The organism is Aeromonas salmonicida, from assembly GCF_028355655.1.
Taxonomy (GTDB): Bacteria; Pseudomonadota; Gammaproteobacteria; order Enterobacterales; family Aeromonadaceae; genus Aeromonas; species Aeromonas salmonicida.
On the sequence record NZ_CP110645.1, the window covers coordinates 2,487,569 to 2,602,911 of the forward strand.

At 57.8% G+C, this 115,343-nt stretch carries 94 protein-coding genes, 9 tRNA genes and 1 other annotated feature (1 of these 104 cut by a window edge); of the genes, 43 read left to right on the plus strand and 60 right to left on the minus strand.

The window, feature by feature from the left end; translation table 11 throughout:
• Together metG and ONZ54_RS11910 are read left to right on the plus strand one after the other, a co-directional pair.
• Positions 1-12: the 3' portion of a methionine--tRNA ligase gene (metG, locus tag ONZ54_RS11905; RefSeq protein WP_271786244.1), read on the plus strand. Its footprint begins 2,022 nt before the window's first position; the window shows 12 of its 2,034 coding nt (coding positions 2,023-2,034); the start codon falls outside the window, past its left edge; its stop codon occupies positions 10-12.
• A 191-nt stretch (positions 13-203) separates the two neighbouring features.
• The gene (locus ONZ54_RS11910; protein WP_271786245.1) at positions 204-839 is read left to right on the plus strand and encodes a glutathione S-transferase family protein; all 636 of its coding nucleotides are present in this window, start codon (positions 204-206) and stop codon (positions 837-839) included.
• Positions 840-908: 69 nt separating this feature from the next.
• On the opposite strand, the gene yccX is transcribed toward ONZ54_RS11910, so the two are convergent.
• Positions 909-1,181 carry an acylphosphatase gene (gene yccX, locus ONZ54_RS11915; protein ID WP_271786246.1) on the minus strand — a complete coding sequence of 91 codons (273 nt, stop codon included), beginning with the start codon at positions 1,179-1,181 and terminating at the stop codon, positions 909-911.
• Positions 1,182-1,267: 86 nt separating this feature from the next.
• Between yccX and ONZ54_RS11920 the strand changes: the two genes are divergently transcribed.
• The 3 genes from ONZ54_RS11920 (at position 1,268) to ONZ54_RS11930 (ending at position 5,528) form a co-directional block, all read left to right on the plus strand.
• Positions 1,268-2,698, plus strand: coding sequence for a methyl-accepting chemotaxis protein (locus tag ONZ54_RS11920; protein ID WP_271786247.1), 1,431 nt, complete (start codon positions 1,268-1,270; stop codon positions 2,696-2,698).
• Between the two features lie 114 nt (positions 2,699-2,812).
• A complete protein-coding gene (locus tag ONZ54_RS11925) occupies positions 2,813-4,003 on the plus strand; it encodes a class I SAM-dependent methyltransferase (RefSeq protein ID WP_042467370.1) in 1,191 nt (396 codons plus the stop codon).
• A gap of 340 nt (positions 4,004-4,343) precedes the next feature.
• Positions 4,344-5,528 (plus strand): acyltransferase family protein, encoded by a 1,185-nt coding sequence (locus ONZ54_RS11930; RefSeq protein ID WP_271786248.1) that lies wholly within the window; start codon positions 4,344-4,346, stop codon positions 5,526-5,528.
• Between the two features lie 220 nt (positions 5,529-5,748).
• On the opposite strand, the gene ONZ54_RS11935 is transcribed toward ONZ54_RS11930, so the two are convergent.
• Positions 5,749-6,468, minus strand: coding sequence for a transporter substrate-binding domain-containing protein (locus ONZ54_RS11935; protein ID WP_271786249.1), 720 nt, complete (start codon positions 6,466-6,468; stop codon positions 5,749-5,751).
• A gap of 205 nt (positions 6,469-6,673) precedes the next feature.
• Between ONZ54_RS11935 and selD the strand changes: the two genes are divergently transcribed.
• Genes selD through ONZ54_RS11950 form a run of 3 tightly spaced genes read left to right on the plus strand, consistent with a single transcriptional unit; the run spans position 6,674 to position 9,562 of the window.
• Positions 6,674-7,714 (plus strand): selenide, water dikinase SelD, encoded by a 1,041-nt coding sequence (gene selD / locus ONZ54_RS11940; protein WP_271788279.1) that lies wholly within the window; start codon positions 6,674-6,676, stop codon positions 7,712-7,714.
• 58 nt (positions 7,715-7,772) lie between these two features.
• A complete protein-coding gene (gene mnmH, locus ONZ54_RS11945; protein ID WP_005311444.1) occupies positions 7,773-8,888 on the plus strand; it encodes a tRNA 2-selenouridine(34) synthase MnmH in 1,116 nt (371 codons plus the stop codon).
• A gap of 29 nt (positions 8,889-8,917) precedes the next feature.
• Positions 8,918-9,562 carry an MBL fold metallo-hydrolase gene (locus ONZ54_RS11950; protein ID WP_271786250.1) on the plus strand — a complete coding sequence of 215 codons (645 nt, stop codon included), beginning with the start codon at positions 8,918-8,920 and terminating at the stop codon, positions 9,560-9,562.
• 142 nt (positions 9,563-9,704) lie between these two features.
• Here ONZ54_RS11950 and rplY read toward each other — a convergent pair whose 3' ends face one another.
• The 5 genes from rplY to ONZ54_RS11975 all read right to left on the minus strand — a co-directional run bounded on the left by rplY (position 9,705) and on the right by ONZ54_RS11975 (position 16,712).
• Positions 9,705-9,992: a 50S ribosomal protein L25 gene (gene rplY / locus ONZ54_RS11955; RefSeq protein ID WP_005311442.1), complete on the minus strand. Its 288-nt coding sequence runs from the start codon at positions 9,990-9,992 to the stop codon at positions 9,705-9,707.
• 106 nt (positions 9,993-10,098) lie between these two features.
• The gene (locus ONZ54_RS11960; protein WP_271786251.1) at positions 10,099-10,965 is read right to left on the minus strand and encodes a LysM peptidoglycan-binding domain-containing protein; all 867 of its coding nucleotides are present in this window, start codon (positions 10,963-10,965) and stop codon (positions 10,099-10,101) included.
• Positions 10,966-11,043: 78 nt separating this feature from the next.
• The gene (gene hrpA / locus ONZ54_RS11965) at positions 11,044-14,931 is read right to left on the minus strand and encodes an ATP-dependent RNA helicase HrpA (protein WP_271786252.1); all 3,888 of its coding nucleotides are present in this window, start codon (positions 14,929-14,931) and stop codon (positions 11,044-11,046) included.
• Positions 14,932-15,134: 203 nt separating this feature from the next.
• A complete protein-coding gene (locus ONZ54_RS11970) occupies positions 15,135-15,557 on the minus strand; it encodes a CBS domain-containing protein (protein WP_005311439.1) in 423 nt (140 codons plus the stop codon).
• 84 nt (positions 15,558-15,641) lie between these two features.
• On the minus strand, positions 15,642-16,712 hold the full coding sequence (locus tag ONZ54_RS11975) for a helix-turn-helix transcriptional regulator (RefSeq protein WP_034523647.1): 1,071 nt from the start codon (positions 16,710-16,712) through the stop codon (positions 15,642-15,644).
• 565 nt (positions 16,713-17,277) lie between these two features.
• Between ONZ54_RS11975 and ONZ54_RS11980 the strand changes: the two genes are divergently transcribed.
• Positions 17,278-18,600 (plus strand): YjiH family protein, encoded by a 1,323-nt coding sequence (locus ONZ54_RS11980; protein ID WP_125606729.1) that lies wholly within the window; start codon positions 17,278-17,280, stop codon positions 18,598-18,600.
• Positions 18,601-18,917: 317 nt separating this feature from the next.
• On the opposite strand, the gene ONZ54_RS11985 is transcribed toward ONZ54_RS11980, so the two are convergent.
• The 4 genes from ONZ54_RS11985 to ONZ54_RS12000 form a co-directional block, all read right to left on the minus strand.
• Complete coding sequence (locus tag ONZ54_RS11985; protein ID WP_011898717.1) at positions 18,918-19,247, minus strand: YbaB/EbfC family nucleoid-associated protein; 330 nt, start codon at positions 19,245-19,247, stop codon at positions 18,918-18,920.
• A gap of 127 nt (positions 19,248-19,374) precedes the next feature.
• A complete protein-coding gene (gene dnaX, locus ONZ54_RS11990; protein ID WP_271786253.1) occupies positions 19,375-21,972 on the minus strand; it encodes a DNA polymerase III subunit gamma/tau in 2,598 nt (865 codons plus the stop codon).
• Between the two features lie 179 nt (positions 21,973-22,151).
• Entirely contained in the window at positions 22,152-22,697 is a 546-nt protein-coding gene (apt, locus tag ONZ54_RS11995) for an adenine phosphoribosyltransferase (protein ID WP_271786254.1), read from the minus strand.
• Positions 22,698-22,827: 130 nt separating this feature from the next.
• Positions 22,828-23,205, minus strand: coding sequence for a YbaN family protein (locus tag ONZ54_RS12000; RefSeq protein ID WP_005311418.1), 378 nt, complete (start codon positions 23,203-23,205; stop codon positions 22,828-22,830).
• Positions 23,206-23,624: 419 nt separating this feature from the next.
• Between ONZ54_RS12000 and dusC the strand changes: the two genes are divergently transcribed.
• The 3 genes from dusC to ONZ54_RS12015 all read left to right on the plus strand — a co-directional run bounded on the left by dusC (position 23,625) and on the right by ONZ54_RS12015 (position 25,888).
• Positions 23,625-24,569, plus strand: coding sequence for a tRNA dihydrouridine(16) synthase DusC (dusC, locus tag ONZ54_RS12005; RefSeq protein ID WP_271786255.1), 945 nt, complete (start codon positions 23,625-23,627; stop codon positions 24,567-24,569).
• Between the two features lie 97 nt (positions 24,570-24,666).
• Entirely contained in the window at positions 24,667-25,035 is a 369-nt protein-coding gene (locus tag ONZ54_RS12010) for a TraR/DksA family transcriptional regulator (protein ID WP_021139343.1), read from the plus strand.
• A gap of 94 nt (positions 25,036-25,129) precedes the next feature.
• Positions 25,130-25,888 carry a substrate-binding periplasmic protein gene (locus ONZ54_RS12015; RefSeq protein WP_271786256.1) on the plus strand — a complete coding sequence of 253 codons (759 nt, stop codon included), beginning with the start codon at positions 25,130-25,132 and terminating at the stop codon, positions 25,886-25,888.
• A 49-nt stretch (positions 25,889-25,937) separates the two neighbouring features.
• On the opposite strand, the gene rnd is transcribed toward ONZ54_RS12015, so the two are convergent.
• The 7 genes from rnd to ONZ54_RS12050 all read right to left on the minus strand — a co-directional run bounded on the left by rnd (position 25,938) and on the right by ONZ54_RS12050 (position 33,555).
• Positions 25,938-27,050 (minus strand): ribonuclease D, encoded by a 1,113-nt coding sequence (rnd, locus tag ONZ54_RS12020; RefSeq protein ID WP_192873386.1) that lies wholly within the window; start codon positions 27,048-27,050, stop codon positions 25,938-25,940.
• 81 nt (positions 27,051-27,131) lie between these two features.
• Positions 27,132-28,808 carry a long-chain-fatty-acid--CoA ligase FadD gene (gene fadD, locus ONZ54_RS12025; RefSeq protein WP_271788280.1) on the minus strand — a complete coding sequence of 559 codons (1,677 nt, stop codon included), beginning with the start codon at positions 28,806-28,808 and terminating at the stop codon, positions 27,132-27,134.
• Between the two features lie 197 nt (positions 28,809-29,005).
• Positions 29,006-29,872 (minus strand): alpha/beta fold hydrolase, encoded by an 867-nt coding sequence (locus tag ONZ54_RS12030; protein WP_271786257.1) that lies wholly within the window; start codon positions 29,870-29,872, stop codon positions 29,006-29,008.
• Between the two features lie 8 nt (positions 29,873-29,880).
• Positions 29,881-30,396, minus strand: coding sequence for a Slp family lipoprotein (locus ONZ54_RS12035; RefSeq protein ID WP_059167822.1), 516 nt, complete (start codon positions 30,394-30,396; stop codon positions 29,881-29,883).
• 92 nt (positions 30,397-30,488) lie between these two features.
• Positions 30,489-31,202 (minus strand): tRNA (adenosine(37)-N6)-threonylcarbamoyltransferase complex dimerization subunit type 1 TsaB, encoded by a 714-nt coding sequence (tsaB, locus tag ONZ54_RS12040; RefSeq protein WP_271786258.1) that lies wholly within the window; start codon positions 31,200-31,202, stop codon positions 30,489-30,491.
• A 132-nt stretch (positions 31,203-31,334) separates the two neighbouring features.
• Positions 31,335-33,245, minus strand: coding sequence for an ATP-dependent DNA helicase (locus tag ONZ54_RS12045; RefSeq protein ID WP_271786259.1), 1,911 nt, complete (start codon positions 33,243-33,245; stop codon positions 31,335-31,337).
• A 67-nt stretch (positions 33,246-33,312) separates the two neighbouring features.
• A complete protein-coding gene (locus ONZ54_RS12050; RefSeq protein ID WP_021139335.1) occupies positions 33,313-33,555 on the minus strand; it encodes a hypothetical protein in 243 nt (80 codons plus the stop codon).
• Positions 33,556-33,741: 186 nt separating this feature from the next.
• Positions 33,742-33,870, plus strand: a sequence feature (His leader region).
• 25 nt (positions 33,871-33,895) lie between these two features.
• On the opposite strand from ONZ54_RS12050, the gene hisG reads away from it, so the two are divergent.
• The 11 genes from hisG (at position 33,896) to hisIE (ending at position 48,795) form a co-directional block, all read left to right on the plus strand.
• Positions 33,896-34,792: an ATP phosphoribosyltransferase gene (gene hisG / locus ONZ54_RS12055; RefSeq protein ID WP_005311391.1), complete on the plus strand. Its 897-nt coding sequence runs from the start codon at positions 33,896-33,898 to the stop codon at positions 34,790-34,792.
• 12 nt (positions 34,793-34,804) lie between these two features.
• Positions 34,805-36,103: a histidinol dehydrogenase gene (gene hisD / locus ONZ54_RS12060; RefSeq protein ID WP_271786260.1), complete on the plus strand. Its 1,299-nt coding sequence runs from the start codon at positions 34,805-34,807 to the stop codon at positions 36,101-36,103.
• A gap of 109 nt (positions 36,104-36,212) precedes the next feature.
• The gene (hisC, locus tag ONZ54_RS12065; RefSeq protein WP_113721609.1) at positions 36,213-37,280 is read left to right on the plus strand and encodes a histidinol-phosphate transaminase; all 1,068 of its coding nucleotides are present in this window, start codon (positions 36,213-36,215) and stop codon (positions 37,278-37,280) included.
• A gap of 11 nt (positions 37,281-37,291) precedes the next feature.
• Complete coding sequence (gene hisB, locus ONZ54_RS12070) at positions 37,292-38,401, plus strand: bifunctional histidinol-phosphatase/imidazoleglycerol-phosphate dehydratase HisB (protein ID WP_271786261.1); 1,110 nt, start codon at positions 37,292-37,294, stop codon at positions 38,399-38,401.
• Between the two features lie 82 nt (positions 38,402-38,483).
• Positions 38,484-39,107: an imidazole glycerol phosphate synthase subunit HisH gene (gene hisH / locus ONZ54_RS12075; protein WP_271786262.1), complete on the plus strand. Its 624-nt coding sequence runs from the start codon at positions 38,484-38,486 to the stop codon at positions 39,105-39,107.
• 5 nt (positions 39,108-39,112) lie between these two features.
• Positions 39,113-39,859 (plus strand): 1-(5-phosphoribosyl)-5-[(5-phosphoribosylamino)methylideneamino]imidazole-4-carboxamide isomerase, encoded by a 747-nt coding sequence (gene hisA / locus ONZ54_RS12080; RefSeq protein ID WP_005311379.1) that lies wholly within the window; start codon positions 39,113-39,115, stop codon positions 39,857-39,859.
• Positions 39,860-39,995: 136 nt separating this feature from the next.
• Entirely contained in the window at positions 39,996-41,105 is a 1,110-nt protein-coding gene (locus ONZ54_RS12085) for a response regulator (protein WP_271786263.1), read from the plus strand.
• Entirely contained in the window at positions 41,098-43,257 is a 2,160-nt protein-coding gene (locus tag ONZ54_RS12090) for a PAS domain-containing protein (protein WP_271786264.1), read from the plus strand. Before ONZ54_RS12085 ends, ONZ54_RS12090 begins: the two co-directional genes overlap by 8 nt.
• Positions 43,254-47,213 carry a PAS domain S-box protein gene (locus tag ONZ54_RS12095; RefSeq protein ID WP_271786265.1) on the plus strand — a complete coding sequence of 1,320 codons (3,960 nt, stop codon included), beginning with the start codon at positions 43,254-43,256 and terminating at the stop codon, positions 47,211-47,213. The genes ONZ54_RS12090 and ONZ54_RS12095 overlap by 4 nt, the downstream gene beginning before the upstream one ends.
• Positions 47,214-47,393: 180 nt before the next feature.
• The gene (gene hisF / locus ONZ54_RS12100; RefSeq protein ID WP_005311371.1) at positions 47,394-48,167 is read left to right on the plus strand and encodes an imidazole glycerol phosphate synthase subunit HisF; all 774 of its coding nucleotides are present in this window, start codon (positions 47,394-47,396) and stop codon (positions 48,165-48,167) included.
• A complete protein-coding gene (gene hisIE, locus ONZ54_RS12105) occupies positions 48,160-48,795 on the plus strand; it encodes a bifunctional phosphoribosyl-AMP cyclohydrolase/phosphoribosyl-ATP diphosphatase HisIE (protein WP_271786266.1) in 636 nt (211 codons plus the stop codon). The genes hisF and hisIE overlap by 8 nt, the downstream gene beginning before the upstream one ends.
• A gap of 39 nt (positions 48,796-48,834) precedes the next feature.
• Here hisIE and ONZ54_RS12110 read toward each other — a convergent pair whose 3' ends face one another.
• Complete coding sequence (locus ONZ54_RS12110) at positions 48,835-50,328, minus strand: KAP family P-loop NTPase fold protein (protein WP_271786267.1); 1,494 nt, start codon at positions 50,326-50,328, stop codon at positions 48,835-48,837.
• A 139-nt stretch (positions 50,329-50,467) separates the two neighbouring features.
• Positions 50,468-52,090 (minus strand): acyl-CoA synthetase, encoded by a 1,623-nt coding sequence (locus tag ONZ54_RS12115; protein ID WP_271786268.1) that lies wholly within the window; start codon positions 52,088-52,090, stop codon positions 50,468-50,470.
• Between the two features lie 613 nt (positions 52,091-52,703).
• Here ONZ54_RS12115 and ONZ54_RS12120 point away from each other — a divergent pair.
• Complete coding sequence (locus ONZ54_RS12120; RefSeq protein ID WP_271786269.1) at positions 52,704-54,230, plus strand: YfcC family protein; 1,527 nt, start codon at positions 52,704-52,706, stop codon at positions 54,228-54,230.
• Positions 54,231-54,326: 96 nt separating this feature from the next.
• On the opposite strand, the gene ONZ54_RS12125 is transcribed toward ONZ54_RS12120, so the two are convergent.
• Complete coding sequence (locus ONZ54_RS12125; RefSeq protein WP_034523758.1) at positions 54,327-54,515, minus strand: hypothetical protein; 189 nt, start codon at positions 54,513-54,515, stop codon at positions 54,327-54,329.
• Positions 54,516-55,022: 507 nt separating this feature from the next.
• Here ONZ54_RS12125 and ONZ54_RS12130 point away from each other — a divergent pair.
• Complete coding sequence (locus tag ONZ54_RS12130; RefSeq protein ID WP_271786270.1) at positions 55,023-55,562, plus strand: glycine zipper 2TM domain-containing protein; 540 nt, start codon at positions 55,023-55,025, stop codon at positions 55,560-55,562.
• Positions 55,563-55,784: 222 nt separating this feature from the next.
• On the opposite strand, the gene ONZ54_RS12135 is transcribed toward ONZ54_RS12130, so the two are convergent.
• A complete protein-coding gene (locus ONZ54_RS12135; protein ID WP_271786271.1) occupies positions 55,785-59,003 on the minus strand; it encodes an ExeM/NucH family extracellular endonuclease in 3,219 nt (1,072 codons plus the stop codon).
• Between the two features lie 584 nt (positions 59,004-59,587).
• On the opposite strand from ONZ54_RS12135, the gene ONZ54_RS12140 reads away from it, so the two are divergent.
• The 5 genes from ONZ54_RS12140 (at position 59,588) to ONZ54_RS12160 (ending at position 64,170) form a co-directional block, all read left to right on the plus strand.
• Positions 59,588-59,767, plus strand: a complete 180-nt coding sequence (locus ONZ54_RS12140) for a hypothetical protein (RefSeq protein WP_271786272.1) — start codon at positions 59,588-59,590, stop codon at positions 59,765-59,767.
• A gap of 78 nt (positions 59,768-59,845) precedes the next feature.
• Entirely contained in the window at positions 59,846-60,937 is a 1,092-nt protein-coding gene (locus tag ONZ54_RS12145) for an ABC transporter substrate-binding protein (RefSeq protein ID WP_265432090.1), read from the plus strand.
• Positions 60,938-61,054: 117 nt separating this feature from the next.
• Positions 61,055-62,107 carry a FecCD family ABC transporter permease gene (locus ONZ54_RS12150; RefSeq protein WP_219592316.1) on the plus strand — a complete coding sequence of 351 codons (1,053 nt, stop codon included), beginning with the start codon at positions 61,055-61,057 and terminating at the stop codon, positions 62,105-62,107.
• Positions 62,100-62,870, plus strand: coding sequence for an ABC transporter ATP-binding protein (locus ONZ54_RS12155; protein ID WP_271786273.1), 771 nt, complete (start codon positions 62,100-62,102; stop codon positions 62,868-62,870). Before ONZ54_RS12150 ends, ONZ54_RS12155 begins: the two co-directional genes overlap by 8 nt.
• Before the next feature lie 70 nt (positions 62,871-62,940).
• Positions 62,941-64,170, plus strand: coding sequence for an MFS transporter (locus ONZ54_RS12160; RefSeq protein ID WP_271786274.1), 1,230 nt, complete (start codon positions 62,941-62,943; stop codon positions 64,168-64,170).
• A 41-nt stretch (positions 64,171-64,211) separates the two neighbouring features.
• Here the strand turns inward: ONZ54_RS12160 and ONZ54_RS12165 are convergent, their stop codons facing one another.
• The 4 genes from ONZ54_RS12165 to ONZ54_RS12180 form a co-directional block, all read right to left on the minus strand.
• The gene (locus ONZ54_RS12165) at positions 64,212-65,096 is read right to left on the minus strand and encodes an AEC family transporter (RefSeq protein ID WP_021139313.1); all 885 of its coding nucleotides are present in this window, start codon (positions 65,094-65,096) and stop codon (positions 64,212-64,214) included.
• Positions 65,097-65,108: 12 nt separating this feature from the next.
• A complete protein-coding gene (locus ONZ54_RS12170; protein ID WP_021139312.1) occupies positions 65,109-65,666 on the minus strand; it encodes a YaeQ family protein in 558 nt (185 codons plus the stop codon).
• Positions 65,667-65,956: 290 nt separating this feature from the next.
• The gene (locus tag ONZ54_RS12175; RefSeq protein WP_005301193.1) at positions 65,957-66,097 is read right to left on the minus strand and encodes a TIGR02808 family protein; all 141 of its coding nucleotides are present in this window, start codon (positions 66,095-66,097) and stop codon (positions 65,957-65,959) included.
• Between the two features lie 706 nt (positions 66,098-66,803).
• Positions 66,804-67,799 (minus strand): Wadjet anti-phage system protein JetD domain-containing protein, encoded by a 996-nt coding sequence (locus ONZ54_RS12180; protein WP_271786275.1) that lies wholly within the window; start codon positions 67,797-67,799, stop codon positions 66,804-66,806.
• Positions 67,800-68,080: 281 nt separating this feature from the next.
• Here ONZ54_RS12180 and ONZ54_RS12185 point away from each other — a divergent pair, with 281 nt between their 5' ends.
• Entirely contained in the window at positions 68,081-69,388 is a 1,308-nt protein-coding gene (locus ONZ54_RS12185; protein WP_271786276.1) for a lipase family alpha/beta hydrolase, read from the plus strand.
• Between the two features lie 61 nt (positions 69,389-69,449).
• Here ONZ54_RS12185 and ONZ54_RS12190 read toward each other — a convergent pair whose 3' ends face one another.
• Positions 69,450-70,355 carry a PhzF family phenazine biosynthesis protein gene (locus tag ONZ54_RS12190; RefSeq protein WP_271786277.1) on the minus strand — a complete coding sequence of 302 codons (906 nt, stop codon included), beginning with the start codon at positions 70,353-70,355 and terminating at the stop codon, positions 69,450-69,452.
• Between the two features lie 276 nt (positions 70,356-70,631).
• Here ONZ54_RS12190 and ONZ54_RS12195 point away from each other — a divergent pair, with 276 nt between their 5' ends.
• Complete coding sequence (locus ONZ54_RS12195) at positions 70,632-70,847, plus strand: hypothetical protein (RefSeq protein WP_271786278.1); 216 nt, start codon at positions 70,632-70,634, stop codon at positions 70,845-70,847.
• Positions 70,848-70,871: 24 nt separating this feature from the next.
• On the opposite strand, the gene ONZ54_RS12200 is transcribed toward ONZ54_RS12195, so the two are convergent.
• The 7 genes from ONZ54_RS12200 to ONZ54_RS12230 form a co-directional block, all read right to left on the minus strand.
• Positions 70,872-71,513 (minus strand): LysM peptidoglycan-binding domain-containing protein, encoded by a 642-nt coding sequence (locus ONZ54_RS12200; protein ID WP_271786279.1) that lies wholly within the window; start codon positions 71,511-71,513, stop codon positions 70,872-70,874.
• Positions 71,503-75,048, minus strand: a complete 3,546-nt coding sequence (locus tag ONZ54_RS12205) for an ATP-binding protein (protein ID WP_271786280.1) — start codon at positions 75,046-75,048, stop codon at positions 71,503-71,505. The genes ONZ54_RS12200 and ONZ54_RS12205 overlap by 11 nt, the downstream gene beginning before the upstream one ends.
• A gap of 85 nt (positions 75,049-75,133) precedes the next feature.
• Positions 75,134-75,784, minus strand: coding sequence for a response regulator transcription factor (locus tag ONZ54_RS12210; RefSeq protein ID WP_271786281.1), 651 nt, complete (start codon positions 75,782-75,784; stop codon positions 75,134-75,136).
• A gap of 364 nt (positions 75,785-76,148) precedes the next feature.
• The gene (locus tag ONZ54_RS12215) at positions 76,149-77,225 is read right to left on the minus strand and encodes a fimbrial protein (protein ID WP_271786282.1); all 1,077 of its coding nucleotides are present in this window, start codon (positions 77,223-77,225) and stop codon (positions 76,149-76,151) included.
• 249 nt (positions 77,226-77,474) lie between these two features.
• Positions 77,475-79,946 (minus strand): fimbria/pilus outer membrane usher protein, encoded by a 2,472-nt coding sequence (locus ONZ54_RS12220; protein ID WP_271786283.1) that lies wholly within the window; start codon positions 79,944-79,946, stop codon positions 77,475-77,477.
• Positions 79,947-80,061: 115 nt separating this feature from the next.
• Positions 80,062-80,766, minus strand: coding sequence for a fimbrial biogenesis chaperone (locus tag ONZ54_RS12225; protein ID WP_271786284.1), 705 nt, complete (start codon positions 80,764-80,766; stop codon positions 80,062-80,064).
• 54 nt (positions 80,767-80,820) lie between these two features.
• Positions 80,821-81,348 (minus strand): fimbrial protein, encoded by a 528-nt coding sequence (locus tag ONZ54_RS12230; RefSeq protein ID WP_271786285.1) that lies wholly within the window; start codon positions 81,346-81,348, stop codon positions 80,821-80,823.
• A 713-nt stretch (positions 81,349-82,061) separates the two neighbouring features.
• Here ONZ54_RS12230 and ONZ54_RS12235 point away from each other — a divergent pair.
• Together ONZ54_RS12235 and ONZ54_RS12240 are read left to right on the plus strand one after the other, a co-directional pair.
• Positions 82,062-82,661, plus strand: a complete 600-nt coding sequence (locus ONZ54_RS12235) for a thiol:disulfide interchange protein DsbA/DsbL (protein ID WP_271786286.1) — start codon at positions 82,062-82,064, stop codon at positions 82,659-82,661.
• A gap of 124 nt (positions 82,662-82,785) precedes the next feature.
• Entirely contained in the window at positions 82,786-83,013 is a 228-nt protein-coding gene (locus tag ONZ54_RS12240; RefSeq protein WP_265432215.1) for a transposase, read from the plus strand.
• 257 nt (positions 83,014-83,270) lie between these two features.
• Here ONZ54_RS12240 and ONZ54_RS12245 read toward each other — a convergent pair whose 3' ends face one another.
• From ONZ54_RS12245 to cmoM, 7 genes are all read right to left on the minus strand, one after another.
• Positions 83,271-83,585 carry a putative quinol monooxygenase gene (locus ONZ54_RS12245; protein WP_058394415.1) on the minus strand — a complete coding sequence of 105 codons (315 nt, stop codon included), beginning with the start codon at positions 83,583-83,585 and terminating at the stop codon, positions 83,271-83,273.
• A 321-nt stretch (positions 83,586-83,906) separates the two neighbouring features.
• Positions 83,907-84,383, minus strand: a complete 477-nt coding sequence (locus ONZ54_RS12250) for a GNAT family N-acetyltransferase (protein WP_416995482.1) — start codon at positions 84,381-84,383, stop codon at positions 83,907-83,909.
• A gap of 236 nt (positions 84,384-84,619) precedes the next feature.
• A complete protein-coding gene (locus tag ONZ54_RS12255; protein ID WP_170946623.1) occupies positions 84,620-85,006 on the minus strand; it encodes a septal ring lytic transglycosylase RlpA family protein in 387 nt (128 codons plus the stop codon).
• A gap of 241 nt (positions 85,007-85,247) precedes the next feature.
• Positions 85,248-89,675 carry a chromosome partition protein MukB gene (gene mukB / locus ONZ54_RS12260; protein ID WP_271786288.1) on the minus strand — a complete coding sequence of 1,476 codons (4,428 nt, stop codon included), beginning with the start codon at positions 89,673-89,675 and terminating at the stop codon, positions 85,248-85,250.
• A 27-nt stretch (positions 89,676-89,702) separates the two neighbouring features.
• Complete coding sequence (mukE, locus tag ONZ54_RS12265) at positions 89,703-90,440, minus strand: chromosome partition protein MukE (RefSeq protein ID WP_005311141.1); 738 nt, start codon at positions 90,438-90,440, stop codon at positions 89,703-89,705.
• The gene (gene mukF, locus ONZ54_RS12270; RefSeq protein ID WP_059111978.1) at positions 90,421-91,755 is read right to left on the minus strand and encodes a chromosome partition protein MukF; all 1,335 of its coding nucleotides are present in this window, start codon (positions 91,753-91,755) and stop codon (positions 90,421-90,423) included. The genes mukE and mukF overlap by 20 nt, the downstream gene beginning before the upstream one ends.
• 93 nt (positions 91,756-91,848) lie before the next feature.
• A complete protein-coding gene (cmoM, locus tag ONZ54_RS12275) occupies positions 91,849-92,625 on the minus strand; it encodes a tRNA uridine 5-oxyacetic acid(34) methyltransferase CmoM (protein ID WP_271786289.1) in 777 nt (258 codons plus the stop codon).
• 113 nt (positions 92,626-92,738) lie between these two features.
• Between cmoM and elyC the strand changes: the two genes are divergently transcribed.
• The 3 genes from elyC (at position 92,739) to pfkA (ending at position 95,519) form a co-directional block, all read left to right on the plus strand.
• Positions 92,739-93,509, plus strand: coding sequence for an envelope biogenesis factor ElyC (gene elyC / locus ONZ54_RS12280; protein WP_271788281.1), 771 nt, complete (start codon positions 92,739-92,741; stop codon positions 93,507-93,509).
• 135 nt (positions 93,510-93,644) lie between these two features.
• Positions 93,645-94,400, plus strand: a complete 756-nt coding sequence (gene tpiA / locus ONZ54_RS12285) for a triose-phosphate isomerase (RefSeq protein WP_005311133.1) — start codon at positions 93,645-93,647, stop codon at positions 94,398-94,400.
• Positions 94,401-94,547: 147 nt separating this feature from the next.
• Positions 94,548-95,519: a 6-phosphofructokinase gene (gene pfkA / locus ONZ54_RS12290; RefSeq protein WP_271786290.1), complete on the plus strand. Its 972-nt coding sequence runs from the start codon at positions 94,548-94,550 to the stop codon at positions 95,517-95,519.
• A gap of 595 nt (positions 95,520-96,114) precedes the next feature.
• Here pfkA and ONZ54_RS12295 read toward each other — a convergent pair.
• On the minus strand, positions 96,115-96,354 hold the full coding sequence (locus tag ONZ54_RS12295; protein WP_058394421.1) for a hypothetical protein: 240 nt from the start codon (positions 96,352-96,354) through the stop codon (positions 96,115-96,117).
• A 606-nt stretch (positions 96,355-96,960) separates the two neighbouring features.
• On the opposite strand from ONZ54_RS12295, the gene ONZ54_RS12300 reads away from it, so the two are divergent.
• Positions 96,961-98,217: an amidohydrolase gene (locus ONZ54_RS12300; RefSeq protein WP_155602856.1), complete on the plus strand. Its 1,257-nt coding sequence runs from the start codon at positions 96,961-96,963 to the stop codon at positions 98,215-98,217.
• Positions 98,218-98,292: 75 nt separating this feature from the next.
• Here the strand turns inward: ONZ54_RS12300 and yjjG are convergent, their stop codons facing one another.
• The 11 genes from yjjG to ONZ54_RS12355 form a co-directional block, all read right to left on the minus strand.
• Positions 98,293-98,973 (minus strand): pyrimidine 5'-nucleotidase, encoded by a 681-nt coding sequence (gene yjjG / locus ONZ54_RS12305; RefSeq protein ID WP_271786291.1) that lies wholly within the window; start codon positions 98,971-98,973, stop codon positions 98,293-98,295.
• An 8-nt stretch (positions 98,974-98,981) separates the two neighbouring features.
• On the minus strand, positions 98,982-100,478 hold the full coding sequence (locus tag ONZ54_RS12310) for a M17 family metallopeptidase (RefSeq protein ID WP_005311105.1): 1,497 nt from the start codon (positions 100,476-100,478) through the stop codon (positions 98,982-98,984).
• Positions 100,479-100,658: 180 nt separating this feature from the next.
• A tRNA-Met gene (locus tag ONZ54_RS12315) sits at positions 100,659-100,735 on the minus strand.
• Positions 100,736-100,837: 102 nt separating this feature from the next.
• Positions 100,838-100,914, minus strand: a tRNA-Met gene (locus ONZ54_RS12320).
• Between the two features lie 101 nt (positions 100,915-101,015).
• A tRNA-Met gene (locus ONZ54_RS12325) sits at positions 101,016-101,092 on the minus strand.
• Between the two features lie 102 nt (positions 101,093-101,194).
• Positions 101,195-101,271 (minus strand) — tRNA-Met (locus ONZ54_RS12330).
• A 101-nt stretch (positions 101,272-101,372) separates the two neighbouring features.
• A tRNA-Met gene (locus tag ONZ54_RS12335) sits at positions 101,373-101,449 on the minus strand.
• Positions 101,450-101,550: 101 nt separating this feature from the next.
• Positions 101,551-101,627, minus strand: a tRNA-Met gene (locus tag ONZ54_RS12340).
• A gap of 101 nt (positions 101,628-101,728) precedes the next feature.
• Positions 101,729-101,805 (minus strand) — tRNA-Met (locus ONZ54_RS12345).
• A gap of 102 nt (positions 101,806-101,907) precedes the next feature.
• Positions 101,908-101,984 (minus strand) — tRNA-Met (locus ONZ54_RS12350).
• A gap of 93 nt (positions 101,985-102,077) precedes the next feature.
• Positions 102,078-102,154: transfer RNA gene (locus tag ONZ54_RS12355), tRNA-Met, on the minus strand.
• Between the two features lie 196 nt (positions 102,155-102,350).
• Between ONZ54_RS12355 and glgX the strand changes: the two genes are divergently transcribed.
• Positions 102,351-104,414 (plus strand): glycogen debranching protein GlgX, encoded by a 2,064-nt coding sequence (gene glgX / locus ONZ54_RS12360; RefSeq protein ID WP_271786292.1) that lies wholly within the window; start codon positions 102,351-102,353, stop codon positions 104,412-104,414.
• Between the two features lie 87 nt (positions 104,415-104,501).
• Here the strand turns inward: glgX and ONZ54_RS12365 are convergent, their stop codons facing one another.
• The 3 genes from ONZ54_RS12365 to ONZ54_RS12375 all read right to left on the minus strand — a co-directional run bounded on the left by ONZ54_RS12365 (position 104,502) and on the right by ONZ54_RS12375 (position 108,231).
• Complete coding sequence (locus ONZ54_RS12365; RefSeq protein WP_017412051.1) at positions 104,502-105,221, minus strand: hypothetical protein; 720 nt, start codon at positions 105,219-105,221, stop codon at positions 104,502-104,504.
• Positions 105,222-105,410: 189 nt separating this feature from the next.
• Positions 105,411-107,048 carry an ATP-dependent endonuclease gene (locus tag ONZ54_RS12370; protein WP_005311094.1) on the minus strand — a complete coding sequence of 546 codons (1,638 nt, stop codon included), beginning with the start codon at positions 107,046-107,048 and terminating at the stop codon, positions 105,411-105,413.
• Positions 107,049-107,310: 262 nt separating this feature from the next.
• Positions 107,311-108,231: a helix-turn-helix domain-containing protein gene (locus ONZ54_RS12375; protein ID WP_416995486.1), complete on the minus strand. Its 921-nt coding sequence runs from the start codon at positions 108,229-108,231 to the stop codon at positions 107,311-107,313.
• Positions 108,232-108,354: 123 nt separating this feature from the next.
• On the opposite strand from ONZ54_RS12375, the gene ONZ54_RS12380 reads away from it, so the two are divergent.
• Complete coding sequence (locus ONZ54_RS12380) at positions 108,355-109,272, plus strand: DMT family transporter (protein WP_271786294.1); 918 nt, start codon at positions 108,355-108,357, stop codon at positions 109,270-109,272.
• Between the two features lie 57 nt (positions 109,273-109,329).
• On the plus strand, positions 109,330-110,187 hold the full coding sequence (locus ONZ54_RS12385) for a LysR family transcriptional regulator (protein ID WP_271786295.1): 858 nt from the start codon (positions 109,330-109,332) through the stop codon (positions 110,185-110,187).
• Between the two features lie 48 nt (positions 110,188-110,235).
• Here the strand turns inward: ONZ54_RS12385 and ONZ54_RS12390 are convergent, their stop codons facing one another.
• Positions 110,236-111,015 carry a TSUP family transporter gene (locus tag ONZ54_RS12390; RefSeq protein WP_271786296.1) on the minus strand — a complete coding sequence of 260 codons (780 nt, stop codon included), beginning with the start codon at positions 111,013-111,015 and terminating at the stop codon, positions 110,236-110,238.
• A gap of 198 nt (positions 111,016-111,213) precedes the next feature.
• Positions 111,214-111,981 (minus strand): tRNA-uridine aminocarboxypropyltransferase, encoded by a 768-nt coding sequence (locus tag ONZ54_RS12395; protein ID WP_271786297.1) that lies wholly within the window; start codon positions 111,979-111,981, stop codon positions 111,214-111,216.
• A gap of 165 nt (positions 111,982-112,146) precedes the next feature.
• Between ONZ54_RS12395 and ONZ54_RS12400 the strand changes: the two genes are divergently transcribed.
• Complete coding sequence (locus ONZ54_RS12400; RefSeq protein WP_271786298.1) at positions 112,147-112,560, plus strand: VOC family protein; 414 nt, start codon at positions 112,147-112,149, stop codon at positions 112,558-112,560.
• Between the two features lie 61 nt (positions 112,561-112,621).
• On the opposite strand, the gene ONZ54_RS12405 is transcribed toward ONZ54_RS12400, so the two are convergent.
• Positions 112,622-113,611, minus strand: a complete 990-nt coding sequence (locus ONZ54_RS12405; protein WP_271786299.1) for a D-alanine--D-alanine ligase — start codon at positions 113,609-113,611, stop codon at positions 112,622-112,624.
• Between the two features lie 191 nt (positions 113,612-113,802).
• On the minus strand, positions 113,803-114,411 hold the full coding sequence (locus tag ONZ54_RS12410) for a 2OG-Fe(II) oxygenase (RefSeq protein ID WP_219615645.1): 609 nt from the start codon (positions 114,409-114,411) through the stop codon (positions 113,803-113,805).
• 277 nt (positions 114,412-114,688) lie between these two features.
• On the opposite strand from ONZ54_RS12410, the gene ONZ54_RS12415 reads away from it, so the two are divergent.
• A complete protein-coding gene (locus tag ONZ54_RS12415; RefSeq protein ID WP_059111964.1) occupies positions 114,689-115,165 on the plus strand; it encodes a glutathione peroxidase in 477 nt (158 codons plus the stop codon).
• Positions 115,166-115,343 lie beyond the last annotated feature (178 nt).

Consider the following 115,343-nt stretch of genomic DNA (forward strand, 5'->3'; position numbering starts at 1 on the left):
CGCGTCAAGTAAGCACGCTTGCTGCCCCCCATGAGAAGAGAGGCCATCCGGCCTCTCTTTTTTATGCCATTTTCCCACGGCATGGGCAGACTCGCCCCCGATCCCCCACACATAGGCGGTTGTTGCCGCGGCACAATTTGCCTAGACTGCCTTTTCACCAAGGGGCGCACATGGGCCCGTCACTCATCAGACAAGGAGCAAACATGATCACCTTATACGGAACCCCGGTCAGCCGGGCACTGCGCATATCCTGGTTACTGGAAGAGTTGGGCGTGGCGTGGCAATTTCAGTTTCTCGACTTCGCCAAGGGCGAGAATCGCAGCGAGTGGTTTCTGGCGCTGAACCCGAGCGGCAAGATGCCGGTGCTCAAAGATGGGGATTTCGTACTGACCGAATCCGCCGCCATCATGCAGTACCTGGCCGAAGTCTATGGCTCGGATTGGCTGCCAGCCAGAGGGACGCAGGCATCGGCGTTGCATGCCCAGTGGGTCAGCTTCATTACCTGTGAGCTGGAGCAACCCTTGTGGACCATCGGCAAGCACAAGTTTGCCCTGCCGGAACCCCAGCGCCTGCCAGCCATCTTTCCCACCGCCAAGTGGGAGTTTGACAAGGCGGCGGCCATCGCCGAGTCCTGGGTGCCCGAGCAGGGCTACCTGCTGGGGGAGCAGATCACCATAGCGGATCTGCTGCTGGCCCATACCCTGATGTGGGCCACCCGTTTCGAGCAGTCCATTCCCCCCAAGCTGGCCGCCTATCGGGATCGCCTGGCCAAACGCCCTGCCCTGCAAGCCGTGCTGGCCAAGACCCAGGCCATCGCCGATGCCGCCCAGGCCAGCTGACGGCAACATAGGCAAACGGGAGCCGCTATGGCTCCCGTTTTTATGCGTGGCATGGCGGTTTCCCTCCGCTCAATTGGTGTGAAATCCCCCTTTCTGTGGTGGCGGTGCCTCTTCATACTCCATCCTGGTCACCTCGGCGGTGCGCGGCCCGTGTTCCAGCCAGCCCAGCATCATCTGCACCCCGTGCTCGGGACCACAGATCAGGATCTCAACCGACCCGTCTTCCAGGTTGTAGGCATAGCCGCGCAGCCCCAGTTGCAGCGCCCGCTCACGGGTAAAGTAGCGAAATCCCACCCCTTGCACCTGACCCCAGACGTGCACGACAAACGATTGCTCTCCCATTTCTCACACCTTTCCCTTAAGAAATTTCTCTCCAAGGCGATAATGAGCGCGACACTCTCTTCCCCCTTGCAGGACGCAATATCATTATGAAAGAAGTAAAATTCCGGTGGGTTGACCGCTATCTCATTCATCTCACGATCAGTGAAAAATTTCTCATTACCTTCTGGTGCCCTCTGCTGTTTATCGCCTTTCTCACCTGGTATCTGCTGGCCGATGGTCATGATCAGCAGATGCAGATCAGGCTGGATCAACTCCAACAAAGGGTCCAGACCAGCGCCCAGCTGGTGAGCCAGCAACCGACCCTCACTCTGCCTGCGGATCTCATCCTGAGCCCGACCGGCAGTGCCGGCCTGACCCAACAGGGAGACAACTACCGCTTCAGTGCCAGCGCAGGCCAGGCCGGCTTCGTGACCGGCAGCCTGGATGCCGGCCGCTACTCCATGTGGGACGGACAGGGCACCACCCTCACTATCATCGCCGTGCTGGCGACCTTGCTGGCCCTCATCACCCACTACCTGATGACCTTTGTCTCCGGCGCCCTCTACTCCACCAACAAAGCGTTGCAGACAGTGGCTGACGGGGATCTCACCTTCCGTCTCAACTTCTTCCCGGTGCGGGACGAGTTCTCCATCCTGGCGGGCAGCATAGACAGATTCACCGACCGCCAGCACAAGATAGTGCAGCTGGTGGAAGAGTCTGCCGAGGCACTTACCATGGCCGCCGACGAGTTTCGTGACCACGCCAGCGAAGGAGAAACCATGGCCCGCTCCCAGCGCCAGCACATGGACTCCCTGGCTGCCGCCATGGAGCAGATGTCGGCCGCCATTCGGGAAGTTGCCCGTAACGCCAACGACACTCTGCAGCAGACTCGCCAATCGAGCGAAGAGGCGGCCAACGGCGCCGCCCGGGTATCACGTACCATAGCCGCCATCCGCACCCTGGCCGACGAGATAGGCAACGCTTCAGGCGCGGTAGAGCGGCTGACCCACAACGCCAATCGCATCAACGAGGTGGTCAACGTCATCAATGCCATCTCCCAGCAGACCAATCTGCTGGCCCTCAATGCCGCCATCGAGGCCGCCCGCGCGGGTGAGCAGGGTCGTGGCTTTGCGGTGGTGGCGGACGAGGTGCGCACCCTCGCCAGCCGCACCCAGCAGGCCACTGTGGAGATCCAGCAGATGATCGAAGAGCTGCAGGCCGGCACCGGCGCCCTCAACGACATCATGGAGAAGACAGTCGGCCGCGCCGCCAGCAGCCAGGCGCTGATCAGTGAAGTGGGGCTCGACATCGACAAACTCAGCAACCACAGCGATGCCGTGCTGGAGATGAGCACCCAGATAGCCACCTCCAGCGAGGAGCAGAGCTCGGTCGCCGGGGAGATCACCCGCAACCTGGACCAGGTGCGCCACGAAGCTGGTCAGGTGGAGGAATCCGCCAGCGCTTCTGTGGCCGGCACTGCCGGTCTCAAAGGCACGGCAACCGAGCTGGCCCAGGCATTGAAGGGGCTCAAGATCTGATCTGAAGCTGATGCCAGATCAGACAAGCCGGGCTCTCTTGCCAAGGTTGTTTGAGTTTTACCAGCGGGCCACATAGAATGTGGCCCCTTTTCTTTTTACCATCGGCAAACACCCATGAGCGTTTTCATCTATCTCGTCAAAGGCCGCGAAAAATCCCTGCTGCGCCGTCACCCCTGGATCTTCTCCAAGGGGATTGAGCGGGTTGAAGGCAACCCCGTTGACGGCGATACCGTCGAGATCTACGCCAACGATGGCCGGTGGCTCGCCCGTGGTGCCTGGTCAGGCAGCTCCCAGATCCGTGCCCGGGTCTGGACCTTCGATAAAGAGGAGACAGTCGATCTCGACTTCTTCCTGCGTCGCCTTAAATATGCCCAGGAGTCCCGCGATCCGCTGATCAAGCGTCAGGGCCTCACCGGCTATCGCCTGTGCGCCGCCGAATCCGACGGTTTGCCGGGTCTGACCATAGACCGTTATGCCGATTTCTTGGTGTGCCAGATCCTCTCCGCCGGTGCCGAGTTCCAGCGCGAGCTGATCACCCAGGCGCTGCGTACCCTCTACCCGGAGTGCAGCATCTATGAGCGCTCCGACGTGGCAGTACGCAAGAAGGAAGGATTGAAAGAGCGCACCGGCGTCATCCATGGCGAGACCCCGACCGAGCCTGTGGTGATCGAAGAGAACGGCGTCAAGATCCTGGTGGACATCCGTAACGGTCACAAGACCGGCTTCTATCTGGATCAGCGCGACAACCGCCAGGCTGTCTCCAAGTACACCTCGGCTAAGCGGGTGCTCAACTGCTTCAGCTACACCGGTGGCTTTGGCATCTATGCCCTCAAGGGTGGCGCCAAAGAAGTGGTCAACGTGGATCTCTCCCAGACTGCGCTGGATATGGCCCGCCAGAACGCCGAGCTGAACGGGCTGGATATCTCCAACACCCAGTTCATCCGTCACGATGTGTTCAAGCTGCTGCGTGAATACCGCGAGAAGGGTGAGAAGTTCGACGTTATCGTGCTGGATCCGCCCAAGTTTGCCGAGAGCAAGGCCCAGCTGCTGGGTGCCTGCCGCGGCTACAAGGACATCAACATGCTGGCGTTCCAGCTGCTGGCGCCGGGTGGCGTGCTGCTGACCTACTCCTGCTCCGGCCTGATGGAGCAGAGCCTGTTCCAGAAGATCGTGGCCGATGCGGCGCTCGACGCCGGTCGCGATGCCCAGATCCTGGAGCTGTTGTCACAAGCCTCCGATCACCCCATTGGCACCGCCTATCCGGAAGGCTTCTACCTCAAGGGGCTGGTGGTACGCGCCCGCTGATCGTCAATACCCGTTCCCTTTGATCAAACAGGCCCGCATTGCGGGCCTGATTTTTAGGCATCGCTGCGTATAATGCCCGAGCGAGACGCGGCTCCTTTACCCCCCCTTCATTCTTCTTCCACCTGTTATCTTTCCCTGTCTTTATTTCACTGCTTGAACGGTTGTTGTGCACAATCTGTGCACACTTATGACTTCAATCACACTCACATGACTCTCTTTTAGGTAGTGTGATCCCGCCTGTGACCAGCATGAGTCAAGGCTGCGGGGCATCAGGCTTGATGCCCCTGCACAACAACAAAATCGATGTCAGGCCAAGCTGAACATCACAAGGGATCCCGATATGAATCAATCATTGCCGCTGTTGACGCCGCTGCGGGGCATCGCTGCCCTGATAGTGGTGCTGTTCCATGCCCGATTACTGCTCTTTCCCCAGTGGATGGAGTCGATCGCAGGCCACACGCAACTCATCGAGAACGGCTACCTCTGGGTCGATCTCTTCTTTATTTTGAGCGGCGTGGTGCTGGCCCATGTCTATGGGGAAGCCTTCAGCCACAGGCCCCGCACCATCGGCTATGGCCGCTTCCTCTGGCTGCGGCTGACCCGGGTCTACCCCCTCTACCTTGTCACCCTGGTGCTGCTGGTTGGCTGGGAGCTTTACAAGGCCCGGCACGGGATTGGCTTCTATGCCGGCCCCCTGTTCAAGATGTGGGAGTGGGAGGGGATGCCGCCCTTCGGCTCCCCCTTCACTCCGGCCGAGGCGCTGCCAAGCGCCTTCCTGCTGCTGCAGGTGGTAACCAATCACGGGCTGACCTGGAACTTCGCCGCCTGGTCCCTCAGTGTGGAGTGGATAAGCTACCTGCTGTTCCCGCTGCTTATCCCGCTTGCGGTGACCCGCAGTCGCTGGAGCCATCTCGCGCCGCTGTTGGCGCTGACGGTACTGGCGTTTATCGTGCACAATCGCGGCACCCTGGATGTCACCAGCGGAGCGCTGGCGGTGGGGCGCGGGGTAAGTGAATTTGTGCTCGGGCTCTGGCTGCTGCCCAGGGTCAAGGCCGCGAAAGGCTTGCCCATGATGCAGCGAGACCTGCCGCTGCTCATTGCCTTTGTACTGCCTTTCGCACTGATGCAGTTCACCATGACGCCACAGCTGACCCTGTTGCTGATCGGCGCCTACGTGTTGCTGATATGGATTGCCGCCGCTCAAGGGGAGCGCCAGAGCCCGCTGCTGCGCCTGCTGGACAACCGCCTCACCAACTGGCTGGGAGATCTTTCCTACTCCATCTACCTGCTGCACGCGCTGGTGCTGCTCACCGGCTGCGAGCTCATCCACTATCTGGCGCCGGGGCTAACCGAGTGGTGGTATGCCCAGACCAGCCCGCTGCTGGGGGTGGTGGCGACCCTGCTGATGCTGGCAGTGCTGATCGGCCTCTCTTCTTTAAGCTACAACCTGCTGGAGCGGCCACTGCAACGGCACCTGCGCCGCCTTGGCAAGTCGCGGCAACCGGCGATGGAGCGAGTCAGTTAAACAAGCAAGTGACCAAGCCTGGATAACCTATCGGTCAGCGTCTCCAGGTTTGCTCAGGCGGCTCGGATGCTAGCTAAAACCGATGCTGTTGTGCATGGGACCATGGTTACCAGTACCCTGCCCGTCACCCCTTGCCCCCAATAACCTGAAAAAGGGGCCACCTTAAGAAGGTGGCCCCTTGATACCGGGTTTAGCAATGATATGGCTCACCGCAGTCGGCTTATTTAACGCCGTAACTGGTCAGGATCTGATCCATGGTCCCGTCTGCACTGATGATTGCCAATCCCTTGTTGAAAGCCTCGATCAACTCCTGGCCGCGCGGGTTTTTCACGCCGCTGGCGATATGCAGCGGGTTGGTGGAGAGCGCATTGGCCGTGAAGGCAAACTTGCTGTCATCCATCCCCTGCTGGGCCATGATGGCCCGGGCAACAACCTCGTCTTCCAACGTCAAATCGATACGCCCATCAAGCAGCTTCTTCAGATTGGTCGGCAAGTCACCGGCCTCCTGGCGGTTTAGCTCAGCCTGCATGAAGTCGTCACCGTAGCCATAACCCCGCACTATGCCAATGCTCTTGCCTTTGAGACTGGCCAAGCCATTCAACTCGAAACTGCCGCCAGCCAACTGGATAAATTTGACCTGATTCTTAAGATACTCGTCACTGAAACGCAGTGACTTGGTGCGCGCCTCGGTGAACCATGCCCCTACCAGAATATCGATATTTCCTTCCTCAACTTCCGACAACGCCCTGGCCCAAGGCATGATCCGCATGTCGAGCTCATAACCCTGGGTGGCAAGTGCGCGTTTGACCAGCTCTACCGAGATGCCTTTGTTGGCATCAATGACAAAGGGAGGCCAGGGGTCTTGCGCAGCCGTCACACTGGCGGCATGCGCCCCAAAGGTCGACAACACCAGCAGTAATCCTATCATCCATGATTTCATCTCATACCTCTTGCCTGTGTGGGGAAACCCTTTGAGATAAGAGGAGCGAAGGACACTTTGTCAAGGCAGCAGAGACGACAGGCTATTGTGATTCGAACCCGCAGAGTCCTTGTGGCATAATGCCCTGTCCAATGGCCCGCTCAGGGTCATCTCCTTTTGCCTGATATACGCTGTTTCATCTTGAGAAACAGCCAAACAAGGGGTAATCATGTCTTCCATTCGTCTGACCCAATACAGCCACGGGGCTGGCTGCGGCTGCAAAATTTCTCCCAAGGTGCTCGACACCATTCTCAAGAGCCAGATCCCGGGCTTTGACGACCCAACCCTGGTGGTTGGCAACAGCAGCAAGGATGACGCGGCCGTGGTCGATATCGGCAACGGTCAGGGCATTGTTTCCACCACCGACTTCTTCATGCCCATCGTCGATGATCCCTTTACCTTTGGCCGCATCGCGGCCACCAACGCCATCAGCGACATCTACGCCATGGGCGGCAAGCCCATCGTTGCCATTGCCATCCTTGGCTGGCCCATCAACACGCTCGCTCCCGAAATTGCACAGCAGGTGATCGACGGCGGCCGCCAGGTGTGCCATGAAGCGGGCATATCCTTGGCTGGCGGCCACAGTATCGATGCCCCCGAGCCCATCTTCGGTCTTGCCGTGACCGGCATAGTGCCGCTCAATGCCATCAAGCAGAACGACACCGCCCAAGCGGGTGACATCCTCTACCTGACCAAGCCCCTCGGTATCGGCATCCTCACCACGGCCCAGAAGAAGGGCAAATTGAAGCCAGAGCATGAGCAGCTGGCCCCCAACGCCATGTGCACCCTCAACAAGATTGGCCAGCGCTTTGCCGAACTGCCCGGCGTGCACGCCATGACGGATGTGACCGGGTTTGGCCTGGCGGGACACCTGCTTGAGATGTGCGAAGGCTCAGGGGTGTGTGCCACCCTCGATTTCAAAGCGCTGCCACTGCTCGACGAGGTAGATTACTACCTGTCCGAGGGCTGCGTACCGGGCGGTACCCTGCGCAACTTTGATTCCTATGGCGCCAAGCTCGGTGCCATGGATGAACGCACCCGCAACATCATGTGCGATCCGCAGACCAGCGGCGGCTTGCTGGTTGCCGTCGGTAAAGAAAGTGAAGCCGAGCTCCTTGCCATCGCGACACAAGCGGGGCTGACCCTCTCCTCCATAGGCCGGCTGAAAGCCTATACCGGAAACCAGTTTATCGAGGTTATCCAATGAGTCAGCGGCTGCTTGCTATTAATACGGATCTGGCTCGGACGTCTCTGGAGGTTCTGCGATGAGCCAACTGCCACTCACCTCGGATCTGGCCCGGATTTTTCTGGATGATGTCCCGCTTATCGACTTGCGTGCCCCCATCGAGTTCAAGGAAGGGGCCTTCCCCTGCTCGACCAGTCTGCCCCTGATGACAGACGATGAGCGTGCCCAGGTGGGCACCTGCTTCAAGCAGCGAGGCCAGGCGGCGGCGATTGAACTGGGCCACCAACTGGTGGGGGGCGCCGTGCGTGCAGAACGGCTCGACGGCTGGCTGGCACAGTTGCGAAAACAGCCCGATGCCCTGCTCTACTGCTTTCGTGGCGGCCTGCGCTCACAAACCGTGCAACTCTGGTTGCATGAGGCCGGGGTCACCCGCCCTCGGGTAGCCGGTGGCTACAAAGAGATGCGCCGTTTCCTCATCGATACCCTGGACAAGGCCGCGGCCGAGTGTCACTGGACAGTGCTGACCGGCATGACCGGCTCCGGCAAGACCCATATGCTGGAGCACGTGACTCAGGCGGTGGATCTGGAGGGGCATGCCCATCACAGGGGCTCGTCATTTGGTCAGCTTCCAGGGGGCCAGCCCAGCAACATCAATTTTGAAAACAAGCTGGCCATCGAGCTGCTCAAGCGCCGCCACCAGGGTGAACATGCTTTCGTGGTAGAGGACGAGAGCCGGCTCATCGGCCGCTGCTGCCTGCCCAACCCCCTGTTTGATGCCATGTGCGAGGCACCGCTGGTGGTGGTGGATGTACCGCAGAGCGAGCGTGCCGAACAGATCCGCCAGGACTATGTGCACGATCTCTGGCTGCGTTATCAGGCCATGTTTGGTGCCGAAGAAGGCTGGCCACTGTTTGCAGCCTATCTCACCGATGCGCTGGCCCGCCTCAAGCGCCGCCTTGGCGATCAAGCACACCGCGAGCTGGACCAGCTGATGCAAATCGCCCTTGCCGAGCAAGCCAACAGCGGCACCACCGAGCGCCATCTGGCCTGGATCACCCTGCTGCTGACCCGCTACTACGACCCCATGTATCTCTATCAACTGGGCAACAAGCGTGAGCGCATCGTGTTCCGGGGTGAGAAGCAGGCCTGTCTGGACTTCTTTGCCGAGCAACACGCAGCCCGGCAGCAAGGCTGACTCACCCCCGTCAAACAAGAGGACCCCCTATGTTGAAATTCGAGGTGATCCCGGTCACCCAATTCGCCCAGAACTGCTCCCTCATCTGGTGTGACGAGACCCACCAGGCGGCGCTGATTGACCCGGGTGGCGAGGCCGACAAGCTGCTCGCAGCCATCACCAAGCGCGGGCTTACCCTGACCCACATCCTGCTGACCCATGGCCATCTGGATCACGTGGGCGCCGCCGCAGAGCTGCGTGAAACAACCGGCGTAGCCATCACAGGCCCCCACAAAGAAGATGCCTTCTGGCTCGACATGCTGCCCCGGCAGAGCCAGATGTTTGGCTTCGCCCATACCCCTGCTTTCACGCCGAATAGCTGGCTTGAGCAGGGTGACAAGGTGCGAGTGGGCAACTGCGAGCTGGAGGTCTATTTCTGTCCGGGCCACACTCCGGGCCACGTCATCCTGCTCAGCCAGGCCGAAAAACTCGCCTGGGTTGGTGACGTGCTGTTCGCCGGCAGCATAGGCCGCACCGACTTCCCACGCGGTGATCACGCCACCTTGATAAAGTCGATCACTGAAACCCTGCTGCCGCTGGGTGACGAGATTGTCTTTATCCCGGGCCATGGCCCCAGCTCCACCTTTGGCCGAGAAAAGGCAAGCAATCCTTACCTGACCCAAGCCGTCTGGTAACAGCAAGCAGGCTTGCCACTGACGCCAAGAGGGCGACCCCGGGGTCGCCCTCTTTCATGACTTGCTGCACGCGTCATCAAACGCCAGACAGCAAAAAGCCACTCCTGAGAGTGGCTTTTTCTTCAACCAGATTGGCTCGCTATTAAACGCGAACGAAATCCAAGTGAACCAGCTTCGGCTTAACCGGGTGACGCTGGATAGCCTTCACTTTAACGTTGACTTCTTCACCGTTGATGACCAGGGTCAGCACGGATTCGTAGAATTCCGGCTTCTCTTGAGCGATGATGAATTTTTTGTGGTCAACAGTGATGGACTGAGCTTCTTTGCCGGCACCGTAGATGATGGCAGGAACTTGGTCAGCGTGACGCAGGCGGCGGCTCGCACCTTTCCCCAGGTCAGAACGGACTTCAGCTTGGAATACGAAAGACATAGTGGTTATCTCATATAGATGAATTTATGGTGCTGACTGCGACCGGTCAGCACCTCGCAAAACGAGGGCGCATACTAGCATGGGCCCTGAACAGTGACAAGATACCTTAACGCCCCTGCTCCAGTCGGGCAAAACGCTGCTGCCGCTGTGCCGGACTCAGGGCATCGAAGCGCGCCAGCGTCTGCGGCGCAGGGCAGTAGAGGGTATCCCCCGCCTTCACCCGGATGCCGTTGCCCATCAGCGGGCGATTGTCATCGACAATGGCCAGCAGATAGCTGTAAGTGTCCCCAGCTATGCCCGTGACAGTGCCGTTCTGAGCCAGGGTCGCAGCAATGCGCCACAGGGTTTCTCCCGATGCCACCCGATGACAGACCTGCTTGCCACCGGCAGCGGGAGCCGCCAGCGTCAAGGTTGTGTTGACGGATGTCGGTGTGACAACGGGTTGCGATTCTCTCTTCGCCTCGTCTCGGGCGACACTCGCCAGCATGGCCTCCGGCGCCAGCCAGATTGCGCGCAGATTGAGACTCACCAGCAGCGGCTCGGCTCCATCACGGATGGCTCTTGGCTGACCGGGCATCACAGGCGCGGAAAATTCCGCCATAAAGGGTACCTGACCAGGGATCGCAGCCTGTTGGCTCTGCCTCTGATCCAAGGCAGGCAGCAGGGGTGCAAGCCCGTAGGCGGCCTCATCGATACGCCTGAGCCGGGCCAGATACGCCTTGGAGAGTTGAGCCTCCCCCTCGAACAGGTCAAAGGGGGGCACCAGCCGGGCCGGAAACAGCACCTGCCAGCGGCCCTTCTTTTTCTTGAGCTCAAGGGGGGGGAATTGATTGCCCCGCCAGGCCACGAACATGGCCGGCGGAGTACGGTGTAGCGGGTAATACTCCGGGGTCAGTTGTACCCAGGTTTGCTCGGCTATGGGTTGATAGCCACTGATGTTGACCATTGCCACGCTTAACCAGAATCCAAGCATCCTTGCTCCTCCGTTAGCCTTTTCCTGGTCGGCGGCAAGGGCCACCGACACGAAGACCTGCTTGTCTCCTACAGCAGATTAGCACTGGGCGATGGCGTTGAGCACCCGTTTATCTGACACCGGATAGGGGGTCCCCAGATTCTGGGCGAAGAAGGAGACCCGCAGCTCCTCGATCATCCAGCGGATATTGGCCACTTCGGTCGGGATCAACTGGGATTTGGGGATCTTGGCCAAGAGAGCCTTGTACTCGGCTTCAACGCTCTGCACCTTGAGCATGTAGACCCGATCCCGGTTGGGGTCGATGGCCAGTTTTTCCATCCGACGCTCGATGGCTCGCAGGTAGCGCAGCAAATCCGGCAGCCGCTGCCAGCCAGTCTCGGTCACAAAGCCTTTATGGATCAGTTTGTCGAGCTGGAGCTGAATATCCGACATGGCAAAGGCGGTGTCGAGCTGCATCTTGCCCTTGAGCCGCTTCTTGATTTCGTGAGAAAGCGTCAGCACGGCTTCCACCTGGCTGGCCACTTCCACCACGGCATCGTTGAGCTCGGCGCGCACAAATTCCTTGAGCGCTTCGAAACCGGCCTCATCCCATGCCAATCCACCATGCTGGGCGATCAACTTGTCGCAGCCGCAGGCAATGCAGTCATCGATAAGCTCTGCCACCTTGCCAAACGGATTGAAATAGAGCCCCAACTTGGCCTTGTTGGGCAGCTTCTCCTGCAGGTACTTGATGGGTGATGGCACGTTGAGCAGCACCAGTCGGCGCTGGCCCGCCCACATCAGCTGTTGCTGGGCCACAGCGCTCTCCACCAGCTGGATGGAGACAGAGTCCTTCTCATCCACCAAAGCCGGATAAGCCTTCACCTCGAAGCCGCCGCGCTTCTGGCTGTATTCCTGCGGCAATTCACCAAAGCTCCACAGCGTCAGGCCTGACTGCTCGATATCGTCGTCCGCCACCTGGGACAGCGTCTCCTGCACACGCCCACGCAAGGATTCTTTCAGCGCCTCCAGATCCTTGCCTTCCGCGACAGGCTTGTGCCTATCGTCCACCACCCGGAAGGTGAGTTTCAGGTGATCGGGCACCGCAGACCAATCCCATGACTCGCGGGGCACAGTCACCCCCGTCATGCGCCGCAGTTGACGCTCCATCTCGTCCAGCAGTGGTCCCTGCTCTGGGTTGAGGCTGGCGAGCAGCGCATCGGCGTAGTTGGGGGCCGGTACGAAATTCTTGCGCATCGGCTTTGGCATGGATTTTATCAGCGCCACCAGCAACTCATGGCGCAGACCGGGGATCAGCCACTCGAATCCCTTTACCTCCACCTGATTGAGCAGTGGCAGCGGAATATGCAGGGTGACGCCATCGGCCGCCTCCCCCGGTTCAAACTGGTAGCTCAATTTAAGTTTGAGTCGTCCCTGCTGCCAGAAGTTGGGATAGTCGAGATCACTGATGTGGGCCGCATCCCCCTTCATCAGCATCTCCCGCTCGAAATTGAGCAGCTCTGGGTCCTGCTTTTGCGCCTCTTTCCACCAGTTGTCGAAGTGGCGACTTGATATCACCTCTTCCGGCAAACGGGCGTCGTAGAAGCGGAACAAGTCCTCATCCTCCACCAGAATGTCGCGACGGCGGGACTTGTGTTCCAGCTCCTCCACCTCGGCCAGAAGCTTGCGGTTGTCGCCAAAGAAGCGGTGACGGGTCTCGAAATCCCCCTCCACCAGGGCACGACGGATAAATAGCTCTCGACACAGCACAGGATCGAGGCGGCTGAAGTTGATGGTGCGCTCATTGACCAGCGTCAGACCAAACAGGGTCACTTTCTCCTTGGCCATGACGGCGCCATTCTTCTTCGACCAGTGGGGATCGCTGTGGTGCAGCTTGATGAGGTGAGCCGCCAGCGGCTCCACCCACTCGGGTTCAATCTTGGCATTGACCCGGGCATAGAGGCGGGAGGTTTCCACCAGTTCGGCGGCCATCACCCACTTGGGCGGTTTCTTGAACAGACCCGAGGCCGGGAAAATGTGGAAGCGGCCGTTGCGGGCGCCTAGAAACTCGGGCTTCTCCAGATCCTTGTTGCCGATATGGCTCAGGAGGCCGGTCAGCAAGGCGCAATGCACCGTCTTGAAATCCGCCGGTTCATGATTGGCTTTAAAGCCCAGCTCTTTCACCGTCTGGCGCAACTGGAAGTGAATATCCTGCCATTCGCGCACCCGCAGGTAGGAGAGGAACTCCTTCTGGCACATGCGGCGGAACGGGTTGCTGCCCAGTGCATCCTGCTGCTCTTTGAGGTAATTCCACAGATTGACGAAGGCAAGGAAGTCAGAGTCCTTGTCTTCAAAGCGCTTGTGTTGCTCATCGGCAGCCTGCTTCTTCTCCATCGGCCGCTCACGGGGATCCTGGATGCTGAGGCCTGCGGTGATCACCATGACCTCGCTCAGGCAACCGGTTTGCGCCGCCGTGATCACCATTTTCGCCAAACGTGGATCAAGGGGAATGCGCGACAGCTGACGACCTATGTCGGTCAACTGCAGTTTGGGCTCCTGATCCCGAGTGCCAGGCAGCTCTCTAACTGCCTCCAGCTCCTTGAGCAGGCTCAGGCCATCCTTGATGTGGCGCGACTCGGGCGGCTCGACGAAGGGGAAGGCCTCCATGTTGCCAAGCCCCAGCGCCAGCATCTGCAAAATGACGGAAGCCAGGTTGGTACGCAGGATCTCGGGATCGGTAAAAGCGGGACGATTGTTGAAATCCTCTTCGGAGTAGAGGCGTATACAGATACCGTCCGCCACCCGGCCACAACGCCCTTTGCGCTGGTTGGCACTGGCCTGGGAGACCGGCTCTATAGGCAGGCGCTGCACCTTGGTACGCCAGGAGTAGCGACTGATGCGGGCAGTGCCCGGGTCTATCACATAACGGATGCCCGGCACTGTGAGAGAGGTTTCCGCCACGTTGGTGGCGAGCACGATGCGCCGCCCGGCGTGTTGCTGGAACACCCGGTTCTGCTCTGTATTGGAGAGGCGCGCATAGAGCGGCAGCACTTCGGTATCTCGCCGGCCCAGTTTGTTCAAGGCATCGGCGGTATCGCGGATCTCCCGCTCGCCGTTCATGAAGATGAGAATGTCCCCCAGTCCTTCCTCGGCCAGCTCCTGCACCGCATCGAAGATACCCTGCAACTGGTCGCGATCGTCACTCCCCTCCAGCAGCGGCCGATAGCGTACATCGACGGGATAAGTGCGGCCGGAGACCTCGATCACCGGCGCCTTGTTGAAATGGCGGGAGAAGCGCTGGGGGTCTATGGTAGCCGAAGTGATGATCACCTTGAGATCGGGGCGCCTTGGCAGCAGCTGCTTGAGATAACCCAGAATGAAGTCGATGTTGAGGCTGCGCTCGTGGGCCTCATCGATGATGATGGTGTCGTACTGGGTCAACATACGGTCGTTCTGGATCTCCGCCAGCAAGATACCGTCTGTCATCAGCTTGATGTGGGTCTGCTCGCTCACCTGATCGGTAAAGCGCACCTTGTAACCCACGTACTGGCCGAGTTCTGACTCCATCTCCTCTGCGATACGAGCAGCCACAGTACGGGCAGCCAGACGGCGCGGCTGGGTGTGGCCGATAAAGCCCTTCACCCCGCGCCCCAGCGCCAGGCAGATCTTGGGGATCTGGGTCGTTTTGCCCGAGCCGGTTTCACCGGCGATGATCACTACCTGATGCTCACTGATCGCCTTGGCGATCTCTGCCTGCTTCTGGCTGACAGGCAAGTTGTCCGGGTACGTGACCTTGGGGACACCGGCCAGACGGGACTGATAACGCGCCTGCGCTGCGTCCAGATCGGCGGCAATGGTCTCCAGCACTGTGATCTGCTTGCCCTCGGGCAGCTTCTTGATCCCGTTCAGACGACTGGAAAGACGACGGGCATCAAGGTTCATGCAGGCTGATAGACGGCGGCGCAGCGCCTCGATAGAGAGAGACAAGGTACAAATTCCTTAATAGAGAGCCCGGCATGGGGCCATATCGACAAGCTTCGGCAGATCCTAAAGAGCGGGCGGGAGCGGTGCAAGCCTTAAAGCGATTGGGGTAGAGATGAAAGCCGGAATAGATCCGGTATGAAGAGAATGCCTGAATAAAAAGAGCAGGCACCCGGCCTGCTCCTGATGACGTCTTCCACTCAACCCGATCAGACCCGGGCCTTGTGCACGAAGCAGGTACCCAGCTGGGCATGGATCGCCTGCATCACATCGTGACGGCTGATCACCCCGAGCAGGCGACCCTCCTCCACCACCGGATAGATCTTGGGCTTTTGCCCCATCATCATCTCGGCCAACTCCAGAATGCTGGTATCAGGCCCGACGGCCAGCACCTCATTGCGCATCACATTCTTGACCTGAGCCACCTGCTCGCAGTGATAGGCCTCTTTGAGCATGACGGCGATACAGTCCTGCTCGGACACCCAACCAATGAGATGGCCCAGTGCATCCACTACCGGGCCACCGAGCTGGCGGCTATTGAGAAACTTTTCCACCGCAGATTGCACCATCATGTCAGCGCTGAACGTGATGGGCCGGTGCTGCATGTAATCCTTTGCTTTTAGTGATTCCATTGTGCTTCCCCCAACCAGCCTCCCGGGCGGGAGGCGCAAGTCAGACACTATGTCCGACCCACACCAAGCATAGCTCGCCCAATATCAGGAGATGGATTGCAGCAGCAACAGCAATTCATTCTGGCTGTGGCAGTCGGTCTTCTTGAAGACCCCCTTGAGGGTCGAGCGGACTGTTTCCACCTTGACACCGCGCAGCTCGGCGATGTCGTTGCTGCTATAACCCTTGCTCATCAGCACCAACAACTCTTTCTCGCCGATGGTGAGGGGGTAAAGGCTCGCCAGTGCCTCGATATCGGGATTGAATGAGTGTTCGGGATCACGCAGCACCACTTCCACATAACGCTCAAACCGGCTGAGGCCGCTCATCAGGGTGCACTGGATCAGCAAGGGCCTTAAATTGGCCTGACGGGGAATGGACATATAAGCGCTCGCCCCCGGCAACAGGTAAGCAAAGCCATTCAATATCTCTTTGAACTGGCGTTGCTGCTCCTTATTTTGCAGCGAGAAGATACCATTGATGGCTCGCAGCTCCACATTTTCATCTGAGATACGGTTGAAGGCCACATTGGAATAATGGATATGGCCTTTGTCATCGACGATGGCACTGGGCTTATTATGATTTTTAACCAGCTGCTGCAGCTGGTAGTTCTGGGTCTCCAGGGCCAGCAGATTCCAATAATGGTGGCTCCAGGCAGCCAGGCCGGAATAAACCTCTCCCAGTGAGGAGATATCCTGAGCGCTGAAATCATCCTGGCTGGCACCACGATAGGTACACAGGCTGCTAAGGCCCCGCCCCTTCACCCGGCAGACGCCACCCGCCGCAAACTGGGCGCCGAAGCTGGCCAGCAATCCTGCCGAATTGGACAGGGTGGTGGCATTGACTATGCCCTGGCAGCCCTTGTCCAGATAATGATTGAACCACACATCCTGGCGATGGTGTTGCACATAGAACTGCTGCTGAGCCTCGGTCAGGCCGCTTGAGAAGAGTTTTATCCCGTCGCTTTTGTCATCATCCCGTAACAAAAATAGCGAGGAACTCCCCGACACATCGGTGCGGAACTGATCCACCACCAACTTAATGTCAGAATCATTAATACCGCACTCATATAACTGGCTTATATAGGGCGATACCCTTTCCTTTACTAATGCCTTCACACCCGAACTCCTAATTCTTATTTTTATTGAGGAGGCATCTTACTCTGCAATGAGAAACGCGAAAAGTAGTCAAATGAACAAAGGTTTTATAACTGTTCCGTAAATAGTAATGATGAAACGACATAAGGGTGAGCGAAAGCGAAAATTTAAAATCCAAGTTAATGTTTTTTATGCTTTTTGTCGCTATGGATTTTTTTGTCGGTCTAAAGATTCCTGTCTCTGTGACATCCTGATTACCCGACAGGCCTCACATTTTATCCCTTTTGCCATGACAGCGGGTCCAGCCCGGATAAAAGCGCGACACCCTGCAACCCGCGGTGCTGCGATACCGGGTCTACGCAGACAAGCCACAGGTTATCTATTCCATCGTGCTGGCGCCTGAACCAAAAACCCTCATCCCAAAGAGCCGGGCAAGCCGTTAGTTGTCTGGGTCCCCTCATAAAAGACTCAAGTTGAGCTTGTTTCCAAGAGGTTAATTTTGTGTTTTATTTGTGAACATGGACGGGTATTGTATATACAATTCGTTAGATGGATATCGGACAGGTATCAACCACAAGGAGAGTGTATGGAACCGGAAAATGTATTGATAGCGCCCACCCGATCAGCGGCGGGGATCAAGCTGCTGCTAGCCAGCCTGTTTGGTATCGCCATCTTCTTCATCCCCTTTGAACTGGCAGGCCGCAGCACCATCATGGTGGACCACCTGGCCGGTTTTCTGATAGCGCAGCGCCCACTGGCGGTGGGGTTGATCCTGTTGCTGATTGGCTATGGTGCCATCACACCCTTGCTGGATGGTCGCTGGCGCGCCCGTCCCATCGACCGGCTTCTGAGCCTGTTCAAGCTGATCGGCCTGGTACTGGCACTCATGTATGTTGCCAATCTGGGGCCGGCCTGGCTGATGACGCCGGATCGTCTGCCCTTCCTGTTTGACAAGCTGGCCATGTCGGTCGGTCTTATCGTGCCCATTGGTGCCATGGCCCTTACTTTCTTGCTCGGCTTCGGTCTGCTGGAGCTGATAGGCGTACTGATGCAGCCCGTGATGCGGCCGCTGTGGCGCACGCCGGGGCACTCTGCCATTGATGCTGTCGCCTCTTTCGTCGGCAGCTATTCGGTGGGACTGCTCATCACCAACCGGGTCTTTCTCGCGGGTAAATACACTGTACGGGAAGCGGTCATCATTGCGACCGGGTTCTCCACCGTATCGGCCGCCTTCATGATCATAGTGGCCAAGACCCTCAACCTGATGGAACACTGGAACTTCTATTTCTGGTCCACCCTGGTGATCACCTTTGTCATCACCGCCATCCTGGCGCGCGTGCCCCCCATCTCCAACATGGCCCATCACGGGGAAACCGACGAACCATTGCCCGCCGGCAAGAACCGCTGGCAAGCCGCACTGGCATCCGGGCTGACCCAATCCAGCATGGCGCAACCCGTACTGCGCCAGTTGCAGGACAACCTCAAGGATGGCCTGCTGATGGCGGCTGCCGTGGTGCCCACCATATTGTCGGTCGGTCTGCTCGGTCTGTTGCTGGCGCAGCACACACCGCTGTTCGACCTGCTGGGCTGGCTGCTGTGGCCGCTCACCTGGCTGCTGGAACTGGGCGAACCGCTGGAAACTGCCAGGGCACTTTCAGCCGGGCTGGCGGAGATGTTCTTGCCCGCCATTTTGCTCAAAGATGCCGACCTGCTGGTGCGCTATGTCACCGCAGTGGTATCGGTCAGCTCGGTTCTCTTCTTCTCCGCCTCCATACCCTGCATCCTGGCCACCCGGATCCCGGTGAGTGTGGGCCAGCTGGTGGTGATCTGGCTGCTGCGCACCCTGCTTGGCATAGTGCTTGCCGCACTGTGCGGCAAGCTTGCCATGGCAGCAGGCTGGCTGAGTTAAGCAAGGTGGCAACACCCTAGTGATGAAGCACAAGCGTGTGCACAAACCAAGAAGGCGCCCTCGGGCGCCTTCTTTTGGCTTAGGGACAGCCATTACACCAGCCCGGCACCTTGGCGCGTCATCGGAAAAAACGCCATAAAAAACGCAGCTGACACAGATCCCTGTATCAGCTGCGTCCTGGTCACGCTTGATAGGGCTTGCGATGCCAGATGAGGAACGAATGAAACACCCATCCTGCGCCACATCGCAAGGAGCATCAGACCGATCTGGCCCTGAGCTCACGCCCCTATCGACGCATTGGATTTACGTCAGCATCCTTAGAAGGGCAGCTTCATGCCTGGGGGCAGTTGCATGCCACCGGTCAGCTCGCCCATCTTGCTCTTGCTCTGCTCTTCCACACGACGTACGGCATCGTTGACGGCAGCAGCAACCAGATCTTCGATCATCTCTTTGTCATCTTCCATCAGGCTCTGATCGATCTCGATGCGACGTACGCTGTGACTGCCAGCCATGGTGACCTTGACCATACCAGCACCGGCTTCGCCGACTACTTCCATCTCGGCAAGCTGCTCTTGCATCTTTTGCATGCGCTCTTGCATCTGTTGGGCCTGTTTCATCAGGTTCCCCATTCCACCTTTACCAAACATATGTCGTCTCTCGTCTTGAAATCCGGCATCCAGCGCCGGGCTGTGGGCTTGTTCTGTCCTAAATGGGGACAGGCAAACCCCTTTTCAACCGGGCACTGGGCCCGGCATGGGTTTTAACGAATCGTATTCAACTGCTCAGCGGCTCTATGCTCTCCTGGTGGAGCACGGCGCCAAACCTTTGTCTAAGAAATTGCACATTGGGATCCTGCTCCAGATCCCGGCTCACCTGCTCGCGCACCCCCAGATAGAGGCGATGCTCGATCTCAAGGGGGGTTTCCTGATCCGGCACAGTCCCCAGTGTCACCTCCACCTGCACGGCTTGGCCAAGCTCGGGGCCTATGATCTCGGCCAGATCGACACGGGCCCTGTCGCTGACCAGATGACGCTGTTCGGGTTTCAGGGTCAACAACACCTTGTCTCCCTGCCGGGTCATAACAGAGTTGATCGCAAGCTGGCGCAGCCGGCCACCGACGCCAGTACGGGCAATCAACTCAGCCCAGGGATCGCCGCAATTGACCAGCAAGGAAGACGGGATCAGTCTGGCGACCTCTTCCCCCTCCTCGGGTTGGTTGTCGCTCTCCAGCTCATCCCAGTCTATGGTCTCCATCACGGAGGCAACCATGGGCGCTGGCTCGCTGGTAGCAACTGCTTGGGGCATCACGGGGGCGGCACTGGACACGGCAGGCGCTACCTGCGCCCTCGCGGCCGGCGTACCGTCCAGATCCCAGGGCGGCAGATCATCGGGGTTGGGGCGAGCCCTGGTGGGCGCCTGAGCCGGGGCAGCCTGACCATAGGCAGGCACGGCACTGGCTCCCGAAGCCGCCGTCTGTGCCACATTCGCCATTGACGCACTGGCAGCAGACTCGCCAAAGCCTTGATTCAGATACTCTTCATAGTCGCTGCCACCCTCATCATACGCATCCAGCGGCGGCAATTCGTCATATGCCGTCACAGGGGCTGAATGATGGACAGGCGCCACAGCCGCTGCTTGCCAGGGAGCTGATGGTGGTGTGACGGCTGGCTGAGCGACAGGGCGCCCCTCGGGCGCAGCCACCGGTTTGATGGGTGCAACACGCGGGGCCTGGGCTGTCGCAGGCTCGCTGCGCAATCGACTGCGCAGCAGATTGCGCTTGCCCAGCAGGCTCTGCATGCTGGACGCGGCAGACGGCGCGGCTTCAGGCTCAACCACCGACTCGGCGGCTGTCTCAGCCGGCACCTCGATGGGTTGCTCAGCTGCCACTGCCATGTCTGAAGGAACGTGCTGCATCACCTCATCGGCAACCACAACGGTGCTGATCGGGGCGCTCGGCGCATCCATGGCAGGCTGCGCCTCGTAGCCCATCTGCTGCGCTTCGCGCAGCAACTCGTCCTGTTCTGCAAAGAGCGGCGCGCTCAGCGCATCGCTGGCCATCTCCTGCTCATCCGTCTCGAGCACGGCATGCGCAACAAGGGGCATCATCTTGGTGGCGGTATGTTCTACCGACACGGATCCGGGGGCAGCAAGGGGAGCCACAATCGCAGTGGCCAGCGTCGGGGCGGAGTCAGCCCCGCGGGCCTTTCCCAGCTGGGCCGGCGCGGCTCCCATCCCTCCCGCCATGGAGGGTGGCAGAGCCGTGAGATTGGCAGGATGCACGGCCTCACGACGTGGGGAGAAAGCCAGCATGCGCAAGCACGTCATCTCCAGCGAGGTGCGACCGTCCGGTGCCCAGGGCAGATCTTTTCGTCCCCCCAGCACGATTTGGTAACAAAGCTGCACCTCTTCCGGGCTCATGGCCTGGGCAAGTTGCAGCAGAGACTCGGCATCGGCCCCCTGCTCCTGCACTGTGGCAGGCAACAGCTGTGCCATGGCAATGCGGTGCAGCAGACCTTCCAGCTCGGCATGGAGCTGATCAAAATCGGGACCCAGGGTAGCGATTTCAGTGATCTTGGCCATGGTGGCCGCAGCATCCTGGCGCAGGATCGCCTCCAGCAACTGGTGCAGGTGACGATGGTCCAGGGTGCCCAACATGGCCAGCACGCTTTCAAGGCGCACGCTGCCATTGCCATGGGCCAGCGCCTGATCGGTCAGACTCAGGGCATCGCGCATGCTGCCATCGGCCGCCTTGGCCAGGGCCAGCAGGGCACGCGGTTCGAACGGTTGAGCTTCCTGATCCAGCACCCACTCCAGCTGCTTGGCAATCTGGGTCTGATCCAGACTCTTGAGATGAAACTGCAAGCAACGGGAGAGAATGGTAATGGGCAGCTTCTGCGGATCCGTGGTGGCCAGCAGAAACTTCACATAGGGGGGCGGCTCTTCCAGGGTTTTGAGCAGAGCGTTGAAGCTGTGACGCGACAACATGTGCACCTCATCGATGAGATACACCTTGAAGCGGCCGCGGGCCGGGCGGTACTGCACGTTATCGAGCAGCTCGCGGGTATCTTCCACCTTGGTGCGGGAGGCGGCGTCAATCTCCAGCAGATCGACAAAGTTGCCCTGATCGATCTCGCGGCAGGTGTCGCATACGCCGCACGGGTGACTGCTGATCCCCTGCTCGCAATTGAGACTCTTGGCCAGAATGCGGGCTATGGTGGTCTTGCCGACCCCTCGGGTACCGCTGAGCAGATAGGCATGATGCAACCTCCCCTGATCCAGGGCGTTGGTCAAGGCGGTCAGCACATGATGCTGGCCTACCACTTGTTCAAACGTATGGGGGCGCCATTTACGCGCCAGAACCTGATAGCTCATAAATCTCGATGCAGGAATAACAAGGCATTGAGGCAGAATGCTAACACAAATGGATGTTGGGCTGTATCGGCTATCGGCGAGGTCGGGAGGGATCGCTTGAATTTCAAACCGATGCCCGGACGGGCACCGGTTTCAAGACGCGCAACAGGCTGACGAGGCCTGCTGTGCATACTGGGGGATTATTCGCCGGCCAGTTCGACCAGTGAGACGACCTTGATGCCGGCGGCAGTCAGGCGGGCATCACCACCCAGGGACGGCAGTGAGATGATGAAGGCCGCATCGGCCACCTCACCACCGGCACGGCGGATAAGCTTGACGGTCGCATCGACGGTACCGCCGGTCGCCAGCAGATCGTCAACCACCAGCACCTTGTCACCCGGCACTATGGCATCGGTGTGCAGTTGCAGGGTGTCGGTGCCGTACTCGAGGGCATAGGACTCTTCAATCACGGCGCGGGGCAGTTTACCAGGCTTGCGCACAGGCACAAACCCCAAGCCCATGGCGAAGGCGACCGGCGCACCGAAGATGAAGCCGCGGGCTTCCGTACCGACGATCTTGGTGATCCCTTGATCACGATAATGCTCGACCAGCAGATCGATGGTGGCCTTGAAGGCCTCCGCATTCTCTATCAGGCTGGTGATGTCACGAAACAGAATGCCCGGCTTCGGATAGTCGGGAATGGTCTTGATGCTCGCTTCGATAAATTTCAGGGTTTCCGGATTCATGGTTTGACCGTTTGTTTTTCGACCCAGATGGCCGTTTATCTCATCTTCCCGCCAGCGGGAAATAAAAAGGCCCATCACGCAACATGACAGGCCGACTCCATAGCATTATTGCCGCAATAGCTTAGGGACTTCACTTCTCCATTGCAACTGGCTCCAGTACTGGCAAACGTATTAACCAGGTGAGCAGGATCACCATTATGGCAATGAGCAGCAATCTGACCCACAGTAGAGGCACCACCGCCAGGGACACAGAGAAAGAGAGCAGGATAAAGACGACGGCGCGGCGACGGGCATGACGGCGAATGCCGCGGTGCAGCTGCCAGTCGACGATGGGCGGCCCGAACCAGGGGTGAGCCAGCAGCCAGCGGTGAAAGCGGGGAGAAGAACGGGCAAACAGCGCCGCCGCCAGCAACATGAAGGGAGTGGTTGGCAGTAGTGGCAGCACTATCCCGACAATGCCGGTCACGAAGGCCAGCCAGCCCAACCCCATCAGACACCAACGTTTCATGGCCGCTCCTTTACAATGCACCTCTGCTTAGCCTAACAGAATTGGCCCAAAAGCCGACAACGTCGGCTATCTCCGCAGCAATCTGCGGCTCATCAGACTCAATGAAGCTGCCAACGGCTATCGTCTCTGCAATCCCTTGCCTTCGGAACCGGTTATGCGCGTTATGATGTTTATCCCCTTGCGTTAGGTGACTGATTCATCCCGACGTGTGGGTTGACGGCTGACAATGCCTCCCATTGCCTCTACAATCTGCCCTCTTTTTCTCCCCTTGCCTTCGGAACCGGTTATGCGCGTTATCATGTTCATCCCCTTGCGCTAGGTGGCTGATTCATCCCGACGTGTGGGCCGACGGCTGACAACACCGGCCATTGCCACTACAATCTGCGCTCTTTTTTCTCCCCTTGTCTTCGGAAGCAGCTATGCGCGTTATTTTGGCCCCCATGCAGGGGGTGCTGGATCACCTGATGCGGGAGGTCCTCACCTCCGTCAACGATTACGACCTCTGCGTGAGCGAATTTATCCGTGTGGTCGATCAGCTGCTGCCTGCCAAGGTGTTTTATCGGATCGCGCCCGAACTCAAGCAGGGCGGCAAGACCCGCGCCGGCACACCTGTGCGAGTACAACTGCTGGGGCAGCACCCTGAATGGCTGGCAGAAAATGCTGTGCGTGCCATCGAGCTCGGCTCACCGGGGGTCGATCTCAACTTTGGCTGCCCTGCCCCCACAGTGAACAAGAGCAAGGGGGGCGCCGTCTTGCTCAAGGAGCCCGAGGCCGTCTACCGCATCGTCAAGGCGGTGCGTGAGGCGGTGCCCGCTCATCTGCCGGTCAGTGCCAAGATCCGTCTCGGTTACGATGACAAGGATCTCTACCTGGAGAATGCTCAGGCTGTCTATCAGGCTGGCGCCGACGAGCTGGCGGTCCATGCCCGCACCAAGCGCGAAGGCTACAAGGCGCCGGCTCATTGGGAGTATGTGGACGCCATCCGCCGCGCCCTGCCCATCCCCGTCACCGCCAATGGCGAGATCTGGGATCACCAGGATGCCCTGACCTGCGCCAGTGTCTCCGGTTGCGACGCCCTCATGGTGGGCCGTGGCGCCATCTCCCTCCCCAATCTGGCCAACGTGATGAAGACCGGCTGCGCTCACATGAGCTGGGCAGCAGTGTTGCAGCTGATGGTGAGTTACACGGAGCAGGATCTGGCGAGCGAGAAGGCGGATTACTATCCCAGCCGCATCAAACAGTGGTTCAGTTACCTCAAGCGGGAATACCCGCAAGCTGACCTGTTGTTTCGTGATATCCGCCTGTTCAAGGAGACGGATCCCATTCGCGAGGCCCTGTTGCAAGCCACGAAAACTGTGATCTAACCGTCCTTTACTTGACGCATATCATCTTGATAATCCTGTCGCTTCCCTATACTGCCCTGGATTTGTAATTCGTCTGTTGGGGGCTAGTGTGTGTGAAATGACGCAAGCCCGGTTGGCCGTGTGGCGTGAACGCCTGCTGGCTGACTGGGCGCAAGTAAGAGGAGAGCTGATCGATCAGCTCAAAGCCTGCCGGCGTGACGAGTGGGCGGAAAAAGTGGATCACTGCGAGCGGGATCAGCTGGTTGATCTGACCAGTCGTCTCGATTTGCCCAAGGTGGAGCAGAGCGTGGCGAGCCTCAAACGGATCGATGCTGCTCTCTGTCAAATGGATCTGGGCCTTTATGGTCTTTGCTCCGATTGCGAGGAGCCGCTCTCCATCGAGCAACTCGAGCAGGATCCGACCCTGCAACGCTGTCCGCGCTGCGAAACCCGTTATGACAAGGGGTTCCACGCTCACGAACTCTAAGGGATGCACATTCGTGCATCCTCTCTTCCCGGCTGGTCAGGCTGTCGCTTCTATCCAATAATCAACAACAACCGTGCTGAACAGGGATGTTTCCGTGTACAGAGTCTTGTTGTTATGGTGCTTGTGTTTCACCGCCTGGGCACAGGAGTCACTGAGCGTGGGCTGGTCAAGCTGGCACCCGTTCAGCTTTCGCGATGAACAACAGCAGTTGCAGGGGCTGGACATAGAACTGCTGGAGGCCATCTTCAACCGGGCCGACTTCGAAGCCCGCTACATCGAAATGCCCTGGGCCCGGACCCTGCGCGAGCTGGAGTTCGGCTCCCTCCAGATGACGATGACGGCCAACAAGACAGTTCAGCGGGAACAGTTTGCCCGCTTCTCCATCCCCTATCGCCATGAAAGCACAGTGCTGATCATCCGACGCCAGGACAAAGCACGCTGGCAAGGGGTCGACCAGCTATCCGAGCTGCTGCCTCTCACCCAATTCACCATAGGCGTGCTGCGCGACTTTGATTATGGGGCGGATTTTCGCACCTTCATGCAGACACCCCAGGTGACGGATCGCCTGATCGTCAGGTTGCGGATGGAGCAATTGATCAAACTGCTACTGGCGGGGCGCATTCAGGGGGTGGTCATGGATCCCATGGGCATGCAGGAGCTGGCCCTCGCGGGCATATCCCTCGATAAACTGACCACCTTGCTCGATATCCAGCAAAACCCCGTGCATTTGATGCTAAATCGCCGCACTACCACAGAGCCGCAGTTGCAGCGCCTTGATGAGGCCATACGGGCGCTGATGCAAAGCCCGCAATACGCCCAAATCCTTGCCCGTTATCACTACCCGCTACGCTGAGACCGATATAAAAAATGGGCCCAGCGGCCCATCTCTCTTTTGGTATCTGTTATTGGGCCAGCAAATGACCCACCAGCTCATGACGCCACCCTTGCAGCAACATGGGCTTGTCGCTGCGGGCGCGCTCTTCATCGCTCATGCGCCAGCTCCAGGTGAAGTACTGGTGAATGATCTTCTTGCTCGCCACCAGTTCAGGCGGAATATTGCAGGCCTTGGCCTTCTCTTCCACCATCCCCTTGATGCGCTTGAGTTCAGCCTTGTACTGGGGATAATCCACCAGTCGGCGGATCGGCTCGGGCCAGCTATCCGGCTCGCTGCGCTGGGCCTGGGCAACTATGTCCAACATCCGCTTGCCATGGATCTTGATTTCGATGGGAGCCAGACCCAATTCGTTGAGGTCGCGCAGGGAGGCCGGACGACGCTCGGCCACCTTGAACAGGTGCAACTCCTTGACCACGAAGTTGAGAGCCAGATCCCGGCGCACCGCTTCCTGCTGGCGCCAGGCAGCCAGCTCGCGCAGTATGGCCAGTTCGCGGCGTCCCAGTTGCCAGGCGTTGATAATGTCGAGATAGGCCTGCTGGGGATCGTTGCCCTGAGTCTTGCGAGCCGAGTGGTTCTGGCACTCCTGCTCGAACCAGGCAAATTTGCCGCTTTCGTGCAGTTTGGCCATCACCTTCTCGTAGAGGGGCATCAGGTAGAGCACATCGGCGGCTGCGTATTCAAGTTGACGTTCGGTGAGCGGGCGGGCGAGCCAGTCGGTACGCGCCTGATCCTTGACCAGATCCACCCCGAGAAACTCCTTGGCCAGCGCACCAAAACCCACAGAGACACCATAGCCCAGGAAGGCCGTTGCCAGCTGGGTGTCGTGCATCTGATTGGGCAGGTGACCGGCTTCATGCTGGATCAGCTCAAGGTCTTCGCCGGAAGCGTGCAGTATGGCGATCTGCCCTGCCCGACCGAGCCGTTGCCAAAGGGGGGCGAGATCCAGGGTGAGTGGATCCAGCAACGCCAGATGCTCACCATCATAGATCTGGAACAGACCCAGCTGGGGGTAATAGGTGCGGGTGCGAACGAATTCAGTATCGATGGCCAGGGGAACGTCGGCCAGGGAGGCGAGATACTGCTCCAGTTCGGCTTGCTGAGTGATAAGTTGATAGTGCATCGTTGCCTGCGCGTTGATCAGGGCCAAAAGAAAAAACCGTGGATTGACCCACGGTTTTGCATGACAGCGGCGGATCGCCCGTTATTGCTTGGCAATTTCCTCGTCGCGCAGCACGCGCCGCAGGATCTTGCCCACATTGGTCTTGGGAAGTTCGTCGCGAAATTCTACCAGTTTCGGCACCTTATAGGCAGTCAGATGTGTGCGGCAGTGGGCAATTATCTCGTCCTCCTGCAACTTTGCATCTTTCTTGACCACGAAGATCTTCACCAGCTCGCCGGATACCTTGTGCGGCACGCCGACGGCGGCCACTTCCAGCACCTTGGGATGGAGCGCCACCACGTCCTCGATCTCGTTCGGATAGACGTTGAAGCCCGAGACCAGGATCATGTCCTTCTTGCGATCAACAATCTTGAAAAAACCCTGCTCGTCGCACACGGCGATATCACCGGTACAGAGCCAGCCATCCTGCATCACCTCGGCGGTGGCTTCCGGTCGCTGCCAGTAACCCACCATCACTTGCGGGCCGCGCACCTGCATCTCGCCCGGCTTGCCGAGCTCGGTGATCACCTGACCTGCGTCATCCACCAACCGGATATCGGTAGAGCAGACCGGCAGACCGATGGAGCCGTTGTAATCGAGCAGGTCGTAGGGGCAGACGCTCACCAGAGGGGAGCACTCGGTCAGCCCATAACCTTCCAGCAGCGGGGTGTCGGTCAGCCCCTTCCACTGTTCGGCGACCGCCCGTTGCACCGCCATGCCACCCCCTATGGTCAACTTGAGCTTGCTGAAATCCATCGACTGGAACTCGCCGTTGTTGACCAGGGCATTGAACAGAGTGTTGACCCCCGTGATGCAGGTGAAGGGGTATTTTCTGATCTCTTTGACAAAGCCCGGTATATCGCGCGGGTTGCTGATAAGCAGGTTGTACCCGCCCATGCGCATGAACAGCAGACAGTTCACTGTGAGGGCGAAGACGTGGTAGAGCGGCAGTGCCGTGACCACGAACTCCTTGCCACGCTCCAGCATGGGGCCGTAGACGCCAAGACACTGCTCGACGTTGGCAATCATGTTGCGGTGGGTCAGCATGGCGCCCTTGGAGAGACCCGTGGTGCCGCCTGTGTACTGCAGGAAGGCGAGATCGTCGTTGGTGATCTCGGGCTTAATGTATTGCAGATAGCGACCCTTGGCGAGGGCCTGGCGCATGGTGCTGGCATGGGGCAGGTTGTATTTTGGCACCAGCTTCTTGACGTATTTCACCACGAAGTTGACGAGCGTGCCCTTGGCCAGCCCCAGGTTGTCACCCATGCGGGTCAGGATGACGTGCTTGATCGGGGTGTCGTAGACCACTTTTTCCAATGTATGGGCAAAGTTGGAGACGATGACGATGGCCTTGGCACCCGAGTCCTTGAGCTGATGTTCCAGCTCACGGGGGGTATAGAGGGGGTTGACGTTCACCACTATCATGCCGGCGCGCAGTATGCCGAACACGGCAATGGGATATTGCAGCAGGTTAGGCATCATGACCGCTACCCGATCACCCTGACTGAGCTTGAGGTCATTTTGCAGGTAGGCGGCAAAGGCGCGGGACTGCTCTTCCAGCCGGCGGTAGGTGATGGTCTGCCCCATGTTGACGAAGGCAGGTTGATCGGCAAACTGGGTTACCGACTCTTCAAACATCTCGACCAGGGAGCTGTATTGGTCTGGATTGATCTCGGCGGGGACCCCTTCCGGATAACGCTTCAGCCAGACTTTTTCCACGAACTTCTCCTGCATAACTAGCACCTGTGCGCTCACTGTGTTGCCTCCGTCCCTGTTCACATCCATTTCAATTGGTTGTTTTAAGCTCATGCTCTAATGCCGCACATACTTACATAGGGCAACATCAATTAACAGCAAATTAACAACAGAAAATGTGAGGAGGAAGACAAACCTGGAATGATTCAAAGCCGGTGATTCTAACGAATTTGACAAAATTTTTCGATACAAACGGCGGTATCGGCCGAATTTTCCATATGAAAGTGGTGCTTTCCCGCCAAAACGACCCTTTCTATCCGCTCGAATGCACCATGACGCAGCTGCCACTGCGCCAGCAGACTGGCAAAGCCCTGCTCACCCCGGATAAAGAGCACAGGACAACGGATGGCACGGATCAGCGCCTGGGCCTGGCCTTCGCTCATGCGCATCGGCGAGAGATCCCGCAGGCGGGGATCGCTGCGCCAATACCAGCGCCCTGCCCGTTCAACCAGCTGCCGTTCGCAGATAAGGCGGGCGGCCGATGGGGCTATATCCGCCACCTTGCAACGGGCCATTACCGCTTCGTCGATGGAGGCGAATCCATTGGGGGCTCGCTCGCGAGTGCGGCTGCGATTCAAGATCGCTTTACGCAGTTGCTCCGGCACAGTGTCATCGGGCTGGGTCAGTGGCCCCAGCCCCTCCAGCATGATGAGTCGCTCAACCTGCTCGGGAAAGACACCGGCATAAGCAGAAGCGATCAGGGCACCGAGGGAGTGACCGAGCAGGATAAAACGGGACCAGCCGGTGGCCTGAGTGATCTGGTAGAGATCATCGAGCCAGTCGGCAAAAACATAAGGGGTAGCCTTGTGATCTGAATGACCATGACCCGGCAGATCGACACAGACCAGATGAAAATCTGCCAGATAGGGTGCCAGAGGCAGAAAGCTGGCGCCATTGTCGAGCCAGCCGTGCAGCGCGATCAGCAGCGGCTTGCCCTGCTGACCAGGGGCCGGTTGTTCGTTCTCAAGCAAGGCCACCCGCCGACCATCGGCCAGGGTGACCATGTTCTCCTGCATGGTGACAGTCATGAGCAACCCTAGCGGCGCAGCGGCCGTCTCGGCCAGAAGGGATCATAGAAGGGGTCGTAGAAGTAAGGGTCCATGTAGCGGATCTCCACTTCCTTCACCGGCGGCCACAGCTTGCTGGAGTTGGCATTGAGCACGGAGAAGCGATATTTGTGCTCGCCAATCTGGCTATCAACCGGTTTGTCTATGGTACCCAGCACCGTCAGGCTGCGTCCCTTGGCGTAGAGGGTCGGATCGACAAATCCCTTCATGATGGCCAGAAATCGGCCCGGGCTCTGCTCGGTCTGCTCCGGCACGCCGTTGGACTTGAGCGGCAGATAGACCACCTCGACGACGCTCTGATCCGCCTTGTTATGTACCGCAGAAATGACCCCGCTCCAGCGGGCAGGCTTGCCTTCCTGACCAACCAAGCCGGGCTGATAAGCCACCAGCTGGTTTGCCGGCTCATACGCCAGCTCCTTGGGTACCGAGCTGCATGCACCGAGCAGTAAGCCTGCCAACCCTATCACCATCGCACGCTTGATCATGTCACTCTCCTTTTTGGGATACAGATACCGGGCGCGTTACCAGCCCTGTTGGTATGCAGCAAGAGCACCATCAATGCCACGGCTATTCGCCGTTATTCGCGGCCCGGCAGTTTTTTCCAGGTCACCTTGTCTCGCAAATAGACGGGCGTGGCCTGCTCCACCGACACCGCCTCCCCCGCCAGCCAGGCGGCGCGTGCCAACGGCAGCATGTCAACCGCGGCCGGGAAGCGCACCTGGCTCACCGCCAGCTCTGCAGCAAGATCAGCAAGGGCTTCGCCATAAGTTTCAAAACCAGTGCCAACCCGGCTCCAGCTGCCAGTCAGCTTGCCATGTGCCAGCGTACGGTCAGCCACCAGAGTGACCGGATCGCTCACCACTTCGTCACCTACCAGCTGCATGCGGCCATCCTTCAGCTCGTACTGACCGAAGTAAACCTCCCCCATGCGCGCATCAATGGCGGTCAACACCCGCTCGACGCCCTCCAACCGGTGAGCACCCTGCGCCATGGCAGCCAGTGTGGAGATGCCTATGAGCGGCACGCCAACGCCGAACGCCAGCCCCTGAGCCACACTGATCCCGATCCGCACGCCGGTAAAGGAACCCGGCCCACGGCCGAAGGCGATGGCATCGAGCTCGCCCAAGGTTATCCCGGCATCGTCCAACACAGCCTGAACCATGGGCAAAATTTTACGGGTGTGATCACGAGGCGCCTCTTCCCAGCGGGAGAACAGCGTGTCACCCACCAGCAAGGCGGCAGAGCAGGCTTCGGTGGCGGTATCAACGGCCAGGATCTTCAACTCGTTCATGCTTTCCAATCTCTATAACATCAGTCAATTACATAACCGGCAAGTCCAGGACGAACTCACTGGCTGTTCAAATCAGTGTATTTTTTCAGTGCAATCCATTCAGGGCAGGCTGAAGAAGGCGCACCGGCAGGCTCACTCACAGCGATCGAAGAAGTTACCCAGCGTCCCCAACGCCCGCGTACGGGGAATGGCTGGCAAACTCTTGATAAAGGTGGCGCCGTAGGGTTTGTTGACCATGCGTGGATCACAGATGACCAGTACGCCGTGATCACTGCGATCACGAATAAGCCGCCCGACCCCCTGTTTCAAGGCAATCACCGCCTTGGGCAACTGTATATCGGCGAAGGGATCGCCCCCTTTGAGCTTGCAGTCATCGACCCGCGCCTTGAGCAGCGGGTCGTCGGGACTGGCAAACGGCAGCTTGTCGATGATAACACACGACAACGCAGCCCCTCGCACGTCTATCCCCTCCCAGAAACTGCTGGTGGCCACCAGCACGGCGCGGCCATTCTCCACGAACTCCTTGAGCAGTCGCTGCTTGTTATCCTCCCCCTGCAGCAAGACGGTGCGGCCAATTTCACGGCGCAGCACCTCGGCCACCTGACGCATCACCTGATGACTGGTACAAAGGAAAAAACAGCCCCCCGGCGTCTTGTTGATAAGGGGGATCATCAACTGGGCCAGCTGTTCGCCCCGCCCGAAGGCATTGGGCTCAGGCAGAAAACGGGGCACGCACAGCCGCGCCTGCTCGGCGTAGTCAAACGGGCTGTCGAGAATAAGCTCGGCGCTGCCGGCCAGTCCCAGCTCGGCTTTGAAGTGATCAAAACGCATATCCACCGTCAGGGTGGCAGAGGTAAAGATCCAGGCCACCTCGGGCCGCAGCACCTCGGCGCCAAACCGCTCGGCCACCGACAGCGGGGTGATATTGAGGGAAAAGTGAAGCCGCGAGCAGTCATACCAGTAGGAAAAACCGGTCTGGTTGATGGCCAGCACCTCCCCCAAGCGGGTGCGCAGTTCGCAGATCCGTTCGAAGGCATGATCCAGCTGCTCACCACGCCCCAGCGCCAGTTTGAGCACCTCGTAACAAAGCCCGAGGGCATCATTGAGGCGGGCCAGCGCCTGGGCCCAGAGCGGATGGCGCAACATGTCGCGGGTATTGCCGCGCCCGCCATCCACCCCGAAGGCGAGACGCAAGTCCTGACTGGCGATGGAGAGCCGGTCCGCCGCCTTGCCAAGCTGCCCCATATCGTGCGCCTCGGCCCGATAGGCCAGCTGGATATCCTGCGCCAGATCCTGGATGGTGCGACTGCCCACCGACTTGCCGAAGTAGTTGGTGGCGATCTCCGGCAGCTGGTGCGCCTCGTCGAACACATACACCTGTGCTTCGGGCACCAGCTCACCAAATCCGGTGTCTTTTACCGCCATATCGGCGAAGAAGAGGTGATGATTGATCACCACCACCTGGGCATCCATGGCGCGGCGACGGGCCACCACCAGATGGCAGTCGTCGTAATAGGGGCAGTCGCGACCGAGGCAGTTGTCGTTGGTGCTGGTGACGTGGGCGAGGATCTCGGCGTTCTCCTGCAATCCCGGAATATCCCCCACATCACCATTGTCGGTGGCGGTAGACCAGGATTTGACCTTGACCAGATCATTGAGGATGTCAGGCTTTTGCAGATGGGATTCGCTCAAGAGCCGGTTCATCCGCTCTATGCACAGATAGTTGCTGCGCCCCTTGAGCAGGGCCACTGGCGGGGTGTAAGAGAGCGCCCCCGTGATGGTGGGCAGATCGCGATAGAAAAGCTGCTCTTGCAGGTTCTTGGATCCGGTGCTGATCACCACCCGCTTGCCGGATTCCAGCGCTGGCACCAGATAGGCGTAGGTCTTGCCGGTGCCCGTGCCCGCCTCCACCAGCAGGCGGCCACCACTCTTGATGGCGCTGGAAACAGCCTCGGCCATGGCCAGCTGCGGGGCGCGGGCAACAAAGCCGTCGATGTGGCTGGCCAAAGGGCCATCTGGATTGAACAGGGTCTGGATGGTCAAAGGGGCGTCCCGCTGCAAAAGCGGGCATTATGCCAAAAGCGTGGCGAAAGCGGGACTGATAATGCGTTCAGACGAAGAGATCGATCTGATGGTCGGGGTCCGGCTTGTGATCATCCTCTTCAACCTTTGGCTGATCACGTTTGGCATTGGGATAGGCTTGCTGGCGCTGCTGGGATTCGCCGTTGTCCGTGCTGGTCTTGCGCAACTGGTGTTTCTTGCTGATCTGGGTCACTTCCCGCTTGATGTCGTCAGGATTAGGGGCAGCAGGCGCTCTGGGCAAAATGGGGAATAACAGGTCCTGGCTTGGCATGATCTCGACTCCTCTGGGGCATCTTGTCTAGTTATCGACCAGAAAACCGTTTTCTTCACTTTAATCGATGAAATCACAATTTCGGGTTGCTTTTTCTGTCAAGGAAGGTAGTTTAAATCGGGCGTCAACTACGACATCTTCTTTGTAAAGGATTGATTACATGAAGTTCACCCTGCTGAAGACTCATCACCACCATCATCATCCCGACTAGTCTTTCAGGAGGTTGACTGCTGGAAGACACTTAACTGGTGACTTCCAAAAGGACCGCAAGATTCATAAACCCTCGGAAGCACATACTTCCGAGGGTTTTTTCGTTTTTGACTAGAAGGAAATCGAGCAAATGGAAACACAACGCCTGCGTATCGCCATGCAAAAGTCCGGTCGTCTGAGCCAGGATTCCCAAGCCCTGTTCAAGAGCTGCGGCCTCAAGATAAACCTGCGGGAGCAGCGTCTCATCGCCCATGTGGAAAACATGCCCATCGACATACTGCGGGTACGTGATGACGACATCCCCGGTCTGGTGATGGAAGGGGTGGTCGACCTTGGCATCATAGGCGAGAACGTGCTGGAAGAAGCGCAGCTCATTCGCGCCTCCCAGGGGCTGCCTGCGCAAGTGAAAACCCTCAAGCAGCTGGATTTCGGGGGTTGCCGCCTGTCGCTGGCGGTACCGGACGATGTGGCCTACACAGGGCCCGAAAGTCTGGCAGGCAAACGCATCGCCACCTCTTACCCGGGTCTGCTCAAACGCTTCTTCGATGAGAAGGGGCTCAATTTCAAGAGTGTCATGCTGGGCGGCTCGGTGGAAGTGGCGCCGCGCGCGGGTCTGGCCGATGCCATCTGCGATCTGGTCTCCACCGGTGCCACCCTGGAAGCCAACGGCCTCAAAGAGGTGGAGGTGATCTACCGCTCCAAGGCGGTGCTGGTGCAGGCCCCCAACCCCTTGAATGAGGCCAAACAGAAGCTCATCGACAAGTTGCTGCCCCGCATCCAGGGGATGCAGCAGGCCCGCGAGAGCAAGTACATCATGCTGCATGCCCCCAAAGACAAGCTCGATGCCATCACGGATCTGCTGCCGGGCGCCGAGCGCCCCACCATCATGCAGCTTGCCGGTGACACCAATCAGGTGGCCCTGCACGTGGTATCCAGCGAGACCCTGTTCTGGGAGACCATGGAGCAGCTCAAGGCCCTCGGCGCCAGCTCCATTCTGGTGTTGCCCATCGAAAAAATGATGGAATAAGGAAGGGACATCATGCAGACCCTGATCTGGAAAACCCTCTCCTCTGCCCAGCAGGCCGATGTGCTGACCCGCCCTGCCCTCAATGACGAGGCCGATATCAGCGCAGTGGTAAAGGAGATCATCGCAGCCGTCCGCAGCCGTGGCGACGAGGCCCTGCGCGAGCTGAGCCTGCGCTTCGAGCGCGCCCCCCGTGAACAGCTGCGGGTCAGCGAGACCGAAATAGAGGCCGCCTGCGCGCGTCTGGATGACGACATCAAAGACGCCATCAAGGCTGCCATTGCCAATATTCGCACCTTCCATGCGGCGCAAGCACAACCAGTGGTGCGGGTAGAGACCCAGCCCGGGGTGGTGTGCGAGCTGCGCAGTCAGCCCATCAGTCGGGTCGGCCTCTATGTGCCGGGGGGTAGCGCGCCGCTCCCCTCCACCGTCATGATGCTGGCCATTCCGGCAGGCCTGGCCGGTTGCCGTGAAGTGGTGCTCTGCACCCCGTCCCCCGCCAGCGACGAGATACTGTTTGCCGCCCGCGCCTGCGGGGTTGAGAAGGTATTCGCCATCGGCGGTGCTCAGGCCATCGCCGCCATGGCCTATGGCACGCAGACGATCCCCAAGGTGGACAAGATCTTCGGCCCGGGCAACGCCTACGTGACCGAAGCCAAGGGGCAGGTTTCCCGCGACTGGCGCGGCGCCGCCATCGACATGCCCGCGGGCCCCTCCGAGGTGCTGGTGATTGCCGACGAGAGCGCCAATCCCGCCTTCGTGGCGGCAGATTTACTTTCTCAGGCCGAGCACGGCCCCGACAGTCAGGTAGTGCTGGTCACCACATCGCCGCTGCTGGCCGATGCCATTGCGGGCGAGATAAAGCGCCAGTTGGCACAGCTCAGCCGCCGCGATATCGCCGCCAAGGCGCTGGGTTCAAGCCTGGTGATCCTTTGCGACACGCTGGATGAGGCCTGCGCCATCTCCAATGCCTACGCCCCGGAGCACCTGATCGTGCAGACCCAAGCGCCCCGCGAGCTGCTGGACCAGCTCGAGAACGCCGGTTCCATCTTTCTGGGCCAATGGACGCCGGAGTCGGTGGGGGATTATGCCAGCGGCACCAACCACACCCTGCCCACCTACGGCTATGCCCGTACCTGCTCGAGCCTGGGGCTGGCCGATTACCAGCGCCGTTACACTGTGCAGGAACTCAGCGTCGAGGGCATCCAGGGGCTCGGCCCCATAGTCCAGCGCATCGCACAGGCCGAGGGGCTCGATGGACACAAAAATGCCGTGACGCTGAGATTGAATGCACTGCAAAAGGAGCGGACATGAATAACACCGCACCAAGGGGGCTCGATGCCCCCATCAATAACGCCGTCACCCTCAGGTTGAACGCCCTAGCCACTGAGTCACAGCAAAACGCACAGCAGAAGGATTTGTCATGAGCATCGCCAATCTGGCTCGCCGCGTGGTGCGGGCTCTCACCCCCTATCAATCCGCTCGCCGCATCGGCGGCAAGGGGCATGTCTGGCTCAACGCCAACGAGGCGCCGCAGGCCTATCCCTTCACCATTGAGGGAAATCGTCTCAACCGCTATCCAGAATGCCAACCGGCCGAGGTAGTCAACGGCTACGCCGCCTATGCGGGGGTCAACCCCGACCAGGTGCTGGTCAGCCGTGGCGCCGACGAGGCAATCGAGCTTCTGATCCGCACCTTCTGCGAAGCCGGGGAAGATCAGATCCTCATCTGCCCGCCTACTTACGGCATGTACGCCATCAGTGCCGAGACCTGTGGCGTGGGCATAGTCGAGCAGCCGCTTACCGCCTGTCGTCAGCCAGACTGGCCAGCCATCGCTGACCGCCTGTCTGATGTGAAGCTGGTGTTCCTCTGCTCCCCCAACAACCCCACAGGGGATCTGGTGGGCCGAGACGGCCTCATCGCCCTGCTGGAGAAAGCACGCAATCGCGCCATTATCGTGGTGGATGAGGCCTACATCGAATTTTGCCCCAAGGCGTCCGTGGTGGACTTGCTGGCCCGCTTCCCCAATCTGGTGGTGACTCGCACCCTCTCCAAGGCCTTTGCCCTGGCCGGGATCCGCTGCGGCTTTACGCTGGCAAGCCCTGAGGTGATCACCATGCTGGCCAAGGTGATCGCCCCCTATCCCATCCCGGATCCCATCGCCCAGATAGCGGCGCAGGCGCTCTCCCCCATGGGGCTGGAGCTGATGCAGGAGCGGGTCGCCGAGCTCAACAAGCAGAAGGCGCTTATCAAGACAGCGCTGACAGCGCTGCCTTGTGTGAGAGAAGTATTCGAGGACAAGGGCAACTTCATTCTGGTGCGCTTCGTTGACAGCGCGGCCGTGTTTGCCGCCATGAAAGCTGCCGGCATCATATTGCGGGATTTTTCCACCAAACCGGGCCTTGAAAACAGCATTCGCATTACCATCGGCTATCAGAACGAAATGGATGCCGTGCTTGCAGTCCTGCGTGATCAGCCAGTCAGTTTATAAGGATGTAATTTATGAAGACCCCGTTTTTGTTTATCGACCGCGACGGCACCCTGATCGAGGAGCCGGTGACCGACAAGCAGGTGGACAGCCTCGCCAAGCTGCGCTTCGAGCCCATGGTGATACCCGTACTGCGCGAGCTGCAGGCTGCCGGTTACGTGCTGGTGATGGTGACTAACCAGGATGGACTGGGCACCGCCAGCCTGCCGCTGGAGAACTTCCAGCCCCCTCACGACCTGATGATGCATCTCTTTGAGTCGCAAGGGGTCAGCTGGGAACAGGTGCTGATCTGCCCGCACTTCCCCACTGACGGTTGCAGCTGCCGCAAACCCCACCTCGGGCTGGTGAAGGAGTATCTCGCCTCGGGTCGCATCGACTTTGCCAACTCCTTCGTGATTGGCGATCGCCAGACCGATCTGCAGCTTGCCGAGAACATGGGCATTGGTGGCATTCGCTACCACCCGCAGGATCACAACTGGCTCACCATTCGTGATCAGCTGCTATCCAAGGGGCGCGTGGCCGAAGTGGAGCGCTACACCAAGGAGACCCGCATCCAGGTTGCCGTTGATTTGGATAAAAGTGGCGGCAACCAGATCGCTACCGGCATCGGTTTTTTTGATCACATGCTGGATCAGATAGCGACCCACGCCGGTTTCAGGCTCAAGCTGAACGTCAGCGGTGATCTGCACATCGACGATCACCACACGGTGGAAGATGTGGGACTGGCGCTGGGTCAGGCCATGCGCCAGGCCCTTGGCAACAAGCGCGGCATAGGCCGTTTCGGCTTCGTGCTGGCGATGGACGAGGTGCAGGCGGTGATCGACGCACGTCCCCTCACTGAGCAGGAAGTGAGTACGGCACTGGATCTCAGCGGTCGCCCCTACTTCGTGTTTGACTGCCCGAGCGGCTTTGGCCGCGACAGCGTGGGCGAAATGGCAACCGAGATGGTGCCCCACTTCTTCCGCTCCTTGTCGGATGCCATGGCCATCACATTGCAGATGAAGGTGGGTAGCGGTAACACCCACCACCAGGTGGAGGCACTGTTCAAGGGCTTTGGCCGCGCCCTGCGTCAGGCCATCCGGGTGGAAGGGTGCGAGCTCCCCTCCAGCAAAGGGGTATTGTGATGGATATGAGCAAGCAGAAGCGGGTCATTATCGGCACAGCCGTGATGGTGAAAATCTCGCCAATCGACATAGGTAAGGCACGATGAACAATCAGAAACTGGTCATCATCGACACCGGCTGCGCGAATCTGGCCTCGGTCAGAATGGCGTTCGAGCGCCTCGGCGTGCAACCGCTGGTATCCAGCAAGGCGGCTGATATCGAGCAGGCTGACAAGCTGATCCTGCCCGGCGTCGGCACGGCGGTGGCCGCCATGAAGAACCTCAACGAACGGGGGCTGGTGCCCCTTATTCGCGCCGCCACACAGCCGCTGCTGGGCTTTTGCCTCGGCATGCAGATGCTGGCGGAAGCCTCCGAAGAGAACATGATCGCTGATGGCAGTGAAGGCCAGCTCATCGACTGCCTTGGCATAGTGCCTGGCAGGATCCGGCTGATGGAGGTGGGCAATTTGCGCCTGCCCCACATGGGCTGGAACCAGATTGAGCACGACGAAACGCACCCGCTGCTGAACGGCATTCCAAGCGGCAGCTACTTCTACTTCGTCCATTCCTACGCTTTGGAGGTGACGGGGGCGACACTCGCCACCTGCGATTATGGCCAGCCCTTTACCGCCATCGTGAGCCGGGACAACTTCTTTGGCGCCCAATTCCACCCGGAGCGCTCAGGCGCAGCCGGTGCCCGTTTACTGAAAAACTTTCTGGAGCTGTAACAAGGATGATTATTCCCGCCATCGATTTGATAAATGGTCAGGTCGTACGTCTCTATCAGGGGGACTATGACCAGAAGACCGAATACAGCAGCAGCCCCCAGGCCCGCTTTGATGAATATGTCTCCCAGGGCGCGGTGCAGCTCCATCTGGTGGATCTGGACGGCGCCAAAGAGACACAAGCCCGCCAGTTGCCCCTGCTGACCCAGCTGCTGTCGGCTACTGAAGCGCCGGTGCAGGTCGGTGGCGGCGTGCGCACCGAGCAGGATGTGGCAGACCTATTGGCCGCCGGTGCCAGCCGGGTGGTGATAGGCTCCACCGCCGTCAAGTCCCCGGATCTGGTGGCAAGCTGGATGGAAAAATATGGCCCCGAGCAGATAGTGCTGGCGCTGGACGTCAATATCGATGCACAAGGCAATCGCCATATCGCAGTGGCAGGCTGGCAAGAGAACAGCGGCGTGACCATAGAGGCGCTGATCGAGCGTTTCCTCCCTGCCGGTCTCAAGCATGTGCTCTGTACCGACATCAGCCGCGACGGCACCCTTTCCGGCACCAACGTCGAGCTCTATCGGGATCTCTGTGCCCGCTACCCGAGCGTGGGCTTCCAGGCCTCCGGCGGTATCGGTGGCATCGCGGATATAGAAGCGCTCAAGGGCACAGGGGTCAAGGGGATCATCCTCGGTCGCGCCCTGCTGGAGGGCAAGTTCTCGGTGGGCGATGCCATCGCCTGCTGGGCCAATGGCACGCAAGACTGACGGCCTGGCCAGCAGGCATGACAGCACAGAGGTTGGACAAACGTCTCTCCATCAAGGGGTAGGTCGAGGTAAGTCCTTATTACTCGGTAACAATTGACTCTATACTCGACTGATTGAAACAAGTCATGGAGGACTTATGTTCACATCTCACGCCGCCACCATACTGATCGTCGATGACTCGCCCGAGAATTTGATGGTGCTGACCGACCTGCTCTCGCCTACCTACCGGGTGCTGGCCGCCCAGAGCGGAGAGAAATGCCTGCGGATTGCCACTGGCAAGACACTGCCGGATCTCATTTTGCTGGATGTGATGATGCCGGGCATGGATGGTTATGAAGTGCTCAAACAGCTGCGTACAAGCCCTGAGACCAGCCGCATCCCTGTGGTGCTGCTCACCGCCCTCGCCGACAGTCAGAGTGAAGAGTACGGACTGTCGCTGGGAGCGGCCGACTACATTACCAAGCCCATCAAGCCGGCCATTGTTCAGGCACGGGTACGCACCCAGCTGGAGGCCAAACAGGCCCGCGACGGCCTGCAGAGCCAGAATACGGCACTGGAGGCCGAAGTGGCGCGTCGAATGACCGAGAACGATCTGATCCAGCAGGTCTCCATCCGCGCCCTCGCTCACCTGGCGGAGATTCGGGATCCCGAAACCGGCAATCACATCTTGCGCACCCAGGGCTATGTTCGACTGCTGGCCAATACCCTCGCCAGCCACCCCCGTTTTATCGATACCCTGACCCCCCGCTACATCGATCTGCTGAGCCGCTCCGCCCCCTTGCACGACATCGGCAAGGTAGGTATTCCCGACCATGTGCTGCTCAAGCCCGCCAAGCTGACAGTAGAGGAGTGGGAGGTCATGCGTACCCACGCCAAACTCGGTAGCGATGCCATCGAGGAGGCCGAACGGGATATAGAACAACCACTGGCGTTTCTCACTCTGGCCAAGGAGATTGCCCACTGGCACCACGAAAAGTGGGATGGCAGTGGCTATCCTGACGGCCTGCGTGGCGATGAAATTCCTCTCTCGGCCCGCTTGATGGCACTGGCCGATGTGTTTGATGCCCTCATCAATGTACGGGTCTACAAGGCCGCCATGCCCTATGACGAGGCGAGAGCCCTGATCCTCAGTGGCACAGGCCAGCATTTCGATCCGGACGTGGTGACGGCGTTTGACAACCATTTCGACCAGTTCGTTGCCATCGCCGAGCGCTACACGGATGAAAACGAGGCACCACATGGCTGATCAGCCACCACTCACCCGAGCTCATGTTCTCAATATCGTCCTCACTTATGCCGCAGTGGCAAGCCTGTGGATCCTGCTATCCGACAAGGCGGTAGAGTGGCTGTTCAGCACACCCAGCCAGTTCGCGCTGGCCAGCACCATCAAGGGCTGGCTGTTTATCCTCATTACGGCGCTCATGCTCTATACCATGCTGCGTCGCCGCATCGACATGCCGGTGGTCACCCGCCAATTCTCTCGCCGCCAGCTCTTGCCCCTTATTCTGATCAACGGCCTGATCCTGGGACTCACCGGCATGGCCATCGCCCAGAGCCTGAGTCATACACAGGACAAGGAGATAGCCCGGATCGAGGCTATCGCCGACCTCAAAAGCAAGCAGATCACCGAATGGCTCAATGCCCGTGAGCGTGACGCCCGCCAGCTGATCGAAAGCCCGCTCTATGCCGACCTCTATCGCCAGGGGCAAGTCACACAGCTGGCGCAGGCACATGCCCCCCTAATGACCCGGCTGGCCGAGTTCATCTCCATCAGGGGATTCAGCGCAGCGACCGTCTTCAGTCCTGCTGGTACTGCCCTGGGGCAGACTCCCGGGGCCAGCGGTCTTGGCACACAGCTGCGCGAAGCATTGGCTCAAGTGGAAACAGGCAGCGTCATGCGGGTGGGCCCCTATCTCGATGAGCAGGGCCAGCCCAGGCTCGACTTCATCGCCCCGCTGTCCATGCCTGGCAGCAAGTCCCCTCTTGTCGTGCTGCAAATCAGCTCCAGCGACTGGCTCAACCACATTCTCAAGCAGTGGCCGATCCCGGACAGCAGTGGAGAAGCCCTGCTGTTTCGCAAACATGGCGCTCAGGTGCAGTTTCTCAATGACGTGCGCTACCGCCCCGCCTCGGCCCTCACCCTGCAGATCCCCATCAGCAACAGCACCTTGCTGGCAGCCCAGTTTCTCAATGGCGGCGCCCGTGAAGGTCACAAACAGGTGCTTTTTGGCAAGGATTACCGTGGTATCGAGGTCTTTGGCACCATCCACTCCGTCATGGGCACCGACTGGTATCTGATCGCCAAGATAGACAAGGCAGAGCTCAACCAGGCCGCCTTCAGGGAGAGCGTCTGGATCGGGCTCATCGGCCTGCTGGTGCTGTTCATTGCCAATACGGGCATCATATTGCTGCGCCAGCATACCCAGCTCTATATGGCCGAGCAGATCCGGCTATCCCAGGCAGGCCGCCTGCAGGCGCTGCAACTGCTCTCCGCCATTGCCGACAGCTCGGAAGATGCCATCTTCGCCAAGGATATGGATGGCAAATACATCCTCTTCAACCGCGCCGCCAGCCAGTTCGCCGGCAAGTCAGCCGCAGAGATACTGGGCCAGGATGATCAGGCCATTTTCCCCCCTGATCAGGCTCGCATGCTGATGGAGCTGGGCCAGCAAGTCATTGTCAATAACAAGGTACAGACCCAGGAAGAACATCTGACCCTGCCCTGCGGTGAACGGGTGTTTCTCGCCACCAAGGGGCCCTTGCAGGACAACGACGGCCAGGTGATCGGCATCTTCGGGATCTCCCGCGATATCACGGACTTCAAGCGGGCCGAAGCCGGATTGCGGGAACGGGAAGGGCTGTTTCGCGCCCTGGTCGAGCAATCCCTCGCCGGCATCTACATCATCCAGCAGGGCCAGCTCTGTTACATCAACCCGGGTTTCGCCCGTTTGTTCGGTCACAGCTCAACCGCCACCTTGCTGAAGATGGGCACCCTGCATGCGCTAGCCAGCCCGAAAGACAGCGCCAGGGTCGCGGAACAGTTGCAGCGCAGCGAACAGGAGGACACTGAGATACACACCCGCTTCACCGCCTTGCACCATGACCATCAGAATATTGAGGTAGAGCTGTACGGGCGACGCGTCGATTATCGCGGCAAGCCTGCGGTACTGGGTCTGTTGCTGGACGTCACCGAGCGGGAACAGGTCGAACAGGCCCTGACCCGTCAGGCCGCTGAGCTACGTCAGCAGAACAACGAGCTGGAACGGTTCAACAAGGTGATGGTGGACAGGGAGCTGGCCATGCTGGCCCTCAAGCATCAGGTCAATACGCTGTCGATACAGCTGGGACAACAGCCGCCTTATCCTCAGGCGCCCACACCGCCGGAGGAACTCCTATGATGAGCTGGTCTCAGCTGCTGCATGTCCGCCAGCCGTGGCAACAGTGGGGGGCTTGCCTGCTGGCCGTTCTGCTGCCCATCCTCATGTTGCAGATCCGGGTACAGCTCCCCATCGCCTTTGGCGAACGGCCGCTGCTGGTGCTCTTCATGCTGCCCATCATCGTCTGCGCCCTGCTCGGTGGCTTGCTGCCCGGCATGCTCAGCACCCTGGTGAGTGCACTGGTCACCACCTATTTCATACTGCCCCCGCTCCACTCGCTGACCATTGCCGCCGGCCAGGATCTGGTGCAATGGGGGATCCTGATTACCAACGGTATCCTCATCACCCTGCTCAGCGCCGCCATGCACCGATCCCGCGCACGGGAGGTTCAACGCTGGCAGGAATTGATGAGCACTCAATCCCGCCTGCAACGGAGCGAAACCCGCTTCCAGGCCACCTTTGAGCAGGCCGCTGTCGGCATCGCGCTGGTCGCCCCCGACGGCAACTGGTTAAGGGTCAACCAGCGGCTGTGCGACATGGTCGGTTATCAGGCTGACGAGTTGATGGGCATGAGCTTTCAGCAGATCACGCACCCGGACGATCTCTTTATCGATCAAACCTTCGTCGCCCAGATGCTGGCAGGGGAGCGGCCTCACTACACCCTGGAGAAACGCTATCTGCGCAAGAATGGTGATGTGCTCTGGATCACCCTCACTGTGGCGCTGGTCAGGGATGACCAGGGCAAACCCGACTATTTCATCTCGATCATCGAGGACAATCAGCAACGCAAGGAGACAGAAGCAGCCCTGCGGCGCAACGAGGTGATACTGCATGAATCCCAACATCTGGCCAAGATCGGCAACTGGCGCTGGCACATTGCCAACAACAGCCATTTCTGGTCGCCGGAGATCTACCGCATCTATGGCCGTGACCCGGGCTTGCCCCCTGCCGTCTACCCCGAAGTGAAAAAGTACTTTACCCAGGAGGGGTGGCGCGCCATCGCCCAGTCCGTCGAGCGCTGCCTGCAAAACGGCCAGCCCTACGAGTGCGATGCGGAGGTGATCCACGAACAGGGTGACCCTGTCTGGGTCATCGCCCGTGGCGCCGCCTTGCGCGACAGCAGTGGGGCCATCGTCGAGCTCTATGGCACTGTGCAGGACATCACCGAGCGCAAGCTGGCCGAACAGCAACTACTGCACAATCAGCAGGTGGCGCTCGATACCCAGCGCCGCGCCCGGCTGGCGGCACTGAATCTGATGGACGATGCCATCAGCGCCCGTATTCGCGCCGAAACCACCAGCACGGCCTTGCGCGACAGCGAGCAGCGCCTGTTGATGGCCCAGGAAGGAGCCCACGTCGGCATCTGGGAGTGGGACATACTCAGTGGCCGCCTCTTCTTCTCCCCCGAATGTGCCCGCCTCTATGGCCGCAGCGTGGAGCAACTCTGCGAATTTCACATCTGGCAAGGCTGCCTGCACCCGGACGACAGGGCCCGCATCGACCAGCTGCTGTCCGAGCTGCCACACACAGGCACACCGCTCGATATCGAGTTTCGCATCTTGCTGCCCACTGGCGAGGTACGCTGGCTGGTGAGCAAGGGCAGCGTCTATCGGGATGCCCAGCAGCGCCCGGTGCGCCTGCTTGGCATCAATCTGGACATCACGGATCGCAAACAGGCAGAGCAGCAGTTGCGCCAGCTGTCACTGGCACTGGAACAGAGCCCGGATGGCGTCTTCATCACCGATATCCAGGGGCGTATCGAATACGTCAACGTCGCCTTCCTCGCCGCCAGCGGGTATCAGCAACACGAGGTGATTGGCCAGACCCCCACCCTGTTGCGTTCGGGCCTCACCCCCAAGGCCACCTACATCACGCTGTGGGATGCGATTCATCAGGGACAGCGCTGGCATGGGGAGTTCATCAACCGGCGCAAGGATGGCTCACACTACCAGGTGCTGGCCACCGTCTCCCCCATCCGTCAGGAGAACGGCGAGGTCACCCACTATGTGACGGTACAAGCCGATATCACGGAGAAAAAGCAGCTCGGCGAGGAGCTGGATCAATACCGCTACCACCTGGAGGAGATGGTCAACGAGCGTACCCTGCAACTGGCCCAGGCCCACCAAAGGGCGGAGAGCGCCAACCGGGCCAAGAGTGCCTTCCTCGCCAACATGAGCCACGAGATCCGCACCCCCATGAATGCCATTCTGGGGCTGACCTATCTGCTCAAGCGCGATACACCGGATCACACCCAGCACGATCGGTTGGAAAAGATCGACAATGCCGCCCAGCACCTGCTCACCATCATCAACGACATTCTGGACCTTTCCAAAATCGATGCGGGCAAGATGGTACTGGAGCAAGGCGACTTCTCCCTCACCGCCATGCTGGACAACGTCAGTGCCCTGATGAGCGAACATGCCCGTGCCAAGGGGCTCACCATCATTGTCGATATCGGGGATTCCCCCGCCTGGGTCCACGGCGATATCACCCGATTGCGTCAGGCACTGCTCAACTATGCAGCCAACGCCATCAAGTTCACCGAGCAGGGCTCAGTCACCTTGCGGGTACGGGTCGAACGGCCGCTCTCCAATGGGTATCTGCTGCGCTTCGAGGTGGAAGACACGGGCATCGGCATCAGCCCGGAGCAGCGCGAGAAACTGTTCCAGGCCTTTGAGCAGGCCGACGCCTCTACCACCCGAAAATACGGCGGCACCGGGCTGGGCCTCGCAATCACCAGTCGGCTTGCCACCCTGATGGGGGGAGAAGTCGGCGTGGAGAGCACCCAGGGCAAAGGCAGCTGCTTCTGGTTCACCGCCCTGCTTTCACTGGGCCAGGGCGAACCGCAGCAAGCAGGACAGCTCGAACAGGCAGTACAGCAGGCGCTCTTTTTCTCCAACCATGCCAGGGTGCTGCTGGTGGAGGACAATGCCATCAACCGCGAGGTGGTACTGGAGCTGCTCAACAACAGCGGCCTCATCATCGAAACTGCCGTCAATGGTCAGGAAGCGCTGGAGAGGGTCAGTCAGCATCCCTTCGATCTCATCCTGATGGACATACAGATGCCGCTGATGGATGGCTACACAGCCACTCGCGCCATCCGCACCCTGCCGGGTTGGGAGCAGACGCCTATCCTGGCGCTGACGGCCAGCGCCTTTGAAGAGGACAGAAAGGCGTGCAAGGCTGCGGGCATGAACGACTTTATCGCCAAGCCCGTCACCCCAGCCAAGCTGTTCGAAGCGCTGCAACAATGGTTGCCCACCAGCACACCCGTACAGCCCAAATACCAGCGCCGGGCCAGCGACACCCTGATCGCCCCCCTCGTCCGGTTGCAAAGCTTACCGGGACTGGATCTGCAACAGGGGTTGGCCACGCTGCAGGGCAACCAGACCAAATACGTCGCCCTGTTGCGCCATTTCGCCAGCGAACACAGCCAGGACATGGCACTGCTGACCAGCCATCTGCAAGCAGGCGATCAGACCAGTGCCACCCGACTGGCTCACACACTGCGCGGTGTCGCCAGCACACTGGGATTGGTGAGTCTGGCAGAGCAGAGCCTGCAACTGGAGCAAACGCTCTCTGGGGATGGCAGTGAACTGACCGACCAGATGTCCGCCATTACCGAAGTGCTTGCCACCCTGCTCGAACAACTGGGGGAGGAAGATCCGGCCCCCGCAACCATGCCAGCCCCCCTCACCAGCCATTGGCAGCAGCAGTTGCTGCGCCAGATTGAGGGCCTGCTGCTGCAAAGCGACACCGCTGCCATCCCCCTGTTCGAACAATATGCCGGCCCCCTGCTCATCAGTCTTGGGCCCAAAGGGGACACACTGGCGCGGCAGCTGAAAATGTTCGATTTTGACGGCGCCCTCATCACCATCCGCAGCCTGCAAGCAGAAGAGGGACACTCACCGGTAGCCCCCGATGCATCAAGCCGGCATCAGGGGGCGACGAATCAAGATAAAGGGTTGAATCACTGAATAAAGTCATGCATATAGTGTTGGTTCCCCTGTCGAACACGTTCCCTTGCGGCCACGTTTTCGCCCGGCTGGGCACCACCTGTTGAAGCATGCCGACGATCTTCACTCATTGGCCGTCTGACGCCCGCGTCATCCGGCAATAACGATGTTTTTAACCGTGCGTTACATGGAGCAACGAGCATGTTGTCAAAGCGTATTATCCCCTGTCTGGACGTCAAAGATGGCGTCGTGGTCAAGGGAGTGCAATTTCGAAATCACGAGGTGATGGGCGGCATCGTCGAGCTCGCCCGCCGCTACGCAGAAGAAGGGGCCGACGAGCTGGTGTTCTATGACATCACTGCCTCCAGCGATGCCCGGGTGGTAGACAAGAGCTGGGTTAGCCGGGTGGCGGAAGTCATCGATATCCCCTTCTGCGTCGCCGGTGGCATCAAAAGCGTTGAGGATGCCCGCCAGATCCTGGAATTTGGCGCCGACAAGGTCTCCATCAACTCACCGGCCCTGGCGGATCCCGGCCTCATCACCCGTCTGGCGGAGCGCTTTGGCGTGCAGTGCGTGGTGGTGGGGATCGACTCCTACTTCGATGCCGACACAGGTCACTATCAGGTCAAGCAGTTCACCGGTGACGAGAGCCGCACCCGCACCACGGCCTGGCATACCCTCGATTGGGTGCAGGAGGCGCAAAAACGCGGCGCCGGTGAAATCGTGCTGAACGTGATGAACCAGGATGGCATGCGTCAGGGCTACGACCTCGAGCAGCTCAAGCTGGTCCGCGCCGTCTGCAAGGTGCCCCTCATCGCCTCCGGCGGCGCCGGAGCCATGGAACACTTTCGCGATGCCTTTACCCTCGCCGACGTGGACGGGGCTCTGGCCGCCTCCGTGTTCCACAAGGGCCTTATCCCCATTCCCGAATTGAAACGCTGGCTGAAAAATGAAGGAGTCGCCATCCGTGAGTAATCAAGATGTTGTAAACCAGGCACCGCTGATTGAACGCCTGGACTGGGCAAAGTGTGACGGCATGATCCCCGCCATCGTCCAGCATGCCGCCAGCGGCGAGGTGTTGATGCAGGGCTTCATGACACGCGAAGCGCTGGAAAAAACCCAAACCACAGGTCAGGTCACCTTCTTCAGCCGCAGCAAGCAGCGCCTCTGGACCAAGGGCGAAAGCTCGGGCCATGTGCTCAAGCTGGTCGCCATCAGCACCGACTGCGATCAGGACGCTCTGCTGATCGCCGCCAATCCGGTCGGCCCCACCTGTCATCTGGGCACGCCCTCCTGCTTCGACGGCCACCCTGTGCCGCCGCTCGGCTTCCTGGCAGAACTTGAGCAGATCCTGGCATCGCGCAAAGGTGCCGATCCGGCCACCAGCTACACCGCCAGCCTGTACGCCAAAGGCACCAAGCGCATCGCCCAGAAGGTGGGTGAAGAAGGTGTTGAAGTGGCACTGGCCGCCATGGCCAAGGATCGGGAAGAGCTGATCAACGAATCCGCCGACCTGCTCTACCACCTCACAGTCCTGCTGCAAAACGAAGGGCTTGGCCTCAAAGACGTGGTGCAGCGCCTGTATGAGCGGCACAATAAATAAAGTATCATATTGCTTAACGGGCTATTTGGCCCGTTAAGCTTATTCAAATGACACCGCCAACTCAACCCAATCCCTGTATGTAGACATATCCACTCGTGATTTTTTATGTAAGCACGAATTAAGAACACCTTCTCTTAATTTCTCTGAAAAAACTTCCGCAGTCATTGAACGATATTTCTCATCAAACTCCTTAACATCCCTCTTTAATTTACTATCAATATTTTGATACTCACCCAAGTAACCAAATAAATAGTTTCTAATAAGATCTCTAATAGGGGTTTGGTATACGCCTTGTGTAAACGCACCATTACAGTCACTTTCCATTTTAATACTAACAGTGCCAGAAATATTATTCATGCCGTGTAGTTTAATCACATCGGATTTTATACCTGATAAAAATGAATGACTACGCCCCGATGAGATTATAGTCTCATAGTCAGATGGCTTGCTTTCATGCAAGGCTATAAGGTAAGCAAGAAAGACAATATTAATAGAGTCATTTTTCATATTCACAAGCACTAACAATGACCTATCAATAAGTTTTTCAGTACTTCTGAGTGAAAGCTGACAAGCATCTGCTATCGATGAAATTATAACCCCAAGTGAGTCCACACTAAGGCCTGTAGGCCATATATTTTCAAAAACACTGCTATTAAGATAAGTTACATTAGATAAGTGGCTTTCAACAAAATTATGCCTTGAGCCACTAAGCATACTGAATCGCCGATTAAAAAAACGACTTAGATATATATAAGCATCAAATTCGGAACCATAAATTACTTTTACAGCATGTTGTAGTTGTTCTGTATCTGTAGCCAACACAAAGACCACTCTGGGAATATCGAATATATGTTTGATAGTTTCCAGCATTTCTACCACATAGGAAGGGCGACAGCGATCCAGCTCATCAATCAAAATAAAGGCGGGATAATCCAGTTTTCCTTTACTTAATCCAACAGCTCCTTCCACCCATTGCCGTATTTCTTGTTTAAGATACTGAATAGATTCATAACGCTCTTTCTGATTACTGCATAAAACATCGACCAACTGATTCGCATCCTCTCCTTCCAGAGAAAAATCGTCTTCTTCCAGTCCAGCTTTCTTGATGGCAGCTTTCAACGCAAGCTTGCCGCCGACCTTGAATAATCCAAGTAGCCGCTGGCGCATACCCTCCGGGATTTTATTCTCTTTACCTGCAACCTCTTTTAGCTGATCGATAATCGACGAAATAACCGTCAACAAGGGATCATCGGAAAAGTCCTGCTGCCAGGCATCAATATAGACGGTGGGATAGTGCTGTTTAAGCTCCATATACCAGCGCTTGATAAACCAGGTCTTGCCCGCCCCCCATTCTGCATTGAGGTTCAGCACATAGTTGCGCAGCTTGCCTTCGGCGGCGAGGTAGTTGGTCAGAAATTCGGCGTAACGAGCGCGGTCCAGTCGATCTCCCGCGAGAGTTTCCGCCATCCCTTCAATGGCTCCTGGGCCATCCCATGGAAGTGGCTCACCCCAATTAAATGCTGCAAGCGTCATAATGCTTCCCTGTCTCTATATTGAGCAGGATATTACCAGAGTGAGTTCCGAAAGAGTTTGATGAACATAGAAGTTTAGCGCCATATTGCTCCAGGCAAAATGGCGCCAACTCAAAACGTTGGATGAAAGTGACTCGCTCCTACCCCAGCTGCTGGCGCAGCATGTATTTTTGTACCTTGCCGGTGGAGGTCTTGGGCAGAGGGGTGAAGATGATCCGCTTGGGAGCCTTGAAGTGGGCCATCTGCTCGCGGCAAAACGCTATGAGTTCTGCCTGGGTAAGCTCGCGCCCCTCCTTGAGCTTGACGAAGGCACAAGGCACCTCCCCCCACTTCTCGTCCGGCATGGCGATCACCGCCACCTCGTCCACATCGGGATGGCGATAGAGCACGTCCTCCACCTCCAGGCTGGAGATGTTCTCCCCGCCCGAGATGATGATGTCCTTGGACCTGTCCTTGATCTCCACATAGCCATCAGAGTGCCACACCGCCAGATCACCGCTGCGAAACCAGCCCTCCGCCATCGCCTCGGCACTGGCATCCGGGTTCTTGAGATACCCCTTCATCACAACATTGCCGCGCAGCACTATCTCCCCCAGGGTCTTGCCATCCTGAGGCACAGGCTCGCCGCTGACCGGGTTGATGACCCGCATCTCTCCCTGCAGCGGGGATGCCACCCCCTGGCGCGCCTTGAGGCGGGAGAGCGCAGTTGCGTCCTGCCCCTGCCAGCTTCGCTGGGGTTCACACAGCACGCAGGGACCATAGGTTTCGGTGAGGCCATAGACATGGGTCACGGCTATCCCCATGGCCTCCATGCCGGCGATCACGGTCGCGGGCGGCGCTGCCCCCGCCGTCATCACCTTGATGGGGTGATTGAGCCCGTATTTAAGCGCAGGGTCGGCGTTGTTAAGCATGTTGAGGACAATGGGCGCGGCGCAGAAGTGGCTCGCCTTGTGCTCGCGCAGGGCATCAAAGATGGCCCTCGCCTGCACATGGCGCAGGCAGACACTCACCCCGGCGGTGGCTGCCAGGGTCCAGGGGAAGCACCAGCCGTTGCAGTGAAACATTGGCAGGGTCCAGAGATAGACGCTGTGCTTGGGCAGCTCCCAGGAGAGCACGTTGTTGATTGCATTGAGGTGGGCACCGCGGTGGTGATAGACCACCCCCTTGGGGTTGCCCGTGGTACCCGAGGTGTAGTTTAGGGAAATCGCCAGCCACTCGTCATCCGGCAGCCAACCGGGCTCATCCCCGTTTCCCTGGGCAAGAAACTGTTCATAGTCGAGCTCGCTGATCAGCTCTCCCTCCCGATAGAGGGGATCGTCGATGGCGATGAGCAGCGGCTGCGTCTTGACAAGGGCCAGCGCCTTGCGCACCACGGCGCTGAACTCCCTGTCCACCAGCACCACCCTGCTCTGGGCATGCTGGAAGATGAAGGCCATGGACTCGGCATCGAGCCGGGTGTTGATGGTGTTGAGCACAGCGCCGCTCATGGGCACCCCGAAGTGGGCTTCGAACATCGCCGGGGTATTGGGGGCGACGATGGAGACGGTATCCCCCTCGCCTATGCCATGCCGACGCAGGGCCGAGGCGAGCTGTCGGCAGCGCCGCTCGGTCTGGGCCCAGTTTTGACGCAAGGCCCCATGGATCAGCGCCGGGTAGTCGGGATAGACCCGCGCCGCCCGGGCAAGGAAGCTGATGGGGGTCAGCGCCTCGAAATTGGCGGGACTTTTATCAAGGCCGGCCTCGTAGATGTTCTGCTCTGTCATCGGGTTCCTTCCTCGCCGGTGGCACAAAGCGGCTGGATCGAATTGGGCGGGAGATCTCGCCGGCATCATGCACTGCACAGATCTCTTATGGGGCTGACAGCCTAGCAGCAGGGCCATGGCGGCAGATATTAGCAAAACGTCTTAGGCGATGGCGCTGCCTGAGTTTTCACCCTGTCAGGCCGGTCATGATGCCGGGCATTGCCAGCCTTGAATAATATCTATCCATTATCAAACCGGCATGGGCTGGCATGCATTATTTACATATTTATTTGCAGCCCATGGCATTGTTGCCAATTATATCCACCAAATGAATCGAGATAATTATTGAATATAATAACTCCGTATGGGCATGGCATTGAAATTAACGACAAATTCATCAGCCAATATATTCTGTGAGCCAGCCCATAAAGCGAGCCGTGCTTCGTATTCATCCCGACACCAGCAGGTTATGGTTACATGGTGAAACAATCTACCGCATGCCCAATATCAGGCCAGACTTCTCGCCAACGAGTGCGCCATTGCCAGTAGATCTGCGTACTCATGCCTCATGACGAAGGAACCCTGTCGACCCGATATTCCGCCGAGCCCGAACCTGCTTTATCGAGGAGCATTTATGTGTGCCGAGCCGAATACCCAGCCACGCAGACAATTTCCCACTGCCTTTACCATTTTGTTTCTTATTATGTTGCTGGCCATTACCCTGACCTGGATCATTCCAGCAGGGGCCTATTCCAAGCTCTCCTATAACCCGGCCAATAACACTCTGATGGTCAATAGCCCGAAGGGGGAAATAAGCCGGGTGCCCGCCACCCAGACCGAACTTGAAAAACTCAATATCAATATCGGGGTGGAACAATTCACCAGCGGCACCATCCGCAAGCCCATCGCCATTCCCGGCACCTATGAGCGGCTGGCGCAGGCCCCCAAGGGACTCGCCGACGTGGCGGTCAGCATGGTCAAAGGCACCATAGAGGGGGCTGACATCATCGTCTTCATCCTGGTGCTCGGCGGGCTCATCGGCGTCATCAACAAGACCGGCGCCTTCAGCTCCGGGCTGGTGGCGCTGTCGCGCAAGACCCGTGGCAACGAATTCATGTTCGTGGCACTGGTTTGCGTCGTCATGGCGCTGGGGGGCACCACTTGCGGGCTGGAAGAAGAGGCGGTCGCCTTCTACCCCATACTGGTGCCCATCTTTCTGGCGCTCGGCTATGACGCCATCGTCTGCGTGGGGGCCATCTTCCTCGCCGCCTCCATGGGCACCACTTTCTCCACCATCAACCCCTTCTCTGTGGTGATCGCCTCCAACGCCGCCGGCATCCCCTTCACAGAGGGGCTGATCTTTCGTGCCGTCGGCTGTCTGGTGGGCACCCTGGTGGTCATTGGCTATCTCCACTGGTACTGCAAGAAGATCAAGGCCAACCCGGCCTTCTCCTACACCGATGAGGATAGAGACAGCTTCCGGGCCCGTTTCCTCAAAGAGGGCGCTCTGGATGAAGGCGTCCCCTTCACCCTGCGCCGCAAGATCATCCTGACCCTGTTCATCCTCGCCTTCCCCCTGATGGTGTGGGGCGTCTCCATGGCCGGCTGGTGGTTCCCGCAGATGGCGGCCTCCTTCCTCGCCGTCGCCATCATCATCATGTTCATTTCGGGGTTGAAGGAGAAAGAGGCGGTCGAGGCCTTCACCCAGGGCGCCTCCGAATTGGTGGCGGTGTCGCTGATCATCGGGCTGGCGCGCGGGGTCAATCTGGTGCTGGATCAGGGGATGATCTCGGACACCATACTGGCTTACGCCTCCGATCTGGTCTCCGGCATGCACGGCGCCGTGTTTGCGGTGGCCCAGATGCTGGTGTTCACCCTGCTGGGGCTGGTGGTGCCCTCTTCCTCCGGGCTGGCCGTGCTCTCCATGCCCATCATGGCGCCGCTGGCGGATACAGTGATGATCCCCCGCTATATCGTGGTGTCGGCCTACAACTGGGGGCAATACGCCATGCTGTTCCTGGCCCCCACAGGGCTGGTGCTGGTCACCCTGCAGATGCTCGGCATCCAGTTCAACCAGTGGGTCAAGTTCGTGCTGCCCATGGTGGGCTTCGTGCTGGGCTTTGGCGCCCTGATGCTGGTGGTGCAAGTGATGTTGATCTGAGGCGAACCTCACCAGAGAGCGCCCGGCCCACGGAGGCGGGCACTCTCTATGCGGCCAGGCTCCAGCGGCTCGGGGAAACGCCCTCTCACTCGTGCATCAATGGCGCACCCTGCCCTGTTGGCGAAAACAGTAGAGCTTGAGGCTGATGTCGACTATGTCGGCGGGCAGCTCCTGCGCCACTTCGGAGAGAGGTTGATAAAGGGATGCCAGCAGCAATTGAGCCTGCTGCTGGGTGATAATCCGGGCCTGTACGGCCGGCTGTATCCATCTTGGCAACATCGACATAAGTCCCCCTTGCCGATTGTCTCTTTCATTCGCTACGCGATGACGACGGCGTCACTTCATCACCGTCCTTTCACTCTCTTGCCAAAAGACCAAGCATAATGCTTGCCGTGATCTCTTATCGGCAATGGGAGCACTTCATCACAGCGATTTATCAAGCAGTTGCTGCCAGCATGCAAGATGCCCGGACCCGTCTCAGGGGGCAAACGCAGCCAATCCCCCTACAGCCAGAGACACAAGCGGCGAGGGCTTGACGCAAAATGAGCACAAAGAGCCCATATGAATCGCAAAATGCAACGTCGCCACCCGATCCAGAGCGACATGCCCACGTCCCAGCCAGACCTCCACGGCCTTTGTCGCCAAAGCCCGACACCTTTTTGACGAGGGACTTTTCGGTGCAGTCAGAGGCTGTCGTGCCTGAGCGGTGCGTGCCTTGTTCATCCTCCGGGTTGTGCCAAGATCGCGGCAAGCAACAGCCGCATCAGGTGATGCATTTCAGGAGAACGCAAAATGAACAAATCCATGTTGGCAGGTGTCGGGATCGGTGTGGCCTCTGCGCTGGCATTGTCGGCCGCAGCCAGCGGATCCCTGTTTTCATCCAAGCCCCAGTTTGCCGAGGTACTGGCCAGCAAGCCGGTGACCGAGACCATCAAGACACCCCGTCAGGAGTGCCACAACGTCACTGTGACCCACCGCAAACCCGTGCAGGATGAAAACAAGATCCTGGGTACTGTGGTTGGCGCCGCGCTCGGGGGCGTGCTTGGCAACCAGTTTGGCGGTGGCAGTGGCAAGAAGGTCGCCACAGCCGCGGGGGCCGTGGCCGGTGGTTACGCAGGCAATCAGGTGCAGGGCAATATGCAGGCGGGTGATACCTACACCAGCACGCAGCAGCGCTGCAAGACGGTGCAGGAGAGCAGCACCCGTACCCTGGGTTATGATGTCACCTACCGCCTCGCCGGTCAGGAAGGAGTCATTCGCATGGACAAGGCCCCCGGCGCCACCATACCGGTCAAGGATGGCAAACTGGTGATCGACAGCACTCAAGGCTGATCCTTACCCGTCAGGCTCCTGCGCCAAACGAAGGCCCATCATAGCGATGGGCCTTTTTTTATTGCGCACGCCCCTGTGCTGCTCACCAGCAAGGCATTGGACTCGCCAGCAGCCTGAATTCAGAGGGTGGCCACTGCCGGCAAGGATCGTCTTGCACGCATCCTTGCCAGTCAAAAGGCCAGCAAAAAGGGGCCCGCAGGCCCCTTGCTCATCCTTTTTCAATCAATGGCGACCAAACGGCCACCAGGACTTGTCGTTGTCCTTGATATCGACCAGGGTCTCCTGCACTGCGCCCGGTTTGCCCCCCTGCAGCTGACGCAGACTCACCTTGAACTGCTCTGTGGACTCGACAAACCAGTCATCCAGGATCAGCACCTTGATGGACTTGCTGCCCCCCTCACCGGCGGCCCAGCTCACCGACTGGCTGAACCAGGGCAGGAAATCCAGCCCCCAGCGCGCCGTGATCCCCTCAAGGCCCAACTGGGCACGGGCCGGCTTGCTCAGATCGCCGCTGCGCACCACTGGGATCTCGGCAAACCACTGCCCCTCGTTCACCGTCATGCTGGCGCGGGCAAGCGCAATGGTGGACGGCGCCAGCTTGTCCTTGATGGTCACCAGAGTCTGGCTCTGCTCGCCAAGGCTGGCTCCGCTCGCATCGAACAGTTCCAGAGTGAAGGTCTCATCCCCCTCGCGCAGTGTGTCGCTCTTCACCGGGATGCTGATGGTCTGGCTGTCACTCTGGCCGGCCGCCCAATTCAGGGTGCCGGTCAGTGGCGCCACATCATTGGCATCGGCGCTACCAAAGACGATGCGGTAGTGCACGCTGGCCTCGCCATGGCTGCCATCGCGGCGGCTGACGGTGAGGCTCAGGGCGCTGCCCTCCTCCACGCTGGCGGCCGCGCTGTCCAGACTGATCACCCCGGCAGGCGGCAGCGGATACTGGATCGCCACCAGCACGGGATCGTGATCCGAGGCGCTGAAGGGGCCGTCCGATTTGGCCAGCTGACCCGTGTACTTGCTGCCGTACTCGAAGAAGTTGCTCTCGGCGGAGTTGATGTGCCAATCCTCGATGCCGATCACCTTGGCCGCCAGGCTGGGGTTGGCCAGGGCGTGATCCAGATTGCCAAGCTCCCCCTCGTAGCTGTAGGAGTAGGTATCGGTGCCATGGAAGCGGGTATTGAGGTTCACAAAACCATATCCCTTGCCAAGGGCACTGCCGCTCTCCTCGAAAGGCTGGCCCGCCAGCGTGGTGAAGGAAGCACTCATGATCTGGCGCGGCTGGGCCGCCGGATCATAGCTGGTCAGCACCCGGATGGGGTCCTCCATGCCATAGGCGTTCAGGTCGCCGATGAGCAGCAGATCCCCGCTCATGTCCTTGAGGCTCTCCCCCAGCACCTTGGCGGCGGAGACCCGCAGGGCGTTGCAGTGGCCCTGACCATCCAGCGGATCGGCGCTGGCGTAGTCGGGGTAATCCTCAAAGCAGGCGGAGCCCTTGGACTTGAGGTGGTTGACCACCAGCGTCAGGGGCGCATCCCCCTTGGGCGAGCTGAATTGCTGCAACAGGGATTCGCGCATGCCCTGATTGATGGCAACCGGCTTGCCGCTGGCGTCCAAGGCCTCGGCCTGCTGCACCGGCAGCACTATGAGGCTGGCGGCACCTTGCGGCGTCACGCTGGCGGGCCGGTAGATGAGCCCCACCGTAATGGCGTCGGTACCTATGGGCTGGCCATCGGGCGAGGCAATCCAGCGGTAGTGATCCGCTTCATCCGGCTGGGCGGCGTTGAGGGCCTCGACCAGATTGGCGATGGCGGAGTTGTCGCCGTAGCCGTTGTTCTCTATCTCCATCAGCCCCACCACATCGGCATTGAGGCGGGTGATGGCGCTGACGATCTTGGTGCGCTGCTTCTCGAACTCACTCACTGTCAGGGCGCCACGGTTGCTGCCGGTGGGGTTGGCATCCCCGCCCACCACAGTGGTGAAGAAGTTGAGCACGTTGAAGCTGGCGACCCGCAGATCCCCCGCCTCGGCGAGTTCAGGGGTCTCTACCCTGTCCCAGCCGCTGTGGTCTATATCATTGCTGTCGATGCGGTTGCTCGCCACCAGCCTGAACAGGTTGTAGGAGTAACCCAGCGCTCCCTCCAGCCCGTTGAGTTTGTCGCCGACGCGCAGGTAGCCATCTTCGGCATTGAAGGCGGGATACCAGGGCAGCACCCCATCCGGCGTCTTGGCGTCCGTCTCCACCACCAGCTGATTTTGCTGGTTGCGCAGGGCCCACTGGCTCGCCTCCTCGCTTTGGGCGGCAAACTTCTGGGTCGACTTGATGAGGGGGGCGCCATAAGCCAGCACTAGGTTGTTGCGCTTGCCGTCGTAATCGAAGCTGAAGTTGCGGGTCACCACCAGGCTGGACTCGGGCACCAGCCGCACCTGCATCCCCTCGTGGCGCTCCAGCAGCTGGTTCAGGGTCTCGCCCGCCACCGGCACCAGGTCCACCGCAGGGAGCAAGGCTACCATGGGCTGGGTCACCACCAGTTCATCGGCATTGATCTGGGTCTGGTTGAAGTACTCCTTCACCTTGCCCGAGACGCACACCTCGGCCCCTGGCACTATTGCGCTGTTGGCCTGGGTGCTGTAGACGAAGAGACCGTCCGAGCTGGCCGGATCCCCGTCCCCTTGCAGGTCCTGGATGAAGAAGCCCTTGTAGAGACCGTTTACCACTTGAGTGACGATGCCACGGGTGGCATAGGCCTGCTCGGATTCAAACTTGCCGGCTGGCACCAGCGGGCTGCTGCTGCCGGTGCCCTGAATGGCGGGCACGGGTATCAGCTGATCAACCGGGCAGACGAATGCCGGGGGCAGAGTGCCATCGCAGGGACCATCGCCACTGCAGCCCAAGCCGCTGGCGTCATCCTTAGGGGCGGCCACGTATTCAAGCGCCGGATTGAAGGGGCCCGCCGCATCAGTCCGGCCCGTGGTGACAGTGGCCTTGCGGCGCAGGGTCATGTCCAGGGTCGAGACGCTGCCGGACACCCAGGCCGTGCCCGGATCCACCCCCACTTGCCCGAAGCTGTCCACTATCTCGCTGCCGCGATAGAGCACCAGAGCATCGTCACCGTTGAACACCAAGTTGCCGCTGGTCTGGGTCGCCTTGGCCAGGATCTCGGCGTTGGCGGAAGGATTTGCCAGCACCAGGCTGGCGCCCGGGGCTAGGGTGCCTTGCAGCGCCAGGCTGTTGGTGGGGGCATCGGTAAGAGGTTTGCCGTTGGCATAGAGCGCCAGCCGGTATTGAGAGAGATCGACGGGCATCGCGCCCAGATTGCTCAGCTCCACCGCCTTGTTGTTACTGGATCCTTCCAGATATTCGCTGATCAGCAGTTGTGCCTGTACCTGTCCTGACAGCGCCAGCCCGACCGCGAGCGCCACCAGAGAGTGTCTTCCTGACATAGCCAATGTTCCTTTTCTTATTAGCAGATATGTTATTGGCGCCCCGCGTTATGCGGGCCGCAGCACCTTATTGCACGTATAAAAACAACGGATATAGGCCCCTGGCCAATATCGCGCCTACTCTGCCCGTTTGGCCGCACCACCGCCGCGAGCTGGCTAACAATTACAGAAAATTGTTGCGAACTGGTGACGGGAAATAATGGGAGAAAAAGGATAATCGGATCATCTGACTGCCATCGCGCAAGGTGTGGCATTTGCTGCCGTCAATATCTCGTTGCGGCGCAGAACATAGCGACACAAGCTGACATAAGAAGCAAAAACAGCAGCTTGAAGACAGGGTGCCATCACGGCTTCCATACCCTCGCGCCGGGGATCACCCGGGAGCGAACAGGGAAATCTGGCAGGAAATAGCAACGACTATGACAAAAACACGGCTATGCAGAGGCTCATGACCACATCTGACATATAGGCTGCTTGCCGAGGCAAAATATCGATCTATTAATGACAAGCATATTCATACCCTCTTCCCCTCCTCGACCCATACCTATGCCCTCCTCTTTGGATTGCAGAATGGAAGATCCACCATGCTGCATCCTTATCAACACTCGCCAAAACGGGAAAAGGGCTGGTTCGAACCAGTTAAAAATGGCTGGCGATATGATCTAACCAGAGAAGAAGAGCGCCTATTGAAACAGTATTTTATCTTGGCGGACACAGCCCTCATAAAAAGAGGACCGACCATGCAAAAGCCCATTGCTTTTTGAATTGTGAATAGCAATAGTTCTCACTTCTTTTTGTGGTGTTCACCCCCTCCGAGGTTATCAAAGATGTTTCGTCACCCCATGGCAAAGCTGCTTCTGCTTGGTCAGCTCACACTCATGAGCTGGATGGTACAAGCAGCCGCCCCCGTTGAAGTGGAAGATGTGATGGGACGCAAAGTCTCATTGACGCTGCCTGCCAAACGTATCGTACTTGGTTTCTATCCCGAGGATTACCTGGCCGTGGCCGGAGAAGGTGGTGCCGATCGTCTGGTGGGCATGTCCCGTGGCTGGTTCGTCAAGTCCCGTCCCGCCATCTGGTCCCTCTATGTCGCCAGCCTGCCGCAACTGGCCCAGGTGCCCGACCTTGGCAACGTGCAGGATCAGAGCTTCTCCATCGAGAAGACCCTGGCCGTCAGGCCTGATGTAGTGATCCTGGCCCAGTGGCAATACGAGGCCCTGGCCCCTGATCTGCCGCGCCTCGAGCAAGCGGGGATCCCAGTGGTGGTGGTCGACTACAACGCCCAGACCCTTTCACGCCACATGGCAAGCACCCTGCTGCTTGGCAAGGTGACCGGTCAGGAGGCCCGCGCCCGCAAGATGGCCGACGAATACAAGGCCAAGATTGAGACCATCCGGTCGCGTATCGCTCAGGCGAAACGCCAGCCGCCCCGCGTCTACATAGAGTTGGGTGACAAGGGCCCGGCCGAGTACAGCTACACCTATGGCAAGGACATGTGGGGCGCCATGGCCCTGCTGGCGGGCGGTGACAACGTCGCGGCCCCCTTCGTCGAACGCTGGGGCCCCATCCACCCGGAGCAATTGCTTGCGAGCAAACCCGAGGTCATTCTGATGGCGGGCTACGAGAGCGTGAGCAGCGAGCAGGCCATGCAGGTCGGTCAGGATATTTCGGCCCAGACGGTGCATGCCCGCCTACAGGGATTTGCCGCCCGCCCGGGCTGGCGCGAGTTGCCTGCCATACAACAGGGCCGTCTCTATGCCGTCTATCACGGCGCCACCCGCAGCATCATGGACGCAGCCCTCATCGAGTTCATGGCCAAGGCGTTCTACCCCGACTTGTTCGAGGATCTCGACCCCCTGGCCACCTATCAGGGTTTCTACCACGCCTACCTGCCCATTCGCCCGCAGGGCACTTTTATGCTGGGTATCAAGTAATGGCAGGTTGAACCTGACGGGCCGGACTTCCCGACCCGAGTCGGGAAGTCCCTCTTCGTCATCCCTCTTTAACCCTTGCGGGCGCTCCTTGAGAGCGCCCGCTTCAGGATGGTTATCATGAATGATTTGGCTGCCCTCCAGCAGACCCTCACCCGTCAGCGGCAACGAGAGCGCCGTCGCTGGCACTGGCTGGCGCTGCTCGCCCTGGTGCTGTGCATCACGCTGGTGCTCGACATCGCCACCGGTCCTTCCTTGCTGCCCCTTGGCGAGGTGGTCGATGCCCTGCTCTCTCCCGCCCAGGCGGACTCCATGACCCGCACCATCGTCTTTGATATGCGCCTGCCCATCGCCCTGATGGCCCTGGTGGTCGGCGCCTCGCTCGGCCTTGGCGGCGTCCAGATGCAGACCCTGCTGGACAACCCCCTGGCCAGCCCCTACACGCTAGGGCTCGCGGCAGCGGCCGGGCTTGGCGCCGCACTGGCGCTCTATACCGGCGGTCTCGGGCTCCCTCCCCTGATTGCCATTCCGGCCGGGGCCTTCATTCTGTGCATGTTTGCCGCCAGCCTCTTGTTTGGCCTCGCCATGATGCGCAACATCAGCAGCCAGACCCTGATCCTGGCGGGCATAGCCCTGCTGTTCCTGTTCCAGTCCCTGCTCTCCCTGCTGCAGTTTCTCTCCTCACCCGAGCTCAACCAGCAGATCATGTTCTGGCTGTTTGGCAGCCTGATGCGCACCACCTGGGATGCCCTGATCATCACGGCCGCCGTCACCCTGATCTGCACCCTGCTCATCTATCGGGATGCCTGGGCCCTCACCAGCCTGCGCCTCGGGGAGGCCAGGGCACGGAGCCTGGGGGTCAACGTGGACAGACTGCGCATGAAGACCCTGATCCTGGTCGCCCTGCTCACCGCCACCGCCACCAGCTTTGTCGGCGTCATCGGCTTCGTCGGCCTGGTGGCCCCCCACATAGCCCGCATGCTGGTGGGGGAAGATCAGCGCTTCCTGATCCCGCTGTCGGCCCTGTGCGGCGCCTGCATGCTGTCGGCGGCCTCGGTGCTCTCCAAATCCATCGTACCCGGCTCTCTCTTTCCTATCGGCATCGTCACCGCCCTGATTGGCGTGCCCTTCTTCATCTGGCTGATCCTCGGCAGGGGGCGTAAACGTGCTTGAAATATCCCGACTATCCCTTTTCCTTGGGCAGCAAACCCTGCTGCGGGATCTGAGCCTGACTCTGCACCCGGGGCAGGTTCATGTGATCATTGGCCCGAACGGGACCGGCAAGACTTCCCTGATGCGCGCTCTCTTTGGGGAACTGACCCCGGCCGCCGGCGAGATTCGCCTGGCCGGACAATCCTCCCGCCAGATGACCCAGGCCAAATGGCGCCAGCAATTTGGTTACATGCCCCAGAACATCCAGCTGGAGCTGGACTTGAGCGTCATCGAGGTGGTGGTACTGGGGCGCCTCGACAGCCTCTCCATGCGCCTGGCGGACGAAGACATACTGGCGGCCGGCCGCGCCCTGCAGGCCCTTGGCATCGCCCATCTGGCGGATCGCCCCCTTTACTCCTTAAGCGGCGGCCAGAGGCAGATGGTGCTGTTTGCCCAGGTACTGCTGCGGGATCCCCGCATCATGATGCTGGACGAGCCTGTCAGCGCCCTCGACCTTCATCACCAGATGCAACTGATGGAGCACCTGTGCCAGCAGACCCGGGAGCAGCAGTGGATCACCCTGGTGGTGCTGCACGATCTCAACCTGGCGGCCCAGTTTGCCGATCAGCTTATCGTGCTGGCAGATGGCGACTTGCAAGCCTTCGGACCACCGGCCCGGGTGCTCGACGCGGCCCTCATCGAGCGCCTCTATCAGGTACCGGTGCAGATAAGCCACGATCAGAGCGGCATCCCCTTCCTTCGTACCCTGCGCAGACAATCATGAGAAGATCTCCCATAACACCGCCTGCGGCACGCTTGCAACTGCCCGCAACCGGCGCCCGGGTGTACACAAGATGAGCCGCTCCTCCTACTGGCGGGACTGGCAGGGCATGAGCCCGGCCACCCGCCTGCTCATCCTCAATGGACTGGCGTTCAATCTCGGCTTCTACATGATGATGCCCTTCCTGGCCCAGCACATGGGCAGCGGGCTTGGCCTCGCTGGCTGGGCCTGTGGTCTGGTCATGGGGATGCGGGTATTCAGCCAGCAGGGTCTGTTTCTGCTGGGGGGGACCCTCGGGGATCGTATCGGCTATCACACCGCCATCGTCTGGGGTTGCCTGGTGCGATCGGTCGGCTTCCTGCTGCTGGGCTGGGCCGAGTCCCTGCCCATACTCCTGCTGGCGGCCGCCCTCACCGGCTTTGCCGGGGCCCTCTTCACCCCCTGCGCCCAGGCCTATCTGGCCAGCGAATGCAGCACCCCGAGCCAGCGCCAGCGCGCCTTCGCCCTGCACAATCTAACCAGCCAGGCGGGCATGCTGCTCGGCCCCCTGGTCGGCCTGACCTTGACCCAGCAGAGCTATGCCCTGACCGGGCTCTTGGCGGCGAGCCTGTTCGCCCTGCTGGGGGTGTTGCAGTATCGGGTGCTGCCCAAGTGCCCGGTGGCCAACCAGACCCCGCGCGGCGCCATTTTTCGCCAATGGGGCACCATACTGCGCCAGCGCCCCTTTATGCGGTTCACTCTGCTGGCGGGCAGCTATCAGATCCTGTTCCATCAGCTCTATCTTGCCCTGCCCGCCCATATCCAGAGCCTGCCGGACGCCACCCACCTGCTCGGCGGCGTCTTCACCCTCTCGGCGGTGATCGGCGTCATGCTCCAGCTGCCGGCATCCCGCCTGGTGGAGCGCCACCTGGGAGTGCCGCTGGCCATGGGGCTGGGTATCGGACTGATGGGGATGAGCTATCTGGCCCTGCCGCTGCTCTTCCCCTGGCCGACGGTGGGGGTACTGGCGCAGGTGGCCCTGCTCTCGCTCGGCTCCATTCTCTGCTTCCCGCTCTTTGCCGCCCAGTTGCCCCGCTACGCGCTCCCTGACCAGCTCGCCAGCTACTACGGCTTCTATGCCAGTGCGGGTGGCTGCATGGCGCTCTTTGGCAACCTGCTGATCGGTTTTATGCTGGGGGATGCGGGGACCCGTCCCGCCACCGCCATCTGGCTCTTGCTGGCATTGACGGGGGTGCTGGCAGGATTCGGACTCTACTCTCAGTTGCGATCCGGCAAGCATGGCAGCTCGCCTCTGCCCGAATGACAGAGGTGGTAGATACTGCGGGCCATGTTAACGACAGGTGTTCAACTGTTCAGATGCAGCGCCAGCCAGACTGCCAGGGGGATCACCACCACCGAGAGTGCATTGCCGCCAAGCACTATGCTGGCCACTTTTTCCGGCTGGCACTGATATTGCTCACAGAGCATGTAATTCAACACCGCCGGGGGCAGCGCAACCGACAGCATCAGCAAGGGTAACCACTCCGCCTGCAGCGGCAACAACCAGACCACCAGCCCGAATGACAAGCCACCAGCCAGCAGGTAAAGCAGGTTGCATTTGAGTGCCAGGCCAAGGTGGCCCAGCTCCCCCTCCATCAGCCGAACACCTAAGGCAAACAGCATCAGCGGCACCGAGATCTGGCCTAGCAGAGTCGCGCTGGTCACCAGGTATTCCGGCAACGGTATCTGCAAGTTGGCCACCAGCAAACCGGCGAAGGCCGCCCACAGCACAGGGCTGCGCAGCCAGAGCCAGCGGGAAGTATTGGCCGAGAGGATAAACATGCCCACCGAGAAGTGGAGCAGGTTGGAGAGCACGAACAATATGATGATGGCGCCGAGCTGCTGCTCGCCAAAGGCCAGCACCATCAAGGGGATACCGAGGTTGCCTGTGTTTCGAAACATGGCGGGCAGGATCAGTGCCGGCCTGCTGATCTCCTTTAACCTGAGCAGGGAGAGCAAGAGTCCGGGCAACAGGATCACCAGTACCCCCGCCGCGATCAGTGGCAGATGGGCCATCAAGGCCAGCGGATATTTGACCAGCGCCGAAAACACCAGCGCCGGTGTGAACAACTCTATATTGGCCCGATTGACGTAACCCAAGGCCCCGCCCGGTCGCAACCGACCATAGAGGGCACCGAGCCCCACCACGGCAAACACCGGTATGACAATATTGAGCAGCGCACTGAACATGAGCGGGTCCGTTTACAATTCGCGGGCAGGTGGCCCCATCAGCATGATGGGGTCCAGCGTCACTTCCAGCTCGCCGTTGCTGACCCAGAGCTGACCGTCGGAGATGGTGCAGGTGAGGTGCATGGTGCGCGCCACCATGGCGGTGAGCGGCAGTGTCTGGGTGTCGGAGAGCTCGATCACTGTGAGGTTGTCGTGCTGGCTGAGCTTGCCCTGATTCTGCTTCCACCAGACGCTGGTGCCACGGCCACCGTAGAGATAAAGCACGACGTGACGGGAGCGGTTGCATGCTTTTTTCAGGCGACGCTCGTCCGGCTGCCCCAGCTCAATCCAGAGCTCAATCTCATCGGAATAGTTCTTGCGCCACAGCTCGGGCTCGTCATCGGCAGAGAGACCCTTGGTGAACTCCAGACGCTCGGCGGCATGCCAGGCGAAGGCCGCCAGCCGGATCATCATGCGCTCATCGGTCTCTGAGGGATGACGGGCCAGTGTCAGGGAGACGTCCTGATACTGGTGGCGGTCCATGTCGGACAGGCTGAGTTGAGCCTTGAATACGGTTGCCTTGAGAGCCATAGAAAATCTTGGATACCTTGAAGTGGTCAATCCGGACCGGATCAATCCAGAGTGGAAAAACTGCGCGCCAGTGTAATCAAAATCCACGCCAGGTTCGACCACCTTGGCTATGCATTTGGCCGATATTCCGCGGTTCACTGCCGAAAAAGCGTTAAAAAACAGCAACCGGCCCATGGCATTCGTACAACCTTGCCAGATGGCGGGTTGAGCCGTCTGGCAAGGGGGAAACCCTTGAAAAACAAATGCCAGTCCGAAGACTGGCATTTGGCGGTATGAACGAAAGAAGCGGATCACTTCTCGGCGGACTTGACCCCGAAGGCATTGAGCAGCAAGCAGCAGGTCACTGCCACTGCCACAAACCCGCTCAGGAAGATAAAGGGCATGGCCCCGTATCCCAATACAGTCCAGATGGTTTGTTCAAGCAGACTCATTGTGTGTCCTTCATCCAGTGAAATGGGTGTCCCTTTCGTGACGGAGTTATCTCCCCGTTCCTGATAATGCTATTTGAACCCAACGGTTGCCTGAGTCCTATGCCACCAAAGTAATAAATAGGGGGCAAGTTTGCGCTGGATCAATTATTTGGCCATTGACCAAGGCAAATATGGTCACAATTCCATCCATTGTCAGAGTGCGCCCCCATCCCAGAGCAGGGAAAGTGGGGAAAAGGGCACTGGCAGCAGGCGTTCGGATCAAAAATCGACCCTAAAAATCACCTTGGAAGACTGGATTCTCTGCCAGTTTGTACTCCTGAGAGTGGAGGAACGTGCCAGAAACCATCTCGAAAATGGGCCTTTCTCGACAGCAATACACCGACAGAAACCGTGCAGTATTGACCTATTTTACCGCTGACACTCACACTTTTATGTAACAAGAGCTTGGCCCAGACGGCAACCTTGTGGCACTCTGGGACGTCAATGGACAGACTCACAGACACCTCGGGTGTCACCACTGCAAAAGGAGCAACAAAGATGGCCAAAGCCAGCAAGAAAGATATCAAGAAGAAAATCGCCGCTCGCCTCGAGAAAATTGCCAAGCACGAAGGCAAGATCAAGAAGCTGAAAAAAGCCCTGAAATAAGGGTCGGCACGATAAAAAAACCGCCTGATTGTTATCTGGCGGTTTTTTTATTTCCGCGTCATTACTGTGCCGCACCCGATGGCCATGCCTGCCAGCAGGGGGACGTCACCAATACCTCTTGCTCCAGCCACAAGTGGCTTTCAATCAGATGCATAAATACCGCGGCCAGCACCTGGTCCGGCTGAGCCATCGCAAGACTGCCTCGCCAGGGTGTCTTTCCCCTGCTGCCCTTTTGGCCTTCCAGCCGACGCGTCAGAGGGCGAGCATAGTGGTGGACGTACTCCATCAGATTGCAAGGCAACCAGAGTGCCAGGGGACGGTTGACCGCATTGGCCAGTTCGGCGGCAATATCCAGGCCCCGCTGATCCAGATCGCCAAAGTGAGCCCAGGGAATGGTCGAAGGCAGCAACGGGAGCAGTTGCCTTGCCAAAGACGTGTTACGGCCAGGCACATAGATGAGTAACTCCCCGGCTTGCAGCGGGTAATCCACGAAAGCCCCCTTGTTCTCCACTGTCACTATCTGCCGCCCTTGCCACGCTATGCCCTGCAGCCTGGACAAACAGCGCTCCGGCAAGGCCAGCTCCCCCAGAAGGGACATCAGCGGCGTCATGTCCTGCGGTTGGCCGTGCAGATCGATGAGTGACAGCGGGGTCAGGGTGCGCATGCGGATCACCTCATCCTGCGTCAGCGTAATCTCGATGGGAACCTGGTCGGGAACAGTGTCACTGCGCGGGTGTTTGCTATCCCCGTGCCAGAGGGCATGAAAACTGGCCTGATTGAGGGGGGACGGCAGGGTCAACCCGAGTGCCCGCACGCTGTCACGCTTGTCCGGCTGTTGTGGCGCCACTTGCGCCAGTTGCCTGGTGAGATAGTCAATCCCCGGGTCAGTCAGGAGATAGCGAGCGCTGCGCCCGAGCGGCTTGACGCCGCCGATCGCCAGCAACAGGGCCAGCAACTCTCGGCCATGCTTGCTATCGAACGAACACCCCCTCTCGTTTTGCTTGTCCAGCAAGCGAGCACAAAGATCCTGTACCCGGCTCTCATCAAACAGCGACATCACGGCTCCTTGTTACGGTGTCATATGAATAATTAGAGGTGATTTCACCGTCCATTACAGTGATCGGTCTCGCGCATGAGCAATGGTCATGAGCAATGGGTAGTGGCGCCGTATCGCACACCTGCTTGGGGCAGCAAGACAGGCCTGGTCGACCAGAGCCGACCACAGAGTAACTGGCAAACCCGAGGCAAACACGGCAAGCTGGATGTGTCTGTGTTGGCCAGACGCGTGCCTCTGTGGGGATGCATGCCTTGCTGACACCCTATTCCCGAGGGCACCCCATGAACCAGTCGACAGAAAAGCAGCCTGTTTCATCCTGGCATGTGTCGGACATCCGCGAGCTGGCCAGATTGCTCACACAAGCCCTGCCCGCCGCCATACAGATCACGGAGGCTGTCCACCAGGCGGTATTGAGTGGCATGGGCATAAAGGGCAAGGGTGAGGGGAAAACCCGGGGCATCACAGGTTTTGTCTACCGGGGGATCCACAGGGCGGCCGACCAGCTCGGCAGTGGCATCAATGCCGTGCTCGCCCGCGTGCCGGTGCCGCTCGCTCAGGAAGCCATCCCCGAAACCCCCAAACGCGCCTCCCTGCTCGCGACCCTCAACGGCGTGATGGGGGACAAACTGGTCGCCAGCCACAATGCCCTCGCCACTCCCATGACACTGCGCTATCAGGGGGCGCCCCTGAACTGGCACGCCATGCCCCCTGAACTTGCTGGTCAAAGCCGGGTGCTTCTGATGGTGCATGGCCTGTGCATGAATGATCTGCAGTGGCAAACCCAAACCAAGGGGAAGGACAAAGAGCAGACGCTCAACCATGGGGAGATACTGGCCAGCACCCTGGGTTATGTGCCCGTCTATCTGCGCTACAACTCAGGGCTGCCGATTTCGCAAAACGGGCGGGAACTGGCGAGCCAGCTGGCGCAGCTGGTGACTCACTGGCCCAGCCACATCAGCGAGATAAGCGTGCTGGCCTACAGCATGGGCGGGCTGGTGATCCGCAGCGCCTGTCACTATGCCAGTCAGAGCGAGGCGAGCTGGCCAAACGTCCTGAGAAATCTGGTGTTTCTGGGGACCCCCCATCATGGGGCCCCCCTGGAACACGCAGGTCACTGGCTGGAACAACTGCTGCCTGCCACCGCCTACACCGAGCCGTTTGTCAGACTGGCACGGCTGCGCAGTGCGGGTATCAAGGATCTGCGCCACGGCACCCTGCTCGACGACCAAGACCCTACCCGCGATACAGCGTCAACGGATCCGCGCCCGCCTCTGCCCCTGCCGGCAGGCGTCGCCTGCTTTGCAATAGCCGCCACGACGGCAGCCAAACGCAATCTGTTGGCAGATAGATTGATTGGCGATGGCCTGGTCCCCCTGCGCAGTGCCCTTGGGCAGCACAAGGAAGCCCGCCACCAGCTGGCATTTGCACCATCCCACTGCTGGACTGCCTATCGCACCAGCCATATGGCCCTGCTTGGCAGCCCCCAGGTGACTCGTCAACTGCTGCACTGGCTCGCGCCTCTTCACCAACAAGCAGAGGATGGCTGCCCGTCAGAGGAAAATGCACAAGCAGTTCCCCTTGCTCAATAAGCTGACATCCGCCCCCATAATGAAAAATCCGCCAACTGGCGGATGTTTCATTGCATGTCGGTCACATCAAGCGGGCACGGCCGAAGACCCTGATTGAGCTGCCGGGTTCGGCCGGGATCTCGGCGTGCAGGTGGGACGCCATGCCCATATCCTCTCCCTGAAAGAGATCTATGATGCCGCCATGGGGCCAATGGATATCGCGCAGATAACCGGCAAAAGCAGCCGTCGCCGCGCCGGTGGCTGGATCTTCGTAGACGCCGCCATAAGCAAAGGGATTACGGGTGTGAAACAGCTGCTCACGGGCGGCATGGGCCAACAGTATTGTCACCAGCCCTTCCCTTCGCATCAAGGTGCGCCCCTGCTCCAGCTCATACTCCATGGCCGCAAGGGCGGCACGGCTGTTCAGGGCCAGCACCAGATGATCGGCGCCGCCATGAATGAGCGCGGGTGGAATACGGGGATCCAGATCCGCGGGCGTGTAACCGAAGAGATCCAGTGCGGCGGCCACCAGTTCGGTAGGGGCTGGTTTGCTGTGAGTCGGCGGCGATTGCAGGGCGGCCTGCCAGTGCCCTTCCCCATCCAGCCAGCCCGATACCTTGATCACCGCCTGATTGAGGTGCAGTCCATACTCCCCTTCCCCAAAGCGCCGCGCCAATGCCACGCCGAGGGCTATGGTGGCATGGCCACAGAATGGTACCTCGGCCTCGGGAGAAAAGTACCGTACCCGCCATTCCCGCAGCTCGGCGATTGGCTCAACTGCCTGTGCGCCTTGGGGCAAGGGCGTTGACATGGGGGCGGCGAAAGCGGTTTCCGAAAATCCCACTTCAGCGGCAATATGCTGCATCTCGTGTGCGCCAGGCAAGCTGGCGCCAATCCAGACACCGGCAGGGTTGCCCCCTTGCAGCCCATCAGAAAAGGCGGCGATACGCACCAACTCGGGTTCCAACGGGGAGGCTAGCTCCTTCATGATCACTCCTTGTTCTCATGCTGCTTGTTTACATAGTGACGACGTCATACTGGCTGCTTTCATGCTGAAAAGGTCAGCACCCATGCTTGACCATTTACGCAGCCCCAAGACAGAGCCTCTTGCAAACCTGAGCAACGACCCCATTCACAAGAGAAACACGCCAAGCTTACCCGTTAAATTAAATGGCGGACAGGTGTCGCTTGGGCGCCGCGGATCCGGGTGCTGGCAACTAGCCTTGAGATGCGTGTCTGTATAGGTAGTGCCGTGGAGAACCCTATGTATTCTTACACCCTCACCTTCAAGGAGGAGGTCGACAAGTTGACGGCCCCCGAGCAGGAAATCCGCCTGCAGAGCCCCGCCCAGGCGGGGGACTTTATTATTCTCTCCGATGGCAGCCGCCATCAGGTGATGTTTGTCACCCACCGCGCCCACTACAGCAGCCTCTATCTCGATAAGGGGGTGAGGCTCCCCCAAGAACCTTGTTATAACTAGACACGTACGAGCAGCGGCATGCTATTACTGACTACTTTTTCGAAAGTCTTCGTACTCATGAAACATCGCCTTTGCATGCTGCGCATCGATAGTTGAAAGCAATGCCACTGATGGACATCGGAGAACATCTGACGTCATTTTAGATAGTTCCCCTTTAATAAAACTACTTTTATTAGTTAGATATACCCCATACATATTTTGGTAAATAGTAAATCCATTCATCTCATTTAATACAGTACCAACACGCCATAGGGTTGTTCCTTTATGGTCAACAAAACACTGTCCTTGTTGATGCAATATTCTCGGCATAACATACGAGTTTTTATTGTTTGAGCACTTGATGCTATCAAGAGATACATGCAACGGAGGTGTATTACCAAACCGATAATATATCGAATCACCCTTACTGATATTCTCACAGGGAAGATATACTTTCAGCAGAAAGTCACCTACTTTGGAAAATCTATCCAACTCGGTCAAAAGCCCATTTGATTGTAAAAAGAGTTGGCCTTTCCCCTGTGGGGCTACCACGTTGAGTAGTAATAGTTTATTCTCCGGCTCATAGCTTTGAATAGATAAAGTGCCATCATTAGCAAGTACTGAACTAACACCAAATGACATGAAACAAAATATGCACAAAAGCAAAAAACTATAATTAACTTTCATTTTCGACATGCTTCATCAATGCTTCAATATGGTCCAGACCGTCTATTATCTGCTGTTTATGAGTGCCGTCCATCAGATGAGCCTCGATTTCTTTACAGCAATTAACTATTTCATCATGTCTGACCATCAAGAAAACCCCCTTAATTCTATGAATCAACATAGAAAACATATCAATATCATTGTCCACATAAGCGTTGCGAGCCAAGACAAGATCTGCCGTTGTTAACTCTTGCAGCATTTCAACAAATGAAGCGCTCTTAAGCAGATGATTATTATCGGCACTCGTACTTTTTAACTCTGCAAGTTCCAGGTGATCAAGGTGTGCCATTAGCTCACCGTATAGCGCGTTATTATCTATGGGCTTGAACATACAGGCATCCATTCCTGCCGCCATTCCTTTCTCTCTGTCCTGAATAATACCGGAGGCAGTCAAACCAAAAATAACATGTCGAGTACAGCCAGAATCAACTTCGTATTGTCTCAACGCTTTAACCAGAGTAAAACCATCCATGCCCAACATCTGACAATCGGTTATAATGATATGAACTTCCTCTGATTTTACAATTTCTAACGCTTGCCAACCATTGTCGGCCTCATGAATGTTCTCAAACCCTAAAGATGTCAGCCTACGTCGCAGTAGAATTAAATTTACAGGGTGATCATCAATAATCAACAAATGTACTCTAGCAGGCAAAATCATACTTCCTGATTTTTCTGGCACATGGTGCTTGACTGGCAGCGCTGCCATGTCAACGGGCTGATAAGGCAAAACAATGTTAACCTCGGTACCTTTGCCTATTTCACTCAAGATAGCAACATCCCCCCCCATCAATTCACAAAGTCGCTTGGTAATATTCAACCCCAAGCCGGAGCCTTGGTAGCTAGATTCACCATGAACCTGAACAAAAGGTTTAAATAGATCGGCTAACTTATCACTATCAATTCCAATACCAGAATCCTGAACACTTATATTGATTTTATTACCAGCCTTCCAGGCAGAAACCATGATAGTGCCTTCATGGGTAAACTTAACTGCATTTCCAATTAAGTTAAACAGTATTTGTTTGGTCCTGAGTGGATCAAGTTGAATCAGACTGTTATCCAGCTCACTCTTCAAGACTAGATTTAAACCCTTTTCTTTGGTCATGGTTGAGAACATGGAAACAACGTCACGTACGAGATCGCCAATGTTTATTGGCGATAACTCTAACGATAATAATCCAGCCTCAATTTTTGTTACATCCAACACATCACCCACCAGACATAATAGACCATCGGCAGCAGATTTTGTGTATTCCAACTCTTCTCTGTCAATATCACAAAGTGATGTACGCTCAAGCACCAGCGTCAAAAATCCATTGATAATATTTATTGGGGTACGTATTTCATGGCTAATGGTTGCAATGAATTCAGACTTGGCTTGATTGGCTAGATCAGCTTCATGTTTAGAGAGCTCCAGTTGCCGGCATATCTCATTGCGCCAAGTGACATCAAACCACCCCCAAAGCACCCCCGTAGAGTCGTCATATATATTATGATAAGGAATAAACCATTCTTGAATATCGATAAGAGAGCCTGTTATATTTACCTTATTGTCTCTTACCACAACTTCCATATCCCTGACAACTTTACCTACTACATTTAAAAAATCATCATCATCACTAAAGAAATTGAATAAATTAGCCCCTTTCGTACACTCTTTTGCATATCCCACTGCCGTTAAAAACGCTTTATTACTATATATCACAGTACCATCAGCATTGATCAAGGTCACTGGATGAGGTAACCCATCCAACAGACTTTGCATCAAATCAAGTTGACCTAGCAGCACTTTTTCCAATTTTTTTCTGGTACTTAGTTCATGATGTATTCGGTAGGAATATAATATATATGCAAATAAAATGGGCAGTGCTATGCCTGCTAACATTTTAATCTTGTCTGCATACTGAGCATAAAACCCTATCTTTGGAAGCGGAGTTACCCTCCAAAAGTAAGCAATATCAGATAATGCTGATGGTGAAATAGAGGCCATTGCTGAATTCATGACTTCCAACAGCGGTTTGTCATTTTCTTTCATAGAAAAAGCACGCTGCAGAGTCGGTGGCCCCACTCGCTCAATTACTTTATATGGTCGTTGACTCAAAGAAGTATAATAGTCAGACAAATACTGAGGCACAATCGCAAAATCACTATATCCATCCTCAAAGTATTGCATTACCTCCCTGTCATTATTAAGCGCATCAACATTTTCATATTGAATGCCTGACCATGAATTCAGTATCTCTAAATATTTTTTAGATATAACCACTCTGTTTGTTTTTTTTATTTCACCTACAGTTGAAAGCAACACCAAGAAATCATCTTTATTGTAGTAAATAGAGTGCAGAGTCTCAGCTGAATGTATATCTGACAGGGTATTACCTATCATATCTATATGACTTGACGACATTGCTTTATCTAGCGCTTCATAGCTGTCATATGATATAAAATCAAATGACAAGCCACTTGCATATCTCACATTATTCAGCACATCTATAATGATGCCCTGCCACTGCCTTGTTGGATCAATAAATGAATATGGAAAATCATTCGGTATCAAACCAACACGAACAACCGGCTCACTAGTTAACCATGCATCAGCTACTGGGCTTAATCTCTTTAATAATTTGTCAGAAACTTTATAGCTCCCACCACGCCACCTCAGTGCAGTCAAGCCCATGAGAGAGCTTTTTTGCATTTCAGATATCAGCCTGTCAATGATTTTTTTCAATGGTGGATTGTGACCTGCTATAAAAAACTGAAGCGGTGCACAACTTATTTTAGTGCGCTCCTTTACAGGGAGGCCATTGAGGCGGCTTTTATTGAGATATGTAAGTGAGCTGATACTACCAACAACTGCATCAGCCTTGCCAAAAACAACAGCATCATAAGCATCAGTAATATTTTCGAATGGTATCAACACTGCCTTTGGATATGCAGAAGCTAATGAGTCAACATCCATTCCACCTGACTCATAAGCTATTTTTGGCTCGTTAACATTGGCACTAATAGACTTTATGCTTGCAAGATACGCACAATTATCCAACATGACATTTGAACTGAACAGTCCAACTGTTTTAGTGCTAGCATCAGGTAATAATGATGAAATATTAAGGATATCAACACTTCTATTTTCAATCGCTAATAACGCTTGTTGCTGCGACTCAAATATTTTAATGGTTACATTTTTTCCGGTTAACTTTGCAAGGATACTTAATATATCCGCGCTTATACCTTCCAATTTGTTATCTGATGTAATCACTTCAAAAGGAGGGGTGAAAGGTTTGACAATACCGACAACTATGCTCTCACGCTGCGCTAACCAAGCTAACTCACGTTGGGAAAGGTTTTTTTTAAAATTCTTTATATAATCAAGTTCAAAGCCAGGTTCATTTGTTTCTGAAATGGTTCTTTGACTCAATGCCAATATCTCCGCATTGACATAAAATGTGGAAAGCATACATAACAAGATGGTGATATATTTGTATTTTTTCATCCTCCCTCCATTTTATATTCTTATCAAGATACAATAAATGAACTCAGAAGTTGACACCGCTATGGCTATTGCATCATAACGCTATTTAAGCGTCATCATTGGTCTTGTTTACTTTAGCTCTAGCTATTTCAATCAATTCAGCAATATTACTTATCTGTAGCTTTTCAAAAATTCGCTTCTTATATGTACTGATTGTTTTTGGGCTTAGGTTGAGGTCTGCAGATATTTTACAATTACTATCACCTTTAGCCAAAGCTTGAAAAACAGAAAACTCTCTCACTGAAAGGGAGCTCAATGTATCGAGGTCGCAAGCATTACCATCACAAAGGCTAATCGCAGCCTCAGTGAAATAGGGATAGCCCGATTGAACGAGCTTTATCACCATGGGGAGTAACTCCAGCGACTCAGACTTATGAATATACCCACAGCCGCCAGCAGCTCGTACTCTCGCCGCAAGGTACTGGCTATCAGATCCTGAGAGTACGACCACCTTGCATGAGTATTTATATGGACGAATTTGCTCTAATAGAGTTAACCCATCCATCCCCGGAATATCCAGGTCCAGCAATACGATATCCAACGTATGTTGATGGATTAATTTCAGCGCCTCTTGACCACAACCCGTTTCGGCCACCACCTCTGCCCCCATACGTTGCAAGGTATCACTAAGTGCAAAGCGAATAGCGGGATGATCATCAACAACAAGACAGCGAAGCTTATTACCCATAGTATTCATTACTTACCCCCTCACCTGCTATAAAACAAACTACCCATCGTTAGATATAACAACTAGTCCTAGCGTATATGTAGCCACCTTTTGGGTGGCTATGTTAGCGTGACTACACAAGTAATACGCATCAAGTTTAGCATATATACGGCGATATCAGCCACCCGTCATTAGGGATTGAGGCGTGTGCAGAGTATGCAAGAAAAAGTGAGTACACTATGGCAACGAAATTATTCAATATGACTAGCAAGATTTTATTGTTTGGTTATACCAAAATAAAGAGGTAAGGATAATCACCACCACCTCTTTACTTCATCATTGGATTGCAGATGTTTATAACCACCGTTGGTATTATAGTTAAAAACTTCGTCGGTTACTTAAAATCTACCTTTAATGTAGCAGTGGCTTTGAACTCACCTGGCGATACTTTACCATCAAGCTTGACCGGATAAGCTTGAATGGTTGCACTTTTTTGTGTGCCGTTAGTTTTGGTCTCAATTTGCTGATCTGCATTTGGAATCGACGCCATATCACGCAAAGGGTGTACCAGCTTTTCATTGGCCTTGACGGCAATCCCAATATCGGGATGGCTAGTTGAGAAAGCCTTGCCTTCGGTTGTCGTCGAAGCTCCCACCAGACTAATGGTCATAGGTAATTTACTGATGTTTTGACTGCAGTTAAGATTTAGTGTCAATGCTTTGCCGAGCTGATTATTATCTAACTTAGAAAGTGAGGTTATGTTTGATGGTGCCAACTCTCCATATTCAATAATATAAACCTGCTCGGTAAATTCACAGGTGGCATTACTTGTTATCTCACCCATGACTGTTAAATCCATATATGGTTTAGAACTTTCATCAATATTATCGAATGATGCTATTACATTAAGTACTTTTGTTGGATTTATTTTTTTCTTACCAACAAATGGTTTCATAATCCATAAATATACCTTGCCCTTATTCCCCGTCTGGGTATCACTTATTGTAAGAACTCCTTTACTGTCAAATTTCCTTGTTACAAAGTATTCGTTACTAAGCCATTTAGCATTACTATCCAATTTTATATAATCATTAACACCACCGCCCAACCATATATCAAAAGCTAGAGCTACATATTCATTGATTATAATGTACTCTCGGCCAAGAGGACCATTTTTCATCTCTCCCGCAATCATTGGACTGAATTTATAAAATACAGGCTTATTGCTTGTTGTATTTGGCGTGCCCCCTGTACAATATATTTCCATTCTATTTCCCAAGTCCCACTTTGCAACATCTGTTGTTGGTGAAGTTCCATCAGAGGGGGCTTTTATATCAAACTTATTAGACTGTAATTGATATGGGGTCATATTTTTTGGGAAGCATGGATAGGCTGCAAGGCAAATCGGCGATATAAACCATGAAAGTATCATAAAAAAAATCACACTATATATATTGATTTTGTATCTCACATTAACACCTCTTAATCTGAATGTATTATTCCATCACTCTTATTAAGCTATTCCTAATAATGTTTACAACCTATATAAGAGACTCTTAACGTAGTTAAATATCTGAGCTTTACCTTGTAACACAAAGCATCACCTCTCGGTGGTTATATTTTCACCACCGAAACAATAAAAACCTTTATATTTTTATTGTGGTGTCAATTGTCGCCATATATTACTTTTATATAAAAATCAAACTTTGTCTGTTGATGGTTAAGGCCTTAGCACAACTTGGCTGTAATTCTCTCCCTGAGTTTCTTGTAGCTGATAGGACACGCGGCTGCGGCCATTGGGTCCTGCAATCACCAATTCCCCCCGAGGTTGATCCAGCAGCGCCAAGGCGCGGCCATGGGGATCGGCAATCGCCAGCAGAGTGCCATCGGTACTCTCCAGCTGGGTACCAAATGGCAGTGGTTTGCCTGTCGCATCCTGCAGAGTAAATTGCACCCGATGAACCTTGTGGGCCATGAGTCGGGTGTGGATAAAAGCGCCACGCCGGGGCACCACCTGAGCATTGCCACTGACCAACTCGACGCCACTTGGCAGAGTTTTGCTGTCTACCATGACCTCATTGCGCCGATAGGGGGTCACATTGCCGAGCACGGCGATACCATTGCGACCGGTTTTCGCTTTACTGTTTTGAAACCCTACCCCTTCGATGCCGGGCACTTCGGCCAAAATAGCACCTTCATAGAGGGTCGGCGCCGCATTCAAACCACCCGCATGGGCGACCAGAGAACCGCTCCAGTGGCCATTGACTGACTGATAGCCGTTGCCCTGGCTATAACCCAGCCCACCTTCACCAAAGGCGGAGCGAAGGGACGTACTGGCAGACCAGCTCTGATAGCCGGCGCTATCACGGTTGGCACTGAGGCTGTAACTCATATCATCCCAGGAGCCTGACAGCCCTACATTGCTCGTGCTGCTGTGACGCCCTTGCCCCTGGTAAACATTGCTGCCCAGTGACAGGCCATGACTACCATTCCCCCAGGTGAGCGGATGGGAGACATATAGTGAAAATTGGGTATCTTCACCCCAATCGCTGCGGCTGCGCTGTACACCGAGTTGATAACTCAGTTGCGCCCAGTGATGGCCATAACCTGCCGACAACGAGCGTGAACGGGGACGCTGGTCCCAATAATCCTGCTCACTGGCTGACAGACTGAGGCTGCCCCAGTCACTGGGCAAGCGCTGGGTCACCGACACAGACATGTTGGAACGTACTCGCGATGAGTAGGGGCTGATCCCTTTATCGCTGTAGTCGGTGATGTGATCGTTCAGGCTGCGATAGTCTTCAGTGGCATAGCGATAGCCTGCCAGTGCCAGTGTGGTGCCAACATCGTGAAAAACCCGACCATAACGGAAGCGATAACTCTCCCCCTTGTGATGACCCAGTCGAGTGTTACTGTCTGAATGGGTGACATCAAAAGAGAGAGAACCGAAACGGGTGCCGATGCCTACCCCTGCATTGGCGGCATAATAGTGCTGCATTCCTTGCAGACCACCATAGAAGGTCAGGCCGGAGGAGAAACCATAGGCACCATCGGTAGAGACGTACCATTGCTCGCTCGGCGCCAATAACTCACTGTCAAGCTGGCCGAGACTGAACTGATAGCGGTGGCCCCCTTCCCTTACCATCACGGGCAACATGCCAAAACCCTGGGTACGGACCTTGCGGCTACCATCAGCTTCGATCACGGTAATCTCAAGATCGCCATTGCTGCCATAAGTCGGGATATCACGAAACTCGAATGGCCCTGGCGCCACCGAGACGGTGTAGATCAGCTGCCCGCCCTGGCGTATTTCAACCGTGGCGTTGCTGCTGGCCATGCCGGTCACCACTGGGGAATAACCGCGCAGTTCATCAGGCAACATGCTGTCATCGGAACGAACTTGTAGCCCCAACAAGCTGGGAGTATCGAATACCTCGGAGCGGCTATAGATTTGACCTGCACTGAACTGGCTACGCCAAGCCGTCAGGTCTCGCTCGACATAGGTGCGTTGACTTTGCCAATGACCCTGATCATTCGCTGCGCTTAGATTACTCTGGTTACGCAATCGCCAGGGACCAATATTGATACCTGAATTAAATCCAAGATAGTGGGAATGGCTATCCCCACTGATGGTCGAGTGGTCGAAACGACTTTGGATATTGTAATTGACAAACCCGACTGTCTCCCCTTCCTCCCACAAAGCTGGTGAAACATACCCTCGTATATCACGTTCTAGCTGGGCTTGAGGGAATGAAAGAAATAACTTTTGGGCACCCGTATCATAGTCCCAACTGGCATATTCAATGTTGTCTATATCAAGACAGGTCGCACTATAGGGCCCATTCTTAAAAAGCCCCTGATCGATGGCGGCTTGACGAACCCCGATCCTTGCCAACAGCTCACTGGAGAGACAGGGCTTGACGTCATTGTCCAGCGATTTGAAATTTATTGACTCCATCGATACCAGTTGGGTATTTAGATACAGTTCGACTCGGTATTGACCCGGCGTGATGGCTCCCTGGGCAAGAAATTGAGCCAGATCAATGCCGTCTCCACGTAAAAATGCCTCATTAAAACGAGGGTGTTCACTTTTATCAGAAATACGTGGTTCAACACCACTCGCATGCGTTGTGCCAATATATAAAGCAACAAACACAGCCGCCGATAGCCTGCCCACATTAAATGACGACATAAGATGGAACCTCACAAGACAAAATTAAAGAGGCGGCAAGCTATCGCACCCAGCACACGTGCAATACGTTGCAAATGACGAAAAAATAAAGTGCCAACCTTAATATTTACAAAGTCTATTTCTTGACTTTAAGAGAAGATGCCACACCATGTTCAAGCTTGCCGGTATATGTCACCACTGCACCATAGTCATTGACTATATCAATGTTGAAGAGGCCTGACGTGTTCATACCTGCTGGCATTGTCAAAGATAATGACTTGCCAGGATAAATCATTTTTCCATTGACGGTATAGTTGTCTTTTGAAAAATCAATGAAATTAATATGGTATGGCGTTGGGTTGAATAACTCAATCTGGTTGTTACTTACCTTAACGCTAAGTAATTCTGGTACGGTAGCAGGATCTTGTTGCAGGCCAGAGGGTCGGTAAAATACTTTAATACGTTGCAGCAATGCCAGCTGCAATACATTCTTCCCCTCTACGGCCAAGGGAATTTCCTGTACGTTAAGCCAGAACACTGACTCTTTATCTTGTGGCAAGCCAGATCCTTGATAAAAGGCCCGCAAAAGTTGACGTTCACCACCTTTCAACTTGGCCAATGGAGGTGTTACTGCAAAAGGAGGGAGTAGAGTACTGCCTTCATCTTTTTCCAGCCAAGTCTGGATCATCACGTCCTGCTCACCATCATTTTTCACATTGATGGAGACTTCTTTCTGCTCGCCATTATAAATGAGTCGTGTGGCGGAAAGACTGATAGAGGCTGTAGCATAACTGCTGGCAAAACACACCATGACCAGCAAGAGGTTATTAATAATACGCATGTGTATCCCCAAAATAGGGTGCATGAGCTGACGCTCATGCACCCTTAATACTATTTACTGATAAGTCATGACAAACGGCAGCACGGCAGACACATCACCGGCGGTGATCTCAGCTGAACCATCTTTGGCATAGGCAGCAGAGACCTGGATATTGGCCTTACCATCAACCAGCGGTGCTTCAATATTGGCTGCACCAGCATCAAAATTAAATGCCTTTGAGTCTTTGTCCAACACTACGATACCAACACCCTTGGCAGCATCATTCTGGGCTTTGTTTACCAGTACACTGTTGGCAGTGTATGAACCCTGAAGTGGCATCAGGGACATAGTGACCGTTTTGTTGCTTTCAGTTGCCCCTTCACAGGTCACAGGTGCAGAGATAGTGGTAACACCGGAGTGCTGATCAAGATCTGCAACGTCGCTGATACCCACGGTAGGCAATTGCATTTTCAGATCGCCAGACTCCAGCTTACAAGTTTGTGCGGTGATCTTGCCGGTAAACTGAATTTCGGCTGCGTTGGCAGACATGGAGGCACCAGCAAGGGAGAGCAGAATGGCCGCAGACAGCATTGTTTTTTTCATTTTGAATCCTACTTATATTATGATGATAATTTTCTTTCGAGCGGGAGACTGCTAATTGCTCACTTCGAAAGCTGCAGAATTATCTTCAAAGACCCATTTCGCTACAATCGGCAAAACTCGCCAAAAGATGTAGGAATCCCCCTACATGAAAAGATGTGAATATATCATTTGAAGTACGTATTGCTAATTATAATGCGGGAAATTTTAACATGACTATCTTTGTTCGTTGCCATGCATGATTCTGCAGCCTTGGAATACTCGTTTAAAAGAGTGTTTTGCTTTGCGCAATTGTATAAAAATGTTTTATTTTTTGTGTCCCCTTGATCATCATCCAAAGATGACTTTCTAAAAATACAATAAAAATAAGAGGCCTTGGCCTCCCATTCTCTCTATTCGCATCCAAAAATGTCTCATCATACCTATCTATCTGTGCCGCACCTTACGGACCCCCTCATTTTTTAAGACTCAAATAATTCCAAGTGTAGCGATCACTTGAGGCTGGAGACGTTGTAACCTGATGGCTGATTTAGAAAGCAACGCCGGTTGGATGTCATCCATCTATTAGATATTGAGACTGCTGAATGTATTTATTTCGAGAAGTTCAGCCACATCCTCATCGTTTTGGTCATTGAGTTTACGCCAATGAAATTATAAACTCGCCCACCTTTACTTCACCTAGAATATCCAACCAAGGATCCCCATAAGGAAAAAACATGAAAAAAATCATATTGTTCTTCGCCACCATGCTAGTGCTCCCCATGTCTTATGCCGCACCACAATTTAAGGAGGGTATCAACTATGAGACACTCTCCAATACCGGCAGTGCTCAACCGGAAGTACTGGAGTTTTTCTCCTACTTCTGCCCAGGCTGTGCAAATTTCGAGCCCATTCTCGAAGATTTGAAGAACACTCTGCCTGAAGGTGTACAGCTAAAGAAAAATCATGTGGCCTTTTTAGGCCGAGACATGGGTCCGCAAATGCAGCGAGCTTATGCGGTAGCTAACCTGCTTAATGTGGAAGAGGAAATAACCGCGGCAATTTTTCACAAGATGCAACAACGCCAGTATCCAAAAAGTCGTGCTGACGTGAGACAAATTTTCGTAGAGAGTGGTGTTCCAGCTGAAAAATTTGATGGCATTGTTGATAGCTTCGCTGCCATCGGTATGGTGTCCAAGTTTGATCACAACACTGAAAAATACAACATTCGTGCTGCGCCGACTTTCCTAATAAATGGTAAGTACGTTATTAAGCTTGAGTCCCTTCGTTCAGAGGAGCAGTTCAATCAGTTAGTGGCATTCCTGCTGCTAAAATAAAACCCATATACAGGAGCTTAAGCGGCAACCACACTTCAAACGCCTTACGAGCTCCTTGAAGTGGTCCAATGAATTTGGACACTCATGAACGCGGTAGAATGCCCTCACGTAGACAGAGGTGTTCATGACAAAGAAGATCCGCCGTTCCTTTTCCGCTGACTTCAAAATGCAAGCTGCAACACTGGTACTCGATCAGCATTACTCGGTCTCCCAGGCCTGTCCGGCCATGGCGGTAGGCGAAACCAGCTTGCATCATTGGGTCAACAGGAGCGTGAAGGATCCAGGAGCTGGAAGCCCGGTGAAACGCTTGGAAATGGAGAAAGAAATACTAAAAAAGCCACCGCTCTCTTGATGTCAGACTCGATACCGCCCTCGCGCAAATAGACCACCTCAAAGATAGCTATCCCATAGAGGTGGTCTGCGACGTGCTGGAGGTCAATCGCAGCAGCTATTGCGCCTTTTCGCGCAAGCAGCAAGGCCAGCTAAGACTCAGGGCAAAGGTGCTGGCACTACACCAAGCCAGCCGTGGCGAGGTACAGCGGGTGTTAGCACCCTCTCGCAAGCCCTGAAGGCCGAGGGGGAATTGGGCCAGCTGCTGGCCCAATACGTTTATGAGTGGCTCACCTCTTCCATAAAAATCAGCCGCAGGGGCTCTGCCAACAATTCATCGGCCTGCTTGGCAAAGGCTTGAAAATAGTCGGTCGCGCAGTGGTCATCAAGGGCGGCCTGACTGACAAAAGCTTCACGCATATAGAAGGTGTCCGGTTCGTCACGCAATTCGAACAGCACATAATCCAGGTTGCCCGGCTCGTGGCGCGTGGGCTCGACCAGCTTGAGCAGTTCATGGCGCAGGCGCTCCTTCATATCAGGTCGTGCTTTTAGCACCGCAATCGACACTATTTTTTTGTCTGGCGTTATCTTCATCCATATCTCTCCACTGTCATACCATCAAGACATCAGGATGAGCCAACATCTCTGCATTTACGTTCATGAAAGCTCATCCATCAACATGGCAGCAGTGTATGCATGGCCGGTTGATGGATATAGATGGGCAGGATGGACAGAGTGTTCCGTCGGATGAACAACGGAGGATCCGGTAGAAGCATGGCCCCCTGCTGGCAGGCATCCCTTGGTTCAGCACGCAGGCAGGGGTTTGGCGCCAGCGCCACTGGGGAAAATAACCTTCAGGACGACAAGATCAACGGGCGGCACTCCATGCACTGGCAACGCATTGGTTGTCCGCCATTAGTCTGCAAACCATTGTTCTACGCTGAGGTGATACGTGGTGAAGCCACGCCCCGACAGGGTCGTCTTCTTCACCCTGGTGGATCGTCTGGCAAGGAACCGGTATGCGGGGCGGGTGTCCAACAGGTGAAAAAGCACCTCCCGATGGCCCATGCTTCGCGCCCACCCCATCATCTCCTTGAAGATGGCAATCCCCGCCCCCCAGCCCGCTTTGGCGATGACAATGGCAATCTCGACTCCCTCGCCATCGGGTTGTATTCCGCACCAGCCAACCAGAGCGCCATCGATGACAAGGGCCCGCACGCGGCAACCGGGTAACATGTCTATCCGTATCTTGTCATCCATCCAGACTCGCACACTGGCCGCATCGAAGGGGGGATGATCAATCAGATGTTTTCTCACTGTCTCATCGTTGACCAGAGGCAGAAAATCTTCTGCACTCACGTCACCGAAGGGTTTGAATTCCATGCAACTCATAATGAATGATGTCCAATATGGTGGGCTCGGCAGTACGATGACTCTCCCACTGGATATGTATTCCGCTTCTGATAGCGCGAACCGTTTTTATACAAAGCAGATCAGGGCCAGGTCGTCATCTGGGCGTTCGATGGTATCGGTGGATTTCAAGACAGGCGGCATCGGCCGCGAGACTGCTTTGCAACTGATGAGCCACCTTGCAACCAATACATTTCCAACACAGCGCCTCTTGCCCGCTACAACACCTCGACCTTGACCCTGATAAGGCCGGACCTTGTGTTGCCAATGGTGCTGAAGGCAGACCTGGAGAGATCGATGATCCGCCCGCGTTTAAAAGCACCGCGGTCATTGACCTTGACCACCACGCTCTTGCCGTTGGCGATATTGGTGACCCTGATCAGGGAGCCAAAGGGTAACGTCATATGGGCAGCGGTGTTGAGGTGAGTGCGGTAAAGCTCGCCGCTGGCGGTCTTTTTATTGTGGTAGCGGTCGGCGTAATAAGAGGCGAGCCCGGTTTCGGTATAACCGCGCCAACTGCCGCCGTGGCTGTCGTCATATCGGCTGCTACAGGCTGCCAGCAACAGGCAAAGAGATAACAACAGCCCTTTTTGTATGTATTGCATTTTTCCCTTCCTATCCGCCATGCGCTTTATCCTTGATCCCCTTGCCGGTATGGCCGGTCTTGTTGTCGTCACGTAAAACGGCCAGATCGGGATGGCCAGTAAAAGGTTCATAAACTGTCTAGCGGTTCCACACCCGAGGGCAACGCGGCTACTTTGCCATGTTTTGCAACTAAAACGGGAGGCCAAGCCTCCCGTTCATGTATTTACCCGTCAGCCCTTGTCAGGATGGGCCAGACATTGATCAGGCAATCAGCTTGTCATCGGCGAAGCCAAAGCCGCGTAGCCCCACTACATGCACGTGTTCGTGCTTGCCCTGCACCTTGCGGATGAGCTTGTAGGTGGTGCCCTTCTCGGGACTGATGTTCTCGGGCGCCGCGATAAGCAGCTGCATATCCTGCCGCTCGCACAGCTCGAACAGGGTGGCGATAGACTTGCCATCCAGGCGCGCAGCTTCATCGAGGAACAAGAGGCGGCAAGGGGCGATGTCCTTGCCGCGCAGACGGCGGGACTCCTCCTCCCAGCTGATCAGCACCATCAGCAGAATGGCCTGACCGGTACCGATCGCCTCGCCGGTGGAGAGGGCGCCGCTCTCGGCACGTAGCCAGCCATCGGCGCCGCGCTGTACCTCTATCTCCAGCTCCAGATAGTTGCGATAGTCGAGCAAGACATCGCCCATCACCTGATAGCTGCGATCCCCCTGCTCGGTTTGCGGGTTGAGACGCTGGAACAGCTTGGCCATCGCCTCGGAGAAGCTGAGCTCCTTGTCGGCGAACAGATCGTTGTGCATGGCGGTCTGATCCGCCAGCGCGGTGAGAAGGCGGGTATGGGCCTCGCGAATATTGACGTTGAGGCGCACCCCGCGCACCAGACCGAAGGCGATGTTCTGCAAGCCCTGGTTGAGCACCCGGATACGGTTCTGCTCGCGACGGATGATGTTGGTGATCTTGGCCGCCACCTCGTGGGAGGAGAGCGACAGGTGGGTTTCCCGCTGCTTGAGCTCGTCGGCCAGACGTGCCAGTTCGATCTCCATCTCCTCGATCGCCTCCACCGGATCATCGGAGCGGATGATGTCGTTGCGGATGCGATCTTTGAGGTAACGGTAGACCTGCACGTAGAAGGCGACCTTCTGCTCGGTGCTGCGATTGCCTTCGGAGAGACGCAGCGCATCGCGCAGGGCCTCGTCGTGAGCCACCGCCACCCGCAGGGCACCGAGGGCCTTGTCCGACATGGAGCGCAGCTCGTCGCTGTCGAGATAAGCCAGCTCGCGCTTGTTCAGGCGCTTCTCGACGTCGGTGTCCCGTGCCAGACGCACCACCCGCGACCAGCTCGCCTTGTGACCCACCAGGGATTTGCGAGCCGTGAAGTAATCTTTGCCCTCCAGCTTGAGACGACCGCCTAAGGATTCAATCTCGCGCTTGGTCACCTGCAACTGGGCCTCGGCGCTGGTGCGACGAGAACGGGTGCGGATAAGCAGCTCTTCGATCTCTTTCTTGTGGGCGCGGGACTTCTCTTCCATGTCGTCAGAGAGGGTCAGCCCCATGGCGGCCAGCTCCTGCTCGAACTCGGTCAGAGTCTGGCGCTTGGCCGAGGCGCTGGAATCGAGCGCAGTGCGCAGTTGCAGCGCCTCGGTGTGGCGCTGGGCAATCTGCTTGTGCTGCTCACCGGCGGTGCGGGCCGCCAGCTCGGCAGCCTTGAGCTTCTCTTTGAGTCGCTCGCTCATCTCTGAGGCCTTGCCCAGCAGGTCTTGCGCATCCTGATAGGCAAAGTGCGGCAGGCGGGCTACCAGCTGATCGAGGGCGTAGCAACGGCGCTTCTGCTCGGCCAACAGCTCGCTCACCTCATCATATGCAGCCTGCAGGGCAGCGAGATCCTGCGGATCCTGGCGCAGCACCTGCACCTGGGTTTCGAGCTTCTCGAGCGCCTTGCCGTGCTTGGCGATAAAGGCTTCGGCCTGTTTCAGCGCTTCCACATCGGCGTGAGCCGCCTCGAGACGGGCCGCCAGATCGACCTCGGCAAACAGATGGGCAAAGGGCAGCATCCCCTGCACCAACTGGATATGTCGGGTCAGCTGGGCAACGGCCGCTTTGGCCTCGCTCAGCTGCTTGTCGCACTCGGCTATGGTTCCTTGCAGGGTGCGCAACTCGGCCTGTTTGGCCTGCACTTCGGCTTCTGGGTCGGGGCGGAAGGCGATATCCAGATGCTGGCCGATAAAGTCACGGAAGTGTCCATAGAGGCGGTGATACTTCTGCTGCTCGAAGGCGGCCTTGGCGTAGCCCTCGATGAGGCCTTCGCGCTCGAGATCGAGCTGCTCGATGCGTTTTTCCCGGGCGGCGCGGCCGAACAGCGGCAGCTCGGGATAGCGGGAGAAGCGCACCTGACGCTTGCTGGTGCGCACCAGCACGGCGTCCCCCAGCTCGTCCGCTTCCACCAGATCCTCGTCAAAAGAGTCGGGGTTGCCCTGAATGAGGTAGATATCTTCCGGGCAATCCTCCAGCTTTTTCAGCCGCTCGATGGCGCCCTCAAGGTCGAGCACCACCAGGGCGCTGCGGGCCGGGCCGTAGAGCGCGGAGTAGTAAGGGGCATCGTCGATGGAGATGTCGTCATAGACATCGGAGAGCAGCACGCCCCCCACCTGCTCGGCGATGCGGGCCAGACGCGGATCGGCCTCACCAGCCCCCAGCTGCAGGTTGCGAATTTGCAGCTCCAGCGCCTGTTTCTGCGCCGCGATGCGATTGCTCTCCTGCTCGAACTCCCGCTCCTTGTCGAGCACGGTCTGCATGCCGGCAGAGAGCGCTTCGGCGGTGGCGAGCGGCAATCCACTCTGCTCCCGCAACTGCTCAAGCTTTTCAAAGGATTTGAGCCAGCGCGGAGCCAGCTTGGTCAGCTCGCCGATATCGCGGCCCAGCTGGACGCCCTGATGCTCAAGGCTGGCGCGACGCTGATTCACCTCCGCCTGCTGCTCACTCAGCTCTTCCTGACGGGTACGCTGGGCCTCAAGAAACAGCTCCAGCTCGTCTTGGCTGGCGATCAGCTGGCCACAGGCCTGCTGCAACTCGTCACGCAAGCGGAACAGCGCCTGCTGGCTTTCGCTCTCTTTCTCGAGGCGAGCCAGGGCAGCGCGCAGCCCTTGCCCCTGCGCGATGCGGGCCTTGTCTTCGATGTGACGCTTGAGCAGCGCCTGCGCCGTAGGCCAGGCGGCCTCGCGCACTGTTTCGGGTGCGATGCTGAGTAGCAACGCCAACGCCGCTTCGTGTTCGGCCACCGCCGCCTTGGCCAACGCCAGTTGCTGCTCGGCCCCCAGCACCCGGCTGGTGAGGCTCTGCTCGGCGGTGCGGAACTGATGCAGGGTGTCGCTCGCCTGTTCAGCGGTCAGCCCCGGCAGTTCACACTGCGCGCGGGCATTTTCCAGCGCCTGCACCGCCTGACGGTACTGGATGGCGCGGGTCTGCTGAATATCCAGCGCCTGCTGGTAGTCGGCGAGCTGGGTCTTGAGGCTGTCTACCTCTGCCTGCGCCAGTTCTTTGCGCTCTTCCACTTCCAGCAACTGGCAATGGATCTCTTCCACCACGGCTTGCTGCTGCTCCAGCTTGTCGACGAGCTCCGCCAGATCGGCGCGATACATCTCTATCTTCTTTTGCAAAGCAACGGCGGCCATCACCTTGGCCAGATGCTCGGCGGCAGATTCCAGCTCGTCGGTCAGCAATTTCTCACGGTTTGTGAGCTGATCCACCTCGTCAGCCAGATAGATGGCGCGCTGTTTCTCTTCAGCCAGCAAGCGGCGTTTGCCTGCCAGCTCCTGCCGCGCCTTGAGGGCCTGCTCGGAGAGACGGTTCTTCTCGGCGGCGTTGCGCACATAGTCCGCCGCCACATAGTGGGTGGTCTCGGTGATCAGGTTCTTGAACAGATCCCGCTGGCCTTGCGTCTCTTTGATGGCTTCCAGAGTGCGGCGGTTCTCGTAGATGGCCGCCTCCATGTCCTGGAACGCCTTGCGCACACCGGAGTTCTCCGGCAGCAGGTATTCACGCAGGGAGCGGCTGATGGACGAGGAGATGCCGCCGTAGAGGGAGGCTTCGATCAGGCGGTAGAACTTGCCGCGATCCTTCTGGTCGCGCAACTTCTTCGGCGTGATGCCGAACTCGAACATGAAGTTGTGATAGTCGGTCACCGTATTGAACTTGGCGACCTTCATGGCTCCCAGCTCGGCGGCCGCCCCTTTCAGATCGGTAAAGGCGCGCACCCGGCCCTTGCCGTCGTCGAGCTTTTCCAGCAGCAGATCGGTGGGTTGCAGTTGCTCGGGCACATCCACCAGCGCGAACGGGGTGATGTTGACCTTGTTGTCACGGTTGGCTACCTGCTCCAGGTGCACACCGACCCAGATCCGCTGTTCGCGGCTGTTCATCACCTCGAGTACCGAATAGCAGTGGCCGCGCTGCAGCTTGCCGTAGAGCCCCTTGTCACGGGAAGCACTGGATGAGCCCGCTTCCGTGGTGTTGCGGAAATGGAGCAGGGATTGATCAGGGATCAGTGCCGCGATAAAGGCCGCCATTGTGGTGGACTTGCCCGCCCCGTTGCCGCCAGAGAGGGTGGTGACCAGTTGGTCGAGATCGAAGGTGCGGGCGAAGAAGCCGTTCCAGTTGACCATGGTCAGGGATTTGAATTTGCCTCTCACGACTTTTTCTCCATCTGGATCTTGGATTTAACGCTGCAGGTCATCTTCGACCTCCAGTTCAAGCTGCTCTTCATCAAGATCCGCTTCAATGTCTTCAAACAACGAATCGCTGCTCGGCATCTCGTCGTCGTGGAAGATGGCCTCCCCCTCCTGGATCATCCGCAGCTGAACGGCGCGGGGATCTTCATCGGAGCGCACGTCGGCGGCAAAGCGGAACACGGACTCGTTGACCCGGAATTTGTCGCTGTTGCCTAGGGCAGTGATCATGCCGAGACGACGCAGGCGACGCATGGAGGTGCGGATTTTCTCCAAGAGCTTCTTCTTGTCGAGATCGGTGCCGCCGGAGCGGCTGTTGACCATCCGAAGCAGTTGCTTCTCGTCGGCCAGGCTCAACACCTCTTCTTGCAGCTCGCCCATGGCAAACACCCCTTCCGAGGCGAGGCGGTCCGGGCTCAAGAACAGGTAGCAGAGCACCTTGCCCACCAGCATATCGAGCTCGGAGAGCACAGTGGTGCCGATGTCGGCGCTGGGGCGCGGGCGCAGGTAGAAGAAGCCTTCCGGCGCCTTGATGAGCTCCACCTGATAGCGGCCGTAGAAGATCTCCAGCTCGTTGTGGTACTCCACCAGCGCCGAGTGCTGTTCGAAATCGTCGGCACTGATGTGACGGCCCGAACGCAAGGCGGTATCGATGCGCGGAAACAAGGGGTTGGCAATCGCCTCTGCGAGCCGCAGCGGCAAGGGAAATTCAGTATTGATCAATGACATAGGCCTGAACCTTGGATCCAGCTTGGTTAATGGGTTTCCATGCAGGTTGGCGGTGCAGCTCGCGCTCACCGCTGGCATGGCCCAGGCGCACGGCCTGGTCGATCAGAAGACGCGCCACATCGAAATGGGCGTGAGCCGGGTAATCCAGCAGGTATTCCCGCAGCACATCGGCCAAGTCCAGCTGATGGCCCTGCTCGGGATAGCGGGCGAGGTAGCGCTCGATGCGCTCCGCCAGCGCCTGATTGATGTCCACCATCTCCATGTACTCCATCTCGAGGGGCACCTCACCGGTCACCTCCTCGTCGTGGATGGCAATGGTTTCATCCCGCAGCTCCAGCAGACGGGGCTCCTCGGCGATGCGCAGCTGCCAGTTGTGCTGCTCGAAATTGCGAATGGAGTCGCGCAGACGCTGGCTGAAGGCGCGGTTCTTGTCCATGTCGATGGCGTTGCGGATAAATTTGTGGACGTGGCGATCGTAACGGGACCAGAGCTCGATGCACTGCTGGCCCCAGCTGGTGATCACATCGAGCCGTCCCTGCAAGGCATGGGTCAGCTCCTCGACGTGGAACAGATCGTCTCGCCCTTGCGCCGCTTCCTGAATGTTGAGCAGTCCCGCCTGCAGGCGGTGACCGGCGGCGTCCAGGGTATCTTGCAGCTCGCGCAGGGTCTGCCCTGTCTCGTGCAGCAGCTTTTCACAGCTGTGAATGGCATCGACCCAGTTCTGGGTCAGCAGGGCCGCTATCTCGCTCTTGACCTGATTTTGTTGCTCATCCATGGCGCGCTGGGTCAAGTCGATACGACCCAGCGTCTCTTCCAGCGAGAAGGTGAGCCGTGGCAGTACCTCGGCATCCCACTGCTCACGGGTGTTGGTCTCGAGCGCCGCCTTGCGGGCGGTGTCGAGCTCGGCCGCCAGGTGTTCGAGCAGGATGGAGAGCTTGATGGAGTCAACCTGACGCTGATCCATAAAGAAGTCGACGATCCCCATCCCCAGCCGCGACAGGCGATAGAGACTCTCCCCCGCCACCATGTCGGTGTTGAAGCGCGACAGCAGTTGCTGGCGAATGAGATCGTTGATGGCGTTGTTGGCACGACCGGTGAGGGTCTCGTCCATCTGGCCAAAGGCGTTGCTGACATAGCCGAAGGCATCGTGCAGCGCCGCTTCCGACAAGTCCGATTCATCTTCGGACAGTGTCTTGATTGCAATCAGAAAGGCCAGCCGGTCGGTAGGCAGGCTCAGCGCCAACCCCTCCTGCCTGACCCACCCTACTATCTCCGGCACAGAACGCTCGGGCAGGGTACGGGATGTACTCATCATGACGTTGTCATCTCGTTGTTATCCGTGGGACGGTCTCATCATATGAAACTGACCATCTCGTTGTTATTACAAGGCTGCCAGACAGACTGCTTGTCAGCTTGACGGTTTCTGCGCCATCACATGGATATAGCGACCCAGGGAGATAAACGGCTCCTGGCGACAATATTGCTGCTCCATGGCCAGCAGATCATCGAACTTCTCGACCTGATCCTGCTTGTGGCGCATGTAGTCGTGGATGACCCGCACCCCCGTCTTGCCAATGATCTTGAGGCCCCCTCGCCCAATCCAGTCGTAGACCTGTTCAGGCAACTGCGGATTGGTGGGGGTCAGGGCGGTCTGGCGCTTCTTGCGCAGGCCAAGGCGCACATAGTCGAAATTGCCCACCACCAGACTCTGAAACAACAGACCATGACGGTTGTAAAAAAGCAGCGACAGTATGCCCCCTGCATTGGCGAAAGGGAACAGACCGAGCAGGGTCTGGCGCGGCTCGGCGAGCCACTCCAGCACGGCGTGACAGAGCACCAGATCAAAGGTGCCGGTCACGTGGGCCTTGAGATCCTGAATGGGGCAATGGATGAGACGAATTCTGTCTTCCAGCCCCTTTTCAGCGATCTGGACCCGTGCAAGTTCAAGCATTTCGGCGGAGAGATCGCACAGCTCCACCTGATGACCCATGGCTGCCAGCTTCTGGGCAAAATAGCCAAATCCGCCCCCCGCATCCAGGATGCGCAGGGGCCGGTTGCCAAGGCGAGCCAGGCAGGCTTCAATGTCGCTCCAGACCACAGTGGTGCGAATACGCCCCTTGGTGGAGTCATAAATGTTGCGAGCAAACTTGTCGGCACGCCCGTCAAAACTCTGATCTTGCTTCAAGACTCACTCAACTTTTGGCCGCAGCATTGGGCCTTACGAAAAAAGAGGGGTATTCTGTCACATCCCGAATTTGCTGAAAACTCAAGGACGACGCTGCTGTGTTTGAGCTCACCCTGTTTGCTGTCAAGAAATGGCTAGGCCAACTGCTGATGCCACTGCCCTTTTCCCTCTCCTTATTGCTGCTGGCGCTTTTGCTGCTCTGGTTCACCCGCTTTCAGAAAACCGGCAAGCTGCTGGCGACCTGCGCCCTGGTCATTGTTGCTCTGATGGGGACGCGGCCGGTGAGCTATGAGCTGGCCAGAGGGCTGGAGCAGACCTTCCCGCCGTTCGAGATAAGCCAACACCCCGATATAGAGGCTATCGTGGTGCTGGGCAACGGCCATGTGAGCGATCCGGCGATCCCTGAGCGCGCCTGGCAGAACAATATCGCCCTCGCAAGAACCCTGGAAGGCGTACGCCTCGCCCAGGCTTACCCCCAGGCCACACTGGTCTTCTCCGGCTATGTATCGGGGGATCCCCTCTCCAACGCCGAGGTCAATGCCCGCATGGCGGCCAGCCTGGGGATAGAGAGATCCCGAATGACGTTGTTTGAAAACAACAAAGACACCCATGACGAGGCCGTCAGCATCAGCCGTTATCTCAAGGGCAAGCGGGTGGCGCTGGTCAGTTCGGCCACCCACCTGCCGCGAGCCATGGCGCTCTATCAGGGACAGGGACTCGATGCAGTGCCTGCCCCCACCGACTTCACAGCCAAGCAGAGTCAGGTGGCGCAACCCCTCTACAGCTACCTGCCAAAGGGGCGTTATCTGATGTATTCCGAGGCTGCCATTCACGAATGGATTGGGGTATGGTGGGCCCGTTTGCGAGGGCAGGTTAACGATTGAGCAATCGAGCCTTTCATTCCTGATTTGGATCAGGAAAGCGAAAAAAAATTACGTCATTTGCCGCCGGGTCAGCTATCTTGGGCTCGGTTCAATTCATATAATGTCGCGCAATCAAATGCCTAGGAGAGTTACAAGATGAGACAGCACCTGGTAATGGGTAACTGGAAACTGAACGGTACCAAAGCTTCTGTAGAAGCTCTGATCAAAGGACTGACCCCGGCTGCTGCCGCTCATCCTTCCGTGCAAGTCGCCGTCTGCCCGCCGGTTATCTTTTTGGGTCTGGTTGAGCAGCTGACCGCAGGCAGCAAGATTGCCTACGGTGCCCAGAATGCCGACGTTCACGAGTCCGGCGCCTTCACCGGCGAGAACGCCCCCTCCATGCTCAAAGCCTTCGGTTGCACCTACTCCCTGGTCGGTCACAGCGAGCGCCGTACCCTGCACGCAGAGAACGACGACGTGGTAGCCGCCAAGTACGAAGCCATCCAGAAAGCGGGCCTGATCCCCGTACTGTGCATCGGTGAGACCCTGGAGCAGTTCGAAGCCGGCGTGACCAAGACTGTGGTTGAGACCCAGCTGAAAGCTGTCATCGACCGTTGCGGCATCGCCTCCTTCAGCAACGCCGTGGTTGCCTATGAGCCGGTATGGGCCATCGGTACCGGCAAGACTGCTACCCCGGAAATTGCTCAATCCGTTCACGCTCACATCCGTCAGTACCTGGCCGGTTTTGATGGCGCCGTGGCTGCCAAAGTACAGATCCTGTACGGCGGTTCCGTCACTGGTGCAACCGCTGCCGACCTGTTCGGTCAGCCGGACATCGACGGTGGCCTGGTGGGTGGCGCGTCCCTGAAAGTGGACGACTTCTCCCAGATCATCGCTGGCGCAGCCAAGTAAGCTGTTGCCCAAGAGGGGGCTTGGCCCCCTCTTGCATATCGCTTTTCCTATGGCAGCCCCCGCATCCCATACGAAAGCCGATATAGTAAAAATGGCTTGTCTCATTTGTAAAACTTCGTATTCGACAACTCAGATCCAGAGGCACTCATGACCAAACAACTCAAACGTATTGGTGTTTTGACCAGTGGTGGTGACGCACCGGGTATGAACGCAGCCATTCGCGCCGTGGTGCGCGCCGGTCTGCATCATGACCTGGAAGTTTATGGCATCTATGATGGCTACCTCGGTCTGCATCAGGACAGGATCGTCAAGCTGGAGCGTCACAGCGTCTCCGACGTGGTGAACCGTGGCGGTACCTTCCTGGGTTCTGCCCGTTTCCCCGCCTTCAAAGATCCGGCCGTCCGTGCTGAAGCGATCGAAAACCTGAAAAAGCACGGCATCGATGCCCTGGTGGTGATCGGCGGTGACGGCTCCTACATGGGTGCCAAGAAGCTGACCGAAGAGGGTTTCCCCTGCATCGGCCTGCCGGGCACCATCGACAACGACATCGCCGGTACCGACTTCACCATCGGCTTTGATACCGCCCTGAACGTGGTGGTTGACGCCATCGACCGTCTGCGCGACACCTGCAGCTCCCACCACCGTATTTCAGTGGTCGAGATCATGGGTCGCCACTGCGGCGATCTGGCCATGTCTGCCGCCGTTGCTGGCGGTGCCGAGTACGTGATAGTGCCGGAAGTGGCCTTTGACAAAGAGAAGCTGCTGCAACAGATCAAGGAAGGCGAAGCCAAAGGCAAAAAACACGCCATTATCACCATCTGTGAACACGTCACCGACGTGAATGCGCTGGCCAAGGACATCGAAGCCATGACTGGCCGCGAAACCCGCGCCACCATACTGGGTCACATCCAGCGTGGCGGCTCGCCAACTGCGCGCGATCGCATCATGTCCAGCCGCATGGGTGCCTTCGCCGTCGAACAGCTGCTGGCTGGCCAGGGTGGCCGCTGTGTCGGTATCCAGGGCAACGAGATGGTGCACCACGACATCATCGACTGCATCGAGAACCTGAAGCGCCCGTTCGATCAGGAGCTGTACGATCTCTCCACCACCCTGTTCTAAGCCGCATGGCTTGCATCAGGTTGTTGTGACAAAAACCCTCCGCTGGAGGGTTTTTTAATCCGCCTTGTTTACCGCAGCGTCAGCAGTAAACAGAGGCATTGCATACCAGGCTTTACTGGCACTCCGCTTTACTCTTCATCTCACTCTTCTCGTTCGCTCGCACCACTCACACAAGACTGATTGGCTAACTCGGCCACTCAAGACCGTCACCAGGGTCCGCTGACTTGCTGCGCGAAGCCCAGGGGGTAGCAAGCCTTCCGCTGTCGGTGGCCATACTGGGTGATTGGGAAGTGCCTCAGCGCCCCCCTGCAACGCCAACCCTTGTCACCACTCGCCCCCGCCCTTCTCCCGTATTTTTCAGGCTCTTTCCTCCTATTCTCCCCCATCACACTCTCAAGCTGTCGTGAAAACGCCACAAACCGCTCGGGGAAGAAACCGATGGCAGCGCCGTGACTGGGCAGCCAGTTACTCATCAACGGTCAATAGGCAACTGCAAACGCCAAAAATACCGACCCGCAATGTCACTCAACCCGCATCCACAGGCGCATGGTATCGGGAAAATGTGAAATCCCTTCCCGCTGGCCCCGGCGGCTCTTTATCCCAGTGAAAGCCCACCTTTTTCATCCTTTTTATCCCTCTGACTGAAAAACAAGAAGAGTGACAATCTCCTGCAAGTGACGCCACCCATGGCCTGTGCACTTTCACTGAACCAAAAACTGGATATCAACACCCTATCTCCCGCTGAGACCACCAACCCTGCTTGTGGCGACATTTTCAGGCGCAGCAGGAGGCCGTTTTTGCTCATAAAACTGGTACAACCCAATAAAAGCTCCATATAAAACCCACCGCAAACATCACAACACAAGAACATAACTATCTGAATTTATATATAAAAATAGAAAATCAGCAAGTCCACCACCATAGAAATGAACGGAGTGGTGATAAAACACCCGCAAGAATACAAAAATAAGGCTTAGCGCCAACCACCACGACAATAAGCCACATAATTACATTTTGCCGTTGTGTTGCTGCACAGTTATGGTATCTTGGTCCCATCAAGAGTCAGCCAAGGGAGACAAAATATGAAAGAGTTTGTTGTTACTGCCGTTTTTACCGTGTTTTTCACTCTGGTTGCCGTCTCTCTGCCGTCCTTGTCACAGCTCTGAGCCGGTTAATTATCCAGAATCCTGTATTACTGAATGACAACCATCGCTTTGGCGCTGACTATTCCACCGCTTTCTGTCTTTTTTGACTGCCTCACTCGAGATGATGCCTGAAACGGAATTTAGAACGGGTTGATGCACACTAAACAAGCTGGACGTCACCGCCATCACCAACAAGGGGAGCCTCATAGCTCCCCTTGTTGCATTTTGTCGGCGGGATTTACTCTTGCTCCCCTGCCCGTCACAATATCCGCTGAACTCGTCACGCAGGAATTACCATGACACAAGATGCTCTTCGCCATTGGCGTCGTGATCTTCATCGTCTGCCCGAAGCGGCCTGGTGTGAATTTCGCACCAGCTCCCTCATTGCTCACCATCTTTCTGAACTCGGTTTCTCCGTCATGCTGGGTGACAAGCTGCTGGCCAGCAACCTCATCATGGGACGGGAGGTCGACGTACAAGCCCAAAAGGAGCGCGCCCTGCGCCAGGGGGCGCATCCCGACTGGCTGGCGCGCATCGAAGAGATAACGGGTGTGATGGGAGTATGGGACAGCGGTCGTCCCGGCCCGACCCTGGCCTTTCGCTTCGATATCGATGCGGTGGAAGTGGACGAAAGCCAGGATGAGCTGCATCCCCCCAGCCTGGAGGGGTGGCAGTCTCGCAACGCCGGCTGGATGCACGCCTGTGCCCACGACGGCCACACCGCCATCGGTTTGGTGCTGGCCGAGCGGATAGCAGCCCTGGCAGAGCGACTCAGCGGCCGCATCAAGCTGTTCTTCCAGCCCGCCGAAGAGGGGTGCCGTGGTGGCAAGGCACTGGCAGCCGGTGGTCAGCTCGACGATGTGGATGCCCTGCTGGCGCTGCACATCGGCATTCATGCGGCCAGTGGCGAGCTGGTGGTCAATCCCACCGAGTTTCTCTGCTCAACCAAATTCGATGTGGAGTTTATGGGGCGCGCCGCCCACGCGGGCCTTGAGCCCAACGCGGGCAGCAACGCGCTGGCGGCAGCCTGTACGGCGACCACAGCCATGCTCGGCATTGCCCGACATCGCGATGGCATGACCCGCATCAACGTGGGCCAGCTCAGCGGTGGCAGCGGTCGCAACGTGATCCCGGGCCATGCCCGCCTGCAGGGAGAGACCCGTGGTGCCACCCCGGCGCTCAACGACTACATGTTCGGCCAGGTGCAGCAGATAGTGGAAGGGGCCGCCATGATGCAGGGGGCCACCTACCTCATTCGCAAGCAGGGGGAAGCCATCGGCATCGAGAACAGCCCGACCCTGCTCGAAGAGATAGTGCCGCTTGCTCAGGCGCTCAAACTTGAGACCATCCACACCCGCCGCTTTGGCGCCAGCGAGGATGCGGGCTTTCTCATCGAGCGGGTGCAGCGTAACGGTGGCGAAGCCGCCTACCTGATCCTGGGCGCCAATCTGGCCGCGCCTCACCACCATCCGGAGTTCGACTTCGACGAAGCCGTGCTGGAACACGGGGTAGCCCTGCTCGAATCCTGGCTGCTCAGCCGCCTCGGTACCTGATCCCCTCAAGATGACAGAAGGCAGCCTTGATAGCTGCCTTTTGTGTGTCTGGCGATCCGCTTGCTGCCCTGGTGCTTACTGCCCCAGCACTATGGTGGAGAGATGGGCGAAGTGGTAGATCTCGTGGGTCGCCTCGCACTCGGTGTCGTGACGGGCCGGATTGTACCAGCAGGTGGCCAGCCCCTGGGCCGACGCACCGGCGATGTCGGTCTTGGGGTTGTCCCCCACCATCAACACCCGTGCCGGGCTCGGCTGCCCCATCAAGGCAAGGGTATGCTGGAAAATGGCGGCGGCCGGCTTGGTCACCTGCACTTCGTCAGAAATGACCAGCGGCTCGAACCACTCGCTCCAGCCCAGTTTGCTGAGGCGGCCGCGCTGCGGCAGGCTGAAGCCGTTGGTAATGATCCCCATCCTAACCTGGCCCTTGAGGGCCTCCAGTGTCTCGACGACCCCTTCAAGGGGCACGCTCAGGGCAATGATCTGCTGCAAGAAGGTGTCGTTCATCGCCATGGGCGCCACGTCCACCTGCTCGGCGAACAGGGAGAAACGGGTCTGCTGCAGGTGCGCTGCATCAATTTCGCCCGAATTGTACTGTTGCCACAGCCGGTGGTTGAGCGCGTGATACTCCGCCATCTTGGGGGGAGTGGGCGCCACACCGTAGATCTGCAGGGTCTGCTCCAGGGCCTTGGCGACCGGGAAATCGAGAAGTGTTTCGTCCAGATCGAACAACACCCAGTCATAACTTGGTACTTTCACGTTATTCCTTAATTTTCTTGTTCATCGAGTTCATGGCGGCGGCCCAACGGGCTGCCCAACAAGTCCAGCGTCAACCTGACCCCGAATCCGGTCACTTCGCTGCTGACCACGCCATTGCCCCCCTTGCTGCGAAAACCGCTCAAATCGAGGTGCAACCAGGGGGTCTGCTGGGGCACAAAGCGGTTGAGAAAACGGGCGGCATCGATGTGATCCGGCGACGCGCCCGGCGCACACTGTAGCAGATCGGCCCACTCGCTATCGAGGTTGTCGTCGTAGTCTTCATCGAGCGGGAAGGGCCAGATCCGCTCGCCGCTGCGCTGGCCAAGACTTATCAAGTCACAGAGCCACTGAGGCCGGTTGGTAAAGGCACCGCTGTAGCGGCTGCCCAGCGCCCGTTTGCAGGCACCGGTCAGAGTGGCGTAATCGATCAGCAGATCCGGATTGTCCTGTACCGCCATGCAGAGGGTATCCGCCAGCACCATGCGCCCTTCGGCATCGGTATCCACCACCTCTATGGTGGTGCCGTTGAGCGCGGTTACCACCTCCCCCGGCCGGTAAGCCAGCGGGCCTATGTGGTTCTCTGCGATGGCGAGCCAGCAGTGCACCTCATAGGGCAGACTGGCCCGGCTGATCGCATAGAGAGCACCCAGCGCCACGGCACTGCCGCCCATGTCCAGGTGCATGCCATACATGCTGCCGGCGACCTTGAGGTTGTAGCCACCCGAGTCGTGGCAGATCCCCTTGCCCACCAGTGCCACCCGGCGCACCGGATTGGGCGGGCAGTAGCTGAGCTTGACCATGGCGGCCTGGTTGTCTTCTGAACCTCTCGCCACTGCGATGAAGGCGCCGGCGCCCCGCTCAGCCAACTGGGCCTGATCGTACTCGAACCACTGCCACCCTTCGACCTGAGCCAACTGGCGTACCCACTCCCGATAGCTGCGCGCGGTGAGATCGGAGGCTGGCGACACCGCCAGATGCCTAGCCATGCCGTTGCCTTCGGCTTCGGCGTAGATCCGCGCCAGATCCAGCACACAGCGCGGTGACACCGCAATCTGTTGATAGCGCCACTCGTCCTCGACACAGTGCTTGTGACTGGGCATGGGCACATTTGCCGCCAGCAGACAAGCCAGTGCCAGCTCGGCCAGCAGCGCCCTGTCCCCTTCGTCAAACCCTTCAAGGTGCACCCCCATCCGCTCGATCTTGAGGCCAGCCAAGGGGACTACCCAGGATCTGGCCTGCTTGTAGAGGGCGTGATCACGTACAGGATGGCTACCCATGAAGACCACCAGTTGCAGGCTGTTATGCTGCACCAGGCTGTAGGGAGCCTTTTGGCCCAGCGCTATCTGGGTCGCCACGGGGGCGAATTCGGGCATGGCAAGGACAGGATCACGCAACTCTTCCGCGATCAGCAACAAGTTGGCCGAGAGCCCGTTGGTCATGGCCTGACTCAGGGTGGCATCATGAATATCGATTTGAGGGGGGAGATAAGTGAAATTTTGCATCATTGGGCAAGGCCCTCGTCCATGAAGAGATATCACTGATGATACCCAACAAAACGCGAAGACGACCAGATTTACACTTGAAAATCAATATCAAGCGTCATGATGCACTGAGCTGACGAACGGCTGGACACACTGGGAAATATAAGGAGGGGGTAATACAGAAAGAGGGAAATAACGGAAAGTTGGTTGCGGGGGCCAGATTTGAACTGACGACCTTCGGGTTATGAGCCCGACGAGCTACCGAGCTGCTCCACCCCGCGTCCGAATTGTACTGCCTTTATCACCGCGTACTACCGAGCAGACGTAGTTCGCTGTCTTTACGTTCACCGCTTGGCATCAGCCTCGCCATGAGCACAAATAGTTGGTTGCGGGGGCCAGATTTGAACTGACGACCTTCGGGTTATGAGCCCGACGAGCTACCGAGCTGCTCCACCCCGCGTCCGAATTGTACTACCTTATCACCGCGTACTACCGAGCAGAAGTAGTTCGCTGTCTTTACGTTCACCGCTTGGCATCAGCCTCGCCATGAGCACAAATAGTTGGTTGCGGGGGCCAGATTTGAACTGACGACCTTCGGGTTATGAGCCCGACGAGCTACCGAGCTGCTCCACCCCGCGTCCGAATTGTACTGCCTTTATCACCGCGTACTACCGAGCAGAAGTAGTTCGCTGTCTTTACGTTCACCGCGTGGCATCAGCCTCGCCGTGAGCACAAATAGTTGGTTGCGGGGGCCAGATTTGAACTGACGACCTTCGGGTTATGAGCCCGACGAGCTACCGAGCTGCTCCACCCCGCGTCCGAATTGTACTGCCTTATCACCGCGCACTACCGAGCAGAAGTAGTTCGCTGTCTTTACGTTCACCGCTTGGCATCAGCCTCGCCATGAGCACAAATAGTTGGTTGCGGGGGCCAGATTTGAACTGACGACCTTCGGGTTATGAGCCCGACGAGCTACCGAGCTGCTCCACCCCGCGTCCGAATTGTACTGCCTTATCACCGCGCACTACCGAGCAGAAGTAGTTCACTGTCTTTACGCTCACCGCTTGGCATCAGCCTCGCCATGAGCACAAATAGTTGGTTGCGGGGGCCAGATTTGAACTGACGACCTTCGGGTTATGAGCCCGACGAGCTACCGAGCTGCTCCACCCCGCGTCCGAATTGTACTGCCTTATCACCGCGCACTACCGAGCAGAAGTAGTTCGCTGTCTTTACGTTCACCGCGTGGCATCAGCCTCGCCGTGAGCACAAATAGTTGGTTGCGGGGGCCAGATTTGAACTGACGACCTTCGGGTTATGAGCCCGACGAGCTACCGAGCTGCTCCACCCCGCGTCCGAATTGTATTACCTTTATCACCGCGTACTACCGAGCAGAAGTAGTTCGCTGTCTTTACGTTCACCGCTTGGCATCAGCCTCGCCATGAGCACAAATAGTTGGTTGCGGGGGCCAGATTTGAACTGACGACCTTCGGGTTATGAGCCCGACGAGCTACCGAGCTGCTCCACCCCGCGTCCATATTTTTTCCGAATTGGCCGAGCAGTAGCCAGTTCGAATTATCTTTGTCTTCAATGCGTTAATCAGCATTTTCGACTCTGATACCCGGATGGTTGCGGGGGCCGGATTTGAACCGACGACCTTCGGGTTATGAGCCCGACGAGCTACCGAGCTGCTCCACCCCGCGTCTGAGGTCGCCAATAATAGGCGCCAGCGCTCAGATTGCAAGTAAATATCCTAAAAAAACTTCATTCGAAGGTTAAAGCAGCACAAATTGAAGGAATTTGCAACAGGACGCTGTTTTTTCAGACAAGCAGGTTTGGGGCCAGCTTGGCGCACTACACTCAAAAGGCTTGTCACTCCTCTTTTTAGGTAGCCTTATCATGCGCATATCCGCCGGTCATTGCCGTCAATTGGGGGCCACACCCGAGAACGACGGCGTCAACTTTGCCATCTGGGCCCGCCTGGCCAGTCGGGTTGAACTGCTGCTCTTCACCCGTGCCGATGATGACACCCCTGAGGTGATAGTGCTCTCCCCCCGTCTCAACCGCACCGCCTACTACTGGCACATCCATATCGAAGGCATTCCACTGGGCCAGCGCTATGCCTATCGCATCCAGGGCCCCTGGCGTCCCTACTACGGTACCCGCTTCGATGCGGACAAGGTACTGCTGGACCCCTATGGTCGCAGCATTGAGCTGGGGCCGACCTACGACCGCTGGGCTGCGGCCCGTCCCGGCAGCAACCTGGCTGTGTGTGCCAAGAACCGGGTGGTGGATACCCGCGACTATGACTGGGAAGGGGACAAGCTGCCCGCTCACTCCCTCTCCCGCTCGGTGATCTACGAGCTGCATCTGGGGGGATTTACCAAGTCGCCGAGCTCGGGGGTGGATCCTGCCCTGCGCGGCACCTATCTTGGCCTCATCGAGAAGATCCCCTATCTGCAATCCCTCGGCATCACAGCCGTCGAGCTGCTGCCGGTGTTCCAGTTCGATCCCCAGGATGCCCCCAAGGGGCTATCCAACTACTGGGGCTACAGCCCGATGTCGTTCTTTGCCCCCCATGCTCAATATGCCAGTGGCTGCGATCCGCTCACCGAGTTCAGGGACATGGTCAAGGCCCTGCACAGAGCCAATATCGAGGTGATCCTGGACGTGGTTTACAACCACACGGCCGAAGGGGGGGACGACGGCCCCATCTTCTCGTTTCGCGGCATAGACAACGAGGCCTACTACATCCTCGACAGCAATCAGAAGGACACCAACTATTCGGGCTGCGGCAATACCTTCAACGGTGCCCACCCAGTGGTGCTGCGCATGATCATGGACAGCCTCCACTTCTGGCGTCAGGAGATGCACGTGGACGGCTTTCGATTCGATCTGGCCGCCATCTTGTCGCGGGACGAGTCCGGCATGCCACAGGCCAATGCGCCGACCCTGCGCACCATAGACACGGATCCTCGCATCGCCGACATCAAGCTCATCGCCGAGGCCTGGGATGCGGGTGGACTTTATCAGGTGGGCAGCCTGGCAGGCGCGCGCTGGCGTGAGTGGAACGGCCAGTTCAGGGATGATGTGCGCCACTTTCTGCGTGGGGATGACAACGCCGTCACCCCCTTCGTGGAGCGACTGTGCGGCAGCCCGGATATCTATCACTATCACCACGCCGATCCGGAGAAAAGCATCAACTTCGTCACCTGTCATGACGGTTTCACCCTGTGGGACTGGGCCAGTTATGACCACAAGCACAACGAGGCCAACGGCGAGCAGAACCGGGACGGGTGCGATCACAACTTCAGCTGGAATCATGGCCATGAAGGGGTCACAGAGGATCCTCACGTCAATGCGCTGCGCATACGCCAGGCCAAGAACATGATGGTGGCCACCCTGTTGTCGGTGGGCTCCCCCATGCTGCTGATGGGGGACGAGGTGCTGCGTACCCAGCATGGCAACAACAACGGTTACTGCCAGGACAACGAAACCTGCTGGATGAACTGGCAAACCAGTACCATGGGACAGGAGATGTTCCGCTTCATAAAGGAGCTGATCCAGTATCGCAAGCACCTGTTCCAGCGACCGGAGCAGGAGAGCATGCCGCTGTCGCTGACCGAGATCCTGCGTCACAGCGAGATCTGCTGGCACGGGGTCAATGCCGCCCAGCCGGACTTCAGCCCCCACTCCCACGCCATCGCCATGTCGGCACTCTCCAGCGAAACCAAGCTGGCACTCTATGTGCTGTTCAATGCCTACTGGGAGCCGCTCACCTTCAATCTGCCAAGCCCCCCCAAGGGGGTGGGTGGCTACTGGCGCCGGATCCTGGATACCGCCCTGCCCTCACCCCATGACATCTGCACCTTCGGCATGCCGCTGGAGGGGTTGACCCGAGAGTACCTGGCCCAGCCGCGCAGCAGTTGCCTCTTTATCTGCGGGGCGGATGACTTCTACTAGGCCCGGATTGCACTGTTGCGGCCATCAAAAAGCCCACCCTGAGTGACTCGGGGTGGGCTTTTCTATCTCATGCAATGCGGTACGCGATCAGGTCAGCTGGTGCAGCACGCTGGTCGCCGCTATCTGGGCAATGACGAGGCCGCACAGGGCGGTGGAAACCACAACGGGCGCCGTCTCTTTTTGCAGATAGATGGGACTGAACCAGAGCAACAAGGCTGCAATCAGCAAGATGGCCTGGGTCAACACACCGGGGATCAGGGCATCAAGCGCGGCACCATTGCCCTGCCAGCCCACCAGCACGGCCAACCAGAGCAGGCTCAGCATGGCAGCCACCAGTCCCGCCAGTGGCAGCAACAGATTGAACGCCTGCAGACGGTGGCGGGCCCGCAGCAGCATAAGGTGTGCGAAGGCCGCCCCCAGCAAGGTCATCTGCAGCAGGCCACTCAGCCAGCCCTGGATCTGCAGCAAGCCGACCCCATAGACCAGCAGCGGCATGGCAGGCAGCCAGAGCAGGGTGGACGGGATGGCACGCTTGCCCTCCAGCCGTGACTGGGCAAGGGACAGCACTATCCCCAGGATCAGGGCGGCGCCACCGCTCCAGACGAGCCAGCTCGCCACCTTGGCCTCCACCGCCAGCATCAGTGAGAGCCCGGTGATCACCCAGATGGAGAAGAGCTGGGCCGTGATCCGCGAGCGCTGGCCCGGGCAGAGATCACCGCGCCACAACACTATGCCGAGGGCAATGAGGGCCCCCAGCGCCATCAAACCTGTCAGGGGAAAAAGCCAAAAAGGGAGTTGGACGAACATGACGCCTCCAGCAGCAAAGATTCGGGATGCGCCTGTGGGGCGCCAGAGAAGGGGCCGAGTATACCCAAACCCAGCCATGTCCCCAATCTCTGCAAGCGCCTTGAGAGGGATTGGACGCTCAGCGCCATCTGGATGACAAGGCGGGATCACACTTGGCCGGCATCATTGGACGCCGGCCAGCACAGACCATCAGCCCTGACCGCGCGCCAGTGCCACCACCTTGGCAAACATCTGCCGGATCACAGGCGGTATATGCTCGCCGCCGAGGCGCTCCGCCTCCTCCACCACCGCCAGCGCCATGCCGGGCTTGCTGCGATGATGAATGGCCTTGTTGATGATGCGCCCGGCATTGAGGGTCGAGCGGCCACCGACCCCGGCCTCGCGCCGAAACACAGCTTCGAAGCCGTTGTGATAGAGGTAGTGCTCGATATCAGCCGCCGGCAACTGGGTCAGCCGGTCTCGCTCCCGCTCCCCCTTGAGCAGCGCCCGGGCCGAGGTGGCGTATTTGATCCCCGCCTCGTCACCGTCGGTGAGCAGATGCCACTCGATGCCAAAGTCGCGCGCCACCTTGATGAGGGGCGACTGACCGCACTGGGCAAATTCGATGATGCGCACCCCTTCCGCCCGCAGGCTGTAACCGCAGATCTGGGCCAATTCGGAGAGCAGCCAGATCTCGGTCTCCCCCTCCACCAGCAGCCAGCAACGGGCAAACATCGACATGGGGCGGTTGATGCGCACATGAAAGGCAATCTTGCGCAGATCATCGCTGCTGTAACGCTCGCCCCCCAGCTGATGACAGACGATGTCCTGCTGGCGGCGCACCAGACGGCGCACCTGATTCAGAGGCAGGGAGGAGAGCAGGTCACCCGAATTGGTGGTCAGCAGCTTCTGGCCCGGCAGATGCTCCAGCAGACCCCAGGCCAGCGCCATCATGGTGGGGTGCAGGCGACTCTCGGGGTCTTCCAGGATCATGATGGGTCGCGCCCCCTGTTCCAGCTCGCGGTTGCCACGGGCGTTGAGCAGGGTGGCCGCCATGCCTGCCATCGCCAGTTGCAGCGCCCGGTTGTCGGCATTGCGCAGCAGCGTCTGCAGATTGCCGGGATTGCGCAGTGTCATGGGGCGATTGACGATGTCCCGCTGGCTGCGAGGCTTGTGCTTCATGGGGGCAAGGGCGTTGAAGTAGTGATCCATCAGCTGGCGCACTGCCTGCAGCGCCTCTTTCAGCTCAGCCTCACCGATGCGCTGGGGTTCGTCGATGAGCTTGTCGGCGAGCTGACTCAACCGGTTCTGTGACAAATCCCCCCACTGCAACATCTCGACCCCGTTGCGTGCGGTGCGGGCATCCCGCAGCCGGAACACAGGGTTCATGGTGATCAGCAGGCAGACCAGTTCATGGGCATTGTCGATGGGCAGGCTCTTGCCGATGCCGTCGAGAAAATCATGGGTGGTGAGCACGGAACCATCGGCCTGCAATTCGGCACTGGCACGGTAGTGAATACGGTGGAATTTGTCTTTGTGCTTGACCCAGGAGGCGCCAAGACGGGCAAGGCGATGGGAGTGCAGACACATCTGGGGTCTGTGTTCACTGAAGGTGAGCACCAGTTGCAGATGACGGGCGGGTGCGAGCTCGGGATCTTCCGGTTGGTGAAAATCATCGCTGCTGAACTGATAGGGTTCGGCATCCTGCCCCAACAGACACCAGAGGGCGCGCAGCAGGCTGGATTTGCCCCAAGCGTTCTCACCGATGAGAACCGTGGTGTTATCCAGCCCGAGCGAGAGGCGATTTATCCCGCGAAAACCTTTGACTTCAATGCGTTCCAGAAACATGCAGCCATATCCAATCCATTCAGATGGCGCAATAGTGGCAAAGTTGCCGGAAAAAACCTATCGGGTCATATCGATTTTCAGCGGGAACTGTGAGGCACTACGGGTTCGGGAGGGGTGGGAATACAGGTGCGATCTTGGGGAGCATTCCAGTGGCTGAACCAAAGGTGACGAGTACGGGTCTGGCGTTTGCGATAATTCAATGGGCATTCCTTTCAATGGGTAAGTGGCAGATGGTACACCTCTTTTGCCCAGAGTCTCAGCGTTATCTGTGACGAGAAGATGACAATTGTGTACGCCACTGGCCCGGTGTGATGCCAAATGCCTCGCGAAAACGATTGCCGAAATGCGCCTGGGAGGAGAAACCGCACAGGATGGCGATGCTGGCCAGGGAGTCGGATCCTGCCAGCAACTGCTTGGCCCGTTTGAGCCGCAGCCCAAGCAGATAGCGATGAGGCGGACACCCCAGGCTCTGGCCAAACATGCGTGCGAAGTGATATTCGCTGAGGCTCGCTTGCTGTGCCAGCTCAGCCAGGGTAACCGGCTCGGCCAGATGGGCTTGCAGGTACTCCTGTACTCGCCGGATCACACCGGGTGCCAGGCCGCCGCGCACCTCGGGCAGGCCCGGCGCCTCCCGGGTGTGGTGGCGATAAGCATGCAGCATCAGCATCCAGACGCCGTGGGAGAGCGCCATACGGTCGATGCCGTGCTGCCACTCCAACTTCATCAGCTGTGTCTGTACCAGCACGGATGCCTGGGGGTCATCGATGAAGGTCTTGTCTTCCAACAGCAGATGGCGCCCCTCCTTGTCGCAGACCTGCTCGGCGATGCGGGTGAGATGGGCCGGCGTGAAGTAGAGGTGGAAAAAGCGGAACTCTTCGCGCACCAGCCACTCGGATCTGTGGTGATCCGGCATGATGCACACCTTGCCGGCGCCGCCATGGCCGCCGGGACCATCGAGGCGCTCAGTCTGCTCGCCCCCTTGCAAATAGACGCTCAGGGTATGGTGACCCGGCTTGTGATAGCGGGTCTGATCGTAGCAGTTGCGCCAGCTGGCTACCCCAAGGCCCGGCTCCAGCCAGCAGGAGTCTTCCAGCCGCGCTCCCGTGCTGACCAGTGCATCGAATACGCCCGCCTGTCTTATCTGTTGCACCTTGCAGCCTCGCCCATCATGCCTTGCGGCCATCTTACCGCGCCAGCCCGCCAAAGGCTGCGGCCCGGCTGAAATAACCGCAAGATGGTGCAAGCCAGCACAGCCTTGCCCGCCCCATGCTGTGGTCCATGCCATTCCCACTTCACCGGATGTGTTATGAATCTCCTGCTCTATCTTGCCACCGTCCTTATCTGGGGCAGCACCTGGATCGCCATCGCCTGGCAGCTCGGCCCCGTTCCCATCGAGGTGTCCGTGCTCTATCGCTTCCTGCTGGCGGCGCTGGCACTGTTTGCCCTGCTCACCGTCAGCGGCCGCTTCCCGCGCCTGCCCTGGGCGGGCCAGCGCTACGCAGCCCTGCTCGGCGCCCTGCTCTTTTCCACCAACTTTCTCTGCTTCTATCACGCCACCCTCTACATACCGAGTGGCCTGTCGGCGGTGATCTTCGCCAGTGCCAGCATCTTCAACGGCCTCAATCTCTGGCTGTTCGAGGGCAAACGCCCCAACTTGCGCTGGCTGCAAGGATCCTTGCTGGGATTGTTGGGCACACTGTTGCTGTTCTGGCCCGTGCTGGCGGATGCGCAACTGGGCACAAACGGCTGGAAGGGGTTGCTGCTGGCCTGTGGCGGCACCCTCTGCTTCTCGCTGGGCAACCTGGTCTCTGCCCGCGGCCAGCGTCACGGCTATCACGTGCTGCAACTGGTGCCCTGGGGCATGGTATACGGCGTCGTGCTGTTGCTGGGCTGGGTCACCCTGCTCGGCCAATCCCTGACCATTCCGACCGACGGCCATTATCTGGCGGCCATGGTCTATCTCGCCCTGTTCGGCTCTGTCATCGCCTTCACTGCCTACCTCACACTGGTGGGCAGGATTGGCGCCAGCAAGGCCTCCTACGCCACTGTGCTGTTCCCGCTGGTAGCGCTCACGCTCTCGACGTTTTATGAGGGGTTTGTCTGGCAGACGGTCTCAGTGGTGGGCGTTGTGATCAGCTTGCTCGGCAATCTGGTGATCTTCGCCCCACCCTTGCGGGAGTGGCGCTGGCGGCCTGCCAAGGCGGTGAACGACACTTGCTCCTGACGCCATCAACCCCTAAGGTAACGCCATTCGATATACGGTGAGACACCAGGGGCCCTAATGTTACTGGAAGGATTGGAGACACTCAGCCTGCTGGCAAGCGAGGGCACTATGGCCAAGGTGGCCAGCCGCCTCTACATCAGCCAGTCGGCGGTGAGCAAGCGTATTGGTCAGCTGGAGCTGCGCCTTGGCAAGAAGCTGATCGAGCCGGATGGCCGCCAGATCCGGCTCACCCCCCAGGCGCGGGAGCTGCTCGACCGGGTGGCTCCGAGTCTCGCCGAGATGAAGGGGGTGCTGGCCGACAGCCAGACCCTCACCGACTTGACTCCCCTGCCGATCGCCTGCTCTGAAACCCTGCTGGCGGGCTACCTCGCCCGCTTCATGCACGACTATCTGGGCCGCGATCCCCATATTGCCCTCTCCACCCATCATACCCCCGTGATCCTGGCGCGGGTGCGCAGTGGCGACGCCCTGCTCGGCATCTGTGCCGGCCGTCTGCCTCCTGGCCATGGCCTGGGAGCCGAGCTATTGCTGGAGGAGCCCTTCTATCTGGTGGGGGACGATCAGCATGAGGCGCCTTCGGCAGATCAGCGCAAGATCCTGACTATGGATCTGGAGAACCCCTCCAACCGCTATCTGCGCGAGCCGCTGGCGCAATTGGGGTTGGTGCCAGCCATGGAGCTGGACTCCTATCTGGCGCTAATAGAACTCGCCAAGGCAGGCATAGGCCCTGTGCTGCTGCCGGCAGGTCTGCTGGCACTGGTGGGAGAACAGGGGGAAACGGCTCGCCCCTTGCCTGGGCTGGGGCGCCCTTTGCATCTGGTCTATCGCCAGAGCAGTCTGAAGCGGGAACGCATTGCGCAGCTGGTGAGTGCGCTGCGCAGGCACTTTCATCATTTCAGCGGGCCGAGTCAATAAACCCGTGCAAACAGTAGAGAGCACGGGTTTATAAGCAGATCTGCCGTCTCACTGGATCCAGGCAAACAGCTCGGGATACTGGCTCCACATCAATTTGGCTGACATCAGCACAGAGACGGTCACCAGCAGGGGCTTGATGAGCTTGACCCCTTTCTTCAGCACCAGTCTGGAGCCAACACGGGCACCGATAAACTGCCCCAGCGCCATGCAGAAACCAACGCTCCACACCACCTTGCCACCCAGGGCAAAAAACAGCAGGGAGGCAAGGTTGGAGGTTAAGTTCAGGAGCTTGGTGTGTACTGTGGCCCGCGCCATGCCAAAACCCGCCAGCGCCACGAAGCCGATGGCAAAAAACGACCCTGTGCCCGGGCCGAAGAAGCCGTCATAAAAGCCCACTCCCCCCCCCACCAGCAGCGCAAACACCATGGGGGTCAGGCGGCGTGCGCTCTCTGCATCGCTCACTCTGGGGGAGAAAAAGAAGTAGCAGGCAAACGCCATCAGCAGGAAGGGCAAGAGCCGTTCCAGAATGGCGGCGTCTATGGTCTGCACCGCCAGGGTGCCGATGGCGGCACCGATAAAGGTGCAGATCACCGCAGGCCAGATCATGGCCCACTCCAGCAGCCCCTTGCGGGCATAAAACCAGGTGGCGGAGAAGGAGCCAAAACTGCTCTGCAGTTTATTGGTACCCAGTACCAGCGCCGGCGGCATGCCGGTCGCCAGCAGGGCGGGGACGGTCAAGAGGCCACCGCCGCCGGCAATGGCATCGATAAAGCCGGCAATCAGCGCCACCCCGAACAGGGCGAGCAGGGTAAACAGTTCCAATTCCATCCATAGACCTCGCGAGACAGGGTCGCCCGCCAAAGAGGGGCCCCTTGTTGAATTTGCTGTGTAAACAAGCCGGACAAGCTGACTTGGCCGCTATCCTAAAGGCCGTGGGTTCATGAGGCTAACGAAACAGTGGAAGCCAATTGATTCCATATTTTCATCAGTCTTATTCGTCTCACCCTGCTTTCCCCTTCCCCGCCATCAGGCGGCGCTATCAGCTATCGCCTCAGCTGGTACGCCGCCCTTTATCGCAGCTAACGCCTGTTGCAGCTGCACTTCATCCTCACCGGGCGCCCGACTGACACGCCCCGCCATGTAGCGGCGGCTGAACAAATTGAACCAGAGCTGCAACGCCTGACCTGCCTGCAGCTCGCCCGCCACCTCCAGCACGCAGGCCGCCACTTCGGCAGTGCAGAGGTGCTCGTCGCAATTGGCGACCCGCATGCCATAGGTAGAGAGCGCATCCGGCTTGACTGCCAGCACGGGGAAGCCATCCAGATAGGGGCTCATGTTGAACATCTTGCGCGCCTCGGGCCAGGTGCCATCCAGCAGGATAAAGAGCGGCCTCTTGCCGGGGGCGAGCATGACCTGCTCGGTCACTCGCGCCGGGTTTTTCTCGCACGCGGGGAACACCACATAGGGCTGCCAGACGGGATCGGCCAGCAGGGCCAGCAACTCAGGATGGGGCTGGGTGCGCTTCCAGAGAAAGGCCCAGGTGGTATCCGGCAGGACGTCGGCGATGAGGCGACCCGTGTTGGAGGGTTTCATGGGCTCGCTGTCATACATCAGCAGGCAGAAGCCGGCCTCTGCCTTGAGCTCTGGCCGCCATTCGCAGGCGCACCAGTCAGAGCGCAACTGGCACGCCTCGCAGCGGGGCACTGTGCCACCACGGGCGAGAAACGGACGAGTAGAGATACTCTTGCGCCATACGCGCAGGCGATTGACGGCGTGATCTGGGATTGGCTTCATGGCGGCGCGGCTCTGGCGGTGCACGTTGCGGAAAAAAGGGGGCAGATTGTAACGAGCCGTCCGCCGCGCAGCAAGGCCCCCCATCCGGGGCAAGCCGGGGTGCCACGCCTCTCTATACTTGGTCGTCAACCCATGCGCCCACGTATGGGACACTGGAGGACGACGATGGCAGAACACGATATGGCAAGAGAACATGCCCTGGCCGAAGGCACGGCCTTCACCTGGCACGAGCTCTATGTTCCGGACGCCGAGGCCGGGATCCGCTTTTATACTGAGGTGCTTGGCTGGGAGAGCCAGACCATGGCCATGGAGGGAGGCAACTACCCCATGCTGGTTGCCAATGGCAGGCCAATCGCCGGAGTGCAGGCCACCCGGGGCAATCCCGAGATGGCCGGCGTACCGCCGCACTGGGCAACCTACATAGCGGTGGATGACGTGGACACCAGGGTGGCCAAAGTCAGCCAGCATGGAGGATCCGTGGTGGTGCCCGCCATGAATATCCCGGAAGTCGGGCGCATGGCCCTGATTGCCGATCCACAAGGGGCGCATATCTGGCTGTTCACCCCTGATCCCATGTGATCTGGAAAAGCTGCAAACAACAGAGGGGCCCGCGGGCCCCTCTGTTGTTTTCGGCAAACCATCAGGCGGGCTTGCGCAGGATCTGCTCGAGGTAGTGAGCAAAGCTGTGACCGTGATGCTCCAGCAGTTTAGGGAACATGGAGATGGAGGTCATGCCGGGGAAGGTATTGATCTCGTTCAGCAGGATCTCGCCCTCTTCGGTCAGGAAGAAGTCGATGCGAGACAGGTGGGTCAGTTTCAGCTGACGGAACGCCTTGAGGGCATACTCGTGGATTGCATCTTCCTGCGCCTGGGTCAGGCCTTCGGCCTTGAGGCTGGTCGCCGTGTGGCTGGCACTGCTGTACTTCTCTTCATAGGTGTAGAACTTGTCCTGCGGCACGCAGATCTCGCCAGGGTAGGTGGCAATCAGCTCGTCACCGTACTGGTAGACAGCCACTTCCAGCTCGCGGGGCTTGACCGCTTTTTCGATCAACACCTGTTCGGAGTAACCGAAGGCATCCTTGATGCCCTGCAGCAGATCGGTTTCGTTGCTGGCGGAGTAGCAGCCCACGGAAGAGCCCTGGGAGGCGGCCTTGATGAAGACCTTGCCACACTTGGCCAGGGCGGCTTTTGCCTCGGTCAGGGCAGCGTCGTTCTGTTCGGTCAGGAACAGATAGGGGGTGTTGGGAATGCCGATGGCGGAGAGCCACAGCTTGGTGCTGATCTTGTTGAAGCAGATCTTGCTCGCCTCGGCATCGCAACCGAGATAAGGCAGGCCCGCCAGCTCGAGGAAGGATTGCAGATCGCCGGTCTCACCCGGGTAGCCGTGGATGCAGGGCACCACGTAGTCCACCGGACGGGCCACGCTGTCAAACGAGAGCAGCTTGTCCAGCCCCAGCTTGCACTCGCGGCCATCGGCAGAGAGCCAGCGATCGGCAAACATCTCGACCCGGGTCACTTCGACGCCCGGCAGGAAACCGAGTTGTTGCTCAAGGAAATTGGCGCTGCGCAGAGAGACTTCGTGTTCTGAGCCACCGCCGCCGCACAGCAGCAAGACATGCATGTTCTTCATTAGATGTGATCCCTTGGGAAAAGCGGCTTCGTCATGACCATCTGATAATCCAACCGTACTGAAAAACCGGACGAAGCCAAGTGCGGGCCAGTGTAGCAAGGGAAATCAAGCCTTGTCAGCCGATGGGAGCCCCATCCGCCGACAACAGCCTGAAAAATTTCCGCCTGTGTCAAAAATTGGACGAAATGGGCTCAGCGCGGCGGATCCACGCGCCCCATGCCGTTGCCATTGACCCGAAACCAGCCGGCTATGCTATAACGCTCACGATTGGCGGGCAGTACCTCGTGGGGGAACTCCTCCGACAGGAACAATACCAGCCGCCCTCCCTTGGGAGAGACATCCATCAAGAGCTGCTCGTCGTTGTCATAGACCCTGAGCACACCGCCCGCCTCAGGTTGCCAGTCGTTGTTGAGATAGAAGACAGAGGTGAGACGGCGGTTGGAGCGACCGGCGAAGGCATCGCGATGGGTGGCATAAAAATCCCCGCTGCGATAGCGGGCGAAATGGGCCTCGTAATCGAACAGTCCCAGCATCAGCAGGCGGTTGGCGGCGAGGCGCAGGGACTCCATGCGACCGAGATAGTCCGCCACTGGCGCGCCAAGGGAAGGCTCCAGCCAGTGGATCTGATCACGGCGAATATCGGGATTGCCCTGATGCAGACTTTCCCGTCCAATCCCGGCCGGATGCCACGCATGGGGCAAGCAGGCTTTGAGGGCATCCACCTCAACGGCGGTTAAAAAGTCATCCACAATCACCCATCCCCGGGTGTAAATGGCATCCATGACGGCTTGATAGTCCAAGATTGGCTCGCAATAAGTGGAGAGAGGGCGCTTTTTAGCGGCTTCCTGGCCTGGGCACAAACCAGTTTGCTTCTCCTGAGAAGTCCCACCATCAATACGCTATCCCGCCACAGAAGGCGCCCTTTATCGTACCGGCCTCGCCGCCCTGTGATCTGGCTCGACAAAAGGATGCATGAGGGGAGGCAAACCCGGCACTTGCTGCTTGCCTCGGGATCCCGGGCCCGTTAACGTGCATAACCACTGCCCTGAATGGGCCCCATCCTCTCTGGAGTGCACCATGTCTCTGCCCGATCTTCCCCTGCAACGCCTCGATGGTACCGAATTCTCTCTCACCGCCCTGCAAGGTCAGGTCATTCTGGTGGTCAACGTGGCCAGCCGCTGTGGTTTTACCCCCCAATATACGGGCCTGGAGGCACTCTACCAGCAGCTGGGACCCAAAGGGCTGGTGATCTTGGGCTTCCCCTGCGATCAGTTCGGCCATCAGGAGCCGGGGGATGCGGACGAAATCGCCCGCTTCTGCTCGCTGGATTATCCGGTCAGCTTCCCCATCATGGCCAAGTGCGAAGTCAACGGTGAGCACGCCCACCCCTTCTATCGCTGGCTTAAACAGCAAAAACCCGGGTTGCTGGGACTGGAAAACGTCAAATGGAACTTCACCAAGTTCCTCATCAACCGCGACGGCGAGGTGGTGGAACGCTTCGCCCCCCAGACCAAGCCAGAGAGCCTGCTGGACGAGATAAGCGCACTGCTCTGAGCCTCGCCACGGGACCAGACCCACGCAGCGGCCCGGGCAAGTGACACGGCTGCTGCGTGCAGGCCGCACATCTGCTATATTACGCCCCCATTATCTTTTCTATGTCGTGGCTGGCTGCCCAGGTGGTCCGCTGCGTCTTATGTTGTGACAGGCCAGGCGTTAGCGCCTGTCTGTCACT

Bases quoted from the DNA above. Each gene is read 5' to 3' on its own strand.
- ONZ54_RS11910 (WP_271786245.1), top strand. From the start codon at position 204: ATGATCACCTTATACGGAACCCCGGTCAGCCGGGCACTGCGCATATCC.
- yccX (WP_271786246.1), bottom strand. From the start codon at position 1,181: ATGGGAGAGCAATCGTTTGTCGTGCACGTCTGGGGTCAGGTGCAAGGG.
- ONZ54_RS11920 (WP_271786247.1), top strand. From the start codon at position 1,268: ATGAAAGAAGTAAAATTCCGGTGGGTTGACCGCTATCTCATTCATCTC.
- ONZ54_RS11925 (WP_042467370.1), top strand. From the start codon at position 2,813: ATGAGCGTTTTCATCTATCTCGTCAAAGGCCGCGAAAAATCCCTGCTG.
- ONZ54_RS11930 (WP_271786248.1), top strand. From the start codon at position 4,344: ATGAATCAATCATTGCCGCTGTTGACGCCGCTGCGGGGCATCGCTGCC.
- ONZ54_RS11935 (WP_271786249.1), bottom strand. From the start codon at position 6,468: ATGAAATCATGGATGATAGGATTACTGCTGGTGTTGTCGACCTTTGGG.
- mnmH (WP_005311444.1), top strand. From the start codon at position 7,773: ATGAGCCAACTGCCACTCACCTCGGATCTGGCCCGGATTTTTCTGGAT.
- ONZ54_RS11950 (WP_271786250.1), top strand. From the start codon at position 8,918: ATGTTGAAATTCGAGGTGATCCCGGTCACCCAATTCGCCCAGAACTGC.
- rplY (WP_005311442.1), bottom strand. From the start codon at position 9,992: ATGTCTTTCGTATTCCAAGCTGAAGTCCGTTCTGACCTGGGGAAAGGT.
- ONZ54_RS11960 (WP_271786251.1), bottom strand. From the start codon at position 10,965: ATGCTTGGATTCTGGTTAAGCGTGGCAATGGTCAACATCAGTGGCTAT.
- ONZ54_RS11970 (WP_005311439.1), bottom strand. From the start codon at position 15,557: ATGGAATCACTAAAAGCAAAGGATTACATGCAGCACCGGCCCATCACG.
- ONZ54_RS11980 (WP_125606729.1), top strand. From the start codon at position 17,278: ATGGAACCGGAAAATGTATTGATAGCGCCCACCCGATCAGCGGCGGGG.
- ONZ54_RS11985 (WP_011898717.1), bottom strand. From the start codon at position 19,247: ATGTTTGGTAAAGGTGGAATGGGGAACCTGATGAAACAGGCCCAACAG.
- dnaX (WP_271786253.1), bottom strand. From the start codon at position 21,972: ATGAGCTATCAGGTTCTGGCGCGTAAATGGCGCCCCCATACGTTTGAA.
- apt (WP_271786254.1), bottom strand. From the start codon at position 22,697: ATGAATCCGGAAACCCTGAAATTTATCGAAGCGAGCATCAAGACCATT.
- ONZ54_RS12000 (WP_005311418.1), bottom strand. From the start codon at position 23,205: ATGAAACGTTGGTGTCTGATGGGGTTGGGCTGGCTGGCCTTCGTGACC.
- dusC (WP_271786255.1), top strand. From the start codon at position 23,625: ATGCGCGTTATTTTGGCCCCCATGCAGGGGGTGCTGGATCACCTGATG.
- ONZ54_RS12010 (WP_021139343.1), top strand. From the start codon at position 24,667: ATGACGCAAGCCCGGTTGGCCGTGTGGCGTGAACGCCTGCTGGCTGAC.
- rnd (WP_192873386.1), bottom strand. From the start codon at position 27,050: ATGCACTATCAACTTATCACTCAGCAAGCCGAACTGGAGCAGTATCTC.
- ONZ54_RS12030 (WP_271786257.1), bottom strand. From the start codon at position 29,872: ATGACTGTCACCATGCAGGAGAACATGGTCACCCTGGCCGATGGTCGG.
- ONZ54_RS12035 (WP_059167822.1), bottom strand. From the start codon at position 30,396: ATGATCAAGCGTGCGATGGTGATAGGGTTGGCAGGCTTACTGCTCGGT.
- tsaB (WP_271786258.1), bottom strand. From the start codon at position 31,202: ATGAACGAGTTGAAGATCCTGGCCGTTGATACCGCCACCGAAGCCTGC.
- ONZ54_RS12050 (WP_021139335.1), bottom strand. From the start codon at position 33,555: ATGCCAAGCCAGGACCTGTTATTCCCCATTTTGCCCAGAGCGCCTGCT.
- hisG (WP_005311391.1), top strand. From the start codon at position 33,896: ATGGAAACACAACGCCTGCGTATCGCCATGCAAAAGTCCGGTCGTCTG.
- hisD (WP_271786260.1), top strand. From the start codon at position 34,805: ATGCAGACCCTGATCTGGAAAACCCTCTCCTCTGCCCAGCAGGCCGAT.
- hisC (WP_113721609.1), top strand. From the start codon at position 36,213: ATGAGCATCGCCAATCTGGCTCGCCGCGTGGTGCGGGCTCTCACCCCC.
- hisB (WP_271786261.1), top strand. From the start codon at position 37,292: ATGAAGACCCCGTTTTTGTTTATCGACCGCGACGGCACCCTGATCGAG.
- hisH (WP_271786262.1), top strand. From the start codon at position 38,484: ATGAACAATCAGAAACTGGTCATCATCGACACCGGCTGCGCGAATCTG.
- hisA (WP_005311379.1), top strand. From the start codon at position 39,113: ATGATTATTCCCGCCATCGATTTGATAAATGGTCAGGTCGTACGTCTC.
- ONZ54_RS12085 (WP_271786263.1), top strand. From the start codon at position 39,996: ATGTTCACATCTCACGCCGCCACCATACTGATCGTCGATGACTCGCCC.
- ONZ54_RS12090 (WP_271786264.1), top strand. From the start codon at position 41,098: ATGGCTGATCAGCCACCACTCACCCGAGCTCATGTTCTCAATATCGTC.
- ONZ54_RS12095 (WP_271786265.1), top strand. From the start codon at position 43,254: ATGATGAGCTGGTCTCAGCTGCTGCATGTCCGCCAGCCGTGGCAACAG.
- hisF (WP_005311371.1), top strand. From the start codon at position 47,394: ATGTTGTCAAAGCGTATTATCCCCTGTCTGGACGTCAAAGATGGCGTC.
- ONZ54_RS12110 (WP_271786267.1), bottom strand. From the start codon at position 50,328: ATGACGCTTGCAGCATTTAATTGGGGTGAGCCACTTCCATGGGATGGC.
- ONZ54_RS12115 (WP_271786268.1), bottom strand. From the start codon at position 52,090: ATGACAGAGCAGAACATCTACGAGGCCGGCCTTGATAAAAGTCCCGCC.
- ONZ54_RS12120 (WP_271786269.1), top strand. From the start codon at position 52,704: ATGTGTGCCGAGCCGAATACCCAGCCACGCAGACAATTTCCCACTGCC.
- ONZ54_RS12125 (WP_034523758.1), bottom strand. From the start codon at position 54,515: ATGTCGATGTTGCCAAGATGGATACAGCCGGCCGTACAGGCCCGGATT.
- ONZ54_RS12130 (WP_271786270.1), top strand. From the start codon at position 55,023: ATGAACAAATCCATGTTGGCAGGTGTCGGGATCGGTGTGGCCTCTGCG.
- ONZ54_RS12135 (WP_271786271.1), bottom strand. From the start codon at position 59,003: ATGTCAGGAAGACACTCTCTGGTGGCGCTCGCGGTCGGGCTGGCGCTG.
- ONZ54_RS12140 (WP_271786272.1), top strand. From the start codon at position 59,588: ATGCTGCATCCTTATCAACACTCGCCAAAACGGGAAAAGGGCTGGTTC.
- ONZ54_RS12145 (WP_265432090.1), top strand. From the start codon at position 59,846: ATGGCAAAGCTGCTTCTGCTTGGTCAGCTCACACTCATGAGCTGGATG.
- ONZ54_RS12150 (WP_219592316.1), top strand. From the start codon at position 61,055: ATGAATGATTTGGCTGCCCTCCAGCAGACCCTCACCCGTCAGCGGCAA.
- ONZ54_RS12160 (WP_271786274.1), top strand. From the start codon at position 62,941: ATGAGCCGCTCCTCCTACTGGCGGGACTGGCAGGGCATGAGCCCGGCC.
- ONZ54_RS12165 (WP_021139313.1), bottom strand. From the start codon at position 65,096: ATGTTCAGTGCGCTGCTCAATATTGTCATACCGGTGTTTGCCGTGGTG.
- ONZ54_RS12170 (WP_021139312.1), bottom strand. From the start codon at position 65,666: ATGGCTCTCAAGGCAACCGTATTCAAGGCTCAACTCAGCCTGTCCGAC.
- ONZ54_RS12175 (WP_005301193.1), bottom strand. From the start codon at position 66,097: ATGAGTCTGCTTGAACAAACCATCTGGACTGTATTGGGATACGGGGCC.
- ONZ54_RS12180 (WP_271786275.1), bottom strand. From the start codon at position 67,799: ATGTCGCTGTTTGATGAGAGCCGGGTACAGGATCTTTGTGCTCGCTTG.
- ONZ54_RS12185 (WP_271786276.1), top strand. From the start codon at position 68,081: ATGAACCAGTCGACAGAAAAGCAGCCTGTTTCATCCTGGCATGTGTCG.
- ONZ54_RS12190 (WP_271786277.1), bottom strand. From the start codon at position 70,355: ATGAAGGAGCTAGCCTCCCCGTTGGAACCCGAGTTGGTGCGTATCGCC.
- ONZ54_RS12195 (WP_271786278.1), top strand. From the start codon at position 70,632: ATGTATTCTTACACCCTCACCTTCAAGGAGGAGGTCGACAAGTTGACG.
- ONZ54_RS12200 (WP_271786279.1), bottom strand. From the start codon at position 71,513: ATGAAAGTTAATTATAGTTTTTTGCTTTTGTGCATATTTTGTTTCATG.
- ONZ54_RS12205 (WP_271786280.1), bottom strand. From the start codon at position 75,048: ATGAAAAAATACAAATATATCACCATCTTGTTATGTATGCTTTCCACA.
- ONZ54_RS12210 (WP_271786281.1), bottom strand. From the start codon at position 75,784: ATGAATACTATGGGTAATAAGCTTCGCTGTCTTGTTGTTGATGATCAT.
- ONZ54_RS12220 (WP_271786283.1), bottom strand. From the start codon at position 79,946: ATGTCGTCATTTAATGTGGGCAGGCTATCGGCGGCTGTGTTTGTTGCT.
- ONZ54_RS12225 (WP_271786284.1), bottom strand. From the start codon at position 80,766: ATGCGTATTATTAATAACCTCTTGCTGGTCATGGTGTGTTTTGCCAGC.
- ONZ54_RS12230 (WP_271786285.1), bottom strand. From the start codon at position 81,348: ATGAAAAAAACAATGCTGTCTGCGGCCATTCTGCTCTCCCTTGCTGGT.
- ONZ54_RS12235 (WP_271786286.1), top strand. From the start codon at position 82,062: ATGAAAAAAATCATATTGTTCTTCGCCACCATGCTAGTGCTCCCCATG.
- ONZ54_RS12240 (WP_265432215.1), top strand. From the start codon at position 82,786: ATGACAAAGAAGATCCGCCGTTCCTTTTCCGCTGACTTCAAAATGCAA.
- ONZ54_RS12245 (WP_058394415.1), bottom strand. From the start codon at position 83,585: ATGAAGATAACGCCAGACAAAAAAATAGTGTCGATTGCGGTGCTAAAA.
- ONZ54_RS12250 (WP_416995482.1), bottom strand. From the start codon at position 84,383: ATGAGTTGCATGGAATTCAAACCCTTCGGTGACGTGAGTGCAGAAGAT.
- ONZ54_RS12255 (WP_170946623.1), bottom strand. From the start codon at position 85,006: ATGCAATACATACAAAAAGGGCTGTTGTTATCTCTTTGCCTGTTGCTG.
- mukE (WP_005311141.1), bottom strand. From the start codon at position 90,440: ATGTCATTGATCAATACTGAATTTCCCTTGCCGCTGCGGCTCGCAGAG.
- mukF (WP_059111978.1), bottom strand. From the start codon at position 91,755: ATGATGAGTACATCCCGTACCCTGCCCGAGCGTTCTGTGCCGGAGATA.
- tpiA (WP_005311133.1), top strand. From the start codon at position 93,645: ATGAGACAGCACCTGGTAATGGGTAACTGGAAACTGAACGGTACCAAA.
- pfkA (WP_271786290.1), top strand. From the start codon at position 94,548: ATGACCAAACAACTCAAACGTATTGGTGTTTTGACCAGTGGTGGTGAC.
- ONZ54_RS12295 (WP_058394421.1), bottom strand. From the start codon at position 96,354: ATGGAGCTTTTATTGGGTTGTACCAGTTTTATGAGCAAAAACGGCCTC.
- ONZ54_RS12300 (WP_155602856.1), top strand. From the start codon at position 96,961: ATGACACAAGATGCTCTTCGCCATTGGCGTCGTGATCTTCATCGTCTG.
- ONZ54_RS12310 (WP_005311105.1), bottom strand. From the start codon at position 100,478: ATGATGCAAAATTTCACTTATCTCCCCCCTCAAATCGATATTCATGAT.
- glgX (WP_271786292.1), top strand. From the start codon at position 102,351: ATGCGCATATCCGCCGGTCATTGCCGTCAATTGGGGGCCACACCCGAG.
- ONZ54_RS12365 (WP_017412051.1), bottom strand. From the start codon at position 105,221: ATGTTCGTCCAACTCCCTTTTTGGCTTTTTCCCCTGACAGGTTTGATG.
- ONZ54_RS12370 (WP_005311094.1), bottom strand. From the start codon at position 107,048: ATGTTTCTGGAACGCATTGAAGTCAAAGGTTTTCGCGGGATAAATCGC.
- ONZ54_RS12375 (WP_416995486.1), bottom strand. From the start codon at position 108,231: ATGGCCGCAAGGCATGATGGGCGAGGCTGCAAGGTGCAACAGATAAGA.
- ONZ54_RS12380 (WP_271786294.1), top strand. From the start codon at position 108,355: ATGAATCTCCTGCTCTATCTTGCCACCGTCCTTATCTGGGGCAGCACC.
- ONZ54_RS12385 (WP_271786295.1), top strand. From the start codon at position 109,330: ATGTTACTGGAAGGATTGGAGACACTCAGCCTGCTGGCAAGCGAGGGC.
- ONZ54_RS12390 (WP_271786296.1), bottom strand. From the start codon at position 111,015: ATGGAATTGGAACTGTTTACCCTGCTCGCCCTGTTCGGGGTGGCGCTG.
- ONZ54_RS12395 (WP_271786297.1), bottom strand. From the start codon at position 111,981: ATGAAGCCAATCCCAGATCACGCCGTCAATCGCCTGCGCGTATGGCGC.
- ONZ54_RS12400 (WP_271786298.1), top strand. From the start codon at position 112,147: ATGGCAGAACACGATATGGCAAGAGAACATGCCCTGGCCGAAGGCACG.
- ONZ54_RS12405 (WP_271786299.1), bottom strand. From the start codon at position 113,611: ATGAAGAACATGCATGTCTTGCTGCTGTGCGGCGGCGGTGGCTCAGAA.
- ONZ54_RS12415 (WP_059111964.1), top strand. From the start codon at position 114,689: ATGTCTCTGCCCGATCTTCCCCTGCAACGCCTCGATGGTACCGAATTC.